Origin of the sequence: Enterococcus xiangfangensis (genome assembly GCF_005405365.1) — a bacterium.
GTDB lineage: Bacteria > Bacillota > Bacilli > Lactobacillales > Enterococcaceae > Enterococcus_A > Enterococcus_A xiangfangensis.
Genome location: NZ_BJDX01000002.1, coordinates 1 through 115,343, shown reverse-complemented (window position 1 = coordinate 115,343; position 115,343 = coordinate 1). Strand labels below are relative to the sequence as shown.

111 protein-coding genes, 3 pseudogenes and 1 riboswitch (1 of these 115 running past the window's edge) are annotated in these 115,343 nt (G+C 37.8%); of the genes and pseudogenes, 75 read left to right on the top strand and 39 right to left on the bottom strand.

Annotated features, from left to right (window positions below; translation table 11 throughout):
- The 8 genes from FFM68_RS02690 to FFM68_RS02655 all read left to right on the top strand — a co-directional run.
- Positions 1-727 carry the 3' portion of a Gfo/Idh/MocA family protein gene (locus tag FFM68_RS02690; protein WP_137617901.1) on the top strand. The gene continues 305 nt to the left of window position 1, outside the view, so only the last 727 of its 1,032 coding nucleotides appear in the window; its start codon lies beyond the left edge, outside the window; the stop codon is at positions 725-727.
- Positions 724-2,895, top strand: a complete 2,172-nt coding sequence (locus FFM68_RS02685; RefSeq protein ID WP_137617900.1) for a glycoside hydrolase family 65 protein — start codon at positions 724-726, stop codon at positions 2,893-2,895. Before FFM68_RS02690 ends, FFM68_RS02685 begins: the two co-directional genes overlap by 4 nt.
- 4 nt (positions 2,896-2,899) lie before the next feature.
- On the top strand, positions 2,900-4,021 hold the full coding sequence (locus FFM68_RS02680; protein ID WP_137617899.1) for a glycerate kinase: 1,122 nt from the start codon (positions 2,900-2,902) through the stop codon (positions 4,019-4,021).
- On the top strand, positions 4,014-4,655 hold the full coding sequence (gene pgmB / locus FFM68_RS02675) for a beta-phosphoglucomutase (protein WP_137617898.1): 642 nt from the start codon (positions 4,014-4,016) through the stop codon (positions 4,653-4,655). Before FFM68_RS02680 ends, pgmB begins: the two co-directional genes overlap by 8 nt.
- Positions 4,656-4,680: 25 nt before the next feature.
- Positions 4,681-5,793, top strand: a complete 1,113-nt coding sequence (locus FFM68_RS02670) for an ABC transporter ATP-binding protein (protein ID WP_137617897.1) — start codon at positions 4,681-4,683, stop codon at positions 5,791-5,793.
- 237 nt (positions 5,794-6,030) lie between these two features.
- Positions 6,031-7,083 carry a permease gene (locus FFM68_RS02665; RefSeq protein WP_137617896.1) on the top strand — a complete coding sequence of 351 codons (1,053 nt, stop codon included), beginning with the start codon at positions 6,031-6,033 and terminating at the stop codon, positions 7,081-7,083.
- A 647-nt stretch (positions 7,084-7,730) separates the two neighbouring features.
- Positions 7,731-7,976: a GlsB/YeaQ/YmgE family stress response membrane protein gene (locus tag FFM68_RS02660; protein WP_137617895.1), complete on the top strand. Its 246-nt coding sequence runs from the start codon at positions 7,731-7,733 to the stop codon at positions 7,974-7,976.
- A gap of 10 nt (positions 7,977-7,986) precedes the next feature.
- On the top strand, positions 7,987-8,496 hold the full coding sequence (locus FFM68_RS02655; protein WP_137617894.1) for a cysteine hydrolase family protein: 510 nt from the start codon (positions 7,987-7,989) through the stop codon (positions 8,494-8,496).
- Between the two features lie 216 nt (positions 8,497-8,712).
- Here the strand turns inward: FFM68_RS02655 and FFM68_RS02650 are convergent, their stop codons facing one another.
- A complete protein-coding gene (locus FFM68_RS02650; RefSeq protein ID WP_137617893.1) occupies positions 8,713-9,588 on the bottom strand; it encodes a MurR/RpiR family transcriptional regulator in 876 nt (291 codons plus the stop codon).
- Between the two features lie 246 nt (positions 9,589-9,834).
- On the opposite strand from FFM68_RS02650, the gene FFM68_RS02645 reads away from it, so the two are divergent.
- From FFM68_RS02645 to FFM68_RS02615, 7 genes and pseudogenes are all read left to right on the top strand, one after another.
- The gene (locus tag FFM68_RS02645) at positions 9,835-10,854 is read left to right on the top strand and encodes a Gfo/Idh/MocA family oxidoreductase (protein WP_137617892.1); all 1,020 of its coding nucleotides are present in this window, start codon (positions 9,835-9,837) and stop codon (positions 10,852-10,854) included.
- Positions 10,855-10,870: 16 nt separating this feature from the next.
- Positions 10,871-11,857, top strand: a complete 987-nt coding sequence (locus tag FFM68_RS02640; RefSeq protein WP_137617891.1) for a Gfo/Idh/MocA family protein — start codon at positions 10,871-10,873, stop codon at positions 11,855-11,857.
- 138 nt (positions 11,858-11,995) lie between these two features.
- Positions 11,996-12,877, top strand: a complete 882-nt coding sequence (locus tag FFM68_RS02635; RefSeq protein WP_137617890.1) for a LysR family transcriptional regulator — start codon at positions 11,996-11,998, stop codon at positions 12,875-12,877.
- Positions 12,878-12,973: 96 nt separating this feature from the next.
- Complete coding sequence (locus tag FFM68_RS02630; protein WP_167483440.1) at positions 12,974-13,492, top strand: flavodoxin; 519 nt, start codon at positions 12,974-12,976, stop codon at positions 13,490-13,492.
- Positions 13,493-13,516: 24 nt separating this feature from the next.
- Positions 13,517-13,930: a cupin domain-containing protein gene (locus FFM68_RS02625; RefSeq protein WP_137617888.1), complete on the top strand. Its 414-nt coding sequence runs from the start codon at positions 13,517-13,519 to the stop codon at positions 13,928-13,930.
- Positions 13,931-13,942: 12 nt separating this feature from the next.
- Positions 13,943-14,254, top strand: coding sequence for a carboxymuconolactone decarboxylase family protein (locus FFM68_RS02620; protein ID WP_137617887.1), 312 nt, complete (start codon positions 13,943-13,945; stop codon positions 14,252-14,254).
- Positions 14,255-14,272: 18 nt separating this feature from the next.
- A pseudogene (locus FFM68_RS02615) lies at positions 14,273-14,862 on the top strand (SDR family oxidoreductase).
- Positions 14,863-14,913: 51 nt separating this feature from the next.
- Here FFM68_RS02615 and FFM68_RS02610 read toward each other — a convergent pair.
- Both FFM68_RS02610 and FFM68_RS02605 read right to left on the bottom strand, forming a co-directional pair.
- The gene (locus FFM68_RS02610) at positions 14,914-15,450 is read right to left on the bottom strand and encodes a serine acetyltransferase (protein ID WP_137617886.1); all 537 of its coding nucleotides are present in this window, start codon (positions 15,448-15,450) and stop codon (positions 14,914-14,916) included.
- A gap of 199 nt (positions 15,451-15,649) precedes the next feature.
- The gene (locus FFM68_RS02605) at positions 15,650-16,216 is read right to left on the bottom strand and encodes a helix-turn-helix domain-containing protein (protein WP_137617885.1); all 567 of its coding nucleotides are present in this window, start codon (positions 16,214-16,216) and stop codon (positions 15,650-15,652) included.
- Between the two features lie 116 nt (positions 16,217-16,332).
- On the opposite strand from FFM68_RS02605, the gene FFM68_RS02600 reads away from it, so the two are divergent.
- Entirely contained in the window at positions 16,333-16,920 is a 588-nt protein-coding gene (locus FFM68_RS02600) for a LysE family transporter (RefSeq protein WP_137617884.1), read from the top strand.
- A 174-nt stretch (positions 16,921-17,094) separates the two neighbouring features.
- Here FFM68_RS02600 and nrdF read toward each other — a convergent pair whose 3' ends face one another.
- The 4 genes from nrdF to nrdI are packed head-to-tail and all read right to left on the bottom strand — an operon-like array spanning position 17,095 to position 21,667.
- Entirely contained in the window at positions 17,095-18,045 is a 951-nt protein-coding gene (gene nrdF, locus FFM68_RS02595) for a class 1b ribonucleoside-diphosphate reductase subunit beta (RefSeq protein WP_137617883.1), read from the bottom strand.
- A 26-nt stretch (positions 18,046-18,071) separates the two neighbouring features.
- Positions 18,072-19,004 (bottom strand): ribonucleotide-diphosphate reductase subunit beta, encoded by a 933-nt coding sequence (locus FFM68_RS02590; RefSeq protein WP_137617882.1) that lies wholly within the window; start codon positions 19,002-19,004, stop codon positions 18,072-18,074.
- Positions 19,005-19,032: 28 nt separating this feature from the next.
- Positions 19,033-21,195 carry a class 1b ribonucleoside-diphosphate reductase subunit alpha gene (gene nrdE, locus FFM68_RS02585; RefSeq protein ID WP_137617881.1) on the bottom strand — a complete coding sequence of 721 codons (2,163 nt, stop codon included), beginning with the start codon at positions 21,193-21,195 and terminating at the stop codon, positions 19,033-19,035.
- Positions 21,179-21,667 carry a class Ib ribonucleoside-diphosphate reductase assembly flavoprotein NrdI gene (gene nrdI / locus FFM68_RS02580; RefSeq protein WP_137617880.1) on the bottom strand — a complete coding sequence of 163 codons (489 nt, stop codon included), beginning with the start codon at positions 21,665-21,667 and terminating at the stop codon, positions 21,179-21,181. Before nrdI ends, nrdE begins: the two co-directional genes overlap by 17 nt.
- 655 nt (positions 21,668-22,322) lie before the next feature.
- Here nrdI and FFM68_RS02575 point away from each other — a divergent pair.
- The gene (locus FFM68_RS02575) at positions 22,323-22,715 is read left to right on the top strand and encodes a YbaN family protein (RefSeq protein ID WP_137618136.1); all 393 of its coding nucleotides are present in this window, start codon (positions 22,323-22,325) and stop codon (positions 22,713-22,715) included.
- Positions 22,716-22,803: 88 nt separating this feature from the next.
- Here FFM68_RS02575 and FFM68_RS02570 read toward each other — a convergent pair whose 3' ends face one another.
- A complete protein-coding gene (locus tag FFM68_RS02570; RefSeq protein ID WP_137617879.1) occupies positions 22,804-24,090 on the bottom strand; it encodes an MFS transporter in 1,287 nt (428 codons plus the stop codon).
- Between the two features lie 367 nt (positions 24,091-24,457).
- On the opposite strand from FFM68_RS02570, the gene FFM68_RS02565 reads away from it, so the two are divergent.
- Positions 24,458-25,162: an ABC transporter ATP-binding protein gene (locus FFM68_RS02565; RefSeq protein WP_137617878.1), complete on the top strand. Its 705-nt coding sequence runs from the start codon at positions 24,458-24,460 to the stop codon at positions 25,160-25,162.
- A 64-nt stretch (positions 25,163-25,226) separates the two neighbouring features.
- The gene (locus FFM68_RS02560; RefSeq protein ID WP_167483439.1) at positions 25,227-25,862 is read left to right on the top strand and encodes a hypothetical protein; all 636 of its coding nucleotides are present in this window, start codon (positions 25,227-25,229) and stop codon (positions 25,860-25,862) included.
- Between the two features lie 92 nt (positions 25,863-25,954).
- On the opposite strand, the gene FFM68_RS02555 is transcribed toward FFM68_RS02560, so the two are convergent.
- Positions 25,955-27,346 carry an MDR family MFS transporter gene (locus FFM68_RS02555; RefSeq protein ID WP_137617876.1) on the bottom strand — a complete coding sequence of 464 codons (1,392 nt, stop codon included), beginning with the start codon at positions 27,344-27,346 and terminating at the stop codon, positions 25,955-25,957.
- A 330-nt stretch (positions 27,347-27,676) separates the two neighbouring features.
- On the opposite strand from FFM68_RS02555, the gene FFM68_RS02550 reads away from it, so the two are divergent.
- The 3 genes from FFM68_RS02550 (at position 27,677) to FFM68_RS02535 (ending at position 31,026) form a co-directional block, all read left to right on the top strand.
- On the top strand, positions 27,677-28,048 hold the full coding sequence (locus FFM68_RS02550; protein ID WP_137617875.1) for a pyridoxamine 5'-phosphate oxidase family protein: 372 nt from the start codon (positions 27,677-27,679) through the stop codon (positions 28,046-28,048).
- A 119-nt stretch (positions 28,049-28,167) separates the two neighbouring features.
- On the top strand, positions 28,168-29,532 hold the full coding sequence (locus FFM68_RS02540) for an FAD-dependent oxidoreductase (RefSeq protein ID WP_239585053.1): 1,365 nt from the start codon (positions 28,168-28,170) through the stop codon (positions 29,530-29,532).
- 339 nt (positions 29,533-29,871) lie between these two features.
- Entirely contained in the window at positions 29,872-31,026 is a 1,155-nt protein-coding gene (locus tag FFM68_RS02535; RefSeq protein WP_137618135.1) for a Gfo/Idh/MocA family protein, read from the top strand.
- 59 nt (positions 31,027-31,085) lie between these two features.
- Here the strand turns inward: FFM68_RS02535 and FFM68_RS02530 are convergent, their stop codons facing one another.
- Genes FFM68_RS02530 through FFM68_RS02520 form a run of 3 tightly spaced genes read right to left on the bottom strand, consistent with a single transcriptional unit; the run spans position 31,086 to position 33,507 of the window.
- Entirely contained in the window at positions 31,086-32,093 is a 1,008-nt protein-coding gene (locus FFM68_RS02530; protein WP_137617872.1) for a Gfo/Idh/MocA family protein, read from the bottom strand.
- 16 nt (positions 32,094-32,109) lie between these two features.
- Positions 32,110-32,595: a hypothetical protein gene (locus tag FFM68_RS02525; protein WP_137617871.1), complete on the bottom strand. Its 486-nt coding sequence runs from the start codon at positions 32,593-32,595 to the stop codon at positions 32,110-32,112.
- 12 nt (positions 32,596-32,607) lie between these two features.
- Positions 32,608-33,507, bottom strand: a complete 900-nt coding sequence (locus FFM68_RS02520; protein ID WP_137617870.1) for a helix-turn-helix domain-containing protein — start codon at positions 33,505-33,507, stop codon at positions 32,608-32,610.
- Between the two features lie 165 nt (positions 33,508-33,672).
- Here FFM68_RS02520 and FFM68_RS02515 point away from each other — a divergent pair, with 165 nt between their 5' ends.
- The 10 genes from FFM68_RS02515 to FFM68_RS02470 all read left to right on the top strand — a co-directional run bounded on the left by FFM68_RS02515 (position 33,673) and on the right by FFM68_RS02470 (position 44,588).
- A complete protein-coding gene (locus tag FFM68_RS02515; protein WP_137617869.1) occupies positions 33,673-34,134 on the top strand; it encodes a hypothetical protein in 462 nt (153 codons plus the stop codon).
- Positions 34,135-34,136: 2 nt separating this feature from the next.
- Positions 34,137-35,108, top strand: coding sequence for a Gfo/Idh/MocA family protein (locus FFM68_RS02510; protein WP_137617868.1), 972 nt, complete (start codon positions 34,137-34,139; stop codon positions 35,106-35,108).
- A 26-nt stretch (positions 35,109-35,134) separates the two neighbouring features.
- Entirely contained in the window at positions 35,135-35,998 is an 864-nt protein-coding gene (locus FFM68_RS02505; protein WP_137617867.1) for a sugar phosphate isomerase/epimerase family protein, read from the top strand.
- A 15-nt stretch (positions 35,999-36,013) separates the two neighbouring features.
- Positions 36,014-37,036 (top strand): Gfo/Idh/MocA family protein, encoded by a 1,023-nt coding sequence (locus FFM68_RS02500; RefSeq protein WP_137617866.1) that lies wholly within the window; start codon positions 36,014-36,016, stop codon positions 37,034-37,036.
- 14 nt (positions 37,037-37,050) lie between these two features.
- Entirely contained in the window at positions 37,051-38,298 is a 1,248-nt protein-coding gene (locus FFM68_RS02495) for a sugar ABC transporter substrate-binding protein (protein ID WP_137617865.1), read from the top strand.
- Between the two features lie 22 nt (positions 38,299-38,320).
- On the top strand, positions 38,321-39,280 hold the full coding sequence (locus tag FFM68_RS02490; RefSeq protein WP_137617864.1) for a carbohydrate ABC transporter permease: 960 nt from the start codon (positions 38,321-38,323) through the stop codon (positions 39,278-39,280).
- A 15-nt stretch (positions 39,281-39,295) separates the two neighbouring features.
- Positions 39,296-40,120 (top strand): carbohydrate ABC transporter permease, encoded by an 825-nt coding sequence (locus FFM68_RS02485; protein ID WP_137617863.1) that lies wholly within the window; start codon positions 39,296-39,298, stop codon positions 40,118-40,120.
- Positions 40,121-40,157: 37 nt separating this feature from the next.
- Entirely contained in the window at positions 40,158-41,270 is a 1,113-nt protein-coding gene (locus FFM68_RS02480; RefSeq protein ID WP_137617862.1) for an ABC transporter ATP-binding protein, read from the top strand.
- 589 nt (positions 41,271-41,859) lie between these two features.
- Positions 41,860-43,311 (top strand): peptidoglycan amidohydrolase family protein, encoded by a 1,452-nt coding sequence (locus tag FFM68_RS02475; protein WP_167483438.1) that lies wholly within the window; start codon positions 41,860-41,862, stop codon positions 43,309-43,311.
- Positions 43,312-43,442: 131 nt separating this feature from the next.
- Entirely contained in the window at positions 43,443-44,588 is a 1,146-nt protein-coding gene (locus FFM68_RS02470; protein WP_137617860.1) for a hypothetical protein, read from the top strand.
- 117 nt (positions 44,589-44,705) lie between these two features.
- On the opposite strand, the gene FFM68_RS02465 is transcribed toward FFM68_RS02470, so the two are convergent.
- Positions 44,706-45,182, bottom strand: a complete 477-nt coding sequence (locus FFM68_RS02465; protein ID WP_137617859.1) for an effector binding domain-containing protein — start codon at positions 45,180-45,182, stop codon at positions 44,706-44,708.
- Positions 45,183-45,272: 90 nt separating this feature from the next.
- Between FFM68_RS02465 and FFM68_RS02460 the strand changes: the two genes are divergently transcribed.
- On the top strand, positions 45,273-46,187 hold the full coding sequence (locus tag FFM68_RS02460; RefSeq protein WP_137617858.1) for a helix-turn-helix transcriptional regulator: 915 nt from the start codon (positions 45,273-45,275) through the stop codon (positions 46,185-46,187).
- 39 nt (positions 46,188-46,226) lie between these two features.
- Here the strand turns inward: FFM68_RS02460 and FFM68_RS02455 are convergent, their stop codons facing one another.
- Positions 46,227-47,201 carry a helix-turn-helix transcriptional regulator gene (locus FFM68_RS02455; RefSeq protein WP_137617857.1) on the bottom strand — a complete coding sequence of 325 codons (975 nt, stop codon included), beginning with the start codon at positions 47,199-47,201 and terminating at the stop codon, positions 46,227-46,229.
- Positions 47,202-47,309: 108 nt separating this feature from the next.
- Here FFM68_RS02455 and FFM68_RS02450 point away from each other — a divergent pair, with 108 nt between their 5' ends.
- Positions 47,310-47,789, top strand: a complete 480-nt coding sequence (locus FFM68_RS02450; protein WP_137617856.1) for a GyrI-like domain-containing protein — start codon at positions 47,310-47,312, stop codon at positions 47,787-47,789.
- A 147-nt stretch (positions 47,790-47,936) separates the two neighbouring features.
- Here FFM68_RS02450 and FFM68_RS02445 read toward each other — a convergent pair whose 3' ends face one another.
- The 3 genes from FFM68_RS02445 to FFM68_RS02435 form a co-directional block, all read right to left on the bottom strand.
- Entirely contained in the window at positions 47,937-48,482 is a 546-nt protein-coding gene (locus tag FFM68_RS02445) for a ferritin-like domain-containing protein (RefSeq protein WP_137617855.1), read from the bottom strand.
- A 3-nt stretch (positions 48,483-48,485) separates the two neighbouring features.
- Entirely contained in the window at positions 48,486-48,713 is a 228-nt protein-coding gene (locus FFM68_RS02440) for a heavy-metal-associated domain-containing protein (protein WP_137617854.1), read from the bottom strand.
- A 95-nt stretch (positions 48,714-48,808) separates the two neighbouring features.
- Positions 48,809-50,674 (bottom strand): heavy metal translocating P-type ATPase, encoded by a 1,866-nt coding sequence (locus tag FFM68_RS02435; protein WP_137617853.1) that lies wholly within the window; start codon positions 50,672-50,674, stop codon positions 48,809-48,811.
- Between the two features lie 292 nt (positions 50,675-50,966).
- Between FFM68_RS02435 and FFM68_RS02430 the strand changes: the two genes are divergently transcribed.
- The gene (locus FFM68_RS02430) at positions 50,967-51,365 is read left to right on the top strand and encodes a hypothetical protein (protein WP_137617852.1); all 399 of its coding nucleotides are present in this window, start codon (positions 50,967-50,969) and stop codon (positions 51,363-51,365) included.
- A gap of 139 nt (positions 51,366-51,504) precedes the next feature.
- The gene (gene cysK / locus FFM68_RS02425; RefSeq protein ID WP_137617851.1) at positions 51,505-52,434 is read left to right on the top strand and encodes a cysteine synthase A; all 930 of its coding nucleotides are present in this window, start codon (positions 51,505-51,507) and stop codon (positions 52,432-52,434) included.
- Positions 52,435-52,567: 133 nt separating this feature from the next.
- Here the strand turns inward: cysK and FFM68_RS02420 are convergent, their stop codons facing one another.
- Positions 52,568-54,004, bottom strand: coding sequence for a DUF2142 domain-containing protein (locus FFM68_RS02420; protein ID WP_174784495.1), 1,437 nt, complete (start codon positions 54,002-54,004; stop codon positions 52,568-52,570).
- A gap of 299 nt (positions 54,005-54,303) precedes the next feature.
- Here FFM68_RS02420 and FFM68_RS02415 point away from each other — a divergent pair, with 299 nt between their 5' ends.
- Complete coding sequence (locus tag FFM68_RS02415; RefSeq protein WP_137617850.1) at positions 54,304-55,167, top strand: AraC family transcriptional regulator; 864 nt, start codon at positions 54,304-54,306, stop codon at positions 55,165-55,167.
- A 182-nt stretch (positions 55,168-55,349) separates the two neighbouring features.
- Complete coding sequence (locus FFM68_RS02410) at positions 55,350-55,640, top strand: iron-sulfur cluster repair di-iron protein, ric (protein ID WP_137617849.1); 291 nt, start codon at positions 55,350-55,352, stop codon at positions 55,638-55,640.
- A 149-nt stretch (positions 55,641-55,789) separates the two neighbouring features.
- On the opposite strand, the gene FFM68_RS02405 is transcribed toward FFM68_RS02410, so the two are convergent.
- On the bottom strand, positions 55,790-56,659 hold the full coding sequence (locus FFM68_RS02405; protein ID WP_137617848.1) for an SDR family oxidoreductase: 870 nt from the start codon (positions 56,657-56,659) through the stop codon (positions 55,790-55,792).
- Between the two features lie 9 nt (positions 56,660-56,668).
- Positions 56,669-57,367: a deoxyribose-phosphate aldolase gene (gene deoC / locus FFM68_RS02400; protein WP_137617847.1), complete on the bottom strand. Its 699-nt coding sequence runs from the start codon at positions 57,365-57,367 to the stop codon at positions 56,669-56,671.
- Between the two features lie 161 nt (positions 57,368-57,528).
- On the opposite strand from deoC, the gene FFM68_RS02395 reads away from it, so the two are divergent.
- The 6 genes from FFM68_RS02395 to FFM68_RS02370 all read left to right on the top strand — a co-directional run bounded on the left by FFM68_RS02395 (position 57,529) and on the right by FFM68_RS02370 (position 61,929).
- Complete coding sequence (locus tag FFM68_RS02395) at positions 57,529-57,945, top strand: PTS sugar transporter subunit IIA (protein ID WP_137617846.1); 417 nt, start codon at positions 57,529-57,531, stop codon at positions 57,943-57,945.
- Positions 57,946-57,981: 36 nt separating this feature from the next.
- Positions 57,982-58,479 carry a PTS sugar transporter subunit IIB gene (locus tag FFM68_RS02390; protein WP_137617845.1) on the top strand — a complete coding sequence of 166 codons (498 nt, stop codon included), beginning with the start codon at positions 57,982-57,984 and terminating at the stop codon, positions 58,477-58,479.
- A 55-nt stretch (positions 58,480-58,534) separates the two neighbouring features.
- Positions 58,535-59,380 (top strand): PTS mannose/fructose/sorbose/N-acetylgalactosamine transporter subunit IIC, encoded by an 846-nt coding sequence (locus FFM68_RS02385; protein ID WP_137617844.1) that lies wholly within the window; start codon positions 58,535-58,537, stop codon positions 59,378-59,380.
- A gap of 12 nt (positions 59,381-59,392) precedes the next feature.
- The gene (locus FFM68_RS02380; RefSeq protein ID WP_137617843.1) at positions 59,393-60,202 is read left to right on the top strand and encodes a PTS system mannose/fructose/sorbose family transporter subunit IID; all 810 of its coding nucleotides are present in this window, start codon (positions 59,393-59,395) and stop codon (positions 60,200-60,202) included.
- A 72-nt stretch (positions 60,203-60,274) separates the two neighbouring features.
- Entirely contained in the window at positions 60,275-61,177 is a 903-nt protein-coding gene (locus FFM68_RS02375) for a class I mannose-6-phosphate isomerase (RefSeq protein WP_137617842.1), read from the top strand.
- A gap of 41 nt (positions 61,178-61,218) precedes the next feature.
- Complete coding sequence (locus tag FFM68_RS02370; protein ID WP_137617841.1) at positions 61,219-61,929, top strand: GntR family transcriptional regulator; 711 nt, start codon at positions 61,219-61,221, stop codon at positions 61,927-61,929.
- Positions 61,930-62,005: 76 nt separating this feature from the next.
- Here FFM68_RS02370 and FFM68_RS02365 read toward each other — a convergent pair whose 3' ends face one another.
- Together FFM68_RS02365 and FFM68_RS02360 are read right to left on the bottom strand one after the other, a co-directional pair.
- Entirely contained in the window at positions 62,006-62,623 is a 618-nt protein-coding gene (locus tag FFM68_RS02365; RefSeq protein ID WP_137617840.1) for a hydrolase, read from the bottom strand.
- Between the two features lie 134 nt (positions 62,624-62,757).
- Entirely contained in the window at positions 62,758-63,642 is an 885-nt protein-coding gene (locus FFM68_RS02360; RefSeq protein WP_137617839.1) for a LysR family transcriptional regulator, read from the bottom strand.
- Positions 63,643-63,750: 108 nt separating this feature from the next.
- On the opposite strand from FFM68_RS02360, the gene FFM68_RS02355 reads away from it, so the two are divergent.
- The 16 genes from FFM68_RS02355 to FFM68_RS02280 all read left to right on the top strand — a co-directional run bounded on the left by FFM68_RS02355 (position 63,751) and on the right by FFM68_RS02280 (position 81,091).
- A complete protein-coding gene (locus FFM68_RS02355; RefSeq protein WP_137617838.1) occupies positions 63,751-64,314 on the top strand; it encodes a DapH/DapD/GlmU-related protein in 564 nt (187 codons plus the stop codon).
- A gap of 45 nt (positions 64,315-64,359) precedes the next feature.
- Positions 64,360-65,100, top strand: coding sequence for an SDR family oxidoreductase (locus FFM68_RS02350; RefSeq protein ID WP_137617837.1), 741 nt, complete (start codon positions 64,360-64,362; stop codon positions 65,098-65,100).
- Between the two features lie 202 nt (positions 65,101-65,302).
- A complete protein-coding gene (locus tag FFM68_RS02345; RefSeq protein WP_137617836.1) occupies positions 65,303-65,704 on the top strand; it encodes a VOC family protein in 402 nt (133 codons plus the stop codon).
- 285 nt (positions 65,705-65,989) lie between these two features.
- Positions 65,990-67,786 (top strand): heavy metal translocating P-type ATPase, encoded by a 1,797-nt coding sequence (locus tag FFM68_RS02340; protein ID WP_137617835.1) that lies wholly within the window; start codon positions 65,990-65,992, stop codon positions 67,784-67,786.
- Positions 67,787-68,195: 409 nt separating this feature from the next.
- On the top strand, positions 68,196-70,010 hold the full coding sequence (gene glpO / locus FFM68_RS02335; RefSeq protein WP_137617834.1) for a type 1 glycerol-3-phosphate oxidase: 1,815 nt from the start codon (positions 68,196-68,198) through the stop codon (positions 70,008-70,010).
- 18 nt (positions 70,011-70,028) lie between these two features.
- On the top strand, positions 70,029-71,534 hold the full coding sequence (gene glpK / locus FFM68_RS02330; RefSeq protein ID WP_137617833.1) for a glycerol kinase GlpK: 1,506 nt from the start codon (positions 70,029-70,031) through the stop codon (positions 71,532-71,534).
- Between the two features lie 68 nt (positions 71,535-71,602).
- The gene (locus FFM68_RS02325) at positions 71,603-72,325 is read left to right on the top strand and encodes an MIP/aquaporin family protein (protein ID WP_137617832.1); all 723 of its coding nucleotides are present in this window, start codon (positions 71,603-71,605) and stop codon (positions 72,323-72,325) included.
- A gap of 233 nt (positions 72,326-72,558) precedes the next feature.
- Positions 72,559-73,542, top strand: coding sequence for a dihydroxyacetone kinase subunit DhaK (gene dhaK, locus FFM68_RS02320; RefSeq protein ID WP_137617831.1), 984 nt, complete (start codon positions 72,559-72,561; stop codon positions 73,540-73,542).
- Between the two features lie 100 nt (positions 73,543-73,642).
- The gene (gene dhaL / locus FFM68_RS02315; protein ID WP_137617830.1) at positions 73,643-74,221 is read left to right on the top strand and encodes a dihydroxyacetone kinase subunit DhaL; all 579 of its coding nucleotides are present in this window, start codon (positions 73,643-73,645) and stop codon (positions 74,219-74,221) included.
- A complete protein-coding gene (gene dhaM, locus FFM68_RS02310) occupies positions 74,214-74,582 on the top strand; it encodes a dihydroxyacetone kinase phosphoryl donor subunit DhaM (protein ID WP_137617829.1) in 369 nt (122 codons plus the stop codon). Before dhaL ends, dhaM begins: the two co-directional genes overlap by 8 nt.
- Before the next feature lie 419 nt (positions 74,583-75,001).
- A complete protein-coding gene (gene serC, locus FFM68_RS02305) occupies positions 75,002-76,084 on the top strand; it encodes a 3-phosphoserine/phosphohydroxythreonine transaminase (protein WP_137617828.1) in 1,083 nt (360 codons plus the stop codon).
- Positions 76,085-77,272: a 3-phosphoglycerate dehydrogenase family protein gene (locus tag FFM68_RS02300; RefSeq protein WP_137617827.1), complete on the top strand. Its 1,188-nt coding sequence runs from the start codon at positions 76,085-76,087 to the stop codon at positions 77,270-77,272.
- Positions 77,272-78,498: a DUF1015 domain-containing protein gene (locus FFM68_RS02295; protein ID WP_137617826.1), complete on the top strand. Its 1,227-nt coding sequence runs from the start codon at positions 77,272-77,274 to the stop codon at positions 78,496-78,498. The genes FFM68_RS02300 and FFM68_RS02295 overlap by 1 nt, the downstream gene beginning before the upstream one ends.
- Before the next feature lie 236 nt (positions 78,499-78,734).
- A complete protein-coding gene (locus FFM68_RS02290) occupies positions 78,735-79,877 on the top strand; it encodes a trans-sulfuration enzyme family protein (RefSeq protein ID WP_137617825.1) in 1,143 nt (380 codons plus the stop codon).
- 243 nt (positions 79,878-80,120) lie between these two features.
- On the top strand, positions 80,121-80,576 hold the full coding sequence (locus tag FFM68_RS02285; RefSeq protein WP_137617824.1) for a hypothetical protein: 456 nt from the start codon (positions 80,121-80,123) through the stop codon (positions 80,574-80,576).
- Positions 80,549-81,091 (top strand): prolyl-tRNA synthetase associated domain-containing protein, encoded by a 543-nt coding sequence (locus FFM68_RS02280; protein WP_239585055.1) that lies wholly within the window; start codon positions 80,549-80,551, stop codon positions 81,089-81,091. Before FFM68_RS02285 ends, FFM68_RS02280 begins: the two co-directional genes overlap by 28 nt.
- 94 nt (positions 81,092-81,185) lie before the next feature.
- Here FFM68_RS02280 and FFM68_RS02275 read toward each other — a convergent pair whose 3' ends face one another.
- Together FFM68_RS02275 and FFM68_RS02270 are read right to left on the bottom strand one after the other, a co-directional pair.
- On the bottom strand, positions 81,186-82,907 hold the full coding sequence (locus tag FFM68_RS02275; protein ID WP_137617823.1) for a putative polysaccharide biosynthesis protein: 1,722 nt from the start codon (positions 82,905-82,907) through the stop codon (positions 81,186-81,188).
- 77 nt (positions 82,908-82,984) lie between these two features.
- Complete coding sequence (locus FFM68_RS02270) at positions 82,985-83,680, bottom strand: TIGR00266 family protein (RefSeq protein WP_137617822.1); 696 nt, start codon at positions 83,678-83,680, stop codon at positions 82,985-82,987.
- A 104-nt stretch (positions 83,681-83,784) separates the two neighbouring features.
- Here FFM68_RS02270 and FFM68_RS02265 point away from each other — a divergent pair, with 104 nt between their 5' ends.
- A complete protein-coding gene (locus FFM68_RS02265; protein WP_137617821.1) occupies positions 83,785-84,564 on the top strand; it encodes an ABC transporter ATP-binding protein in 780 nt (259 codons plus the stop codon).
- Between the two features lie 146 nt (positions 84,565-84,710).
- Here FFM68_RS02265 and FFM68_RS02260 read toward each other — a convergent pair whose 3' ends face one another.
- On the bottom strand, positions 84,711-86,411 hold the full coding sequence (locus tag FFM68_RS02260; protein ID WP_137617820.1) for a M3 family oligoendopeptidase: 1,701 nt from the start codon (positions 86,409-86,411) through the stop codon (positions 84,711-84,713).
- Between the two features lie 88 nt (positions 86,412-86,499).
- Positions 86,500-87,621: an alanine dehydrogenase gene (gene ald / locus FFM68_RS02255; RefSeq protein WP_137617819.1), complete on the bottom strand. Its 1,122-nt coding sequence runs from the start codon at positions 87,619-87,621 to the stop codon at positions 86,500-86,502.
- 297 nt (positions 87,622-87,918) lie between these two features.
- Between ald and FFM68_RS02250 the strand changes: the two genes are divergently transcribed.
- Positions 87,919-88,335: a hypothetical protein gene (locus FFM68_RS02250; RefSeq protein ID WP_137617818.1), complete on the top strand. Its 417-nt coding sequence runs from the start codon at positions 87,919-87,921 to the stop codon at positions 88,333-88,335.
- 20 nt (positions 88,336-88,355) lie between these two features.
- On the opposite strand, the gene FFM68_RS02245 is transcribed toward FFM68_RS02250, so the two are convergent.
- Together FFM68_RS02245 and FFM68_RS02240 are read right to left on the bottom strand one after the other, a co-directional pair.
- Positions 88,356-89,879, bottom strand: a complete 1,524-nt coding sequence (locus tag FFM68_RS02245; protein ID WP_137617817.1) for an AcpB/EbpR/MafR family transcriptional regulator — start codon at positions 89,877-89,879, stop codon at positions 88,356-88,358.
- Complete coding sequence (locus tag FFM68_RS02240; protein ID WP_137617816.1) at positions 89,851-91,368, bottom strand: AcpB/EbpR/MafR family transcriptional regulator; 1,518 nt, start codon at positions 91,366-91,368, stop codon at positions 89,851-89,853. The genes FFM68_RS02245 and FFM68_RS02240 overlap by 29 nt, the downstream gene beginning before the upstream one ends.
- 322 nt (positions 91,369-91,690) lie before the next feature.
- Between FFM68_RS02240 and hbs the strand changes: the two genes are divergently transcribed.
- The 3 genes from hbs to FFM68_RS02225 all read left to right on the top strand — a co-directional run bounded on the left by hbs (position 91,691) and on the right by FFM68_RS02225 (position 93,855).
- The gene (gene hbs, locus FFM68_RS02235) at positions 91,691-91,966 is read left to right on the top strand and encodes a non-specific DNA-binding protein Hbs (protein WP_137617815.1); all 276 of its coding nucleotides are present in this window, start codon (positions 91,691-91,693) and stop codon (positions 91,964-91,966) included.
- Positions 91,967-92,111: 145 nt separating this feature from the next.
- The gene (locus FFM68_RS02230) at positions 92,112-93,005 is read left to right on the top strand and encodes a permease (RefSeq protein WP_137617814.1); all 894 of its coding nucleotides are present in this window, start codon (positions 92,112-92,114) and stop codon (positions 93,003-93,005) included.
- 10 nt (positions 93,006-93,015) lie between these two features.
- A complete protein-coding gene (locus tag FFM68_RS02225; protein WP_137617813.1) occupies positions 93,016-93,855 on the top strand; it encodes a TIGR03943 family putative permease subunit in 840 nt (279 codons plus the stop codon).
- A 45-nt stretch (positions 93,856-93,900) separates the two neighbouring features.
- Here FFM68_RS02225 and FFM68_RS02220 read toward each other — a convergent pair whose 3' ends face one another.
- The gene (locus tag FFM68_RS02220; protein WP_137617812.1) at positions 93,901-95,061 is read right to left on the bottom strand and encodes a cation diffusion facilitator family transporter; all 1,161 of its coding nucleotides are present in this window, start codon (positions 95,059-95,061) and stop codon (positions 93,901-93,903) included.
- Positions 95,062-95,293: 232 nt separating this feature from the next.
- On the opposite strand from FFM68_RS02220, the gene FFM68_RS02215 reads away from it, so the two are divergent.
- Together FFM68_RS02215 and FFM68_RS13320 are read left to right on the top strand one after the other, a co-directional pair.
- Positions 95,294-95,635: a hypothetical protein gene (locus FFM68_RS02215; protein ID WP_137617811.1), complete on the top strand. Its 342-nt coding sequence runs from the start codon at positions 95,294-95,296 to the stop codon at positions 95,633-95,635.
- 381 nt (positions 95,636-96,016) lie between these two features.
- A pseudogene (locus tag FFM68_RS13320) lies at positions 96,017-97,968 on the top strand (C40 family peptidase).
- A gap of 91 nt (positions 97,969-98,059) precedes the next feature.
- Here the strand turns inward: FFM68_RS13320 and FFM68_RS02200 are convergent.
- Together FFM68_RS02200 and mazE are read right to left on the bottom strand one after the other, a co-directional pair.
- Positions 98,060-98,401, bottom strand: coding sequence for a type II toxin-antitoxin system PemK/MazF family toxin (locus FFM68_RS02200; protein WP_137617808.1), 342 nt, complete (start codon positions 98,399-98,401; stop codon positions 98,060-98,062).
- Complete coding sequence (gene mazE / locus FFM68_RS02195; RefSeq protein WP_137617807.1) at positions 98,401-98,631, bottom strand: type II toxin-antitoxin system PemI/MazE family antitoxin; 231 nt, start codon at positions 98,629-98,631, stop codon at positions 98,401-98,403. The genes FFM68_RS02200 and mazE overlap by 1 nt, the downstream gene beginning before the upstream one ends.
- Before the next feature lie 288 nt (positions 98,632-98,919).
- Between mazE and FFM68_RS02190 the strand changes: the two are divergent.
- Both FFM68_RS02190 and FFM68_RS02185 read left to right on the top strand, forming a co-directional pair.
- Positions 98,920-99,077 (top strand): annotated as a pseudogene (locus FFM68_RS02190) (site-specific integrase); the annotation flags it as partial.
- 20 nt (positions 99,078-99,097) lie between these two features.
- Positions 99,098-99,349 (top strand): hypothetical protein, encoded by a 252-nt coding sequence (locus FFM68_RS02185; RefSeq protein ID WP_137617806.1) that lies wholly within the window; start codon positions 99,098-99,100, stop codon positions 99,347-99,349.
- A 187-nt stretch (positions 99,350-99,536) separates the two neighbouring features.
- Here FFM68_RS02185 and FFM68_RS02180 read toward each other — a convergent pair whose 3' ends face one another.
- A complete protein-coding gene (locus tag FFM68_RS02180) occupies positions 99,537-99,971 on the bottom strand; it encodes an OsmC family protein (protein WP_137617805.1) in 435 nt (144 codons plus the stop codon).
- A gap of 171 nt (positions 99,972-100,142) precedes the next feature.
- Between FFM68_RS02180 and FFM68_RS02175 the strand changes: the two genes are divergently transcribed.
- Complete coding sequence (locus FFM68_RS02175; protein ID WP_137617804.1) at positions 100,143-100,997, top strand: formate/nitrite transporter family protein; 855 nt, start codon at positions 100,143-100,145, stop codon at positions 100,995-100,997.
- Between the two features lie 126 nt (positions 100,998-101,123).
- On the opposite strand, the gene FFM68_RS02170 is transcribed toward FFM68_RS02175, so the two are convergent.
- The gene (locus FFM68_RS02170; RefSeq protein ID WP_137617803.1) at positions 101,124-102,083 is read right to left on the bottom strand and encodes a hypothetical protein; all 960 of its coding nucleotides are present in this window, start codon (positions 102,081-102,083) and stop codon (positions 101,124-101,126) included.
- Positions 102,084-102,342: 259 nt separating this feature from the next.
- Here FFM68_RS02170 and FFM68_RS02165 point away from each other — a divergent pair, with 259 nt between their 5' ends.
- A complete protein-coding gene (locus FFM68_RS02165; RefSeq protein WP_137617802.1) occupies positions 102,343-103,749 on the top strand; it encodes a C69 family dipeptidase in 1,407 nt (468 codons plus the stop codon).
- 156 nt (positions 103,750-103,905) lie between these two features.
- Here FFM68_RS02165 and FFM68_RS02160 read toward each other — a convergent pair whose 3' ends face one another.
- Together FFM68_RS02160 and FFM68_RS02155 are read right to left on the bottom strand one after the other, a co-directional pair.
- Positions 103,906-105,195, bottom strand: a complete 1,290-nt coding sequence (locus tag FFM68_RS02160) for a chloride channel protein (protein ID WP_137617801.1) — start codon at positions 105,193-105,195, stop codon at positions 103,906-103,908.
- Between the two features lie 91 nt (positions 105,196-105,286).
- Positions 105,287-105,361, bottom strand: a riboswitch (Fluoride riboswitch).
- 330 nt (positions 105,362-105,691) lie between these two features.
- A complete protein-coding gene (locus FFM68_RS02155) occupies positions 105,692-107,191 on the bottom strand; it encodes an AcpB/EbpR/MafR family transcriptional regulator (protein ID WP_137617800.1) in 1,500 nt (499 codons plus the stop codon).
- A 1,297-nt stretch (positions 107,192-108,488) separates the two neighbouring features.
- On the opposite strand from FFM68_RS02155, the gene xerS (FFM68_RS02150) reads away from it, so the two are divergent.
- Positions 108,489-109,631, top strand: a complete 1,143-nt coding sequence (xerS, locus tag FFM68_RS02150; protein WP_137617799.1) for a tyrosine recombinase XerS — start codon at positions 108,489-108,491, stop codon at positions 109,629-109,631.
- Between the two features lie 200 nt (positions 109,632-109,831).
- Here the strand turns inward: xerS (FFM68_RS02150) and FFM68_RS02145 are convergent, their stop codons facing one another.
- The 3 genes from FFM68_RS02145 to FFM68_RS02135 all read right to left on the bottom strand — a co-directional run bounded on the left by FFM68_RS02145 (position 109,832) and on the right by FFM68_RS02135 (position 111,756).
- On the bottom strand, positions 109,832-110,425 hold the full coding sequence (locus tag FFM68_RS02145; protein ID WP_137617798.1) for an NAD(P)H-dependent oxidoreductase: 594 nt from the start codon (positions 110,423-110,425) through the stop codon (positions 109,832-109,834).
- On the bottom strand, positions 110,422-110,856 hold the full coding sequence (locus FFM68_RS02140) for a hypothetical protein (protein WP_137617797.1): 435 nt from the start codon (positions 110,854-110,856) through the stop codon (positions 110,422-110,424). The genes FFM68_RS02145 and FFM68_RS02140 overlap by 4 nt, the downstream gene beginning before the upstream one ends.
- A 69-nt stretch (positions 110,857-110,925) precedes the next feature.
- Positions 110,926-111,756: an RNPP family C-terminal domain-containing protein gene (locus FFM68_RS02135; RefSeq protein ID WP_137617796.1), complete on the bottom strand. Its 831-nt coding sequence runs from the start codon at positions 111,754-111,756 to the stop codon at positions 110,926-110,928.
- Between the two features lie 310 nt (positions 111,757-112,066).
- Here FFM68_RS02135 and FFM68_RS02130 point away from each other — a divergent pair, with 310 nt between their 5' ends.
- A complete protein-coding gene (locus tag FFM68_RS02130; RefSeq protein WP_137617795.1) occupies positions 112,067-112,465 on the top strand; it encodes a helix-turn-helix domain-containing protein in 399 nt (132 codons plus the stop codon).
- Between the two features lie 14 nt (positions 112,466-112,479).
- Positions 112,480-112,806, top strand: a complete 327-nt coding sequence (locus FFM68_RS02125; RefSeq protein ID WP_137617794.1) for a hypothetical protein — start codon at positions 112,480-112,482, stop codon at positions 112,804-112,806.
- A gap of 101 nt (positions 112,807-112,907) precedes the next feature.
- Here the strand turns inward: FFM68_RS02125 and FFM68_RS02120 are convergent, their stop codons facing one another.
- Positions 112,908-113,957, bottom strand: coding sequence for a bifunctional transcriptional activator/DNA repair enzyme AdaA (locus FFM68_RS02120; RefSeq protein WP_137617793.1), 1,050 nt, complete (start codon positions 113,955-113,957; stop codon positions 112,908-112,910).
- A gap of 146 nt (positions 113,958-114,103) precedes the next feature.
- Here FFM68_RS02120 and xerS (FFM68_RS02115) point away from each other — a divergent pair, with 146 nt between their 5' ends.
- A complete protein-coding gene (xerS, locus tag FFM68_RS02115; RefSeq protein WP_137617792.1) occupies positions 114,104-115,213 on the top strand; it encodes a tyrosine recombinase XerS in 1,110 nt (369 codons plus the stop codon).
- Positions 115,214-115,343 lie beyond the last annotated feature (130 nt).

The window sequence follows — 115,343 nt, the reverse complement described above, 5'->3', positions numbered from 1 at the left end:
TATTGAGGCAAAAAATATGTGGAAACTAGCAGAAGAAAAAGAGGCGATTTTAGCCTATGATTTTCAACATCGTTATTCTCCAGAAGCAAAAATGTTAAAAGAAAATATTGCTTTATTAGGCGATATCTATTATAGCGAAGCCAATGCTTTGAGACGTTCAGGAGTTCCCGGTTGGGGTAATTTTATTGATAAAGAGCTTCAGGGCGGTGGACCATTGATCGATTACGGAATCCATATGTTAGACACAGCTTTATATTTGTTAGATTTTCCTACAATAAATGCCGTCTCAGCCTATCAATATCAAAAAATTGGGCCTAAAAAAAATCAAGGAACATTTGGTACTTGGGATCCAGCAAAGTATACGGTAGAGGATTCGCTATTCGGTACGATTGAATTTAAAAATGGTGGAATTTTACGTATCAATACATCGTTTGCATTAAATATTCAACCAGAGAAAGAATTAGATATTCAGCTTTGTGGGGATCAAGCTGGTGCGAACCTTTATCCTGGAAAAATCTATACAGATCAAGCGGGAGAGCTTAAGATCATAAAACAAATTGATGTAGCAGAAAATAATAATCATTTTACCAGTATTGATAATTTCTATCGTAAGGTCATAGGTGATCCACAAGCAGTAACTGCGGATGGCAGACAAGGATATATTATTCAAAGAGTGATTGAAGCACTATATCAATCGGCTGAAACAGGTGGAAAAGTAGAATTATGAGAATAGAATTTAATCAATTTGATGAAGAGACATTAAATAAAGAAGCAACACTGATGACCACGGGGAATGGCTATTTGGGGATTCGCGCGACACATGAAGAAAACTATCGAAATCAAGACCGCGGTTTTTTTGTTCGAGGAATCTTTGATCGAACAGTCGGGACTGAGGCTGCTGAATTAGTCAATTTGCCAGATATCACAGAATTGGAGCTACGTATCAACGAGGAAGTTTTTTCATTGAATACTTCTCGAATAACAAATTATCAGCGCTTTCTTGATTTATCAACGGGTGAGTTCGTTCGTTCGTTAAAATGGCAGAGTCAGTCAGGCGATTGGTTTAGAATCATAAACAAACGAATTGTCAGTCAGAAGATGAAAGAACAGTTTGCTTTTCAACTAATTGTTGAGCCGCTAGATACTGATTGTACAATCAGCGTTAAAACAGGAATTAATGCTCAGGTTTCTAACGGAGGAAACCAACATCTGATTGAACGTGATTTACGAGTATACGATGATTGTTTACTAGCTGCTGAATATGAAACAATTGAGAGTCATTTGACGATAGGCTTAGCGATGCGGTTGAATAAAGTAGGAACTATTTCAGCTAAAAATAGGAAAATCCAAACAAGTATCCAAGAAAATTGTCAGAAAAATCAGCGTTTTGTTTTTGAAAAAGTAGGGTATATTTACTCTAGTTTGGAAAATGATCAGCCATTTGACTCTGTCAAAGAAGCAGTAAATGAAGAGATATCTTATGAACAAATCACAGAAGAAGCAAAAGAATGCTGGTCTGATTTTTGGGCAGAGCACCGGGTAGTAGTTGATAGTCAAAATAATTTTGATCAACTGGCATTGGATTTTGCCTGTTATCATCTCCAGATCATGACGCCGAATGATCCTCAATTTAGTGTTGCAGCAAAAGGTTTAACTGGCGAAGGATACAAAGGGCATGTTTTCTGGGATACAGAGATATTTATCTTGCCATTTTTCTTGCATAATTCTCCTTCAGTTGCTAAAAGTTTATTGCAATATCGGTATCTTAGATTGGCTGGAGCTAAAGAAAAAGCCCGGAAAAATAATTATCAAGGAGCTCTGTTTCCTTGGGAAAGTGCTTTAACGGGTTACGAGGAGACCCCTAAATACGCGGCAATAAATATCCGTACGGGTAAGCGTCAGATTATTTCTTCGGCGATTGCAGAACATCATATTGTTGCGGATATTGCATATGCTGTGATGGATTTTTATGAATCGACAGGTGATCAAGTTTTTATGGATCAATACGGAAAAGAATTGTTAAAAGAAACCGCTCTTTTTTGGTTAAGTCGAGGAGTAGAAGTAAATGGACGGATCGAAATTCATGATGTTATTGGCCCAGATGAGTATACAGAACACGTAGATAACAATGCATATACAAATTATTTAGCAGCTTATAATGTACGAGCAGCTTTAAAACAGCAAGTTGGTAATCAAGAGTTGCAAAAACAATTTGAAGAATTTCTTGATAAAGTGTATTTACCGAATGTAAATGATGACGGATTGGTTCCACAAGATGATACATTTTTAAATAAACCAGTAATTGATCTGACAAAATATAAAGAACAGGCCGGTAATCAATTGATTTTGACAGATTATTCACGTCAAGAAGTTATCGATCGACAAATCTTGAAACAGGCCGACTTGGTTATGCTCTTTTATTTACAGCCAAATGCGTTTGATTTTAAAACAATCAAGCAAAATCTATATTATTATGAAAATCGGACGATTCACGATTCCTCTTTGAGTAAAGCTATTCATGCAATTGTTGCAGCACGAATTCATGAAGCTGAATGGGCGTACGAAATGTTCCAATCAGCTTGTAAAATTGATTTAAATGATTTGCCTCATACTAGTGATGAGGGGATTCATGGAGCTGCATTAGGTGCAGTTTGGTTAGCTGCAATTTTTGGTTTTGCAGGTATTACAAAAGGAGAAATATTGGAAATTACTCCACAGTTACCAAAAGCTTGGAATCAAATGCAATTTCTTTTCTGTTGGAAAAATGAGAAACTAACGATTCGTCTGACTCAAGATACTATTCTTTTAATGAAGGATTCTGAAAAGGAATTACCAATTAGAATTGAGGGACAAGAGTACTTGTTGAAGCAAAAACTAGAATGGAGCAGAAAGTAAAACGATGAAAATCTTGATGATGCCAGATTCATTCAAAGGAAGCATTTCTGCAAAGAAAGCAGCAATGATTTTAGGAAAAAGTTTTGAACAGGTTTTTCCTGCTGCAACGATTGACCTACTACCAGTTGGTGATGGTGGTGAAGGGACATTAGATGCATTATCGCAAAATATTTTAATGGAAGAAAAAAGCCAAATTGTGAGTGGTTGGAATGAACAACCATTTTCAATGAGATATATGTGTTTTCAGGATCAAGCTTTTTTTGAAATGGCCGATCTAGTCGGGCTGCCTATGTTTTCCGAAGAACAGCGACAACCGCTAGACATTATGACAGTTGGACTAGGAGAATTGATTCTCCAGTTGCAAGCAGCCGGAATCCAAAAAATTTATATTGGTGTTGGTGGAAGTGCTACTGTTGATGGTGGTATTGGACTCGCTGCAGGGTTAGGGTATCGTTTTTATGACAGAGAAGACAATTTATTACAGCCAATCGGACGAAATTTGGGAAGAGTAGCCAGGATCGATACTACTAATGTTCCAAAATTAACCGCAAAAATCTATGCAGTGACAGATGTAAAAAATGTTCTCTGTGGAGAAAATGGCGCAAGTCCTATTTTTGGTCCGCAAAAGGGATTGACGGCTGAAGAGATTTCAGTCACTGATCAAGCATTAAAACAATTTTATCATTTGATTGATCCGAAATTGGCAGATATCCCTGGAAGTGGTGCCGGTGGAGGATTAGCAGCCGGAATTGTTGGTTTCGCTGGAGGTAAAATTGTTCACGGGATTGATTTTGTTTTAGATGTACTTGATTTTGATCAACATGTACGAGATGCAGATTTTATTATTGTTGGTGAAGGAAAAATCGATCAACAAAGCATGGCAGGAAAGGCACCTGTAGGAATTGCTCAGCGTGCACCTAAAACTGCGACAGTACTGGCAATTTGTGGGAGTGTCGATCAGCAAATTGTTGATTTTCAAGATTATGGAATTACCGCCTGTTTCCCTATTATTGGGCAGCCTGGAAGCTTGAATGAAGTATTAGAAAATGCTGAACAAAATTTAGAACGAACGGGAATAAATATTGCCAGATTAATAAAAAGTATAAGGAGCAAAGAGTTTGACTGAGTATCTTGGAGCTATCTTTGATCTTGATGGCGTCTTAGTAGACACCGCCAAGTATCATTATCTAGCATGGAAACAATTAGCAGATCAATTAAATATTTCTTTCTCAGAAGAAGATAATGAGCGATTAAAAGGTGTTTCTAGAGTGAAGTCTTTGGAAATTCTGTTATCTTTAGGAGAAAAAGACTACACAGAAAATGAACGCAAACAATTTATGGAGCAAAAAAATGAAGTGTATGTCCGTTATATTAGTCAAATGGATGAAACGGAAATCTTGCCTGGTGTGGTGGAACTGTTAAAACAGTTAAAACGTCAGAACATAAAAATTGCACTTGGTTCAGCAAGTAAAAATGCAGGACTTATTCTAAAAAATACGAAACTACAGAATTATTTTGATGCAATTGTAGATGGCAATGATGTTTCAAAGGCAAAACCTAATCCAGAAGTTTTTTTACTAGGTGCAAATAGAATTGGTATTCCGGCTAATAAATGTATGGTTTTTGAGGATGCAAAGGCAGGAATTGAAGCAGCTAAACAAGTAGGAATGCTAGCAATCGGTGTAGGAACAATCAAAAATTTACCTAATGCCGATATACTAGTTAACAATCTGGAAGAAATAAAACTATCGAAACTTTAGAAGGTTAAGAAGGATGGGATTTTAAATGACACAACTTTCATTAAAGCATATTCATAAAAAATATGAAAATGCCGAAAACTATTCAGTCACAGATTTTAACTTAGAAATTGGTGATAAAGAATTTATTGTTTTTGTTGGTCCTTCAGGTTGCGGGAAATCAACTACTTTAAGAATGATTGCGGGATTGGAAGATATTACAGAAGGCGAGTTTAAGATCGGTGATCGTGTGATGAATGAAGTAGCTCCGAAAGACCGAGATATTGCGATGGTTTTTCAGAATTATGCATTGTATCCGCATATGACCGTTTTTGACAATATGGCTTTTGGGTTAAAATTAAGAAAATATGATCCAGCTGAAATTAAAAAGAGAGTGGAAAGTGCGGCAGATGTCTTAGGATTGACTGAGTATCTCAAACGAAAACCAGCTGCTCTTTCGGGAGGACAACGACAACGGGTAGCACTAGGTCGAGCAATTGTCCGTGACGCACAAGTTTTCTTGATGGACGAACCTCTGTCAAATTTAGATGCAAAACTCCGTGTTTCAATGCGAGCAGAAATTGCCAGACTGCATCAAAGCTTAGGGACTACGACTATTTATGTAACCCATGATCAAACTGAAGCAATGACGATGGCTGATCGAATCGTTATCATGAAGGATGGATTGATTCAACAGGTGGGTACACCGCAAGAAGTTTACGATACACCAGTAAATGTTTTTGTGGCAGGATTTATTGGTTCACCAGCGATGAATTTCTTTGAGGTCACATTAAAAGATGGGTTTATCAGTGATAGACATGGTTTGAGCTTAAAAGTTCCTGATGGAGGGAACAGATCACTGGTTCGTAAAGGATATGAAGGAAAAACGATTACGTTTGGGATTCGTCCAGAAGATATCCATAGCGAACAAATTGCATTGGATTCTTCTGATGGCGCGGTTGTAAATGCTGAAGTCATGGTATCTGAGTTACTAGGCGCTGAAACGCTTTTATATACTAAAGTAGGCGATACTGAGTTTGTCTCTCGAGTGGACGCACGTGACTTCCACAAACCAGGTGCACAAGTTGCTTTAGCCTTTAATTTAGGAAAGGCTCATTTCTTTGATAAAGAAACCCAAGAAGTTATTACTTTGAATGATTAAGTTAAAAATAAAATTAATTTACGGCTATGATAGTAATGAAAATAGTCGAACAGGAACACGTATTTGGTAACGAATACGTGTTTTTTGTAACAGTTAAGAATTAAAAATTGTAATGTAGGTTTTTTGATTTTATGAGTAATTTTTGCCACCGTTTATCCTGATAATTGCTTATTTTCAATGGAATGCTCCTTTTTTTTATGCTATATTATTATTTTATAATAAAAAGGGGAGTAGTCGATGGAGAGTGTAAAGAAAAAATCGCATTTAGTTTGGTATATAGGATTATTTTTATTAGTATTAGTTGTCGGTTTATTTTATGTGAAATGGTTCCCTTATTTTCAAAAAGCATTAGCAGCAAGTTCGACTCATTCGATTGGGGATGCAATCATTGGGAATGTTGGAAAATCAACGCCAATCTTTTCACTAGAAGCGGGGATCGCGTTTACGATCGCTTATTTCAATTCAGTTTGGAAAGCGGTTGTATTGGGATTGATAGTTGGTTCATTGGTCCAAGTACTGATTCCTACGAAGATGATCAAAAAATATTTAGGCGGCAGTAAATTTAGAAATTCGGTACTTGCAATGGTGTTAGGAATGCCTACTATGATGTGCACATGTTGTACAGCACCAGTAGCAGTTGGCTTAAAGCGTGCGCAAGCATCGGTCAATAGTGTGGTGGCCTTTTTCTTAGCGAATCCTTTACTAAATCCAGCAACATTGATTTTTATGGGCTTTGTTCTTGGTTGGAAATTCACGTTCTTCCGGCTTATTTTTGGCGTAATCGCGGTTTTAGGGATTGCAACGGTAGTTTCGAAAGTTTCTAAGAGCAAACGGGTCAATGTTCCAGATACTAAGATTTTTGATCCGATCGAGGAAACGCAGCAAGTTCTGCTTGTCCGCTGGCTTAAAGCTTTAGGGCGTCTGATCGTTGAAAGCTTGCCCGCTTATATCGTGATCGTCTTTATTTTAGGTTCATTTCAAGGATTGTTGTTCCCAGCGATCAACAACGGTCATTTAAATAGCGGAATTTTAGCAATCATCTTATTTGCGGTAGTTGGAATGTTGTTTGTGATTCCGACAGCAGGCGAGATTCCGATCATCCAAGTATTGATGGCGTTAGGTCTGACTAGCGGTCCAGCGGCAGCATTGTTACTGACTTTACCAGCCGTTAGCATCGTATCATTGAGCTTATTGAAACCAGTTTTTTCTTGGAAAGAGTTAGGGATCATCGGTGGTGGAATCGCTGTGATTGGAATGTTTGCCGGTATTTTCGGCAGCTTTATTTTATAAAACGTCAAGCTATACTGAGGAGATACTCAGTATAGCTTTTTTAGCAATCCAAAAGGAGGGGCATAATAAACTGGAATATTAGAAAAACAAATGCTTGCAGGTGTTACCGCAAAGTATTTGTTTTTTTATTTTATTGTTTAGTTTTTTCTTGCCAAACAAAGTGAATCAAAAATTTTAACCCGTTCTTTTTAATCAATTTAATGCTTTATTTTTATAGATATAGTTCTGTTTTAAGCGTAATATTGTGAAAATAGAATAAAGTAAGTTATGCTAATAAATGAAGGGGAGAAAAACTAAAAATCTTATTTTTAGAAAATTAGTCCTATTGTTATTTTACAAAGCTGTTAGTTTTCGAGGTGCAGACAGAATTTTTTGTGATAAGTAGTCGAAAAGTGTTGGCAAGCCAGATTTAGTAATAACGTTAATCAGCTGGAAGTGCAAAAACAGTTTATATGGGTGGAACGATTCAAAAGATCAGTCTTATTGCCATAGAATAAATGAGTTGCAGTAACCAAGAAGAAGTCGCTGAAATGGTTTAAGCCAAAGAAACCGGCACAGTCATTTGGACAAAGCTGCTGTGAGATTAAGTTCAAAAAATCAATTCGCAAATGGTGAATAAAAAAATTACAGTTTAGGAGGAATTTATTATGGGGTTAATATGGTCACTAATCGTAGGAGCCGTGATTGGGATAATCGCTGGGGCGCTTACAGGTAAAGGTAGCAGTATGGGCTGGATTGCCAATATCGTCGCGGGGTTAGTGGGCTCGGCTTTAGGACAAGCACTACTAGGTTCTTGGGGGCCGAGTTTAGCCGGAATGGCGATAGTACCCTCAATCATTGGTGCGGTGATTTTAGTCTTGATCGTTTCTTTTTTCTTAGGTAGATCGAAATAGGAGAATAACGATGTTAGTGATTGTGGATATGCAGAATCGTATTCTGGATTCTAGTGACAAAAATTATGTACCCCGTGCAAAACAGTTAATCCCCAAAATACAGTGGCGGCTTAAAAAAGCAAGAGATTCTGGCGAAATAGTTCTTTTCACAAGAGATATTCCAATAGAGAACAAGGATGAATCAGAAGAACTGTTTGGATTACAAATCATCGCGGGGCTTGCTCCTTTATCAGGAGAATATGTGATCAAAAAGAATTACTATGCATTGCCACCGGAATCATTAATCGACGTCCGGACATTGGCGGAAGAAAAGAAACAAGAAAAAAAGCAAATTGAAATCACAGGAGTGGAAGCAAATGTCTGTGTTCTAGCAAATGTTTTAGCATTGCAAGGAGCACTTCCTGAAGGCAATTTTTACATTGATCCAGACCTAGTGACGGGCAACCAGCTGATTAAAGAAACACTCGAACTATTAAGCAAGTTTAATATTGAAATTAAAGGAGTGTCCGACTCAAAGTGAAAAATCACAGCCAGCATTGCTGGTAGTTCAATTATACGAAGAAACCCACTTGAAGCCAAATTGACTTTGAGCGGGTTTTTGTTTTTTTGGCAGTATCGGCAGAAGTCGTTTGAATGATTATTTTCTCATCTTACGGAAGCTCGGCAGATTCAGGTTCTGTAAATTCTTTGAAGCAGTTGCTCAGAAAGACTGGTTTCAATCGTAAAAATTCCAATTTTAATCGGAAAGTGGGTTTTCCGACAAGCTGCCATGTTCGATCCATCCATTTTTCTTTTTAAAGTCGACAAGATTTTGTTGAAAGTTTTTAGCATATAAAAGTGAGAAAAGTGTATCTAAAATGTATTCAAAGGCGACTTGTGAGGAAAATGTACTGACTTTCAAAAAGTCCATTTCCTCTTGAGTAGCTACGATCGATTGGGTGGCAAGTGGGATCAGACTGGAACGATGATTGCCGGTCAATAAAATCGAAGGAATATTTTCATTTAAAAAATGTTTCAACATCCGATCGTATTGCGGCACCTTTGCCCGATAAGTAATGAAAAGCGCACAATCTCTGCTTGTAAGGCTAGCGGCGTTCCAATCTTCGTCAGCATATTCATCTGCAATGATCAAAAATTTGTTGATCTTTACCAATTTATTTTGAAAACTGCGGGCACGAATTTGCGAGTCGCCTTGAGCAAATAAAAAAATCCGCTCAGCCTTCGCTAATAAAGCGACAGCAGCATCGAGAACTTGCTCGTCTAATTGAGCCTGCGTTCGTTGCACACTATTAATCGTCAAATCCGCGATTTTTTTGGCGATCGTTTTCGTTGAATCCTGCGGTAAAAAGGGAAAATTAGCATCAACTGGATCGGTACGATAAAGTTCGCTGTGAGCGATCTCAGAGATGGCTATGCGAAAATCACGAAACCCTTCGTACCCCATTTTTTTCGCTAATCGAATCACTGAAGAATGGGAAGTATAGGTATTTTTGGCCAGATCCGCGACATTGATCGCTGGAATGATTGTTAAATTTTGTAAAATATAGTCGGCAATTCGTTTTTCTGTGTTGGTCAAATCTGTTTGCAATCGTAATTTGTCGCTTAAAAGCATGCTGGCACCTTCTTAGTTATTGATAAGTTTTGGTATAAAATAAATGATAGCATTATCATACCGCAGTTTTGCAGATTTCAGAAGGGTTCGCGGTTTTTTATGACGGGTTTTGGTAGAAATGTTCAGAATTTTGAGTTGTAAGCAGAAATGATTGAACGAAATGACCTATTTTTCACTAAGCTCTTTTTCAATGTCCCAAGCTTTTCTATAATAGAGCTAACAAAGAAAACTTGGAGGGATTTATTTATGTTAACAATCGCCTATATTGGAAATGGGAAAAGTACGAATCGCTATCACTTGCCTTTTTCGACCAAACTAATAGATAAGATCAAAGTCAAAACGATTTATTCACCCAGCGGAAAAATCACTTGGGCGAAAAATCCTGGAACGAATTATACTTCTGATATTAATGAAATCTACAATGACCCAGAGATTAAATTGGTAGTCGTAACGACACCGAGCCCATTACATTTCAAATTAGGAAAAGAAGTCCTGGAGCATGGAAAAAACGTTTTGATTGAAAAACCATTTACTGAAACAGTTGCCGAGGCTAAAGAGTTATTTCGTTTAGCTGATCAAAAAGGACTATTTATTCAATGTTACCAAAATCGCCGTTATGATTCAGATTTTTTGACGGTTCAAAAAGTTATCGAAAGTGGAGTGCTTGGCGAGCTGCTTGAAGTGGAGATGCATTATGATTACTATCGCCCCGAAGTACCAGAAAGTGTCGAGAAATTCTCAATCGGCACTAGTTATTTATATGGTCATGCTTGTCACACTTTGGATCAAGTAATCTCGTATTTTGGTCAGCCAGATGATGTGCACTATGAAGTACGTCAGCTTTTAGGGACGGACCGGATGAATGATTATTTTGACTTGGATCTCTTTTATGGTCGAATGAAAGTTTCTGTTAAATCAAGTTATTTCCGTTTGAAGGAGCGTCCAAGTTTTGTTGTTTATGGGAAAAAAGGGGTCTTTGTCAAAGAAACTAAGGATCGGCAAGAAGAACACTTGAAGATGTTCTACATGCCTGATCACGAAGACTTTGGGATCGATCTGCCGGAACATTATGGAACATTAACATATGTGGACGAAGCGGAAAACTACCACGAAGAAAAAGTTGTTTCAGAGATCGGTGATTACAGCCGAGTCTATGAAGATATCTACGAAACGTTAGTGAATGGAAAAGCAAAAACAGTCAAAGATGAAGAAACCTTGCTGCAAATTACGATGCTGGAAAAAGGAATTCAGCAAGTTTCTAACTGATGAAAGGGGAAAATAAATGAAATTAGCAATCTTCGGCTCAGGCAAGATCGTGCAAGAATTTTTGCCACTCATCAAGGATCTGCCTGAAATTCAAGTAAAAGCTATTCTAGGAACCAAACGAAGTCAAGAAAAAACGGAAAAATTACAAGCAACGTATGGGATCGAGGCTGCTTATACCGATATTGATGAGTGTTTAAAAAGTACGGATTTTGATACAGTATACGTTGCAGTTCCTAATCATTTGCACTATGCTTTTGCGAAAAAAGCGTTGGCAGCTGGTAAACATGTGATCTGTGAAAAGCCATTTACATTAAAGTACGCAGAATTATTAGAATTAGAACGTTTGGCGTTAGAAAAAGAATTGGTATTAGTAGAAGCAATCACTAATCAATATTTGGCAAACTATCAAGGAATCAAAGAAGCCAGTCAAAATATCGGACAATTAAAGATCATTGAATGTAATTATTCACAATATTCTTCACGCTATGATGCCTTTAGAGCAGGTACGATCTTGCCGACCTTTGACCCTAAAAAGGGCGGCGGTGCTTTGATGGACATCAATATCTACAACATCCATCTAGTTGTAGGCTTACTAGGAAAACCTCAGCGCGTCCAATACTTCGCAAATGTTGAACGTGCGATCGATACTTCGGGCATGTTGATCTTAGATTATGGCGATGTCAAAGCAGTCTGTATCGGAGCAAAAGATTCAGCGGCAACAATACGTTCGACGATTCAAGGGAATGAGGGGTCAGTCGTCGTAAATGGTCCAACGAATACATTAGAAAGTTATACCATTGAATCGCTTGCTGGAGAGCAAGAAACTTTTGATAATAAGAGGCATCCGCATCGGATGTACGATGAATTCAAACAATTCAGCCAAGTAATCAAAAATAAAGACCTAACTTTCGTTAAACAACAGCTTGAACATAGTAAAATTGTGATGGAGATCGTTGAAACGGCACTTGCTGATGCAGGAATAGTTTTAGGTGAAGAAAAGTAAAAAAAACGGCAAGTTGTAATAGGACAGCTTGCCGCTTTTTGGCGGATCTGTCTTAAAATCTTTTTCATTTTTTTAAAAGTATCACAGCACTCAGATCGAAAAAAATCTGATATAGTAAAAGGAAAAAAGAGGTCAAACATGGAGATCAGACTTTTACGTTATTTCTGGGCAGTCGCGCAAGAAGGTAATATTTCACGGGCCGCTCGTATTTTGAATATCACCCAGCCGACATTGAGCCGTCAAATCAAAGAACTTGAAGATCGGATCGGTGCACCGCTTTTTAAACGGGAAAAAAATCGCTTGCGTTTAACAAAGGATGGCTTTTTTTTAAAGGAACGCGCGGAAGAAATTTTAGTTTTGGATGAAAAATTAGAACAAGCTTTTTCGGCGCAATGCAATGAACAATTGAGCGGGACGATCACGATCGGTTGTGTTGAGGCAGACAACTCGGATACGGTGGCAATGTTGATTGAGGAATTGATCGCAGATTACCCGCAGATTCGCTTTAATTTGGTCACCGGTACGAGTGATGATATCTCGGATCGATTGGAAAAAGGGATTTTGGATCTTGCTGTGTTATTAGAGCCGGTGGATTTGAATGAAGTAGAGACATTGACTTTGCCGCGAGAGGAAACATGGGGATTTTTAGTTTCTAAGGAACTGTTTATTGCAAATAAAGCTGATTTGCGCCCAGAAGACATCAAAGGTTTGCCTATTTTGTGTTCCAGCCGCTCGGAAGTGCAGAACTTACTATCGGAATGGTCAGAAATACCCTTGGAGCAATTAAATATCGTAGGGAACTTTAATTTGATCTTTAATGTTTTACCATTGGTGGACCATCAGATAGGGGCCGCTTTGACGATTGAAGGAGCGATTTCTGATCGCAAATTGGAAGAGCGAACGTTTATTCCGCTCTATCCAGCGGTTAAAACCAACTGTGTTTTAGTTTGGAAAAAACGAGTTCAAACACCAGCCGTCCAAGAATTGATCAATCGTTTTAATCATGCTTTCAAACTATAGTACTATGATCATATAGGTATTAGACATAGATGAAAATGAGTCGTATGCTGAACTTGTTCAGGGTACGACTCATTTTGTTTAGCATAGATCGGAGGGATGCAGGTGAAGACAGTCATTATTTTTTTCTCCAGAGCGGGAGAAAATTATATCAACGGAAAAAAACAAATGATCACAACCGGGAATACTGCTATTTTAGCTGGGAAAATCCAGCAGAAGTTAAATTTGCCGGTCTATGAATTGACGCCGCGGATTCCTTATTCCGTGCAATATGACGAAGTTGTCCAAAAAACTGAAGAGGAAAGACAACAATTTGCACAGGTAGATTACGAAGAATTATTGCTTGAGTTGGAGGAACAAGTAGAGACTATTTTTCTAGGATTTCCGAATTGGTGGGGAACGTATCCGCGAGTCATTGCGGCGTTTTTAGCCGCAAATAATTGGGAAAACAAAACGATCTATCCTTTTTGTACTCATGAGGGCAGTGCCTTTGGCTCGAGCATTGAAGACTTAGAAAAGAGCTGTCCTGGTGCGGAAATAAAACTGGGGCTGGCTGTTCGCGGATCAAGAGTCGAACAGTCTGATACTGCGGTGAAAAATTGGCTAAAAACTTATTGAAATAATTAATTGGAGGAATTTTTAATGGCAAAACATGAAGAAGTAAAAGATGGCGTGATTTTTCCAGTCGGAGAAAAAAATGATGCCTATGCGCAATATTTTAAAGGACAAAGTTACTTGAAATCATTAGTCGCTGATCCAGCGATCAATGTCGGTGTCGGCAATGTTACATTTGAGCCTGGCTGTCGCAACAATTGGCATATTCACCATGATGGGTATCAGTTGCTGTTGGTGACTGGCGGCGAAGGCTGGTATCAAGAAGAAGGCAAGCAAGCCCAATTTTTGACCGTCGGCGATGTCATCGTGACGCATGATGGCGTAAAACATTGGCATGGTGCAACGAAAGACAGCTGGTTTGAACATCTTGCGATTACAGCTGGAACACCGGAATGGCTAGAACCAGTCAGTGATGAATGGTACGACAAATTAGAAAAATAAGGAGCAGTTGATATGAAAAAACAGACAGCAGGAAGAGAGCAGTTAGGCGAGTTTGCCCCTCAGTTTGCAGCGTTGAATGATGATGTTTTATTTGGCGAAGTTTGGGCAAAAGAGGAGGAGCTCTCAGCACATGATCGAAGCATGGTTACTTGTGCCGCTTTATTAGCAATGAGTGCACCGCAACTTGAAGCACATTTGAAAATTGCTAAAGAAAATGGCGTCACAAAAGAAGAAATCAGCGCAGTCATCACGCATTTAGCTTTTTATGCAGGTTGGCCAAAAGCATGGAGCGCTTTTTCCATGGCAAAAGAAATTTTTAAATAGGAATGAAGGAAAATTATGATGGATCAAACAATTAAAGACAAAGTTATCGTCATTACCGGAGCATCTTCAGGAATTGGCGAAGCAACAGCGAAACTGCTAATTGAAAATGGCGCAAAAGTCGTTTTAGGCGCTCGCCGAGAAGAAAAACTGCAACAATTAGTCGCGGAACTTGGTGAAAACAGCACTTATGCCGTAACGGATGTCCGCAAAGCGGAAGACGTGAATGCATTAGTTGAACTTGCAATTGAAAAATTTGGAAAAGTAGATGTATTGTTCGCTAATGCGGGGATCATGCCGGCTTGAAAGTTTTTCCCGGCAACAGTGTTTATACTGGAACAAAATTTGCGGTACGAGCAATTATGGATGGCTTTCGAATGGAATCGGCGATGGAGAAAACGAATATTCGGACAACCACGCTGTATCCAGGAGCAATCGCAACTGAATTGTTAGATACGATCTCCACACCCGAAACGAAAAAAGGGATGGAAGACTTTTATCAAATTGCGATCACTCCTGAAGCAGTCGCAAAAACCGTGTTGTTTGCGATCGCACAACCAGCAGAAGTGGGAATCACTGAGCTGACAATCTTGCCAAGCGCACAAGCATAATAAAACCAATTATCCAGACAAATTCGTTTGGATAATTGGTTTTTCTCGTTTTTATTTGTGTAATTTATCAAACTCAGCAACACGTTTTGCATCGACTGCCTTGATCTCTTCACCTGAAGGCATATTTGACCGAAAAATCAGGTCGTACTCTGGATCTTTAGGTTTGGATTGATTTACACCAAAGGCGATACTGTCTGCTGGAATGTCTTTTGTAATGATGGCGCCAGCAGCAACGACAGAATTTTCACCGATGGTAATCGGACCTAAAATTTTTGCACCGTCAGCGACAATGACATTTTTGGCCAGAATCGGACTGCCGATCTGTTCCCATTGTTTTTGTTTTTTATTGTAGCGCATATTTGAACCAATCGTAACATTTTGATAAATCGTGACATTTTCGCAAATTTTTGCAGCAATTATAGTAGAACCGCGAGCGTGATGAGCAAAGCGGACACTGTGAGCTATATCGGCACAGTGAATCTCGCAACCGTAACGATATTCTAACAATTCGGCGGCCTTTGCGCGTTCTGCGGGATCTTCTGAAAAACAGTTGAACTCAAACAATTCCTCAAACGACAACTCTTTCATTGTTGAAACCTCCTTCTCCATTATTTTCTTGTTATTATTTCCTTCATTATAACGTTGATCGAAAAAGAAACCCAATAGTTCGCTTTTTAATTAATTTTTATATGGATAATTTATGATAAATTCTGTTGAGACAATTAAAGCTTATTGCAGCAAAAAATCCAATCAGCCGAGAACCAAAAAAATCAGCTGATTGGATTTCTTAAATGTCTTTTTGTGTTTCATACCAAATGACCATATTGATCGTTGTTAATTTGTCAGAAGGGTTATGATAGCTGTGTTTAGTATCTGCTTTAAAACGAATTCCTTCACCAGCTTTTGCAATCAGTTTTTGGTCGAGAAATTCTACTTCGATCTCCCCGGCAAAAACAGTGATAAACTCTTGTGTACCGCTTGGATGAGGTTCGGCTTGTAAGAAGGCGCCGGGATCCAGTTCAATCCGATAAATTTCGAACCCTCGTTGATCATTGAAAGGAAAGATGGGGTAGTTGCGATAATGCCCATCATCTTCTGTTAAAACAGAAAATTTTTCTGCGAGTACAACTTCAAAATTTTCTTCTGGCGCGGTCATTAATTCAGTAAATGAAATTTTCAAACCGTTAGCGATCTTCCAGACTGTGTTGATTGTTGGATTTGCACTGCCTTTTTCGATTTGAGCTAGCATACTTTTACTGACACCAGTCAAACTAGAAATATTGTCAAGACTCAGGTTTCTTTTTTCACGATATTGTTTCAAGTTATTTGAGAAGGTTTGATTGATTTCAGTCATAATTGTTCTCCTTTGTTGACATTATAAAACACATATTGTACTATATAAAAAACAAAACGAGTTTTATAGTGGTCGTTTTGTTCATTATATCAAATCAAAAGGAAGAAGGAAAGATGATGATTTCAACAGCGTTCATATCTTATATTTTTGTTACAGCTTTTACACCGGGACCCAATAATTTGATGGCATTGACTAATGCGGCGAAGTTTGGTTTACGGAAAGCGAGTATATTTTGTCTAGGAGTTCTTGCGGGCTTTTTGATTGATATGTCTTTATGCGCACTTTTAACGACGGTACTGTATGCTTCAATTCCGAAGGTAGAGCCATTTATGAAAGGTATTGGTGCATTGTACATGCTTTTTCTTGCTTTCACTGTTTTTCGTGACAAACCTAAACAGAAAAAGTCAGAGAAAAATTTTTTAAATCCCAGTAGTATGTTTACCGGAACGATTATGCAATTAGTTAATGTAAAAGTGATCATTTATGGGATTACTTCAATGACTGCGTTTGTAATACTCAATACACAATCTAGTAGCGGAGTTATACTGGGTGTTTTACTATTATCAATAGTGGGATTTTTAGGGACATTTACTTGGGCAGTATTCGGTTCATTATTTCAAAATATTTTTACTAAATATCGTAAACAGACAAATATTATTATGGCACTATTACTGGTTTATTGTGCTGTAATGGTATTGAGATAAGGGAAACGGACTTCAATACGTCTTTAATTAATTTAAAAGCCTATCTGAATATGGCAGATAGGCTAAAATTAAATCCTTGTTCGACGCAACTATATTTTGAGAGCATTGATTTACGAAAAAAGCCACAAATCTTGCAAAGAATTTTTGGCTCTTTTCGCTTAAGAATGTGCTTGGCTAAAAGGCGTAGTCCTCTTCGTCCATTGCTTCTACATTTCCCATCAGATAGCCTGCGCCTACTTGTGAAAAGAAGTCGTGATTCGCGGTTTCTGTGGAGATACCATTCATAACGATGGGGTTGATATCTTCAATGGAAGCATTGTCGTAGCGACTAGGAAAGCCCATGTTTTGTAAAGATTTATTGGCGTTATATCGAACGAACTGTTTTACATCTTCAACTAAACCGATTGGCGCATAAATTTCTTCAGTAAAAGCAAATTCATTTTCTAACAGATCATCTAACAAATCATACATCCAAATTTTAAAGTCAGCTTGTTCATCGGCAGCCAGTTTGGCAAAACTCAATTGGAATTTGTAACCCAAATAAGTTCCATGAACAGATTCGTCTCGGATCACAAGTTTGATGATCTCAGAAAGATTGGCTAATTTATTTTGCCCACGATACCAAAGGGGAGTGAAAAAATTATTGTAATAAAGGATCCCCTCTAAATAAACACTAGCCACTTTCTTCTTTAAATTGTCTTCGTTTTGATAGATTTCATTGATTCGTTGGACTTTGTATTGCATACGAGGATCGTTGTTCATCCATTCGTAGACATCGTTGATGACTGAGTTTTCATTTAAAGAAGTCAAAATGGTCCCGTAACTTTTGGCATGGATCGATTCCATCATCAAAAAGTTATTGATCACAGCCACTTCTTTTCGGGTCAATGAATCTTCCCGCATAACATTGACTCCTTCTTCGGATTGCAAGGTATCGAGCAGCGCAAGACCGCCGACGACTTTATTGATTACGTCTTTTTCCGTTTGTGAGAGCGTGCGCCAGTCTTTTAGATCATTTGAAACAGGGACGCGCGTGTCTAGCCAAAATTGAGCGGTGGCTTTATCCCAGACATACTCATCGAACTCGTCTTCGGTAATATTCCAGTTTACGGTTTGTATCGTCATTATTCCATCCTCCAGTACTTGTTTCATTAGAAATCATAATCATCATTTGCCATCGTCTCCAACTGACTGCTTTGGATAGTTTGGGCTTGTTGTGCCAGTTGTTCAGTAGTAATCAATAAGCCAGCAAGATATTGTTTAATTTGTATCGGCAACTCTTCTGAAAACTGACGTTTGAAGCCCAATGAATCAAGCGCGTAGTTTGCGCCGTATGCCATGATATTTGTTGAGCTTGCAGCAGCTTCCCCAAGTTCAGCTTCAAAAAATTGTGTTTCCGTCAACATAGCATTCGCGGTGAAATCTTCAAGCCAAGTTGTGAATTCAGTTTTTGCCTCTGTGGGAAGTTCTTTGAAAGCTTGTTGGAATTTATATCCAAGATAAGCAGTAAAAATCGCACTTCCTTGCAACATATTTTGGATCATTTGATTTGTTTGAGGTAGCTGTGCTTCCATTAAAATAGGCGCATAGTGACCAAAAGTCAGCGCGGTCTCTAGAAAAATAAATGCGGCTTTTTTCTGGAGGTCATCACCGGCAGCAAAGATCCGTTCAAAAGGAGCGAGTTTTTGCGCTAAAAGCGGCTGATCATCCGCAAATTTATAAAAGTTGGCGGCTTGTTCTGACGAGATCAAGGCACGATAAATCGTGGTGACCGCTTTAGTGTGAACAGATTCCATAAAAGTAGTAACATTTAAGACCGCTTCTTCTTGCTGCGTTTGAATCCCCGTTCTCAAGCTGGCTGCACCAATTTCTGATTGAAGAGCAGTATTTAAAGAGGCGCTGGCTAAAAGCTTGCCGATCCTTGCTTGACTTTCCCCAGAAAGTGTTTCCCAAAATTGCCGATCTTCTTGCACCGGCACGCGAATATCCAGCCAGAAATTATTTGTTAGTTTTTCCCAAGTATATTGATCGAGGGTATCGTGCGTTTCATTCCAATTTATCGCTTTATAATATAAAAAGCTCATTTCATTTCCTCCAAGCTGGTTCTAAAATTTAGATCATGCAAGACTCACATTCATTTACTGTATGAATTTCGTCGTCTTCGGTAAAGGTCCGGACATAATAAAGGGATTTGATTCCTTTCGTCCAAGCATAATTTCGCAGCCGATTCAAATCACGCGTCGTCATAAGTTCATTGCCAGGTTTTTTCCATTCATATAAGCCCTCTGGTAAGACGGAACGCATAAATAAGGTCAAACTCATACCTTGATCGATATGTTTTTGAGCGACTGCATAAGTATCGATGATTTTGCGTTGATCCATATCATAAGCCGGTGTGTAGTAAGGCAGCGTCTCATTGCTTAAAAATGGGGCAGGATAAAAGATCGAACCCACTTTGTTTTCTTGCCGCTGTTCAACTAATTGTGTGATCGGATGGAGCGATGCGCTCGTCTCATTGATATAAGAAATTGAGCCGTTGGGCGCGACAGCCAGCCGGTTGCGATGGTACAATCCGTGTTCTGCAATCGCTGATTTTAGTGCTTTCCAATCCGCAATCGAAGGAAGATGGATCGCAGCAAAAATCGCTTGATTTTTGGGACTGTGTAAAGTAAATGTTTCGGACAAATAGGAGTCGAAATAACTGCCATCCGCATAGGTTGATTTTTCAAACGCATGAAAAACCGTTTGCCGCTCTTGGGCGATTTTATTACTTGCTACGAGGGAGTAATAGTTTAACGCAATGAAAAAGGCTTCGGTAAACTCTAAAGCTTCCGATGAACCATAGTCAATTTTATTTTTAGCTAATGCCGTATGCAGACCCATCGCTCCTAAGCCGATCGTATGGTACAGGTCATTTCCCTTTTTGATACTTGGCACTTGATTGATCGCTGTATGATCAGTAACCGTGGTCAACGCCCGAACCGCTACTTCGATCGACTGCCCGAAATCAGGTGATTGGATTAGATTTACGATATTGGCAGAGCCTAAATTGCAAGAAATATCTGTTCCAATCGTTTCGTAGGAAAGATCCTCCGTTAAGCTAGAAGGTTCTTGCGGTTGCAAGATCTCGCTGCAAAGATTGCTCATGATGATCGTCCCTGCTACCGGATTGGTGTTGTTTGCAGTATCGATATTTAAAATATACGGATAACCGGATTCTTGCTGCAGGCGTGAGATCTCCTGCTCAAGTTCTCGAGCATTGATATACACTTTTCTGATCTCAGGATTTGCCACCAGTCGATCATATTCTTTCGTGATATCAAGATAACTAAAGGGTTTGTGATAAACGCGCTCAACATCATAGGGACTAAAGAGTGCCATCGGCTGATTTGTTTTTAGCAGTTCATAATATTTATCAGGGACCACTAGCCCTAATGAAAGTGTTTTTACTCGGATCTTTTCATCGGCATTTTCTTTTTTAGTCGCTAAGAAAGCTAGAATATCGGGATGAAAGACATTTAAATAAGTCACACCGGCACCATTTCGCTGGCCTAGTTGATTAGAATAGCTGAAGGCATCTTCCAATAATTTCATAACTGGAATGACTCCCGAAGAAGCGTTAGCGATTTTTTTGATCGGATCCCCGGCACCGCGAAGATTGGATAGATTTACCCCAACCCCGCCGCCGATCCGAGACAATTGCAATGCCGAGTTCAATGCTCGACCAATCGACAACATCGAGTCGCTGATATCGATCAAAAAACAAGAAACAAATTCTCCCCGACGTTTTTTACCCGCATTTAGAAAGGTTGGTGTCGCTGGTTGATAGCGCTGGCTGATCAACTCCTCAGCAATCATGGAAGCAAGTTGTTGCTCGCCGTTGCCGAGATATAACGCGTTGAAAAAGACGCGGTCGACAAAATTTTCTAAAAATTGTTGCTGATCATCGGTTTTCATCGCATATTGGGTATAAAATTTATAAGCACCCATGAAACTGCGAAATTGAAACGAACTGTTTTCCAGTTGTTGATAAAGTTGCGCTAAAAAATTCGGCGAGTAAAGAGCTATTACTTTTGGATCGATATAGTCGCGGTCAATTAAAAAGGTCAGCTTCTCACTTAGCGAATCAAAGGTCAGTGTATTTGGGATCACCGTTTCTTTGAAATAAGCGTTCAGTGCTTCTTGATCGTATTGCAGCGGGATTTTTCCCTTTACAGGAATATTCAAGAGATTATTTAGATAAAAATAAGTTTTAGTATTATCGATTTCTGTCATGTTGTTCCTTCTTTCTGGCTTTAATCTGCAGCTCAATCAGCTTGTCGCCGATTCGTTTGATGTCTGCTGCTGTGCCCCGTAATTCGAACTCATCAAGGTAAGGAAAACCAAAATGGTCGGCATATTGATGGGCAGTCAATGCAAACTGCTTATTAAAATTTCGATTGCCGCTGCCAATGATGCCATAACACTTTTGATAGTTGTCTGAAAAAGTCAAATAATCTCTTAGCGGGGTAGTCAAAATTTCTTGGTAACCATTTTCTATCCCGTTACCGCCTTCTAAAAAAGAGGGAAGAAAGGTAACGAAAGGGTCGCTCAACTTTTCGTAAGGTTGTTTGGTTTTCACGATTTCTTTGACATTTTTAGCGTGAATCTTGATTTTTTTTTCCTTGTAATAGTCCTCAAGCTGTCGGATGAAATCTTTTGTGTTGCCAGTCAGACTGATATATAAAATATTTATTGAATTTAGCATTTAACTACTCCTTTCTGTATATGACACTATATATTGTATCATCAAAAATGTTTTACACAATATATAGTATTTTTTGTAAGAAATGTGAAAACTTGAAGAATCAACAATTGTATATGAAATCACAAACAGAATCAAAAACGGTAAACTTTTTTCAATAGTGAACAGAATCGGGCAAATCATGGGAGCAGCTTTCAGAGACAACTTTATTTGAGAATAAATAAAAAAAGTTAAAAAATTTTTTTCTGACAAATTGCAAAAAAAATCACTAGTTACTAGAAACAGTTGTTTTGAAAATTCAAATATGTGCGGATTGGTGGAATTTTTGGCAGGGTCATCATTTGATAAATGGTGAGCAAGTAAGTCGCTTTGAGTAGATGACGGGGAACTGTTCTAGTGAAGAAAAGACGATCAACCTCGTTTCTTCCAAACAGAAAAAGACGATTTCGTACGAAATAAAGTGCAGAATCAGTAGGCATAAAAAATCAGTTACTCTTTTTATGATCGCTGAAACAGTTTTAAGCGGTCAATTAAAAGAACAGCGCCGAGTATATAAAAAAATTAATAAATAGAAGACAAAAATGTTGTAATATGGATGATTTTAGCAAGCATTTACGCTATAATGCGGTAAAGTGAAAAAATGAGGGATTGTTAAATGATAAAAAAATACATTTATATTGTGTTGGGTGCAGTGACGTTTGCTATTGGAACTGCTGGGATTTTTCTGCCAGTCTTACCGACGACAGGATTTTACTTATTGACCGGTTTCTTTTGGATGCGCAGTTCTAAAAAACTTTACGACAAATTAACGCAATTAAAAGCGTATCAAAAATATGTCACACCATTTTTAGAAAAAAGAATGACCAAAAAAGAGAAACAGCGGATGTTTATCATGATGGGATTAGTATTTTTACTTTCAGGAATATTGGTGTCTTCAACGGTAGTTCGAATTATTTTGGCAACTGTTTATATCAGTTTAGTTGTAGGGTTAAGCTGGTATTTGAGAGAGCGTAAACCTGTACAAGTAAATTCAGAAAATAAGAGTCTATAAATAAAAGCTAAAACAGAGATTGATTTTGTAAAACAACCATTCAGCCATTAAAAAAACCAGGAACAGAGGAAATCTGTTCCTGGTTTTTTTAATTACTTGTTTCTTCTTCCGTTTGTTTTTTTATGGCTAGTTTTTCTTGCAAAACTTTGTCATAATTACGGGTCGCTGGGACCAAGAAGGTGACGATCCCGCAGACCAATGTTCCGATACCGGCGATGATAAATATTTTTTCTACCCCGATTTTGTCAGCTAGTGGCCCTGCAAAAATTAGACCAACCGGACCGGTAATACTCATTAAAGAATTCAAAACGCCGAGGATTCGACCTAAATATTTAGGCTCATAGCTTTGCTGAATCATCGCCATCAATAATGTATTGAAAAATGGGGTCGCAAAACCAGCCACAGCATTCAAGGCAACAAAGAAAATAAATCCCCGACTATTTCCAGGTAGATAGCCGCTAAGGGCAATTGTGATACCAATCAATCCGTAGGCGGCCAAAATCGGCTTCATCCGATCTTGCCACTTGCCAAAGATTCCAATAATCGCGCCGCCGCCTAGCATTCCGACTGAATAAATCACTTCGATCAAGCCCGCTTGGCCGACTGTTCCGTTAAAATAATCCATCGTCATCAAGGGATACAGGCTGGCTGCAGGCATAAAGATCAAAGTAAATACTGCACCGATAATCGTGATGTACCACAATCCTTTGTTCTCAATAAGTTTTTGTAAGCCAAATTTTGAATCAGTCAAAAGATGGACTTGTTCTCCTTCAGAAACAACATGAGGAATAGTCACTAATAACAACATCCCAACACCAAGAATCACACCTAAAACATCAAATAAAATCAAAATATTCATCGGGACAACCGAAAATAAGAAAGCACCTAATGCAGGGGCAATAATAAAGTTGGCCGATTGAACGGTACCCAACTGACCATTGACGCGAGTGATCTCTGATTCTGGGACCATCGTTGGTAAGATCGATTGGATCGTGGGCATTTGAAACGTCTGGGCAACAGATCGCACAAATAATGAAACAAACACTAGCCAAAGTGGAAATTCAGGTGAAATGGTTCCAGCGATCGATAAAAAAACTGCGAAAATTGCGACGATGATATCAGTGATGATCAGTAATTTTTTCTTGTCCCAACGATCAATCAGCGGACCGACAAACGGGCTTAAGACGACCATGGGGATCATCCCAAGTAATGTTGCAAAACTGAGGATTGTTGCGGAGCCAGTTGCTTTGGTCAAATACCAGATGATCGAATACTGAACGACCATGCTGGTGATCCCAGAGAGAAATTGACCAGTTAAGAATAAATAAAAATTTTTACGCCAATTTTTTAAGTCAAAAGTTTGAGGGTTTTTCATATGAATACTCCTAATAGTTATAGAATCGCTATTTATTTTTAAGTTTTTTTAAATCAATAATTCGTTATTTTTTATTGCTCATGAGGACACCTAACTTTCTATTAATCCTTTGTTGAGTTTAGCGTAGCTGCGACTGTCAGACAAGTATTAAGCTGTTGATTTTGGTTTTTGAAGCAATCGGAGTAAAGCGCGATTTTTTTGTCTATTTCAAAAAAATTATTCGTCAAAACGCCTATAAATCTAATGGAGAAATTATTTGCTGCTGTTGTTTTTATCAACCTGTCCTTTTCGCCATAGCACAAAATATCTTTCAGTAAGGATATATAGTATAATTTTTTATATAAATAAAGACTGTGAGGAAAAGCCGATGCTACAGTTAAAAAATTTGACTAAAATTTATGAGGACAAAAAGGCACTGGATAACATCACTCTAGAGATTCCTGATGGTAAAATTTATGGTATTTTAGGTGCAAATGGTGCTGGTAAAACAACGATGATGAAAATCATTGCCAACCGTGCGTTTCCAACTGATGGCGAGGTATTGTTAGACGGTGCAAATGTGACTGAAAATGAATTTGTTCAAGGAGAAATTTTTTATGTAACGGAAAAAGATCGCTATCCCAAAGATATCAAGATGAAAGATCTGCTAGTCTGGGAGTCGCGTTTCTTTGCTCGATTTGATATAGCCTATGCGAAGAGTTTAGCAACTAAGTTTGATCTTGATTTAAACAAGAAAACAAACAGTCTGTCAACGGGTTATTATACGATCTTTAAAGTCATCGTATCATTGGCTAGTAACGCTAAGATTATGATCTTGGATGAGCCGGTGTTGGGGATCGATTCTTTGTATCGTGAATTATTTTATGAAGTACTAAATGAATACCATCAACTGCACAAAAATCTAATTCTGATCAGTACGCATTTAATCGATGAGGTGGAGCCGGTTTTAGAAGAGGTTTTGATTATCAATCGAGGCAAGATCCTCAGACAAGGAAGTTTGGCAGAGATTGCTCAAGGAGACAGTTTGAATAAAGCCTATGTGAAAATTTTGAAGGAGGCAAGTCATAGATAAAAGACGATTAAAGAATCTTATTTTATACCATCTATATTCCTCTAAAATTTTAGTAGGGATTTTGTTGTTGATCCTCAGCATCAATTTAGTGTTAGGGATCGTCCTCAAAGGTGTGCCGGGTCCCGTAGGCTCAATCGATGCAGCGGCGTTTATTTTTGGGATGTTTGTTGGGTTTGAATTGTTTAAGGAGGCCTTCACTTTTTCAATCATCAATGGAATCTCACGTAAAACCTATTATCTGTCAAACATTGTTTCCACATTGATGATGAGTGTGTTTTTAGGATCAGTTACAGCAATCGTCTCGCTGATTTCATTTGAGTTTGCAGACAATATCGTGTTGTACTCACTGTTATATTCTGACGACATCAGCGGATTATTTCTATGGAATTTTGCAATGTTTTTTGCCATGATCAGTTTGTTCCACTTCACGTCGCTTTTACTGTATCGTGTCAGCAAAAAAATAAAGTATTTGATAATTTTGGGATTGGCGCTGTTAGCACCGTTGATCGTAGTATTGGGTATCTGGTTTAGTGGTTTTCAAGCAGTTGTACAAAAATTCATGTTATTGTTCGCAGGTATTTATCAGACGAACGAAGGTGTAAGGATATCACCGTACGTCTCTTCAGCCATGCTGCTTTTCCTTTCAGCAGTGATCGTGGCAGTATCCTGGCTGTTGCTTAGAAGAATTGAAGCAAAATAAAAAATATCTGACAGTATCCAAACTATTCACTGGATAAGTTAAAAAACGTAAAAAAGCCGCGAAGATCAGCTTTTTTACGTTTTTTTGTCGTTCTAATTGGCTGAAACTTTGGCAGTCGTTTTTGAGAAAAAGGCAAAAGCGACTAAAACTAGAGCCGAACAGCTCATAAAGATAAAGGTAACATTTAGTCCATGAATTTGGGCATTGCTGCCAAAGGAAAGAGCCGAATGTTTGGTTACACCGGTCATGATGCTGACAAAGACCGCTGAACCAATCGCACCGGCAATCGTACGTAAAGAAGTTAGTAGTGCAGTCCCGTGTGCTGTTAAAGATTGTTTGATATCACTCATGCCCCAAGTCACAAGTGGCATCATCAAGCAGCCGATCGCAATACTCCGAAGAACATTCAAACCTGCTACGATGAGAATCGATGTTTTCATCGTAATCAATACCATCCCAAAATTACTAAACAATAATGCGATGGCGCCGATGATGAATAGTTTTTTTATTCCGAAACGATCATAGAATCTGCCAGTGAACGGACTGATCAGCGTCATGGCTAATGATCCAGGCAGTGTTACTAAACCAGAAATCGTTGCTGAATAGCCGGCGATCGATTGGACATATAGCGGTAAAATAATCGATGAGCCCATCATCAGAAAATACAATAACATACTGCCGATCAAACTGATCACAAATACATTCGACTGCAATACTCGCAAATCTAAAAACGGTTCTGCTAAATGAAATTGTCGTTTCGCAAAAATAATCATTGCGCCAAAACCAATCAGCAGCGGCAAAAGTGTCTGATAAGAAACCAAGCTATAAGTACCGATCGTTCCAATCCCCAGCGTGATTCCGCCATAAGCTAATCCACTTAAAACAAAAGAAAGACTATCAAATTTTTGTTTTCTATTTTCTAAGACATCATCAAATACTAGGAAGGAAAAAATAAGGGAGATTGCCATGATCACGATTGCAGCGTAAAAAATCATCCGCCAGCTGCTTACATCTACTAGTATTCCGGCAATCGTTGGAGCGATGACTGGAGCGGCACCGATGGACAGGCCGTACCAGCCCATAATGCTGCCTCTTTTTTCAAGAGGATAGATCGTTAATAAAATTACTTGTGCCATTGAAGACAGAATTCCATTTCCGCATGCTTGTAATATCCGACCGAGCATCAGAACGGAAAAATTTGGGGCTAAAACGCAGGCGATTAAACCTAAAATAAATAAACCAATTGCAAATAAATATAATTTCTTTGTTGGAAAACGAACGATTAAAAAAGCTGTCAGCGGCATCATTATTCCCATCGCCAGTGCATATCCGCTTGTCAGCCATTGCCCGGTTGTTACTGATACATGAAAATCGGTAACCATTGTCGGTAAGGCGGTAGTCAAAGCCGTCGCCAGCATTGAAGATGCAATACAGCTAATCAAAATATTGATAAAAATTAGTGTTCTTTGTTTATCCGGTACCATTAAGAGCTTCCTTTTCTTTTACGCAGTTGCGTACTATTTTTTACTTTTAGTAATATACACCTCTTTTTAGAAAATACAATCTTTTTTTAAATGAAGCAGCAGAAGATGTCTGTGAGGTTAGAAAACACGAATAGTATCATTTAACAGAATAACTATTTTGATGTTTGAGCAATTTAGTGCCAATTACAGCAGGAATTAACTATAGATTCTCATTTAGCTAAAAGATCAAATGTAGAATTGACTCTCTCTTTTTAGTAAGCAGTACTGATTTACATTTTTACTATTCTATGATATCTGTAGATTATCTTAGATAGATTGGAGAGATGATTTATGATATTTAATGATACATTTTTAGCAGTTCTTGAACATGAAGGGGTCGTAACTATTATTTCAAGCACGGCAGGTTACTATCATGCGGTCAATACATGGAATTCTTATGTGAAGGTAGATGGAGATAAGTTATATATTCCAGCAGCTGGGATGCATAGTGTCGAACAAGACTTAGCAGAAAACGATCAGGTTCTTTTAACAATCGGAAGTCGCGAAGTAGAAGGGCTGGTCGGGCCAGGAACAGGATTTCACGTTTTTGGAACGGCTAGTTTTGTTTCATTCGGTGAAATCGTAGATCAAATGAAAAAAGAATTTCCTTTTTTGACACGAGTCTTAGTCATTGAAGTGACCGGTATCGAACAAAAAATTTAAAAGCCAGATGATTATTAATCGTGTTTTAGAATCATTCTTATTTACGAGTCAAAATTTATCCTTTTCTAGTGGAGTTACGTTACAATAAAAATGTATCAAACTAATTAGGAGGGATTTTGATGAAGGTTATTGTTTTAGGATCTTCACACGGCGGCTACGAAGCAGTCGAAGAATTACTGTTGACGCATCCCAATGCGGAAGTGCAATGGTACGAAAAAGGTGACTTTATCTCATTTATGGGATGAGGCACGCAAATGTATCTTGAAGGAGTCGTGAAAGACGTTAATTCAATTCGTTACATGACTGCCGAAGAGATGGAACAACGCGGGGTTCGCGTTTTTACAAACACTGAAATCACCAAAGTAGTACCTGATAAACATGAAGTTGAAGTATTGGATCACATCAGTGGTCAAACTCGAACAGAAAGTTACGATAAATTGATTTTAAGTCCTGGGGCTAATCCATTTATCTTACCTGTTCCCGGTCATGAGCTGAAAAATATCGAAACGATGCGCGGTCGTCAAGACACGATCGATCTTAGAATTCACTCAGTAGATCCGGATATCCAAAATGTCGTAGTTGTTGGCGGTGGGTATATTGGGATCGAAGCAGCAGAAGCTTTCGCGAAAGCAGGCAAAAATGTGACGGTCGTTGACATTATCACTCGTCCATTAGGGGTTTATCTTGATCAAAGTTTTACCGATATTTTAGAAAAAGAAATGACAGAAAATGGCATCAAGTTAGCTATGGAAGAAAAAGTCATGGAATTTGTCGGTGAAGATGGAAAAGTCAAGAAGGTCGTAACGGATAAAGGGGAATATCCAGCTGAAATGGTTGTGATGTCCGCCGGTGTTAGACCCAATACCGCTTGGTTAAAAGATGCAGTCGCTATGCATCCAAACGGGATGATCAAGACCGATGAATATATGCGGACAAGCGCTGAAGATGTTTTTGCAGTCGGTGACGCAACACTGATCCAATACAATCCGGGTAAAACGGAAGTCAATATTTCGCTAGCAACAAATGCACGACGTCAAGGACGTTATGCAGTTAAAAATTTAGTCGATGCGAAATTCCCATTCCCTGGGGTTCAAGGTTCATCAGCACTACGGGTGTTTAATTATAAATTTGCTTCAACTGGATTGAATGATCAAATGGCAAGTCGGTTAGGCATCAAGACTCAATCAGTCTTATTGGATCAAGCAACGTTAATGGATTTTGTTCCAGAAAATATGAAAGAGCGGATGTTGTTCAAATTAGTCTATGATCCAGCGACTCATGAGATCTTAGGCGCACAAGTCATGTCGAAAAAAGATTTGACAGCAAACATCAATGCGATTTCCATTGCGATCCAAACAAAATTTACGATCGATCAACTAGCTTATGCGGATTTCTTCTTCCAACCGGAATTCGATACACCATGGAACTTGCTTAACATGGCAGGTCTAAAAGCCTTGCAACAAGAAAACGAAGCTAAATCATAAGCAAAAGAACAGAACGATTAGTAAACCAACGAAGTTTAGTGAGGAAAAAACTTAAAAAGTTAAGTAGGACCTCGCTGATTGATTGGAGAACATTTGAATAAAAGCTAAAGATGCAGCGTGTTTTGTACGCTGTGTCTTTTTTAGTCTTTAAAGTGATTTCTTTACGGACCGTTTACAGAAAAACAAAGTAAGTATGAATTTAATTAAAAGAAAATTACTGTGAAAAATCAATAGCATAAAAATTCACTCTAAAGGAGATCGATTATAATATTCATTGACTTGCTTTTTTTTAATTCCTTTTCTAGAATGAGGGTGAGAGAACCAAGAAGGGAAAATCAAATGATGATTAGATTTGGTATTATTGGGCTGGGTAATAGGGGTTATAAATATGCTTTAAGAACAATCATGGTCAATAAAGATTGTCAAATAGTGATGGTTTGTGATGCTCTGGGGAAAAATTTTGATAAGTTTCCAGAGATTGCGCACACGACTTCCTATCAAGAATTGTTAGCAAATGAAGAAGTCGATGCAGTTTTTATCGCGACTCCAGATGATACGCATGCTGAAATTATTTTAGCAGCGATTGAGAAGAAAAAACATATTCTTTGTGAAAAACCATTAGAAGTTAGTCGAGAGAAAATTGAACAAATCAAATTAGCGTTAATTGATTATCCCAAAGCTTTTGAAGTTGGCTACGTATTACGCTATGCTCGTTCCTATCAAAAAGTTAAAGAGTTACTAGAAAAGGGAATGATTGGTGAAATTCAGATGGTCAATGTTATTGATCACATTCAATATGGAGGGTACGCTTATTTTCATGATTGGCATCGAACACGTGAGAAATCAACTAGCCTATTATTGCAAAAAGCGACTCACTCTTTAGATATCGCTAACTGGTATATTGACAGTCAACCAAACGAAGTAATGGCTTTTGGTCGCTTATCGGTCATGGGAAAACCAGGTGCTTTAAAAAAATTTGGTCATGAAGTTTCTAACGATTTACATTGCAGCAATTGTGAGATAAGTGATGTTTGTGAAGAAAGCATTCAAAATATAGCTAAAGAAAAGAAAATTAAATGGTCAGAAGACTGGCCGGATAGTTGTGTTTTTAATAGTGAGATTGATGTAGATGATCATAATAGTGTGATGGTGCAGTATCGGAACGGTGTTCAACTTTCTTATCAGCTATGTCTGTTTGATGCTTTTTATCAGCGAGAATTTAAAATCTTTGGCTCTATGGGACATCTAACATTTGATGATGCTAGTAACGAAATTAAAATTTACCATCGTCTAAAGGACGAAGTAATGATTTATCAAAATAATCACGAAGAAGTTCAAATGGAACCAGGTGATGAGGAGCAGTTGGCTGATTTTATTTCAGCAATCCGCACAGGTAAAAAACCAATCTCTAATCTAGAATCAAGCATGTTAGCGTCATTATTGGCTTTGGATGCACAAGATTCAATTGATCAGCATAAAATGATTAGGTCTTGAAAGACTTTAATAGATTTAAATGAATGAAAGAAGGATGTCAGTTTTTGACATCCTTTCTTTTAATTTTGCGTAAAATCTTGATGCAATAATTCATCAAATTCATTTCGATAAATCACTCTTTTTTGTTTCAGTGAGAGATAAGCTAAAGTGGCAATTTGAATGGTGTAAAGCCCATCAGCACCACTAACAGCTTCAGGTAAATCTTGGTCAATAGTAGCAATAAAGGTTTGAATCATCCGCTCGTCCATATCTTTCTCATAGTTCAAGTAATTATGAATTTCATTATCTGCGTAGTAATCAACTTTACGTCCAATAGCATCAATAAATGTGTAGCCTTTTTCGCTAATGATCTCTAGATCCACATCGCCCCAAACGGGATAATTTAAAGGCCGATTCCAAGAAGTATCCAAACTTAATATTACACCATTAGTAAAAGTAATATTGATTAAACCCGCTTCCTCGATTTCACTGCCAGGCTGTTTTTGTGCTCGTGCTAAAATTGAATCGATTTCAAAATTGAATAACCAACGAGATAAATCGATTAGATGAACCATGTGATCTAAAATTGCACCACCACCAGATAATTCCTTATCTAAAAACCATCCTCCTGGTTTTTTTCCACGATTTGTACAATTTAACGCATAAATAGTCCCTAATTCACCTGCTTCATAATAGTTTTTTAAATCAAGAATTGTTTGTGAAAAGCGAATAGGATGTGCAACCAATAATTTGACATGAGCCTCCTGACAAGCTGCAATCATGTGCAATGCAGTTTGGGTGGTTAAGGCTAATGGTTTTTCAACAATAATATTTTTTTTATGAATTGAAGCTGCTAAAACATAATCATAGTGAAGTGAATTTTCTGAACAAATTAAAACGGTATCAATGGATGTTGTAAGTATTCTATCTAAACTTTTAAAAAAGATAATGCCCATTTCTTTAGCAAATTGATTTCCACGCAATGAATTTTGATCAAATATGCCAACAACCTCAACATTTTCTTGTTTAAAAATATTTGTATAGATTTTAGCCTGCATGTGTGCACAGCCGATAATTCCAACTTTCATCTTTGTCCTCCTAGTATCAGTGAATTAATTGATTGCCACGAATACTCAGTTCGATTTCTCTTAATAGTTCATTTAACCAAATATTATCGACAGGAGAGAATTCTGTTTCGGCTTGATAAGAACCACTGTTCAAAAAGTTTGATGAAAAGGAGTTCTCTTGTTGAGAATCGTATTGATAAATGCCACGATCACCGGTGATTTCAAATTTTTTTAAATAATTATCAGAATCTTTATAAGAAAAATCCAATAGAATATTTGCTAATGAGTGATTGAAAAACTGTAATGAAATTAAATAAACTGCTTCATCTTTGTGACAAGTTGCATATACAGTATCGATCCTTCCTTGATGTAAAGAACGAACAAAGCCTAATACATCTTTCATGATAGCTTCCTTTTCGCTAATTGTATCGCAGTGAGTTGCTAGCGTTAGTCTTGTAAAGTTTACAATACCAATTTTTCCGGCACTAACTACTGAGAGGGCATGCTGATTTTCTAAATGCATAAGCAATAACTCCTAACTAAAATAATTGATTTTTTGTCTGACGATATTGATTGATTGTTTATATTTGGAAGGACTTAATCCTGTGTATTTTTTAAAAGTATTAGAAAAATGATGAATACTATCGTAACCAAGAGATAGTCCAATATCAGTAAAACTCATATCTTCTTTTTGAATTAAATCTTTAGCTTGTTCCATCTTTAGTGTTTTATAGTAGTTAATAATGCTGTAACCGGTGTGTTCCTTAAAGATTTTTTTGATATAGGAAGGGCTGATAAAAAAAAGGTTTGCTAGCTCTTCAACAGAGTAATTTTTATCCAAATGTTCTTCCATAAATTTTAAAATTTCCGAAACGACATCTTGTTTATTATTTTTTCGGTACATTTTTTTATCACAAATGAGATTTCGCTGGTAATTTTGAACGATCGTATAAAGTAATTCTGCAAAATGTAGATAGAGAATTCGTTCATCAAATGGGTCAGCTTGCTGATTAAGACTCTGCATATCAAAACACTCGATGGATAGGGGCTCGTATAAAGCTTGAGCTTTCAAAACAATATCCTTTATCAAATTTTTTTGATTTTCAGATAAACGAGTTTTTTGTTTAATCACTGGCTGAATGGCAGTATCCTCTGTGAAAATATTAAAAGTAACAGCAATCATACTTGTTGAGTCGCAGGTATCATTAATGAATTCAAAAGAAGCTTTATTTGATAGAATGATACTTTCCCCGCCTTGTAAAAAAAGCTCCTGCTCATTTGTAATAAGCTTCACATTTCCTGCTTCCACATAGTAAAAAATAAATTGAGGAGTACTGTTAATTTGATAAGTATTATTCTTTTTCAAAGTAATTATGTCTAGCCCATAGATTCTTTTTATAGGCAAAACGCTGATATAATAAGAATTTTGTTCCAAATATTACACCTCACAAAGATTTAAAATGATTGATCACTAAAACAAATTTTTTAGGACAGTAGCTTAATTTGCAAATAAAGGAGATTTTTTTCTAAATATTCTGATCATTACATCGAGTATTCTAATTGTAATAAATGAAAGCGGATTCCACAAGAGGTGAATAGAATGTTGTTTGCAAAAAAGGTTTTGAATGCTTGTAAGGATGGGGGAATAACACAAGCTACATTTCTGAGATTAAGCTATTATCAACCAAAAAACCAAGAGTCTCTAGAAGATTTTTTAGAGAAAGGGTTGCAATTTATACTTGAGTTAAAAATTGCTTTGTCAGCAAGTCAGATAGAAATAACTGATTTAATTGTACAACAGAATCAAAATACTCAAATTGCTAATGGACAATTTAATGATGAATCGTTATTCAATCTTGCACTAGCTACTTATTCATCTATTCAAGAGCCATATTTTAAAGTTGAAGTGGTTTCAAATGATGGAATGGTGCAATATGATAGCGCAGCTGACAATGCTTTTAGTGCATTTGATTTTCAATTGGACTATTTTGAAAGCGATGATGACGAAATGGAATTTAGTTCTGCTCTTAAATATTTGAAAGAAGTAGGGAGTGAACAATAACTATGAAGGTCGGGATTTTAGGAATTGCTCATATGCACGCAGAAAGTTATGTATATGAATTACAGTCGGCAAATATTGAAATAACAGGCGTTTACGACCATCATTTAAATAACGCAGAAAAATTTTGTCGAGAGAGAAATTTAACAACTTATCCGACAGTAGAAGAGGTTTTATCAACAGATTGTGATACGGTTCTGGTTTGCTCAGAAAATGTTTTTCATAAAGAATTGACACTTTCAGCATGTGAAGCAGGTAAACATATCATTGTAGAAAAGCCAATGGCATTAAGCATGACTGATGCGGCAGAAATGATTGAAGCAGCTAAAATAAATCAAGTAAAGCTAATGGTTGCACACCCAGTTCGTTTTAGTCAACCGGTACAAGATTTAAAGAAAATTATGCTGGAAGAAGATTACGGACCAGTCTTAGCAATAAATGCGTCCAATCATGGGAAAAATCCTGGAGGGTGGTTTATTGACCCGCTTTTATCTGGAGGAGGTGCATTGATAGATCATACGGTGCATATAAGTGATCTAGTTAATTATTTATTTCAACTTACACCTGAAAAAATATCAGCCTTTATTGGAAAGAGCGAAACTAATTTGCCTGTGGAAGACATTGGGTTAGTCAACATTCAATTCAAAGAAAAAACGATTATGTCCCTAGATACTTCTTGGAATCGACCAACGAGTTATCCAATTTGGGGAGATGCAATTTTGGAAGTGGTTTTTGAAAAAGGTTATGTCATAGTCGATGGTTTTGGTCGTAAGATGCAAATTTATTCTGACGATCAACAAAAAAGGAAAGATTTTTATTTTGAAGAGAATATGGATCATCTGATGTTCAAAGCTTTTATTGAAGCTATCGAAAATGATTTGCCAGCACCAGTTAGTGGAGAAGATGGGTTATATACTGTATTAATTACCCAAGCTGCATTTGAATCAGCAAAGAAAAAACAGGCAATCGATGTTTGATCAATATCTCAGAAGGAGGGATGATAGTGAAAAAAGGAATGAATGTTTGGTCACTACCGAAAGATTTTTCATTAGAAGAACAATTTAAGGTTACAAAGGAAGCTGGGTTTGACACGATTGAATTAAACGTTACTGAGAATGTGGTAACGGAATCAATTGTATCAAAAGACTTAGCCTTAGCAGAAAAACTAGATTTAACATTGGATGCTGATGAAAATACATTGTCTAGGATCAAACGATTAGTAGACAAATATCAATTACCAATTTCAAGTTTATCGACTGCTTTACATTGGACCTATCCTTTGAATAGTAATGACGAAAAAACGCGGGAAAAAGGCAAGCTGATCATTCGTAGAATGATTGATCTTTGTAAAAGTTTGGGAGGAGATACAATTTTAGTTGTTCCAGGTTTAGTGACAAGTGATCAATCATATGACAAAGCTTATGAATATGCTAAAAATGCCTTACTTGAATTGGCACCCTATGCGGAAGAACAAAAAATTGTAATTGGTTTAGAAAATGTCTGGAATAAATTTTTATTATCTCCATTGGAATTTAGACAGTTACTTGATGAAATAAATAGTGCTTATGTAGGAGCATACTTTGATATTGGTAATATTTTACAATATGGGTTCCCAGAACAATGGATCAGGATTTTAGGAGATAAAATTGCTAAAATCCATGTCAAAGATTTTAAGCAAAGCATTGGCAGTATTCAAGGCTTTACTAATTTATTGCAAGGAGATATAAATTGGAAGGCTTGTGTAGCTGAGTTAAAGGAAATCGGTTATGATGGTCCGCTGACGTGTGAACTATCTCCCTACAAAATGAACGGGCAGCAACTAGCACTCGATACAGCGGGTGCATTAAGTTATATTACAAAATTATAAATTGGAGGAATCAAAATGTTGAGAGTTGGTTTAGTCGGCTTAGGATTTATGGGAAGTTCACATTTAGGTATTTATAAACGTTTGATGGATGAAGGTTTTCCACTAAAGCTAGTAGCAATTTGTGATGTAAATGAAGAAAAGAGAAATGGAAAATTAACTCAAGGCAATATCGATGTCAGCGACAGAAGCATTGACTTTACAAAATTTAATTTCTATACCGACATGGAAGAAATGATTGCGAATGAAGAATTAGATTATGTTGATTTGTGTCTACCTACATTTATCCATGCCCCTTATGCAATAAAAGCGATGTCGCTAGGCCTACATGTTTTTTGTGAAAAACCAATGGCAATTACCACTGAAGCTTGCCAAGAAATGATTGATGCTAGCAAAAAATATAGTCGTTATTTAATGATTGGTCAAACGTTACGCTTTTTCCCTTCTTATCGATATATAAAAGATACGATTGATAGTGGACGCTATGGTGCGTTGAATGAAGTGGCTTTGTTTAGAGGCGGTACAACGCCATTATGGTCGTGGGACAATTGGTTGTTGGATCGGGAGCGTTCCGGCGGCTGCTTGCTAGATCAACATATTCATGATGTTGACACAATTAATTGGCTGTTGGGAACGCCTAAAGATGTCCATACTAAAGGGAAAGTTTATTTCGAAGGCAGCGGGTATGATATGGTTTCTACCAATTATAATTTTGATGATATTGTTGTTAACGCGCAAGACAACTGGACGATTAATAATGAAGATTTTGGTTTTGAAATGCGTTTTAGATTCTCATTTGAACATGGAACAATCATTTTAGAAAATAAAAAATTCACTGACTATCCAAATAATGAAGAAAGTTTCACTCCTAATATCGATAATGAAAGCGGTTATTATATCGAAATCAAACATTTTGCTCAATCAATTATTGATAACACAGATCCACAAGCAGCTTGTCCGTTAGAAAGTACAATGGAAACGATCCGTATCGCAGAAGCTGAGGTTAAATCAGCAGATGAAAATCAGACAATCAAACTATAAAGGAGAGAAAAATAATGAAAAAGGTTCTTCTAGGTATTACTAGTGTTCTAGCTCTTAGTTTGTTGGCAGCTTGTGGAGGCAGTTCAGATAGTAAGGCAAGTTCAGATGATAAAGTGACAATTAGTTATGGTCTGTGGGACAAAGCACAGGCACCGATCTATGAAGAAATTGCAAAAGATTTTGAAAAAGAGAATCCTAATATCGAAATCAAATTCCAAGTGACACCTTGGGCACAGTACTGGACTAAATTAGAGACAGCGATAACCGGTAAAAGTGCACCAGATGTATTTTGGATGAACATCCCTAGAGCAATTGACTATATCGATAATGGGGCTTTAGAACCATTGGATGATGTTAAATTTGATAAAGATAAGATTCCAGAGATTTATCAAGAATCTTATACACAAGATGGAAAATTGTATGGAGTACCAAAAGATTTTGATACAAATGCATTATGGTACAACAAAAAAATGTTCGACGATGCTGGAATTGCTTATCCCGATGAGACTTGGGATTGGGCCAAATTGCAAGAGGTTGCTAAACAATTGACGAACGAAAAAGAAGGTATTTATGGCTTGGGAACACCTCCAATGTGGGAAACAGGTTATTATCAAGCAATCTATCAAAATGGTGGACGTCCATTTATTGAAGACGGTAAAAAGTCTGGCTTTGGAGAAAAAGCAACGATTGACGGCGTGAAATACTGGTATAGTTTCATTGAAAACGGTACAGGAACTCCGATTGATATGACAAGTAGTGCGCAACAACCAGAATTATTATTAGCTGGAAAAGTAGCGATGATCATTGATGGATCGTACCAAACACCAGTAATTTTTGAAGATGAATATGGTAAAGAAAATATCGATGTAGCACCATTACCAACTGGCAAAGAACGAGCAACAACATCAAATTCGTTATCAAATGTTGTTTATGCAGGATCTAAGCATAAAGAAGAAGCCAAACAATGGATTGAATTTTTATCTAAAAAGGAACAAATGCAACACGTTGCTGAATCAGGTGTAGTTATTCCTTCATACGAAGGTTCAGCCGATGCTTGGGTAAATGCTTATCCTGATAAAAATTTACAAGTATTTATAGATGCGGTTGATTATGCTGTTCCGTTTTCTAATTATAAAAATTCTTCCGCAGCAACTGCGATTGAGCAAGATATCATGAATGAAGTTTGGTCAGGTGATAAAACAGTTAATGAAGCTTGCAAAGAAATCCAAACAAAAGCAAATGAAATCTTAGCTAAAAAATAACTGACTTTAGGAGGTCGCTAGTATGAACTTGAAACAAGTTAGTAAAAAAAACGACCCTCAGAATAAGTCGCAAAAAAAATCACCAAATGTGATCTTTAAAAAGTATAAAAAAGATCAAGTATATACAGCGGGGCTTTTTATAGCCCCACTGTTTATTGGGATTTTAGCGTTTTATCTGATACCAATGGGTCAAAGTATTTTTTATTCTTTTACTAAGTGGGGAATGTTTGGCGGCTACGAGATGGTTGGTCTGGAAAATTATAAACGGCTAGCTACGGACGCGGATCTTGTAAGGGCGTTAAAAAACACTTTGGTTTATGCTATTTTTACGGTTCCTGTGGCAATCATAATCTCAATTTTCATTGCTGTTTTACTAAATTCAAAAATACGCGGAAAAAGTTTTTATCGTGTGATCTATTTCTTACCAGCTGTCACAATGACTTCTGCTGTAGCAATGATTTGGAAATGGATGTTTAATGCTGATTATGGGATTATCAATCAATTTTTAGGATTATTTGGTATTGATGGACCAAATTGGATTACAAGTTCAGAATGGGCAATGGTAGCTTTGATAATTGTTGGTGTATGGAGTTCATTAGGAACATCCATCGTAATTTTTCTATCAGGTCTGCAAGGAATCCCTAGCACGTATTATGAAGCAGCAGATATTGATGGCGCTGGACCAATTCGCAAATTTTTTAGTATCACAGTTCCTTTGCTGAGTCCGACTGTCTTTTTCCAATCAATTACTACTTTGATCACAGCGTTGCAAGTCTATGATTTAATCTACATGATGTATTCAGAAACAAATCCAGCATTGCGTAGTGTTCAGTCTGTGGCGTATCTGTTCTATCGAAATTCATTTGTATTTAATGATAAGGGTTATGGAGCAGCCATCGTAGTCGTTTTATTAATCATTACTTTGATCATTACCGCGATTGAATTTGCTTTACAGAAAAAATGGGTTCATTACTCATATTAAAAAGGAGAAAGTTAGATGAAAAAAACACGTAACGTCAATCGTATATTTGTCCATCTACTATTAATCCTTGGATCAGTAATGATGGTCTTTCCTTTTATTTGGATGATAATAACCTCTTTAAAAACAAAAACAGAAGCAATCAAAATTCCGCCAGCTTTTTTCCCAGAGGTTCCTCAGTGGGAGAATTACAAACGGATTTTTGAAATCTTTCCATTTGGTAATTTTTATTTGAATACTTTTGTGACAACCTTAATGATTGTTGTAGTGCAAACATTTCTGTGTGCATTAGCGGCGTATGCTTTTGCTCGCCTTCATTTTCCTTTTAGGAATGCTTTGTTTATTTTATTATTATCGATTTTAATGGTACCCGGTCAGATTTTTTTAATCCCACAATATTTATTAATCCAAAAATTGGGACTAATCAATACGATCCCAGCATTATTTTTACCAGGCTTGTTTTCAGCCTTCGGGACTTTCTTACTAAGACAGTTCTTTATGACAATACCAAAAGAAGTCGAAGAGGCTGCGATCATTGACGGATGTTCGCGAATTCGTATTTTCTTTACTATTATTTTACCATTATCTAAATCAGCATTGATTTCACAAGGGATTTTTGCACTTTTATACGGTTGGAATTCGTTACTATGGCCGTTGATCATCAATACATCCACTGATAAAATGACTTTGACATCAGGATTGGCAACTTTAAATGGTCAGTATGGTGCAGATTATCCGTTAATGATGGCAGGCTCTTTTCTGGCTTGTATTCCATTGATTATTGTTTTCTTGATATTCCAAAAACAATTTATTGAAGGAATTGCCTTGTCAGGTGGAAAATAAATGTTGCTTAAAGAATTTAAAAAAAGGATGAGAGGCAATGACGCAACTTACACTCAATCATATATATAAAAAATATGATAACGCAGAGGATTTTTCCGTAACTGATTTTAATTTAAAAATTAATGATAAAGAATTTATTGTTTTTGTTGGTCCATCAGGGTGTGGGAAATCAACTACCTTAAGGATGATCGCCGGTCTGGAAGATATCACTGATGGCGACTTAATGATTGGTGATAAAATTGTTAATAATGCACCACCCAAGGATAGAGATATCGCCATGGTTTTTCAAAACTATGCATTGTATCCTCATATGTCAGTTTACGACAACATGGCCTTTAGCTTGAAATTGAGAAAATACGAAAAAGACGAAATTAAGCGGCGAGTTGAAAATACTGCCGAAATACTGGGTCTATCGGATTACTTACAACGGAAACCCGCAGCTTTATCTGGTGGACAAAAGCAACGGGTAGCACTAGGTCGAGCAATTGTCCGTGACGCACAAGTTTTCTTGATGGACGAACCTTTGTCAAATTTAGATGCAAAACTCCGTGTTTCAATGCGAGCAGAAATTGCCAGACTGCATCAAAGCTTAGGGACTACGACTATTTATGTAACCCATGATCAAACTGAAGCAATGACGATGGCTGATCGAATCGTTATCATGAAGGATGGATTGATCCAACAAGTGGGTACACCGCAAGAAGTTTACGATACACCAGTAAATGTTTTTGTGGCAGGATTTATTGGTTCACCAGCGATGAATTTCTTTGAGGTCACATTAAAAAATGGGTTTATCAGTGATGGACATGGTTTGAGCTTAAAAGTTCCTGATGGAGGGAACAGAGCACTGGTTCGTAAAGGATATGAAGGAAAAACGATTACGTTTGGGATTCGTCCAGAAGATATCCATAGCGAACAAATTGCATTGGATTCTTCTGATGGCGCGGTTGTAAATGCTGAAGTCATGGTATCTGAGTTACTAGGCGCTGAAACGCTTTTATATACTAAAGTAGGCGATACTGAGTTTGTCTCTCGAGTGGACGCACGTGACTTCCACAAACCGGGTGCACAAGTTGCTTTAGCCTTTAATTTAGGAAAGGCTCATTTCTTTGATAAAGAAACCCAAGAAGTTATTATGTTAAATGATTAAGTAGTCCAGTGATAAATTATCGAGCTTAAAAATGATTTTGTTAAAGGAATATAGAAATAGTTAATTCTGAATCAGCTACTTGTATGGAACTTCACTGAATTATATTGTTGGAGAATATTTGAATGAAGGTTAACTAAGGATGCGGCATTATGCTGTGTCCTTTTTTACTTTCCATAAATCTATCTTTTTCTTTGTGTTGTTTATGAAGATAAGATACTAACGTAGTTCTTCGAAGTTATTTTTGGAAATTCGACTAAAAAAATGGTTATTTAAGTTATATCGGATGAGAAAAAATGGTAAAATCAATGCAAGGGTCAAAATAACGTGCGTAATAATGATGTGTTTTTTTAGCCTAAGATCAGAGGTAAAAGTGTTTTGTTCGATTTTTGAATGTTGATTCATTATTGTGAAAGCTAGTTTGAATAATTGCTGGAATGATGATAGTCATTGCGTAAAGTGAGGATACTAAGAAATAAAAATAATTGCACATCTAGGTACTTCTTTAGGCGGTATCGTTATCCAGTATAGACAAAAAATGAGTCCCAGATCGTACTTTATTGAAGTGATACATATTTTTTGGAGGGGAAAAATGGAAAAGAAACGGTTTAAAATGTATAAAAAGAAGAGAACATGGGTTATAGCACCAATAATATTTTTAGGTATGTTAGGGGCTGCTGCATTTTCAGCAGACAGCAATGCTGTCTATGCAGATGAAGTAACAACGGATCAAGCTGTACAAATTGTTGAACAAACACCGATAGAAACAGCAAATTCTGACATAGATAGTACGGACAATATAAATACAAGTTCTGAAGAAGAAATCCTATCAGATACAGCTGAAACGAGCAATCAAGGAACAACGATTAGTACATCGGAGCAAGGAAATGATACTGAAAGTTCAACTGATTCAACGGAAACAAATCCGTCAGAATCCAGCTCAACCAATGACGCAACAGAAGTAACTGATCCAAGTACAAATGAGACAACAGACAATGACGTTAACAGCAATGAAAATAGCGACTCTGCTGCGCAAGAAATAAGTACTAATAAAACGGAATCAGCTACTACGGAGTCAACAGAGAGTGAACAAACACCAGTCATTACTAGTAAGGTGCCAGCAGGCAAAGCACCCACTCAAAATAAAAGCACTACAACTACAGTAAAAAAAGCCAAAGCTTTAACTGTAAAAGCTAGTTCAGCTAAGGCTACACCAAAAGCTGTCAGTGTTCCTAAAATATCTATTTTCCGAGTATATAATCCAAATTCAGGTGAACATTTACACACGATGAACTCCTATGAAAAGGATTATCTAGTTCGGCTTGGTTGGAGATACGAGGGTGTAAGTATGGTTGTTTCCAATAGCGGTAAGCAATTGCTTAGGATCTATAATCCAAATTCAGGTGAGCATCATTTTACATTAAATAGTAACGAAATTAATATGTTAAAACGTGCCGGCTGGCGCTATGAAGGTGTAGCATGGCTAACCCCAAATAGCGGAATAGCCATGTATCGTGTATTCAATCCAAATGCTAGAGGTGCTGGATCTCATCATTATACAATGAATGTAAATGAACGAAATCGATTACTTAATGCGGGCTGGAGAAACGAGGGTGTTTCTTGGTATACGTTAGGAACCAAGAGTAAACAAGAAGTTATGCTGGATTGGTTTTATGCGCGACAAGGCAAAGTGACGTATTCAACGGCTTACAGAAATGGTCCCAATTCTTATGATTGTTCAAGTGCAGTCTTTTATTCATTGATTGAAGCAGGTTATTTATCACCACAAACTTGGATAGGCAATACGGATACTCTATTTTCATATGAAGGAAAATTGTTTAAAGCAATTTCTAGAAATGAAGTAAGACGAGGCGATATTTTTGTAGCTGGTAAAAAAGGAGGTTCTGGGGGAGCTTTCGGACATACGGGTGTTGCGACAAGTAATAGTAAGATTATTCACTGTAATTACACGGATAATGGGATTTCAGAGACGGTTATTTTGAATCGAACAGGGGATCCTTGTTACTGGTTCAGATTTATTTAAAGATACTTTTTGAAATTGGGTAGTATGGGTAAATCCTAATCATCAAAAAATAGAGATAGCAATTTAGTAACTATTAGTTGATGGGTAAGGACAAAAATATACTAATAAGTATACTATTGGGGGTTATTAAAATGAAAAGTATTCGATCAAAATTGTTTGTTGCAGCCGCTTTATTAGCAGCTGGCGGAGCGTTGGTATATGCTGATGATGTTGAAGCATCTACACTATATCGTGCGTACAATCCAAATACTGGGGAACATTTATATACGCAAAATCACAATGAGATCCCTGCTATCGTTTCACATGGCTGGAAAAATGAAGGAACTGCTTGGGAAGCTCCAAATAGCGGTGCAACTGTGTATAGAATGTTCAACCCTAATAATGGTGGAGATCATTTCTATACTTTGAACACAAATGAGCGAGATCATCTAAAAAAAGTGGGTTGGCGTTATGAAGGAATCTCGTGGCATTCTGGCGGATCTATTCCGGTATATCGTTTATACAATCCAAACGCAAAATCTGGGACACATCACTATACAGTCTTGTCCAATGAACGGGATCATTTGAAAAAAGTAGGTTGGCGTTATGAAGGTGTGGCTTTTTATGCAGCTGGAAATGGCAATCAGACGCCTGCTGCAGGAGTAACACCTAGACATGTCGATGTCAATGTGACTGGCGTGGGTGGGAAAGAACAAAAGATTTCTGGATCTTATCGCTTGCTCTATTCTAATAAAGCTTTTGACCAAGCTAACTTAACTGGAAATGCGACCGTTGATTTCTCAGCAGATGTTGCTGTAACGGGAAGCTCAAATGATTATGAAACACAATTTGTCATTGCTGGAAATGGTGACGGTAGTGGGCAAGTAGGGGTAGAGTTACATTATCAAGCGGGTTCAGATGCCAACTTTGCTCAAGGACGTATCAATACAACGAATATCAACTTTCCAGCTGGAGCAGGAACATCTGGACAACAGTATTATTCTGTAAACACAGGTGCTCCGAGAGTAGCCAAAGGTCAACTCGTTCATCTTCAGGTGAAGTATTTTGCTTCAGGCTATATGCAAACATTTGTCAGCGGAAAATTAGTAGGACAATATAAAACAAAACTAGTTCCAGGAAGTGATGCGTATATCTTGCATGACAGCGTCAATGGAACAGTTAAAATCAGAAATTTAAAAGTACTTAAAAATGGTGTCGATGTTACTCATAAAGGAAAACCTTCCTTTGGAAATACCTCATTTGATTTCTCAAATGGTTCCGTTTCAGGAGCATATTAAATCGAATTATTAATAAACAAGAGCCTGTTCTAAAATGGAACAGGCTCTTGTTTTTGTATAATTGAGAAAATGAATTAGCCCTGAAAGACTAGGAACTGTCTTTCAAAACTATCATTTTTATTTGCTTAGAGGGATCCGTAATTCAACTTCTGCGTCTTGTGGATTTCCATTCAATAATGCCTCAACAACAAAAGTATCTTCTTTGTATAAATCAGGATTTTCTGACAAGATTTCACCAAAAAAAGTTTTGATCAATTGATCGAAAAGTTGACGACTTGGGCCGCCTTGACCTTTCAAGACGACATATTCGCCTGCAGGTAAGACACGTTCTTCAGCTGCTGAGTCGTCGGTCGAAGTATTGGCGCCCGCGAAGTATTCCAAATGATCGTTTTTTGCTTCGCTTAAGGCGTAGCCGATTTTATCAGCACTTTCTGCCATTAAAGCGGGGAATTTTCCACTAGTTGCTAAAGAGAAGAAGTGCTGACTCTTTTTTTCTGAAACTTCCTTGATATTGTCTATTGTAGGCAGTGGTAAAACTGCAGCGTATCCTTTGATTACAGTTTCATTAAAGTGTTTGATTTCATAGTTAGTCATTTTGTTTCCTTCTTTCTAATAAGATAGGTATACTATAACTAATTAAACATGACAATTAGCTGTCATATATTATGAGAAAAGAGAAATTTTATGCGCATTGAACGACTGATCAGTATGATTATGATTTTATTGAAAAAGGAAATTGTTTCTACGCAAGAATTTGCAGAACGTTTTGGTGTCTCTAAGCGCACGATTTTGCGCGATGTCGAGACATTGAGTGTCGCAAATATTCCCATTTACACGCAACGAGGGCGCAATGGCGGGATCGGGCTGTTGCCAAATTATAAAGTGGACAAAAAATTATTGACGGCACAAGATATTCAGCATTTGCTGACAGCTTTATCAGGTGTTCAGCAGTTGATTGAAAGTCCGGAGATCCAAGCGACGATCGCAAAAATCCAAGCGATGCAAGAGGATCAAACTTCACCGGAGTCTTTATCGATTCAGCACACCAGCTGGATTGGTTCAACGGAATTAAAAATGTTGGCGGAACAATTGAGCCAGGCAATCAAAAAGCGGCAACTAGTGACGTTTGATTATTTTGACCGTGAAGGCCAACTTAGTCAGCGCACGATCGAACCGTATCATTTAACGTATAAAGGAGAACGCTGGTACTTGCAGGCGTTTAGTTTGGAACGTCAAGACTGGCGGACTTTTCGACTTTCGCGGATGATGCATTATAAAATCAGCCGTCAGACTTTTGTGCCCCGTGAGTTTCAGCCGCGTTCATTGACGTTGGACGCATCGATTTACCCCGTCTTTGTCTTACTTACATTAAAAGCGGATCAGTTGATTCGAGATGTATTAGTTGAACGTTTTGGTGGAGGAACAGTGACTGCAACTACTCAAAATGAATTTTTGATTGATGTAAAACTACCGCAAAACGAAGCATCCTTTCGGTTCTTGCTTTCACTTGGCAAACATGCAAAAATCGTTCAAAGTGAAGGCTCTTTTTTAGCTGAGTTTAAGAAGTATCTTCAAGAAGTCGCGGAAATCTACAGCTAGAAAACTGTCTCACTCAGTGCTTTAGAAAAATTCAACTTGCTAAGATTCTGGAATCTCTTGGTGATAAAAAAGTGTACTGCCTTTCAAATAATTTAAAACTTTGTTTGGAATCTTCGTGATTTTAAGATCTCTGCCTAAGAAAAGTAACCAATTGGCTAATTCGGCTAGTTCTTCAGAATCGTTAACAATAATAGAAGCTTTTAAAACAGCTGTAGTTTGGTAAGGATTTGTATAAGAGACGGAAAATTTTAAAGGATGATACTTTTTGAACTGAGCGATTGCCTTTGGACCAAGTTCGAGAATTAGGTTGATTGTTTCTGGCTGTTCAGTTAGTTTTTGTAAAATTTTTTTCTTGTTTATTTTTTTCTGGGGATAAGGCTCTATCTGGATCAAGTGATCAATAGGAAAAAATCGCCGTTTTTCTTCTTTTAGGTCAAAACCTTCCATGTGCCAGAGATTTTTCTCGCGATAAAGGTGCAAGACGTAAATGGGATAGGTCTTTACCTCATTCGCTTCTTTACTAGTGACTAGTAAAGAACGCTCTACAAGAAGCGATTGGATCATTTTTTCTAACATGGGTTGGGGGAGATCTGATAATTCAAGCAAATCTGGATTAATCGAGTTGGTCCCCTCGAAAAGCAAAAGTTGATTTAATAAAATCAGGTTGTCCTGCTGATTTTCTGAGATAAGACCGAGTATTTTTTCGGTCAGCGATTGTCGGCTTTTCAAATAGGGGAGTTGTTGGTTTCTTGTAGCCATGAAAGCAATAAAAAGTGCTTTGATCTCATCGTCGGTAAAACGAATCGTAGGCAAGACAGAATTGTTCATGACGAAGTAACCGCCCGCTCTTCCGACTTCAGCGACAAGGGGCATTCCCATAGCTTCGATTTCTCGAACATCTCTTATAGCAGTTGAACGCGAGATGCTAAATTCTTGCATAATTTCAGAGATTGTAAAATGGGAACGATTATTGATATAGCGCATAATAATATTGATCCGTTCAATTTTTTTCATGGATTCTCCTAAACAGTATCAGTTTTTGACATGATTAGAGACTAGTATAACCTTATCAACTGAAAAGACAATTCGTTTGATAAAATTTTAAAAAAAGGAAGATGCAATATGAAAAATTATACTTTGGAAGAAAAAGAAAGTTTTATCGTTTTGGGGATTGGAACAGAACTTAAAAGCGACTATACAGATTTTGCGGGAATCAATAGGGAAAAATCAACTTTTTGGCAAACACTTGAACAAAATGGCAAACTTAAATCTCTAAAAGCTGTTGCAGCAAATGACTATATTTTTGCTGTGAATGAAGCAGTAAATAATAAAATGATGTATTATGCAGGGGTCATGACTGATGTGACTTTATCAGAAGAATCACGCGTGATTCAATTTCCGCAAGGGGACTATTTAGTGGTAAAAGGAGAAGGAGCAACCGTCGATGAGTTGAACAATACACTTGCTGGAATTGCCTTTGGTCAAGTCTTGCCAACAGTCACTGATTTTGCTTATGTCGGCGGACCAAATGCAACTGTTATGATGGGAGAACAAAACGGATCAGTCGTTGGTGAGATGTGGATCCCCGTGGTTAAAAAATAAAGTATTAGAACTGGTTTGCCATTTGTGACAAGGAGAAAAAAAGCACTAGCAATCGTTTATCAAAAACAATTGCTGGTGCTTTTTGTAATTTATTATAGAAGATCTCGTGATCCTTGATTCCTGTTTTGGATCACAAGACTGGTTTGATTAATCATCATCGTCGTCTTCTTCGTCTAAATCTTGGCGAACAGTTTTTCCTTGCAAACGCTGAACTTGGTAAATGACTTCTTTATTGAAACTCAATAGTTCGATAAGCAATTGTTGCAAACCAAATTTTTCTTCTTTTTCAGCCAATTTGATCGCCCGTGTAATAAAGATATTTTGGAAATCAAAGTCTTTTGCAAAATTTTCTAACATCTCAGCAGCTGATAGATATTTGTTTTGACCGTGTTCAGAAATTTTACCGTAACGGGTCACTTCTTCTAAGGTAGTAGGGATGACCTCATTTTCAATCACTAATTCATGCGCGATCTTTTTGAACCAAGCAGTTTCTTGCTCAGCAAATCCTGCAAAGAGTGGACTTAATTCATGAGCAGATAGTCCTAGAACATAAAATTGGGCTTGGGTCAATTTCATTTCTTCTAGTTTAAAGTTAGCTAAGATGTGGCCTACCATCGCACCAGCAGTTGGTTTATGATGGTCAATCTCGGCTTGTTCGATTTCTTGAGCAAATTTTTCTTCGACTGTACTCATTGTTTACGCCTCTTTTACTTTAGTTGATTGTACGTCATAACCTAATTTCTCGACAACAGCAGATAATTGTTCAGGACTCACTTCATCTGGATTGAAGTTGGCTTTGATTTTGCTGGCATTGAATAATACTTTTGTATCGCTGACTCCAGGTTGTTGAGAAACAGCATTCTCAATTTTTTGCATACAGCTTGGGCATGACAGCGTATCTAATTGCATAATGATTTTTTTCATAATAAATCTTCCTCTCTTCTTCTTGATGCTTTTATTATAGGACGCCGCTCGTTTAAAAAAATTGATTGTTATCAAGTTTCGTTGTTTTTTCTAAATTATTTTTTACGGCCAAAGTATAGTAGGCGCATAGCGTTAAAGATTACGACTAGAATGCTGGCTTCATGGACGAACATTCCACTAGCCATGTAGATAAAGCCGGCAAACAAGCCAATCAGCAAGAATAAGACAACACCGATCGCGATCACAACATTTTCACGCGTGTTCAAAACAGTTTTCTTAGCTAAACGATAAGCATGAACCAACGCTTCAAAGCTTGATTGCATCAAGACGACATCACTTGTTTCAATGGCGACATCTGTTCCTGAGCCCATGGCGATTCCGATATCGGCTGTAGCTAAAGAAGGCGAATCATTGATACCGTCACCAACGAAGGCAACCCGGCGACCTTGATCTTGGAATTTTTTAACAAATTGAACTTTTTCATCTGGTAATAATTCAGCATGAACTTCATCGATTCCTAAAACATCGGCGACATATTCAGCAGTGATCTGGTTGTCACCAGTCAGCATAACTAAGTGTTTTGCTCCAGCTTGTTTCAAACGTGCGAGTTGTTCGGCAACTTCTGGACGAATAACATCGGAAACACCAATGATCTGAGTGATCTTTTTATCGATTACTACGATCACAACGGAACTACCAGTTTTTTGTAATTGGAGTAGATCTTGTTCTTGTTGCGGTGTCAACGAGAGATTATGTGTAGCAATCAATTTGGCATTACCAGCACAAACTTCGTGGCCGTCGATTTCAGCGACAATTCCTTGCCCTTTGATTGTTTGGTTGTTTTTAATAGCTAATTGTTGGAAAGCAAGTTTCTTTTCAGTAGCATAATTAATGACCGCACGACCAAGGGGATGATCAGACAATGTTTCTAACCGGGCTACTAGGGCTAAACTTAATTCTTCATCATTTGTATAGTTCTTGATATTTGAAACAGCAGTGGTCCCTTTAGTCAAAGTTCCTGTTTTATCGAAAACGAAGGTATCGATTTTTGAGAAAGTATCCATCGCCTCGCCGCCTTTAACTAAGATTCCACGTTTAGCACCATTCCCAATCCCAGCGACGTTCGAAACAGGTGCACCAATAACTAAAGCACCAGGGCAACCAAGAACTAAAACGGTAATAGCTAAGCGGAAATCACGACTGATTAGACCGACAATCAATGCGATCAATAAGACTGCTGGCGTATAGTATTGTGAAAAACGATCAATAAATTTTTCTGCATGAGATTTAGTATCTTGAGCTTCTTCGACTAATTCAATAATTTTGGCAAAGGTAGTGTCATCACCGACTTTAGTTGCTTCGATCTTTAAATAACCATCAGCTAAAATCGTTCCAGAGAAAACTTCATCGCCAGTTGTTTTAACGACTTGTTTTGATTCACCAGTTACCGCTGCTTCATCAGCGTAACCTTTTCCTTCAATGACTTGTCCATCGACTGGAATTGCGCCGCCAGTTTTTACTAAAACGACATCGCCTTCTTCTACGTCATCGATCTCGACTTCTTCGGTCGTCCCATCCGCTTGAACAACACTAGCGGTAGTTGGTGCCATTTCTGTTAAAGCCTTGATGGATTCTCGTGTTTTAGTCAATGTCTTTTGTTCTAGGTAGCTACCGAATAAAAATAAAAAAGTAACGATGGCTGATTCATTGTATTCACCAATAATGAAAGCACCGATTACAGCGATGGTAACTAACAAATCAATTGAGATAACTTTGACCTTCACTGCTTGATAAGCGTGAATAGCGATAGGGATTACCGCAATGATCGAGGCGACTGCTAAGGCGATCTTGTATAAAAGCAGGACACCGGCAAGTTTGCCAATAAAACCTAAAGCGATTAAAGCGGCTGATAAAACAGTGATGTGGTTACTATGATCTTGGATCCACTTTTGAAATTTCATTTTTCTTCCTCTTTTCTCTTTCGTTCTTACAAGACATAGTATAGGACCTTTCCTTTAGTAAAAAATTGACTAATATCAAGTTTGGAAAAAAGATTGAATAAAATGTATTTTTCATTTTGTTGAGGTTTTTCCTTAAAAAAACCGAAAAGAGACTATAATCAAAAAACAACAGCTGGTTTTTTCTACTACTAATAAGTAGGGACTAAACTGGTTTCATTAAAATGGCAGAAGCCGATGATACCTGTCAGCTGGGTGACTGGGAGATAAATTAAATGAATCGGAGGGTTTATAGATGAAACAAACTAGTTATGAATATGAATCAGAATTATTGCTTAAAGTTAGAGCCAATCTTTTTAGAGAGTGGAAACAAGCGGCTGACCATCCTGCTGTAGAACAACTTCTAAACTCAAGAACCAAAGCAATACAGAGACAATTCAAAAAAGAGGCGGTAGGAGGTCATCTTTTGATTTTTCAAAATAAATTGGTCTTTCAACCGCATAGCTTCAATAGTGATGCGTCCTTGCAAGAAATACTCAGCGAAGACATTCAAGCAATTAAGCGCGTCAATACATTTGGGATTATTCCCAATGGGGTGATTGTCGAAACAGCTGCACAAAGTTTTCAATTTGTAGTCTCTAAACGGAAAAGAGTCGTCGAGCTTTTAAATAGTGTGAGATCAAGAAGTGATTAAATAGCTAAAATTTGGAGACGTGCCGTCTATAACTAAAATCAATGGCTGACCATCAAAAATCGGTATTAGTCAAACTAAACAAATAACAGGTATAGTTGACGTACTGAAAAACAAGTAGTTGAAGACGGAGGAAATCAAGATGGGAAAAATTTATCAATCAATTTCAGAGTTAATCGGTGAGACACCTATTGTGAAATTAAATAAGCTAGTACCAGAAAACAGCGGAGAGGTTTATGTGAAGCTGGAGTTTTTTAATCCTGGCGGCAGTGTAAAAGATCGGATCGCATTAAATATGATCGAAGCAGCTGAAAAAGCTGGACAATTAAAACCAGGAAGTACGCTTGTCGAAGCGACTAGTGGAAACACAGGGGTCGGCTTAGCCATGGTTGGTGCGGCAAAAGGCTATCCAGTCACTATTGTAATGCCGGATACAATGAGCACTGAGCGGAGAAAACTTATCCAAGCTTATGGGGCAACGTTGATTTTAACTCCTGGAGCGGAAGGAATGAAAGGGGCCATTGCGAAAGCTACAGAGCTAGCTAGTCAAGATGGATTCTTCATGCCGTTGCAGTTCAATAATCCCGCAAATACAGAAGCCCATCGCGAAACGACAGCTAAAGAGATCCAAGCAACTTTTGAAGAAATCGGCTTAGACGCCTTTGTCGCAGGTGTTGGTACAGGTGGAACGATCACAGGCGCAGGGCAAGAATTAAAACGGCCCTATCCTGATTTGAAAATTTATGCAGTAGAACCTGCAGAGTCTGCTGTCTTAAGAGGTGGAGCGCATGCTCCTCATAAAATCCAAGGACTTGGAGCAGGTTTTGTACCAGAAATATTAGATACGACAGTTTATGATCAAGTCCTTTCTGTTTCCAGTGAAACAGCCTTACAGACTGCTCGCGAAGTGGGAGCGAAAGAAGGGATTTTGGTGGGAATCTCAGCAGGTGCGGCGATTCAGGCAGCAATTCAAGTGGCGAAAGAATTAGGACCAGACAAAAAAGTACTAGCCATTGTTCCTGATAATGGCGAGCGCTATTTGTCTACTGCATTGTATCAATTTGACGAATAAATAATTTCAGCTTTTATGAATAATAAGCTAAAGGAGGTGCGACAAATATCTTGTCACACCTCCTTTTCGAATAAATAGAAGCTACTTCTGCCACAATTTCTTTTTCATTTATATTTTTTTTCTGACTACTGATTTAAGCAGCTGGATACCGTGTGCTGAGTGTGATCAGCGTTGCTAGTAGGACCAACAGTAGTAAGCCAGAAACAAGCATATTTATTTTCATTGGTTTGATATTTAGAATCTTTTCTTTACTTGAAAATAAAGGGATCAACGCCAAGCTAACAGGAATGAAATAGCGACCTTGCAGCCCTTCAATCGAATCGGTCTGTCCAACCTTATTCCAAATTTGATACAGAGCAAAGAAAGTCAGCAACGTGTAAACAATCATCATAATAGTCAAGATCACCCGCTGCTTGATAGTCAAGAAGTGTCTCTCTTTGTCTTGCACAAGAGCAGCTAGAATGAAGCTTGTAAAATACAAAACAACCCAATGCAGTCCCAAAGGAGTATCTAGTAAACCAAATTTGCCAACAAATGAATAAACGATACCGTCTCCTTTTGAACCGAATAAATAATTTCTTTGAAAATTTTCGAAAAAAATTGATGGTTGTTTTAAGAACAAGACTAGTTGCTCGTTAGGGTTGGCAAAATCCCGGTAAAGAATCTGTTGATCGATCATAAGTTTGTTCCAAGTAATATAGAAGAAAATACTTGCAACAAAAATCCCAACACCCCAGAGTGTTTTTTTCCTAATGCCAAAGAATTTATTAGGTATCAAAAAGAACAGAATTCCTAATGTGATCAAAGTCGGTTTCATTAAAACTAAAATCACCATCAAACAAGCACTGATCAAAAGCAGGGGATTAGAAATATGGTCTTTAGTAACCAATCCTAAGATCCGGGAGATAAATAGAAAACTGATTGAGATGATGAGACCATCTCCAGATGTCGAGGATGCTAAGAAAAGCGCCATCGGATTCAATGCCAAAACAGTTGAGCCTATTTTTGAAAAGGGGAATTTCCAGATAGCGAAAAAGACGATCACGGTGTAGGCGACCAAATTAAAATAGCGCGCAGCATAATATTGCCAGATTATTGGTTTTCCTAATATCTTTCCAAACGAGATTCCGATAATTTGCGGGATGTAGCTAAAAAAATGATAGTTTGTAATCCCGCCAGTTCCAATAAAGGCTTTCTCTCCGTTTTTAATTTTTGTTTTGTCGGCTTTTTCATAGAAATAAGGATATCCTTCATTTTTCCCACCTTTATCAATGGCATAGGAGTTCATGCTTTTGATAGTATATGGGACTTCAAAACCAAAATTCCCCCAAGTCTTGTCTTCTTTATTAAGTTTTTTTGAATAGGATTCCGGTCGTACGTTAAATTCAGAAAATGAATAAGCCTTTACAAAATGTCCTACTTCATCTGGAGCTTGTAATGGCGGAACAATTTTGATCATCATCAATCCAAAGAACAATGACAATACTAAAAATAGTTTGTTTGGAAAAGCAATCTTTTTTAACGAATCAAGAACATTTATATTAGCTAATAATTTTTCGATTAGAATCACTCCTCACTAATAAACAATAACTCAATTATACCTATTAAGTGATCGAAATAAAACCTGCTGCCAAAAGTAGTTATTTCTTATCTATTATAGTCGAAAGACAGGTCAACAATTTTTAAGAGTGGTCGTTCTCTTTTTTCTAATCAGAAATGGTGCGCGTCTTTTTCAAATAGTTTAATTTTGAAAAATGGAATTGATCCAGCTTTCTTACTATATGATACAATCGACATTATTGGTCTGAGATTTATCAAGTAGTCAGACCAAATCCTGTGTATGATCAGTATATAAATGAGGTGAGGGAAATGATTCAAGAGTTGAATCGATTGATGGAGTATATTGAGGAACATTTAACGCAAGAAATCTCAATAGCAGAAGTTGCAAAACAGATTGGAATATCAGAATATCATTTGAAACGAACGTTTTCTTTTATTGCGGGAATTTCTTTGATCGACTACATCAAAAATCGACGGCTGGCGATGGCCAATAAAGATTTGGTCGAAGGGGAACTGGTGACCGATGTTGCGTTCAAGTATCGGTATCAATCGGTAGAAGGTTTTTCTCGTGCTTTTCGCGAGTGGTCAGGCAGCTTGCCTTCAGAGGTCATTAAAAGCCGGCAACAAAAATCTTTTCCGCGCCGCTCATTTTTTATTGATGTAAAAGGAGGAGTTTCAATGGATTTTAAAATTGAAGAAAAAGAAGCTTTCAACTTAGTAGGTGTTTCCAAACGGGTACCCGTACAGTTTGAAGGTGAGAACAACGCGATTCAAGAGTTAGCCCAATCAATCACCGCACAGCAGAAAACGGAAATGCATGAGTTAGGGGACTTGTATCCGCAACGAGTACTTAATGCATCCTATGCCTTTGATGAAGCGCGAATGGAAGAAAGAGGAGACTTAACACATGTTATCTGTTTTGCGACAACCAAAGAAAATCACTTTGCAGATTTGACGCAGTTGCAAGTAGCCAAACATACATGGGCAGTATTTCCTAATCAAGGACCTTTCCCGCAAACGCTACAAGATACTTGGGGAAAAATCTATTCAGAATGGTTACCATCTTCAGATTATGAACTAGTTCAAGCACCAGAAATCTCATTTACTAATTTTGATGACGGCATAGAAAATTGTTACAGTGAGATTTGGCTGGCGGTAAAAGCCAAAAAGTAGAATTTAAATAAGAGGCAATGCAAGAGATGATTGGCCTTCTTCACGCTATTTCTCAAATAAATTCATAAAACTTGATAACTATCAATTTTTTTAGAAATGATTCATTCTATACTTTGAAACATAGAGGAGAGGAAAAATAATTGCTCGCCAGCTAAACAAAGAAAATGAAAGAAGGAACGATCATGTCAAAAATTAGTAGTTATTTAAATGAAAACCGAGAAAAATTAGCGCTTTATACAACAGCGATCACACGCGCACATGGTGCCAATCATCCAGAAGTTTTTGAAGTGAAAAAAATTTACGATACTATTTGGGATCAGCTGCAAACAGAAGGACCAGAAGCCGATTTAACTTCAGAATTTGATCGGTTGCAAGCAACGACTAACAATTATGAAATTCCGTCAGATGTTTGCCAAACATTTGAAGCAACATACAAAATGCTAGCTGAAGCCGATCAATTGAGTCAAAGATAAAGAAAGAATAGTGAAGGTAAAAGCCTTTTTAATCTTAGAAAAATTAGTTCAGCCTATATGCAAAAAGATCAGAATAGGATCAGACTTTTAAAACCTGAATAAAAGACTGACCCCACCAAAAATTATCAATTTTGGTGGGGTCAGTCTTTTTAGTTTTTCCAATCAAAATCAGTTAAACAACGATCTAAATCATTTTCAAAAGTAGAGATTTGAATACCTTGTGCTTCGATTTTATCAGTGGCTAATCTCAGATTACGAAAACGATCAGCATATCGATTGTAATCGGGTAAAATATATTGCACAATTGTTGCTTCATTAAAGCCTAATACTGATGCTAGGTATTTAGCAGATTCGTATGTTGATCGATTATTTTGACTTGAAAAATGATAGATACCGTTTGGTAAATTAACGATTTTATCAAACTGCTCTGCTAAATTGTTGGCATAAGTCATACCGCGAACTTCGTTGACAGTAAATTTGGTCGGTTTTTGATAGAACAGGGCATCCATTACTTTTTTAATGATATTGGGACTACTTTTTATACCAGGATAGGAAAGCCCCATCATCCAGGATAGTCGTAAAGTCACCGCGTCTATCTCATTTTCTAATAGAAAATTCTCGACGTTGATCTTTTGTTGCCCATAAATAGAGGAGCTGTCTACGAGTGTTTCTTCCGAATAAGGGTTGCGCTCCGTTCGTTGATTAAAAACTTGTTCAGTGCTCAGAAAAATAAACCGAGCGTCTTTTTGTTGGCAGACTTTGGCGATGTTGATAGGACTTTCAGTATTAACTTTATAAGTATCTAAAGGATTTGTTTCACAATCGACTGTTTGGGTTCTAGCAGCCGTATGAAGAACGAGATCAAATTCTAAATTCTCAAAAAAATTAGTGACCGCTTCTGGTTGTATAAGGTCAACGTCTTTTCGAGTAACTGGAATAAATTCATAATTGTTTTGGTTATTAGCTTGAATCAGTGCTGCTAAGTAACCATTTGCACCAGTGATGGCGATTTTTTTCATGAAATCCTCCTAGATATTAATTTTTCCATCAATGGCTTCTTTCTTCAAATCTTCGATAATTGTGATTCCAGAACTCGTTCCAATTCGTTCAGCACCGCATGCAATCATTTTTTTGAAAGTTTCGGCATCTCGTATACCACCGGCAGCTTTGACTTTTACTTCAGAACCTACATGTTTTTTCATCAATTTTATATCTGAAAAAGTCGCACCCGTTGGAGCAAAACCAGTCGATGTTTTAATAAAATCTGGTTGCACTACTTTAGCAATCTCACATAGAGCGATTTTTTCTGCTTCTTCAAGATAGGCATTTTCAAAAATGACTTTTGAAATCACATCATTTTCACGACAAATTGCAACTATTTTTTCCATCTCGTTTTTTAAATAATCCCAATTTTTTGCTTTCACTTCTGTGAGATTAACAACATAATCAATTTCGGTCGCCCCTTTTTCGATTGCATCCCCAGTTTCTGAAACTTTGGCTTCAATTGAAGTTTGTCCTAAAGGAAAGCTGATGGCCGCCCCAACATTAATGTCAGTATCAGCCAAGATTTCACTGCATAATTTTGATTGAACCTGATTAATTGCCACCATCTTAAAATGGTAGTCTTTAGCCTCATTGCATAAAAAACGAATATCTTCTTTAGTAGCGTAGGGTTTCAAATTTGTGTGGTCAATAAAACGTGCAAGTTGATCAATCGTATAGTTCATTAAAAATTCCTCCTAATATGTATTTACATAATAAATCATAAAATAGTTTCGTTTACTTGTCAACGGATAAAATAAATGAATTTTCTGATTGACAACGCTTTCTAAAGGAATTATCATAATGACATAAAGTATTTTGTAATTACATAAAAGGAGTGTGGCTGATGAAAATAATTGTAACTAGTCATGGTGATTTTTGCCAGGGAATTTTGGATAGCTATCAAATGATTGCTGGAGAAAATCCGCATTTACGGTCAATTAGTTTAACTGATGCAGGAATAAAAGATTTTTCAGAACGCTTTAATAAGTTGTTGAAGGAGTTTGAATCAGAAGAAGTGTTGATTTTGACAGATATCAAAGGGGGGACGCCTTACAACGAAGCCTATAGTTACTATTTATTGCATGAAGAACGTGTTCGAGTGATAGCTGGTATGAATTTACCGATGGTTATTGAAATAGGGCCTAATCTATTGAATAGTAGTAGTTTGGCAGATTTATATGCGAGTGCAATTGAGATTGGGCAACAAAGTATTACGGGTGTTGTAACTGAAATGGTTCCAGAAAATGATTTAGAATTTTAATTAAGAGATAAATTTACTATTTAGGAGGAATTTGAAATGACAATTACTTTAGCGAGAATTGATGACCGAGTAATTCATGGACAAACAACAACAAGATGGACGAAAGCACGACCAGTACAAGGAATTTTGGTAGTGGGGAATGATATTGCACAAGATGATTTACGAAAAAAAGTACTCAAAGCAGCTGCTGGGAATTTGAAGTTAGGCGTTTACACTACTGAACAGGCAGTAGAAAGTGTTCCGAAGGGGAAAAATTCGCCGAAGGATTTCTTTTTAATTAGTAACTCTCCGCAAACATTTGCTGAGCTCGTTCGTTTGGGAGTTGATTTTGGTAAAAAGCTAAATGTAGGACCGATGAATACTCGTGAAGGCGCGAAGGTACTTGGTAGAACAGTAGCAATCGATGAGAAAGATTATGAAGCATTCGAATATATGGATCAGCAAGGAATTGAAATTGGTTTCCAATTATTACCAGATGATGAATCAAAGCCATGGAAAACAATGAAGGCAAAATATGATTCATTATCAAACTAAAATAAATTATTACTAAAAAAACAACAAAAATTGAGGACTAAAAGGAGGAAAAGAAATGGATGGAAGTTTATTTTTACCAGCTTTACTGACAGGGATTTTTTGCTACTTAGGTGCAATTGAAAGTCCTTGGCTATTTGGAATGAGTGGAGGATTCTATGTTGTTGGGCGCCCTCTAGTAGCAGGATTTTTAGTAGGTATTGCTTTTGGTGATATTAAAACTGGCGTATTATGTGGGCTAGCAGTTCAAGCTGTTTTTATTGCAAACTTATCTACTGGTGGGGCAACAAATAGCGAGATTACTTACGCAGCCTATGGTGGAATAGGGCTTGCTTTAGCAACAACTGGAGAACCGGCTGTTGCCGTGACTCTATCAATCCTAATTGGTCAAACATTTGGACTTATTTTTTATAATACACGAATGGCTCTATATTCATTTTGGAATACTAGAGCACAGAAAGCTGCTGAAAATATTGATGATCGTGGCATTACATTGAATCATATTGTTTATCCGCAAATTACTACTTTTTTACTTCGAGCAATTCCAATTTTTGCAGCTATCTTCTTTGGCCGTGGGTTAGTAGATTGGCTGTTAAATAATGTTCCACAAGTTGTTACAGATACTATTTCAGTTTTAGGCGGTGTTTTACCAGCTTTAGGGATAGCTATGTTGATGGGAATCGTAATCAAGGAAAAAATACACTTGGTTTTCTTTTTTGCCGGTTTTGTTTTGATGGCATTTGCTAAGTTAAATATGATTGCTTTAGTATTTCTTGCTGCACTGGTTGCGTATATTGTTTATCTAAGCACTGGGAAAAATGGTAGTAACAATAATCTTTCTACTACAACAAATGTGACGGCTGAACAAAATGAAGCAGCGTATGAAGACGAGGACCTTTTTTAAGGAGGGAAAAAAATGGAAAATCGATTAACAAAAAAAGAATTACGTCAGATTTGGAAACGCTGGGGATTTACGCACTTATCCTCAATGAGTTATGAAAAATTACAGGCACATGCTTGGGCATATTCATATTTACCATTTGCTGAAAAATATTATAAAAATGATGACGCAGCGAAACGAAGATTATTACTAAGACATTCTATGTTTTATAACACTGAACCACAAACGGGACAACTGATTAATGGAATTGTTGCTTCATTGGAAGAAGAGATTGCAATCGGTGGTGATGTTCCTGAAGAAATGCCGGTAAATATCAAGACGACATTAATGGGACCGTTAGCAGGTATTGGAGATTCAATTATTCAAGGAATCATTGTACCGATATTATTGTCAATTGCGATGGGGTTATCCGCGGGTGGAAATGCTTTAGGTCCAATTTTTTATATTATAAGTTATGGAATTATTGGTCCATTGATTTCTTATTTATGTTTCATGAATGGTTATCGGCTAGGTGTAAATGCAATAGATGTCATTATTGGAGAAAACGCAAAACGAATTACCGATGCTTTTAATATTTTAGGAATCATGGTTGTAGGCGGCTTAGCGGCTTCTAATATTGCACTAATAACTAAAATAAAAATCCCTATGGGAGATGAAGTTCAAAAATTGCAGACCGTTTTGGATGGAATTTTTCCTAATGTGCTCCCTTTAGTAATGGTATTGCTGGCATGGTATTTACTAACTTCAAAACAAATGACAGCTACAAAAGTTATTCTTGTTTTGACTGTAATTTCAGCAGTTGGTGTTATTATCGGGGTATTTTAAATAAAAAACGGCGTGTTTCTTCTGAGACGCGTCTTCTTTATTTAAAAATAATAAAGTTATAGGAGGAATAATATGTATATTTTAGAACCAGAATCACGAGAACGGATTTGGGGAACACCAAGACTACATGATTATAGCGGCAATCATCAGATAGAAAAAATTGGATCGGTATATTCAGCAAGCGGAGTTTCTGAGATTGATTGTAAGATAGTGAATGAAGAGCAGACCTTTAGTCAAATGATTACTGATGATCCGAAAAAATTTGGACTGGAAGCGGGGGAAGTTTATCCTTTAATTATTTCGTTTACTGCCTGTGATGAGAATCTTAGCATTCAAGTTCATCCAACTGATGATTATGCTCGACGTATCGAACATATGCCTTATGGAAAAAGTGAAGCCTGGTATTTTATTACACCTCCAAAAGATGGCTGGATTTACGCAGAACAGGAAATTCCTGAAAAATCAGCTATCTCAGAAGCCGCTAAAAAAAATGAATATACAAAAATTTTGAGAGAATATTCGGTCAATAGAAATGATTTGATTTATATTCCATCGGGGACGATTCATGCCTTAACAAAAGGTTCACTAGTTTATGAAATCCAACAAGCTACAGATATTACGTATCGTTTTTATGATTATGATCGTAAGGATAAAAGTGGTCAGAAACGTGAGTTGCATGTTGATAAAGCAATTGAAACATTGCATCCTGAACAGCATGTAGAGAAAAATAGTTTTGTATTTGGAGAAACAGTGGCTCAACGTGAATTCACTATTCGACATCTAAAAGGGGAACAAATCGTAGTAAACGAATCAGAAATAGCAAGTATTCTAACAATTTTGACTGGTGAGATAATTATTAATGAGATCAGTTGCAAAACTGGGCAAAGTATTGTTTTATTAAAAGATGAAAGGTTAGAAATACCAGAAACAGCAGAGGTAGTTTTAGCCACGCCAAAAAGATATTGGAAAAAGTAATATGTTATAATGTATACAGTTAAATGAGGAGTAGGTAGCTTATGAAGGTTCCTTTGCATAAAAAAATTCGAATAAATCTATTGGAAAAAATTCAAAATGGTGAGTACGTGGAAAACCAACTTATTCCCACAGAGATGGAACTGGCAGAAGAATATAATGTTAGTCGACCAACTATTCGTCAAGCCGTGCAGTCATTAGTGGATGAAGGTTATTTAGAGAAGCGTAAAAAACGAGGGACAATTGTTAAAAAAAATAAAATCCAACAAGAGTTTACACATGTGATTGAGAGTTTTGATTTAGAAATGAATCGAAAAGGAATCCTACCTAAAACAAAAGTTTTGAATTTCCAACAAGTTGTGGCTAGTGAAGAAGTTGCAGAGAATTTAGAATTGAATCAAGGGGATGCTGTTTATAAGCTAACACGTCTGCGTTATGCGGAGGAAAAGCCGGTTGTTCTAGTCACTAGTTACATCCCGTTTGAATTGTTTCCAAATTTTCAACAAATTGATTTTACTAAAGAAAAAATGTACCAAGTTTTTAAAGAGATGGGACATCCGATAAAGACTGTTACAAGAAAATTGGAAGTTATAAAAGCTGATGAAACGATCAGTGACTTATTAGATGTGGCAGAAGGAGACCCGATGTTCTATTTTCATACACAAGGTTTTTCAGAGAATCATGTGCCTATTGAATATTCTATCTCCAAATATCGCGGTGATATCAATTACTTTGTTTTTGAGTTAGCTCAATAGGATATATTAAACGCACTTTTATTAGCAGCTAAATTTAATAAAAATCCCTCGCTAGTATTCAGCGAGGGATTTTTTGTTACCGTAAATTAGAAAATGCACCAAACTGGGTCATTAATTCATCAAATCCAGGTACGGTTTCTTCTCGGTTCCAGTCGCGTTGTAGTTCGCAAGCGAGTTGGGCGATGGAAGTTAGTTGTGCACCTGCTTGTTCGACACGGCGCAAGGCTGTTTCATGTGCAATTGGTGAGGTTCCACCGACCGCATCAACGATCGGATAGACTTCATAACCTTCTTTTAATGCGTCTAAGGCTGGAAAAGTCAAACAAGCTTCCGTCCATAAAGCAAGGATCAAGATCTTTTTACGACCGGTGGCTTTAATCGCTGCGTTATATTCTTGGTCTTCCCAAGCATTGATTGAGCTGCGATCATAAGAGGGAACATCTTCACCCACCGCTTTTTTCAAGACAGGGATTGTATCAGTATTCCACCCTTTTTCAACATTCACTGTAGAAAGTACAATCGGGATATTATAGAGTTTTGCTAATTTGATTACAATTTCCGTATTACGAATCAATTCTGAACGGTTCATCGAATTGATCGAGTTGATTTGGGTCGGCTGATAGTCGATCACGGTCAGCACAGTGTTTTCTGGTGAAAGCAATTCGTCTTCGATTCTTTTAGCATAACTGGTCATGTTCGTCACTCCTAATTCCTATTATTGTATTTTTTTGCCGAAGCGCTTACAAATTTTTGCGTGCATAGCTTAGTAAAACTAAGCTATGAATGTCGCTAGTTTGATAGACCAATTGTACTTCTTAATAGAAAAAATCACGAAGATTTTGTTTCGATTTCTTGCTTCAACCTCTCTAAAAAGAGAGCTGCAGCGTTTGAAAAAATTTGTTTCTTTTTCCAAATGAGATTGGTTTTTGACGTGAGTTCTGGCATAAGCGGAACAAAGGTCAAGCCACTGTTTTCTGTATTAATAATTCCATCGATACAAAAGGCAATACTTGTTCCATCTTTAATGAATAATGAAGCATTGTAAAGTAAATTGTAACTGCCGACTATATTAAAATTATTCAAGTTTCCGCCTAACCATTCAGAAAGCTGATTGTTGACCAACATTTGACTAGAGATTAATAATGACTGATCGTGGATATCATTGGGAGTAACTGCCGATTTTTTTGCTAATTTGTGATCATTATTGACTAAAATGCCCCAACGATCTGAGACGGGGAGTGGAATATACTCATATTTTTGTTTCTCTACTGGATCGATCACTAGTCCAAAATCCAACAAGCCTTTATCGATTTTATCTTTGACATCGTCCGCATTACCGCTATACATATGGACTTTAACGTCCGGATAGCTTCCCATCAGGTCATTCAAAAGAACCGACAAAACACGAAATGTCTGAGTCTCTCCGCCCCCGATCATGATGTCGCCGCCGATTACTTCATTTTTTTGGAGATTTGAAGTAGTTGTATCTACTAATGCTAGAATTTCTTTTCCACGATTTTGTAAATAAACCCCATCCTCCGTTAAGGAAATTTCACGATTACCGCGAATAAAAAGTTGAACCCCCAGTTCTTCTTCCAAATCCTTTAATTGTTTTGACAAAGTGGGTTGAGAAAGATGCAACACTTCTGCCGCTTTACTAATAGTTTTTTCTTGAGCAACGGTCAAAAAATAATTCAATACGCGTAGTTCCATAAGATCCTCCTATAACTGAAAACGATAGTTGGCTATTCGATATAAGTATTTTTTATTGTAAGTATAACGAAGTATACTAAAATCAACAAATAAAGGAGGTCGAATGATTTGGCTAACTATGACTTGCTCGCTAAAATCCAAGGAATCGAAATTTTGCCTGGTTCTGCCATCTATGACGAGATTCATTTATTAAAAGCCAACAATGAACAACTTATTATGAAAATGAATGGATGCTACTATGATCCTAAGAACGTCCGAATGTATATGGAACAGATTACGGAAAGACCAATAGATGATTCTGTAACAGTTTCTCAACCATTTTATACAGATTTTGGGAAACATATCATTTTGGGGAAAGACATTTTTATTAACCAGAACGTTACGTTTGTTGATCTAGGCGGAATCACGCTTGAGGATCATGTATTGATTGGTCCGATGTGTCGAATTATTACAGTCAATCATCTAATCGATCCTAAAAAACGTAGAGGCTTGTCTGTCGCTGCGGTTAAGATCAAAGAAAATGCTTGGTTAGGTGCTAATGTTACGATTTTGCCTGGTGTAACAGTAGGTAAAAACGCGATTATTGCTGCAGATGCGACCGTTACTCATGATGTACCGGACAATGTCATCGTAGCTGGTTCACCAGCTAAAATAATCAAAAAAATAAGCTAGTTAAAGAATCAAGTACAGATAGAAAATAGAAATGGGGAAAAACTAATGACGAATATTTCAGAAAAAGTAATTATTATTATGGGTGCTTCTTCAGGTATCGGTGAAGCTACAGCAAAATTATTGGCTAGTAAGGGAGCTAAACTTGTCTTGGCTGCGCGGAGAGAGGAACGAATCAAAGCTTTAGCTGAGGATTTAGGTGAGCAAGTTTTTTATCAAAAAGCAGATGTGACCGATCGCCAACAAGTCCAACAAGTGATTGATCTAGCTATGGAAAAATTTGGCAGAATTGATGTCATGTATAATAATGCCGGAATCATGCCGCAGGGCAATTTAGCAAAATTAGAATATGTTAGCTGGCAAAAGATGCTGGATATCAATATTATGGGAGTGCTGAACGGCATTGGAGCGGTATTACCCATTATGCAAAACCAACAGTCTGGTTTGATTATTTCAACGGATTCGGTGGCAGGTCATGTGGTTTATCCTGGCTCAGCGGTTTATAACGGAACGAAATATGCAGTAGGGGCTATTATGGAAGGTTTGCGTCAAGAAGAGCTGTCTAATGGCATTCGTTCAACGATCGTCTCACCGGGAATGGTTTCCTCAGAATTGTTCAATACAGTAGGTGACGAAACAACTGAAATGGCACTACGTGAAACAGCCGGCAAAGCAGGATTTAGTTTAGCGGCAGCAGATGTTGCGCAAGCAGTGCTTTATGCGATTGAACAACCAGAGCATGTAACGATTAGTGAAGTTTTACTGCGCCCTGCCAAACAAAGTATTTAAAAAATCAGCGGGTGTTATTTGAGGACAATTTGAGCCTTCCTATCTAACAAGAAGCTAAACATTTTTTGTCAGCAATTGTTAAAAATGAATCGAACTAAAATTATCTGGTAAGAAGCGTTTGTTATACATCGTGCAAGCGCTTTCTTTGCTTTGTTCTAACTATTCTTGCATAATAAAGGAAAATTTGATTGGAGTGAACAAAATGTCAACGATGGTATTTACAAATTATCCGGTACAAGATGTGCAAGCTTCGACAGAATTTTATGAAAAACTTGGATTTACGAAAGTGCAAGAAATGTCTGATGAACATGCTAGTTCGATGAAATGGGACGATAGTTTCTGCATCATGGTGTTGAGCCATGAGTTTTATAGTAAATTTCTCAAAGATAAAAAGATCGCAGATACTAAGGTGCAAAGTGGAACGCTGACTGCTTTTTTAGTCGAGAGCCCAGATGCAGTCAGAAAAATCGCAGAAGCGGCAAAAGCCAACGGTGGAGATTATTTCGCTGTTGATATGGGAATACCTGAAGATCAAATGTTCAGTCTGGAAGTTACAGATCCTGATGGAAATCAATTTGAACCCGTTTGGATGAAGACGCCGTAGTGAAAAAAATAATGATTATAGCTATTTCGAAAAGGGAATGGGGCAAAGATTTTGTCGCGTTCCCTTTTTCTGAACAATTGATGTTCCCCCAGTTTCTTCGGAAATTCGCGAAGGTGGTCATAGCGCAGAGGGGAACTTTTATTTTAGGTTTCTAATTATAATTATTTTAAAATAGAAAGATATTTTTTCAGTTGTTAATGATTATCTTTATCATTTGGGCTTTCTTATTTTCAATTAGATTATTGAAGTGCTAATCTATTACTGAAGAAAATGGAGGCGGAGCAAATGAGTAACATAAAGAAATTTTTTTTAACAGTAATGGTTGGAATCATCGCCTTAATTCTGGAGTTTGGTTTTCAGCAAAATCAATGGGCCTTTTGGCTCGTTTCAATCATTAGCGGTATCATGACAATCTCTATGTTGATTGGAATGATCAAAACATTACGATCAGGAAAATATGGAGTAGATATTTTAGCAGTTACTGCTATTGTGGCTACATTAATGGTTGGAGATTATTGGGCGAGTTTAGTTGTTTTGATCATGCTGACAGGCGGGGATAGTTTAGAAGACTACGCTAGTCATCAAGCAAGTCGAGAATTACGTTCGCTTTTGGACAATTCGCCGCAAGTGGCTCATCGGATTGATGGCGAAGAAATAACAGAACTCACTGTTGAAGAAGTTCGAGTGGGAGACTTAATCTTAGTTAAACCGGGTGAATTAGTTCCGGTTGATGGCCGAGTTGTGGTTGGAGAATCGTTTGTTGATGAATCTTCGTTGACGGGCGAATCCAAACCGATTGAAAAGAAGATGAATGATGAATTGATGTCTGGTTCGGTCAATGGTGATGCAGCACTTCGTATGAAAGTGACAAAATCTGCACAAGACAGTCAGTATCAGACATTGGTAAAATTAGTGAAGGAATCTGAAGCAAAGCCCGCTCATTTTGTTCGATTGGCTGATCGATACGCAGTTCCATTTACAATTACGGCGTATATCATCGGTGGGGTGGCTTGGTTTGTTTCAAAAGATCCCGTTCGTTTTGCCGAAGTTTTAGTTGTAGCTTCCCCTTGTCCGTTGATCTTGGCAGCACCAGTAGCATTGGTAGCTGGAATGAGTCGCTCAAGTCGAAATGGTATTGTTGTAAAAACCGGAACGACCATTGAAAAGCTGGCTCGGGCCAAAAGTATCGCATTTGATAAGACAGGAACTTTAACAGAAGGGAAACTTTCAGTCGAAGAGATTCATGTCGATACTACCGAAGTTTCAAAAGAAGAATTGATTACTTATGCAGCAAGCGGCGAACAAGAATCTAGCCATATTTTAGCTCGTTCATTGGTCGCTTATGGAAAAGCGAATCAGCTTGCGTTGTTTCCTGTGACTGAATTGGAAGAAATCACCGGACAAGGGATCCAAGCCAAAGTCAATGGCAAAACAATTCGAGTTGGTAAAGCAACTTTTGCGGGAGCAACTAGCGAATTAACTAACGAAAAAACGGCGGTTTATGTTTCTTTAGCTGATCAATATGTCGGCTACATCACTTTTACTGATATTGTCCGCAAAGAATCTGCCAATACGATCACAGAACTAAATAAACTTGGAATCAAAAAAACCATCATGCTGACGGGGGATCGTCAATCTATCGCTGATCGAATCGCCAATCAAGTCGGAATCACAGAAGTTCATGCTGAATGTTTACCGGCAGAAAAAATCGATGTGTTAAAAACCCTCAAAGAACAAGATCGACCAGTCGTGATGGTGGGCGATGGTGTCAACGATGCGCCCGCTCTAGCCGTTGCCGATATCGGTATCGCGATGGGTGCCCACGGTTCGACTGCTGCTAGTGAAAGTGCCGATGCAGTCATCTTGAAAGATGATCTGAGTCGAGTTTCAGCAGCGATCCATTTGTCTCAAGATACGATGCGAATCGCTCGTCAATCAGTGCTGATTGGATTGATTATTTGCGTAATCTTAATGCTGATCGCAAGTACGGGAGTAATCCCAGCATTACTAGGTGCCGCCTTGCAAGAAGTGATCGACACAGTCTCAATTTTATCTGCTTTAAGAGCAAGAAAAGATCAATAGAAATTTTAAAGGAATGTGACAAAAGCCTTGTCGCATTCTTTTTTTAAATTAGTTTTTTAGCTTCTTCAGAACTAAGCTGAAACTTCATGAAAAATTGAAAAGAAATTTTGGAACGCCACCTTTTTTTATTATTGCTTCACAGATTTTTTAAGCTGGAGGAATTTATTTATAGAAAGTTTTGGTCCAAAAAGGAATATTGGCAAAATAATGTTAGTTATAATAGCAAAATAAGCGATAATATTTTGAAAGCGCTTTTTTGTTATGATACACTAATTTTGTAAGTTAAATTGATGATTTATTTAATAACTCAAAGGAGACACCGATCATCTATAGGAATTAACGAATCTGGCAGCACAATAATTTTTCGATTTTGGCAATAAATCAATTTGAAAGAGCGAGGTGTTTACGCATGTTTTCTTTTCGAGAACGAACGAAATTGATTCAAAAACTGAGTGAGCAAACCTTTGATTTGGTGATCATTGGTGGCGGGATCACTGGGGCAGGAGTGGCATTGCAGGCGGCAGCTTCAGGTCTTTCTGTAGCATTATTGGAAATGCAAGATTTTGCTGAAGGGACTTCTTCACGGTCTACTAAACTAGTGCATGGCGGAATCCGCTATCTGAAAACATTTGACGTCGAAGTAGTTGCAGATACAGTCGGGGAACGAGCAATCATTCAAAAAATTGCCCCTCATATTCCAAAAGCAGATCCAATGATTTTACCGATCTATGATGAGCCGGGTTCGACCTTCAATTTATTCTCTGTCAAAATAGCAATGGATCTTTATGATCATTTAGCAGGGATCACTGGCGGGCGTTATGCCAACTACATGTTGAGTAAAGAGGAGATTTTGGAGCGAGAGCCGCAATTGGCGTCAGAGGGATTATTAGGCGGTGGTGTTTATTTAGATTATCGCAATAATGATGCGCGCTTAGTAATCGAAAATATCAAACAAGCGGTTGCCGATGGTGCTATTGCCGTCAGCCGTATGAGAGTTCAAGAAATAGTTCACGATGAACAAGGAAAAGTATCCGGAGTCAAAGCTGTAGATACCTTAAATGATCAGACTATGACTATTAATGGTAAATTGGTCATCAACACAGCAGGACCATGGTCAGATATTGTTAAAAAATTGGATTCAAAGATTGATCATAAACCACATATGCGGCCGACAAAGGGCGTACACTTAGTTGTCGATGGTCAAAAATTAAAAGTTCCACAACCAACGTATTTTGATACGGGTAAAAACGACGGACGAATGATTTTCGTCATCCCACGAGAAAATAAGACCTATTTTGGCACAACAGACACTGATTACCAAGGTGATTACGATCATCCATTGGTTGAGCAAGAAGATGTCGATTATTTATTAAAAATTGTCAACCATCGTTATCCAGGAGTAGATTTGACGATCCACGATATCGAAGCTGCGTGGGCAGGATTACGACCGCTGATTAGCGATGCGTCTGGAGATTATAATGGAACAAAAAAAGAGAAGATCAGTGATGAAAATTTTGAAAAAATCATCCAAGCTGCGATTGATTACACTAACGGCAAACAGTCCCGCCCTAAAGTAGAAAAGACGATTGTTGGAGCAGCAAAAGAAGAGCCCAATGATAATCCATCGGCAGTTTCCCGCGGCAGTGATCTGACCGTTGCAGAAGATGGTTTATTGATCTTATCTGGCGGAAAATTAACAGATTACCGACTAATGGCGGATGGTGCAATGAAAACGATCCATTCGTTATTACCTGACCGTGATTTTGAACTGATCGATTCAAAAAATTATCCAGTTTCTGGTGGGCGACTTGATCCGGAAGCGGTAGAAACGGAGCTGGAGAAAATTGCTTTGAAGGGTGAACAGCAAGGCCTAAATTCTGAAGACAGCAAGTATATCGCTGAACTTTACGGGTCAAATGCTGAAAAAGTTTTTGCCCTAAAAGATCAAGGGACGTTCGAAGGTTTGACGCTAGCGGAATCGATGTCCTTGCGCTATGCCATGGACGCTGAAATGACACTAACACCAGTAGATTATTTGCTGCGTCGGACCAATTATATGTTATTTATCAGCCATCGCTTGATGGAAATCAAAGATGCTGTTGTTGATGCTATGGCAGATTATTTTGCCTGGGATGAAACGACAAAAGCGGCGTACCAAGCCGAATTGGATCAACAAATCAAAGAAACTCAATTAACGGATCTAAAAAAGCAACAAAAATTATAATATAAGAGGAGTGGGAACATGGATTCATACATCATGTCTATCGATCAAGGAACAACATCAAGTCGAGCAATTATCTTCGACAAAGCGGGTAAAGAAGTGAGTTCTTCGCAAAAAGAATTTACTCAGCATTTTCCAAAACCGGGCTGGGTGGAACACGATGCAAATGAGATTTGGAATTCGGTCCAATCAGTAATCGCTGGAGCATTGATTGATGGCGGATTTCGTCCAAATCAAATCGAAGGAATCGGGATCACCAATCAACGTGAAACGACGGTTATTTGGGAAAAAGAAACGGGTCATCCTATTTATAACGCGATTGTCTGGCAATCAAAACAAACGAGTGACATTGCTGACGATTTAAAAAAACAGGGTCATTCAGAAATGTTCCAGAAAAAGACAGGCCTACTGATCGATTCTTATTTCTCAGCGACGAAGGTCAAATGGATCTTAGATCACGTTGAGGGCTCACGTGAACGGGCGAAAAAGGGAGAATTATTATTTGGAACGATCGATACTTGGCTAGTTTGGAAATTGACTGGTGGAAAAGTCCATGTCACAGATTACACGAATGCTAGTCGGACAATGATGTACAATATTTATGATTTAGAATGGGATCAAGAAATTTTAGATTTATTAGATATTCCAAAAGAAATGCTGCCAGAAGTAAAATCGAATTCTGAGATTTATGGACACACGGAAGACTATCATTTTTATGGAAATCAAGTTCCAATTGGCGGTATGGCAGGAGACCAGCAAGCTGCTCTAGTTGGTCAATTAGCTTTTGATAAAGGAATGGTCAAAAACACCTATGGAACAGGAGCCTTTATTGTAATGAATACGGGTGAAAAACCGATTCTTTCAGAAAATGGCTTATTGACTACCATCGGTTATGGAATCGACGGCAAAGTCACGTATGCGTTGGAAGGAAGTATTTTCGTGGCAGGTTCTGCGATTCAATGGTTGCGTGATGGCTTGAGAATGTTCCAATCGGCTCCGCAATCAGAAGAATATGCCAAACGTGTAGAAAGTAGTGAAAATGTGTATGTTGTTCCAGCATTTACCGGGTTAGGTGCGCCCTATTGGGATCAACAAGCCCGCGGAGCCGTTTTTGGATTGACACGCGGCACGACTAAAGAGCACTTTATCCGGGCAACACTGGAATCATTAGCCTATCAAACAACAGATGTCGTAAGAACAATGGCGAAAGATTCCGGTACAGATATCAAATTATTACGTGTAGATGGCGGTGCTTCAAAAAATGATATGTTGATGCAGTTCCAAGCAGATATTATCCAAACACCGGTAGAGCGGGCACCTTATTTAGAAACAACAGCTCTGGGTGTGGCCTATCTAGCAGGTCTAGCTGTCGGCTATTGGAAAGACATTGAGGAAATCAAAAAATTCGCGTCTGAAGGTCAACGATTTGAACCAAAAATGGCGAAAGAAACAACAGATGACCTTTATAAAGGCTGGCAAGAAGCAGTTGAAGCGACAATGCAGTTCAAACATCGTCCAAAAGAATAATCGAACAGTGCAATATTCTTTAAAAATTACTGTCACAGTGATAACAGGAAAATAAGGAGGAGTGTTCCATGGATACAAGCATGTCAACACAAGTAATTGGAGAAATTATTGGCACGATGGTCTTAGTATTGTTAGGTGACGGCGTAGTGGCTGGAGTTAGCTTACGTAAGACTAAGGCAGAAGGAGCCGGCTGGATCGCGATTACATTAGGTTGGGGCGCTGCAGTTACGATTGGTGCTTACGCGGCAGGTTATATGTCATTTGCGCACTTGAATCCTGCCGTTACGATCGGGATGGCGATTGCCGGGAAAATCGGTTGGGATATGGTCGTTCCATATATCATCGGTCAAATGATCGGTGCGATTATTGGGGCTGTTTTAGTATTTATCCACTACTATCCTCACTGGAAAGAAACAAAAGAATCAGCTGCTATTTTGGGAGTATTCTCAACCGGACCGGCTATACGCAGTTTAGGCGCGAACTTGATCAGTGAAATTATTGGAACGTTCATGCTGGTATTTGCGCTATTAGCTTTTGGGATGAGTAAATTTGGCGATGGTTTAAATCCGATCGCTGTTGGGATTTTGATCTTAGTTATCGGGCTTTCACTTGGAGGCACTACTGGATATGCAATCAATCCGGCTCGAGATCTTGGTCCGCGGATTGCTCATGCTTTTTTACCGATTCCCAATAAAGGTGATTCCGATTGGGGGTATTCTTGGGTACCGATCGTTGGTCCGATGATTGGCGGAATTTTAGCCGCATGGTTGTTTATGGCGTTACCAATGTAAATTTGTTAGGGTAATAAGATTTCTTATTACCCTAATCTGTTTTTTCTTTAAAAAATCAGTGAATAAGACCGATTATACGAAAAACTGAAATGGGAATAAATAAATGGCTTCACAACACTATCTTAATGAATATGAATGGTTGATTTCTTTCATTTATTTTGATTGCATACAAGGAAAAACCAAAATGAGCGAAGTCTAGGAAATGAACCAACAAAAATTGGGAGGAATAGTAAGTGAAAAAAATTATTAATGATCCAAAAAATGTCGTAGAAGAAATGGTCAGCGGATTGGTTAGTGCATATCCAGATTATGTAAAACAAGTACCTGAAACATTGGTTGTTACTCGCAGTGACGAATACGATCAAGTAGCGTTAGTTAGCGGGGGAGGCAGTGGACATGAACCATCACATGCCGGTTTTGTTGGAGAGGGGATGTTGAGTGCAGCCGTTTGCGGCCAAGTTTTCACTTCGCCAACTCCAGATCAAATTTATGAAGCTATCAAGGCTACTGATAAAGGAAAAGGGACGTTGCTGATTATTAAGAATTATTCAGGCGATGTTATGAATTTTGATATGGCAAAAGATTTAGCTGAAATGGACGATATCAAAGTAGACTCTGTCTTAGTCGACGATGATATCGCCGTAGAAGACAGCACATATACCCAAGGGCGTCGGGGGGTAGCTGGAACAGTGTTAGTCCATAAAATTTTAGGCGGTATGGCTCGAGAAGGAAAAACAGTTCCAGAATTAGCTAACTATGGGAAAACATTGGTTGAAGAGATCAAAACAGTTGGGATTGCATTGTCTGGTGCAACTGTTCCCGAAGTTGGCAAACCAGGATTTGTTTTGGCTGAAGATGAGATAGAATTTGGTGTTGGGATTCATGGTGAACCAGGTTATCGACGGGAAAAAATCAAATCTGCTCACGATATCGCTCAAGAAATCATCGGAAAATTAAAAGCGGAATTTGATTGGCACTCAGGGGATAAATACGGATTATTCGTAAATGGGATGGGGGCGACACCATTGATGGAATTATTTATTCTATTCAATGATGCGAAACAAATCCTTGCCGAGGAAGGTCTTGAGCTTGCGTTTACTAAAGTAGGGAATTACATGACATCGCTTGAAATGGCGGGTGCGTCAATCACGATGATCAAATTAGACGAAGAACGTGAACGTTTATTAAATGAGCCAGTTCATACAATTGCTTGGTAATAAAGCGAAAAATCAATTAACTGGATCGTTTATTTCAACGTTATCCAGAGAGAATTTATAACAGTCGCATGCTTGAATAGAGCAATCAAGGAGGTCCACTATGTTTACACCAGAGAATTTACGTAAAACGCTAGAATTGTTCAATGAAAAAGTTCAAGTCAACAAAGATTATTTAAGTGAGTTAGATACACCGATTGGTGATGGGGATCATGGAAATAATATGGCTCGTGGGATGGATGCAGTAATGGCTGCGGATCTATCAGGTGATTTGCCGGCTGTATTCAAAGCAACCGCGATGGCACTGATCAGCAAGGTTGGCGGAGCATCCGGGCCGCTTTACGGAACAGCTATGATGGAGATGATGAAGACTAGTAAAGAGACAAGCGACCCAGAAGAGCTGTTAAAAGTTGCAATTGCCGGTATTGAAAAGCGTGGCAATTCTAAAGCTGGTCAAAAAACAATGTTGGATTTATGGGTGCCGGCAGTGGAAAATTTAAACAATGGTACTTTAAATCCAGCAACGATTGAAGTGCTGGTTGAAAAAACAAAGAATATCAAGGCGACAAAAGGCCGGGCTTCGTATGTTGGCGAGCGTTCGATTGGTCATATCGATCCTGGCGCGATGTCATCAGCATATTTCTTTGAATCCATGATAGAGGCAGGTGTATTTGATGAGTAGAGGTGTCGTGCTAGTTTCTCATACAAAAGAAATACCGGAAGGATTAAAACGTTTGATTGGTGAAATTGCCAAAAATGTTCCGATCACAACTGCCGGTGGCTTAGAAGACGGTGGGATTGGTACTTCGATGGAATTGATTTCACAAGCGATCGAAGAAAATTCTGCCGATGAGTTATTAGCTTTTTATGATTTGGGTAGCGCTAAGATGAACTTGGAAATGGCGATCGAAATGACAGCAAAAAAAGTAAAATTATTTGATACCGCTTTGGTTGAAAGTGCGTATACTGCCTGTGCATTGCTTGCAGCGGATGCGGAAGAAACAGAAATAGAAAAGCAGTTAGCTGAATTAAAAATCAAATAAGCAAAAAAACAGAAGTTAGCTAAAACTGACTTCTGTTTTTTTCTGTCCTCAGTAAAATTCGTTTATTGAGTGTCCATGAAAAAACGTTTACTGCTATCATCTAAACCGAAATGATTTTAGTAGTCACACAAAAGTATCAAAGAAAGTCATTTGTGAAGAGCCGGAAAAAATTTTTTGGCAAGTCCTATGAAAAAAAGCCAAAAAGCTCATGGTTAACTGTAAGAAAACATCGAATTTGTCCGATTTAGACAGAAAACGTTTGAAAAGAAGTTTAAAGAACATCAACGATTCATGCAAATCAAAATAAAATTTTCTAGAATTATTACAAATTACATTGAAATTAATTTAAAATTAGTCTTTTATCATTTAATTGCTTCTGTTATAATTATCATCACATCTTAATGAAGGAGCGAATAAGTATGACGATTTATAATTTTTCCGCAGGTCCCGCAGTACTACCAAAAGCTGTATTGGAGATCGCACAGTCCGAGATGCTGGATTATAAAAATAGTGGCATGTCGGTGATGGAGTTGAGTCATCGTTCCTCCTTATTTGACGAGATTATTCAAGCAGCTGAAGGTTTATTGAGAGAACTGATGGTGATTCCCGACAATTACAAAGTTTTATTTTTACAAGGCGGTGCAAGTTTGCAATTTACCATGATCCCTTTGAACTTGGCGCAAGGGAAAAAAGCCTTGTATATCAATACCGGAACTTGGTCTAAAAAAGCCATCAGTGCTGCAAAAGCGTTGGATAATGTAGAGGTCGAGGTTATTGCCTCTAGTGAAGATAAGAATTTTAGTTATATCCCAGAAGTACCAAAAATGGTTGATCAAAACGCAGCTTACGTGCATATTACAACGAATAATACGATTGAAGGAACTGCTTTTACAAAGATTCCTTCATTTGGTAAAGTCCCAGTTGTTGCCGACATGTCTTCAAATATTTTAGCCAATGACTATAAAGTAGAAGACTTTGGTGTGATCTACGCTGGTGCTCAGAAAAATATCGGTCCGGCCGGTCTTACAGTCGTAATCATTCGAGAAGACTTGCTCAATCAAGAAGCAGTTTTTGCACCAATGCTGGATTATGCATTACAGGCAAAAAATAATTCTTTATACAATACACCACCGACTTACGCTATTTATATTGCAAAGTTAGTCTTTGAATGGATAAAAACTCAAGGTGGAGTTGCGGGCATTACAAAAAAAGATCAGCAAAAAGCCCAATTATTATATGATGCGATCGAAAACTCAAACTTATTCAAAAGCCCTGTTGAAAAAACGAGCCGTTCAATTACCAACATTCCATTTGTTACCGGTGATGAAGACTTAGATAAAGCATTCAACCAAGCAGCGCTAGCCCAAGGATTCGAAAATCTAAAAGGCCATCGTTCTGTCGGCGGCATGCGGGCGAGTCTTTACAATGCCTTCCCAGTTGAAGGTGTGGAAGCTTTAGTAGCGTTCATGGCGCAATTTGAAAAGGAAAATGGAGGAAAGTAAATGTTTCAAATTCAAACATTTAACGCGATTGCCCCTGAAGGAATGGCGCGTTTTGATCAAGAAAATTATCGTATTAATGAAAGCGAAGAACCAGATGGTATTATTTTACGAAGCAAAAAATTACATGAGTATAACTTTCCCGACTCAGTCCTAGCGGTTGCTCGTGCAGGGGCAGGTACGAATAATATCCCCGTTAAAGAATGTACAGAAAAAGGCATCGTTGTTTTTAATACACCCGGTGCAAATGCCAATGCTGTCAAAGAATTGGTGATAGCAAGTTTGTTGTTATCTGTTCGACCAATGGTCCAAGGAATCGGTTGGGTCCAAACGTTAACAGGCAATGATGTTGATGAACAGGCTGAAGCACAGAAAGCGCAATTTGCCGGTACCGAATTGGAAGGGAAAAAATTAGGTGTTATCGGGTTAGGTTCGATTGGTGCGATGGTGGCAAATGATGCGTATCGTCTGGGAATGGAAGTCACTGGTTATGATCCATATGTTTCAGTCGATACGGCTTGGAGTATTTCTCGTCGGGTAAAACGCGCAAAAGACTTGAAAGAAGTCTTGACTAACTGTGATTTTGTGACAGTTCATGTACCGTTGACCGAACAGACTCGCCATTTGATTGGAACAGAAGAGCTGCTGTTAATGAAAAAAACAGCACGGTTAATGAATTTTGCCCGTGGTGAGATCGTCGATACAGCAGCTGTGTTAAAAGCTGTAAATGAAGAGCGAATCGCTGGTTTTACGACGGATTTTGCTGAAGAAAAATTACTTCATAACGACAAAATTACTGTTTTGCCGCATTTAGGTGCTTCGACTGAAGAAGCTGAAGTCAATTGTGCCAAGATGGCTGCCCGCGGATTGAAACGTTTTTTAGAAACAGGGATCATTAAGCGTTCTGTGAACTTTCCGAATGTTGAGATGGCTTTTGAGTCGCCTTATCGAATTACAGTGATCAATCATAATATCCCTAATATGTTAGGGTTGATCGCTTCTGAAATTGCTTCTTTAGATGTCAATATCGATAATATGGTCAATCGTGGTCAAGATGACTATGCATATACGTTAGTAGATATCGCAGAGACTGATCCAGACAAAATCGCAGCGATCGCTGAAAAATTAAATAAAAATGAGGGCATTATCCGCGTTCGAGTGATCAAACGAGATGAGGAGTGTGAATTTTAATGGTTCAAGTGCATCCGTTTAGAAGTATTCGTCCAGCCGCAGAACTGGCTGATAAAGTTGCTGCATTGCCGTATGATGTTGTAAATTCACAAGAAGCAAAAGCATTCGCCGCTGATAATCCATATAGTTATTTTCATATTGATAAAGCAGAGATTGATTTGCCAGCAGAGCTTTCACCTTACGATGAGCATGTCTACCAACAAGCCGCTGATAATTTAGCCGCATTTTTAGAAAAAGGTTGGTTGTTCAAAGAAAACAAAGCCTATTTCTATTTATACGAATTGGTGATGTCTGGACGAAGTCAAACAGGAATCGTCGCTTGTACATCAATCAATGATTATATCGATGGAAAAATCAAGAAACATGAATTTACGCGGCATGAAAAAGAAATTGATCGGATGAATCATATTCGAACGTGTGATGCAAATACAAGCCCAATTTTTTTAAGTTATCGTCCGCAGGAAAAGATCCAAGCAACTATTAAAAACTGGCAAAAAGTGCACGCACCAGTTTATGACTTTGTCAGCTATCATGATGTGACTCATCGCGTTTGGGTGATTGATCAGACTGAGACGATAGAGCAATTGACCGACTTATTTACTGAAGTAGAGGCATTATACATTGCAGATGGGCACCACCGGACTGAATCAGCGGTAAAAATCGGTTTAGAAAAGCGTCAAACCGGTGAACAAAACCCTGAGACAGAACAATTTCTATCGATTATCTTTCCAGAAGATGAGCTGGCGATCTGGGAATACAATCGCGTTTTGAAAACAACACCGCCAGCTGATTTTATGGAGCGTTTAGCAGAGAATTATCAAGTAGTAAAAACTGGAGTGAAAAAACCAGAAAAAGCTGGTAACTGCCAGTTATACGATGGATCAGCCTGGTATACATTAAGCATCAAAACAGAAAAGGTTCCAAATGATCCGGTGGAGAGACTGGATGTAGCGCTGTTGCAAAAATTTGTTTTAGAAGATATTTTTGGAATTGATGATATTCGTACAGACATGCGAATCGATTTTGTCGGTGGAATCCGCGGGACAGCAGAATTGGAAAAATTAGTTGATTCTGGTGAATGGAAATTAGCTTTTTCGATGTATCCGACTCAGATGACGGACTTATTAGACGTTGCTGATGCGAAAAAAATTATGCCGCCAAAATCAACTTGGTTTGAACCAAAATTATTGAGCGGACTGTTTTTACATGATCTAGAAACAAAATAACTCGTGAAAGATTGCGACATCTTGTTGCAATCTTTTTTTAGTTGACCGAGATCGAAATGTGGGACTCGTTTTAGGTCAATGTAGTTTTCGGTAGTAGGAGTTATTTTTGTCCATGAGAAAGTCCCTAGAATTCCTGAAAATAAACTAAATTTCTTATGGGAATTCATCAAAAAACGAAGAAAGCGCTTTAAATGATGGTAAGCTAATCTTGTAAAAATAATTAAGGGGGATATGTGATGAAAGATAAGACAAAATTGATCCATGGCTATCATGCTTTTGATGAAGAAACCGGAGCTTCGTCGATTCCTATTTATCAATGTTCGACTTTTAAACAAGCTTCGATCAAAGACAGCCAACCCTATACTTATTCCCGCTTCAGTAACCCGACTCGTACAGCATTAGAAGAAGCTGTTGCTGCACTTGAAAATGGGAAATATGCAACAGCATTTGCGTCAGGCATGAGCGCAATCTCAGCGGTCTTGTTGAGTTTCAATCAAGGAGACCATATAGTTATGTGCAAGAGTATTTACGGAGGGACTTTTCAATTAGTTAATGAGGTCATGAAGCGTTTTGGGATTGAAGTGACGTTTGTTGATGAGACTGATCTTACAGCCTGGGAGCAGGCGATTCAGCCGAATACTCGCGGACTTTATTTAGAAACGCCATCTAATCCTTTGCTGTCAGTCACAAATATTGCAGGCGTCGTTGCGATCGCTAAAGCACACCACTTAGTGACAATGATCGACAATACATTCATGACGCCTCAATTTCAAAAACCATTAGCCTTAGGCATCGATGTTGTGATCCACAGCGCAACCAAATTTATCAACGGTCATAGCGATGTCGTAGCGGGTCTAGTGATCACTAATGATGAGAAATGGGAACAGCAAATTAAGTTACAGCAAAAAGTATTAGGCGGTATTTTAGGGATCGAAGACTGTTGGTTGACGATGCGGGGATTAAAAACAATGGCATTGCGGATGGAACAAAGTGCCCGCAGTGCGGAAAAAATCAGTCAAATGCTGGAAAAACATCCGGCAGTCCGCAGCATCCATTATCCTGGTTTGCCAAGTCATCCTGGTTATCAAGTGCATCAGCAACAAGCGACTTCTGGTGGAGCAGTCCTGTCTTTTGAACTAGCAAATCAGTCAGCGGTTTATTCTTTTGCTGAAGCATTGAAGATCCCAATTGCTGCAGTAAGCCTTGGCGGTGTGGAATCAATCTTATCGTATCCAGTCACGATGAGTCATGCTTGTGTGCCAAAAGCAGAACGAGAAAAACAAGGTGTGACAGATGGATTGCTTCGGTTATCAGTAGGGATCGAAGACACAGAAGATTTATTAGCCGATTTAGAACAGGCGCTGACTAAGATCCAATAACAACAATTGATCCGTTTTTGGGTGTGATAAGATTTTTATCACGCTCTTTTTTCAAATCAACAGTGAATAGTAGCTTCAAGAAAGTTCTAGCCTATTTCTAGAACCAGTCAACGAGCTATTGGCTAAGATTTTTGAAGTAATCTAGGAGCGCGGCTGATTTATTTTATTGATTTTTAAAAAATGGATACCGCAAAATGAATGAGTTCGGTATAATGGAAACATCTCTTAGAGGAAGTGGAAGCTATGCTCGAAACTCTTTTGCGTCCAGAAGTTCTACTGTCAAACGTCATTGTTTGTTTAGTGACTTTTTTGATTACTCGCTGGATGTTCAAACCAAAATCAAAATCCATACAACCGGTAGAAATTGCACGGATTCCTAAACAAACGATGGATGGAACAGTGATACTTGAACTGTCACTGTCAACACTGCAATCGTATAAAAATAATCTTAATAAATATGGCTATGTTTATTTTCGCGAAACGACACCAATCGTGATCCAACAATTGACGGCTGAAGCCAATGGTTTGATTCCATCAAAGGAAAATCAACTGATTCGTGAACAGCTGCAGCATAACTATGAGCAATTGACTGTTTTTCAACAGCAAGAGGCAACAGATACAAAGAAACTTGAACTAGAAGTTTTAAATCACGTCAATAAGACAATTATTACTTGGCGAAATCTATTGAAAAGTCGGTGATCATAATCGCTAAAGCAACGGATACGGAAGTCTATCAATTACTGAAAAAATGGCAGATTCCCTATGAACGAGTGGAGCATCAGGCTGTTTTTACAGTGGCAGAGATCGATTTTTCGATTGAGGGCAGTGAAGTAAAAAATTTATTGCTGAAAGGCAAGCGGTCTAAGAACTATTATTTAGTGATTTGTTCGGGAAATAAGCGGCTGGATATTAAAGCGCTAGCTAAAATGTTAGCTGAACGTCATTTATCTTTTGCTTCTGAAACTGAACTGTTCGACTCGCTTGGCTTGGAAAAAGGATCGGTGACGCCACTTGCGCTATCCCATGATACGCTGCATCAAATCAATTTGATCATTGACCAAACGATCGATCAAACGCAAAAAATTGGGTTTCATCCTAATATTAATACCACAACATTAGTGATCACTTTTAGTGATTTCAAACGCTTTTTAGCTAATTTGTCGATTGAACCTAAGTATTTGACGATTCCATCAAAACCGCTCGATACTCATTGAATGATACAATAAAAAGGTGTTGAAAAAAAACAAATTACTATAAAAAAATGGGGACTAACGGCTTAGCCGTTAATCCCCATTTTTTTATAGTTGTTTACCGCATATGCAATCGGCGGCGAATACCATCGACTCGAGAGCCTAATAATTTATCAGCCATCCGAGTTTTTAACGCTAGGAGGATATAGGTCAATCCGCCAGAAGCCGCAACAATCAAAATAATGATCATCGATTGGACTTTGGAATCCGAGCTCAAAATCAGTTCACAACCGAATTTGACAGCAAAAGCTACCACACCCATTGCAAGGGACATCACAGTGACTTTAGCGATGGAACTAGCTGTTTCTCTAAATGGAAACCGAGACAAGACGTGGATCCGATCCAATAAAAACATATTTGCTACTAATAATCCGATGAAAGTCGCGATCAGCGGGCCATAGGCCTTAAAAAGGAAGATCAATGGAAATTGTGTCAAAACTTTTACTAAAACACCGATACCTAAAAACGAAACAGCTTGCATATTTCCGTCTAGTCCTTGCAACATCGTTGAGCAGACCATGAGAAGCCCCATCATGATTCCCACTACACACGATGCCGCTAACAATTCTGCTCCAAGTGGGTTTGGACGATAGAACAAAGTATTCAGCGGATAAGATAGGACGATCATTCCAATCGTTGCCGGCATCATAACAAAAAATAACAACTGAATATTATTCGTCACTAATCTTGCTAGACCAGCTTGGTCTTTTTTCGTAAAGCGTTCAGTGATCAATGGCAGTCCAGCCGTTGCCATCGCTGTTCCAAGAGCAATGACGACCATCGTCAATTTGTCTGGATTGGCTGAGATCAACGCGAATAATTCAGCATTTTTAGCGGCGGAATAATCAGTGACAAGTGACATGATTTTTTCGAACGAATATTGATCGATTAATTTGAAGATGCTGATCCCGCTGCCTACTATAATAAAGGGAATCGCTTGTGCGATCATCTGCAAAACAAGTTGACGCCCTGAAAAAGTAAGCTGATTGTTACTTTCTTTCACTAATGTTCGAAAGGCTGTGCGTTCTTTGAAAAGTGCAAAGAGCAGAACCGCCATCGCGAATGCTACCCCGATAAAGGCAGCAAACGTTGAGTAAACGACTGCTGTTTTGTAGCTACCATTATTGATTTGCATGATAATGAAAGCGGAAGCTAGCATATAGCAGACTCGTGCGATTTGTTCGATGATCTGAGAAATCGCGTAAGGTTTCATATTATTGTTTCCTTGGAAGAAGCCGCGAATCACACTCATCGCTGGAAAAATCAGTAAAACAACACTCAATGAGCGCATGACTGGCACTAAATCAGGATTTCCTTGTGATAAGTAAGGCGCTCCTAAAAACATAATCGCTGCGCAGATCACTCCGCCGATAGTCATTAAGCGCATCGTATAAAATAATAATTTCTTGCTTAAGCCATATTCATTCATTGAATTGTAACGCGCGGTCTGTTTAGCAACCGCAGCAGGAATTCCCGCCGTTGAGATCATCAGAAATAAGGCGTAAACGTTGTAGCCTTTTGTGTACAAATAGTTGGCCGCTTCACCATGGGGCTGCATCCACATATACCAAGGAATGACGTAAACGGCGCCTAGTAACCGCGAAAAAATATTGCCGACGGTCAGCCAAACAGTACTTTGTACCATTGTTTCTTGAGTACTCGCTTGTTTTTTCGGAGTATTTGCTGGTTCTTTTTTGGGTGTAGTCGTTTGAGTATGGTAACGAGCCATCCGAGAGGGCGTCGCGGTCAACTCATTTTCGTGTTTAATTTTTTCAGTCATATAAACCAACTTTCTACAACAGTGTCCTCCATATTCTACCTGTTCTCTTCAAGACTTACAATCCTGTCGGATAATCTTTAAGATTTCGGTAAAAAAGTACCGATATGGTCAGCGAAGCTCTCTAGATTGCGAGTCTGGATATAAACTGAGCCGCGGCCATGAAATTCGTTGACTACACCTTCACCTGTTTTGAAACCAAAAGTTCCTGAAGCAACTTTGATCTGATAATCTAATGAGCTGCTCCAAGCAATTACGTGCTGATTGTCGATGATGACAGGTTGGCTGCCGTCAAGTTCGATTCGTTCTATATCGCCAAAAGCTGAAACTAAGATTTCTCCAGTTCCAGCTGTCTCCATTACAAACAAACCACCTGTCCCGCCTAATAAGGCACCAGAAAGTTTCTGTCGTTTCATTTGATAGGTCACTTGTTCTTCGCTGGCAAGAAACGACTCCGTATTCAAGCGCCAATTTTCATCGCTGATATCTAGTGCGAAAATTTTTCCAGGAGCAGCAGGGGCGATGGCGATCATAGATCCGTTAGTGTGAGCAGTAGCTGTGCTGATAAAAAATTTTTCTCCGCTAGTGACTGAGCGGCCTAAAGCACTCAAGGCGCCACCAAACCCCGTTTTACCATTAGAATTCAAGTGTCCTTCCAATTCAATCTTACCAAGTTCATAGACCATTGCTCCTGGTTCGATTTGTATTTTTTCTCCTTGCTGCAAATAAATCTTCGCAATTGGTGCAAAAGTGCTGTCGGATAATTCATAGTTCATTTGTACCGCTCCTTTCAAATTCGTCTGTTAAATTATATCATTTCCTCTATCTTTTCTGTGAATTTTTGATAGGATTGTTAGAAGGGAAAATTGGAGGGGAAAGTATGGAAATTTTAGCTTTTGAACACGTTCAGTTTATTCGCCAACAAAACAAACTCTTGCAAGATATCAATTGGCGCATTAATTCTGGGGAAGACTGGGCGATTTTAGGCTTGAATGGCGCGGGAAAAAGTCTGATACTCAATATGATTTCAGGAAATTTATGGCCGTCAGAAGGAAAGTTGACCGTTTTAGGGGAAGTTTTCGGTCAGACGTCGATTCCTGATTTGACAAGGCGAATCGGCTGGGTGAGTCAGTCTTTACACGAAAAGATCCATCGTGATGAACAGGCGGAATATATCGTTTTATCCGGGAAATTCGCTAGTATCGGAATCTATCAAGCGTATTCAAAAGCAGATCTTGCAGCAGCCAAGCAACTTCTGAGTTCACTTGGAGCTGAGAAATTGATCGGGAAAGTTTTTCAAATATTGTCTCAAGGGGAAAAACAAATCGTCTTGATCGCAAGAGCGCTGATGGCTAAACCTGAACTGTTGATTTTAGATGAACCGTGTAATGGGATGGACCTATTTGCCCGAGAAGATCTGTTAAGGCGAATCGAAAGAATGAAACAAGCCGCGGACGCGCCAAGCTTGTTATATGTGACCCATCATACAGAGGAAATCCTACCGATGTTAAATCATGTGCTGATGCTGCGAGAAGGACAGATTTTTGATCAAGGTCGGCGAGAAGTATTGCTGAAAGAAAGTGTCTTGAATGAATTTTATCAACGTCCGATTAAGATCCACGCTATGAGCGCTGACCGGTTGATGGTTCTTCCAAAATAATTAGGAAGAATCTTGCTGGATAACAAAATAACTGGATAAGCAAAAAGGGCTGACAAGATATTTGTCAGCCCTTTTTGCTTAATGAACAGTATTTCAGCAGCTTATTTCTTGAAGTTGTCCACTTCGGTCTCAATCGCCCACTATTATTACACTAAGTCAGCCTCAGGGATTGCAGATAAATAACGATCGACTGCAGCTAAGAGTGTAGTCATTTGTTTGCGGTCAAATGGTGAAGCGAGATTTCCTAAAGCGACTGTTTCTAAAAATGTTTTGCTGCCGCCAATCCGACAAATTGCTAGATAATCTCTCCAAGTAGTCGGATCTTTTTCAACGATCCCACGCTGCCAAAATTGCAAAGCGCAAACTTGGGCTAAAGTATAGTCAATATAATAGAAAGGAACTTCAAAAATATGACCTTGGCGATACCAATAGACCCCACGTTCTAAGGCTTCTGAAGCTTGGTAGTTGCGTTCAGGACAATAGATTTTTTCTAGCTTACGCCAACAGTTTTTTCGTTTTTCAGCAGACCATTCGGGATGAAGGTAAACTTCTTCTTGAAAATGATCCACTAAAGCGCCATAAGGTAAAAATTGTAATGCACTGCTTAAATGAGCGAATGTATATTTCTCATGAGCTGCTCCGAAAAATTTATCCATCCATGGCCAAGTTAAAAATTCCATACTCATGGAATGGATCTCAGCAGTATCAGATGTTGGAAAAATCAATTCAGGTTCGTCAATCCATCGGGATAGGTAGCTTTGGAAAGCGTGTCCGGTCTCATGAGTCAAGACATCGACATCATCAGAAGTCCCATTAAAGTTTGCAAAAATAAAAGGCATTTGGACCTCGTCGATAAATTCGCAATAGCCGCCACTTTGCTTGCCCGAACGATTTGCCAGATCCATCAGATCTTGTTGGATCATTTGATCAAAAAAGTTTCCAGTCTCATTAGACAAATCGTGGTACATCGCTTGAGCTTTTTGTACCAATTCTTCACCATTTTTTTGTGGTTGAGGGTTGCCGTTTGGATAGACGAGCGGCAGATCATAATGTAAAAGGGTTTCAATGCCGAGGCGTTCTTTTTGTCGTTGGTAAAGTTTTTGATTGATGGGAACGACCTCATCGATAATGAACTGACGAAAAGCGCCGAGCTGTTTACGATCATAACTCCAGCGATTCATCAGCCGATCGCCGTACGCTACATAATTTTCAAAGCCTAATTTTTGTGCTTGTTGGTGCCGCAATTTTACTAATTGATCAAAGAGTTCATCAAATTTTTGTTCATTAACAGTGAAAAAATCTTCGTAGACAGCATGCGCCGCTTCACGAATGGATCGTTTAGGATCAGTAAAAAGCGCGGATAATGTTGCTAATGTGTATTTTTTTCCGTCAAACTCTAAATCAGCCGAAGCAATCAATTGCGTGTATTGACTGACCACTTCATTTTCTTGCTGTTTAAGTTCAATCACTGAATCAGCTAAAAGCCGCAACTGATCCTCTGCAAAAAGAAAGAGTGTCGCCGGAAATTCATCTTCTAGTTCCTTACGAAAAGGAGAAGATGACAGTGCTTCATAAAAACGATTGTGGATCTGATCGACGAGTGGGGCATGATGATCCCAAAAATCATTCTCTGTGCGGTAGAATCGGTCATTTGTATCAATCGAATGGCGAATATAAGCTAGCTTCATATTTTTAGCCATTTTGCTGCGGAACCGATTGAGTTCGTGTAAAGCCTCTTTAGCTGACTGGTAATTTGGTGCAGCGAGAAATCGCTGGTTGGCTTGATCAAAGAGTGTTTCATATTGAACCAAATCCGGCCGTTGGTAAGAAATATCAGAAAAATTCATAAAACGCCTCCTGAAATAAGAAATCTATCTTAGTATAACAAAAAACCTGTCAGCATACTGCCGACAGGTCTTTCCTGTAGGTGCCTCTTTATTTGCTTAGTAATAATTCATCGATGGAAGTATATTCCATACCTAAATCTTTTGCTACTGGTTCGATTGTAAGTTTGCCGTTATAAGTGTTGACTCCGCGGCGCAATGCTAAGTTGTCTTTTAACAATTGTTCTAGTGGATTATTAGCTAATAAGTTAGCATAAGCCATTGTACTGTTGCTCAATGCATAAGTAGCTGTTTGCGGAACAGCACCCGGCATGTTTGCTACGGCATAGTGAACGACGCCTTCTTTGACATACGTTGGATCATCGTGTGTTGTCACGCGATCTTCCGTTTCAAAAATACCGCCTTGGTCGATAGCGACATCGACGATCACACCATGGTCAGGCATATTTGCCACCATTTCTTTAGTAACCAGTGTTGGTGCTTTATGTCCGGGAATCAAAACAGAACCAATAACTAGGTCAGCTGTTTTTAGGCATTCTTGGATGTTAAAGCTGTTTGACATCATCGTTTGAATGCTGTTGCCGAAGATGATATCTAATTCTTTCAAACGCGGAACGCTTACATCTAAAAGGGTTACATTCGCGCCTAAACCGACAGCTAATTTTGCCGCATTTAAACCAACGACACCGCCGCCGATCACGACCACATTCCCGCGACGAACACCGGGAACGCCAGAAAGCAAGATCCCTTTACCGCCATTAACACGTTCTAAAAAGTTTGCTCCAATTTGTGCTGCCATTCGTCCAGCAATTTCACTCATTGGCGCAAGCAGTGGTAATGTATTATCTGCTGGTTGAACATTTTCATATGCAATCGCTGTCACATTGCTGTTTACCAACGCTTCGGTCAAAGGCCGATTCGCTGCTAAATGCAAGTAGGTAAATAGTAACAATCCTTTGCGGAAATATTGATATTCTTCGGGAAGGGGTTCTTTTACTTTCATGACCATTTCAGCCGCCCAAACATCTGCTGCGTTGTCGACGATAGTAGCACCTGCAGCGACATATTCTTCGTCTGAGATTGCGGACCCTTTACCGGCATCTTTTTCGACTAATACTTGATGCCCGCGATTGGTCAAATCAAATACTCCAGATGGGGGAAGAGCGACACGGTTTTCGTTGTTCTTGATTTCTTTTAGAATTCCAATAATCATTTGACACACTCCTTCTTGACTAATTGTGCACGAAAAGAATTCGTTTACAATGTAATTGTACAAGACTTTCACACAATTACAAATAAGAATTTAAAAAGTTTTTCCTGCCAATGAACGATTACGATCAAATGAAAACCTTTACATTTTCTAATTTTCGAACGATGGCTTGTTATGAGATACGTAGAGATCGGATCTTAAAAAAAAGATTATTATTTTTATAATGATCTATAAAATATTTGCGAAAATGAGGGTTACTAGTGATAATATGGAGGAAGGACAATAAGGAGCGAATTTACTATGCCGGAAAACCAACGGATTGATTTATTAAAAGAACAAGTCAGCTTTTTAGAAGCGCGCCTGACTCGTTATGAAGAATTGCTACAAGGATCAACGCTGAAACGGATCCTCTTTGGCGGAGGTCGAAGAGCAAAACTGAGCATTTTTGAAATCGTGATCGGTTTGATCGTATTATTATATACTTTTTTTAGGATCGATTTAAGCTGGATTTTTGCGGTGATCGTCATTTTGTCACTGATCGTGATTTTATTTCCAATGCTGCAGTTAAACGTGATTCGCAAGAAAAACGGTAAAGAGAAATACCAACGGATGATCGATAGTTTGAAAGCAGAGAAAGCTTCGATGGATAAAGAGTTGCTACGCTTGATTGCTGAAAAAAATGCGGCTGAGGCAGAAGAGAGCAGCATAAAGAAATAAGGAGAGATGACAAAATTTTGTCACCTCTCTTTTTTAGTTAAGGGTTGATAGCCTCGCTTACTGATCTGATCAACTAGCTGTTGAATCTTATTCAGCGATTGGATACTAGGACAAAGTTCTACAGCGATAATCGGTGTCTGACAAGTAGGCACATCAAAAGTCGAGGTACTGATAACGATGTCGTATTTTTCAAAAACCGCCAGATAGCTGTTGTCCTGTAATTGTTGGACGTTCACTTGCTGAATGTCATAATTTCCTCGAATAGAAAAGCGCAAAAGTTCAGTCAACAAACTTTCCTGCATTTTGGAATCGGTCGAAACAACCAGCAGGTTAACAGGTTTTTCAGATTGTTTCATCCCGTTTAGGCAGGTTGGGACGGCTGCTACGATTTGATAAATATAATTGTCAATAAATTCCGGTGAGTCAAAAAGTTGGTAATCCTCGGTAAATTCGACGACTAAGTTGCGTAGCTGATAGACACAATGAGCATGGAAAGTTTCCAGTAACCGCAGACAGTCCTTTTTTCGATCTTGCAGTACGCTGATGAATTCTTTTGTCCCAGCATGAAAGAGGTGTTGATTGATCAATATCGTTACCAACTGTTCTTTTTGTTCTTCAGTCAAAGGATCGACTAACATCTGACTGAGTTTTTCGGCCAACTCATAATGAGTCTCATAATGATACGCCAGTGAATAATTTGTTTTTAAGATTTGTCGCTTTTGCTTATCACTTAATAAGAACAAATCTGAATAAAGCAGCCAGAAGCTGTCCTTCATAATGTCTTCAGAATAAAGGATCTTCAGTTCTCTTCGCAAATGAGGACCAAAGCGAGTGACAGCACGTTGACTAGGAGCCGTGATGCTGGTTGATTTTAAACTGCGCGAACTTATGCGATGTCCTTTTGAAATTCGGACGAGACTAATAAAAAAAGACAGCCGCAAACGATTGTATTGTGCAAGAGAAACAGAAAGCTGATTGTTTTCAATTATTGAATGAATGACTGCATCACCAAGTTCAAAAAATTCTGGACTAAAACGAGTATCTGCTCGAGCCATCTTTTTTTCAGATAGGTATAAGAAAAACAAATGGCGAATCGCGGTTTCATTACCTGTCAGCCGAAAAGGGCGCCGGTGAATCGTTAACTTCCAAGTACCAAGAGCCGCCTGCAAATCTTTCATCGCTACTTGGATCGTCGTCAAACTGCAAAATAATTTTTGTGAAAGCTCAGAAAGACTATAGCATTCTTCGAAAAAAATCGCTTCTAAAACTTTGAAGGCCATGGATTGGTTGAGCAGAGTCGAGTAAAGGACATCTAAAGCCGCATTATCTTTGAGTTCTAGTTGGTACAGACTGTTTTTTCGCACGATTTTGTAATAATCACTTTGTGAATTAACTGAGCGAATATCATTTAAAAGAGCCGGCGGAGTACAGCGGGTAATTTTAGCCAACTCTTCACTGGAACGGGCATGTTGAGAGTAATACAGCGTTTCAATCAAGTGCAATTGCCGCTGACTATCACGTTTGAGCAGTGGGCGTAAGTTCATGATATCTTTCCTTTCGTGAGGGAGATGAGCGAAATTGGTTAATAAATTGTTGGATCTGTTCAAAATCTTTCGCAGTAGGATAAGTGTTGACCGCGATCATCGAACAAGTCGCCATCCGTTCGATCATTGTTTTGTTGGTGATGATCAAATCATATTGCGAAGTCAGCGTTTCTAAATCAGCAGATAAGGATAACGAGTGATCAAAATAATCATATTGGACGGTTCCTTTGATGGCGGTCGGAAAAGTAGAACACCAGAAACGCTGCTGATTCACAGTATCTGACAATAAGAGTACTTTGATTGGATTCGCTGGATCGACTAAACGTGGCAGTAAATGATCAATGTTCGTAAGCAAGCAGCTGAGATAAATCGAAGAAAGTACTCTGCGCTCTTTTAAATCCAGAAAATCATTGACGATTTTTTCAAGCTGTATAAACTCTCGCTTATATTTTTCATCGACCAAACGCAGTAATTTATCTGTTTCTTGCAGAATCTCAAGCGGGTAGTTAGTTGGAAAATAAGCGAACAATTCATTGCCTAAAAGTCTTAAAATTTCAACCATTTCTGTTTGCGAAAGCGGATCTGTCAGTAAAGCACTGATCCGCTCTAATAACAGCCGATGCTCTGTGTAAAAAGCAGCTAACGACTTGTTTTTTTGTTGTGCAAGCAATTGCTGGTGTTCGTTTAAAATCAATTGATGAGTAAACAAGGGCCAGAGGCAGTCGACTAAGTGGAGCTCTGTAAAGGTTGAAGCTGTTTCTCGTTTGATTAGTTGAATCAGGTGGTCAGACTCAGCCGGGAAGATCAAGTCGCTTTTAAAAAAGCAGTTCTGCATAAAATGTCCTTGTTTTTGACGTTGCAAGCCAATCAAAAAATGATGCATCAAGTAATCATAACTATTTCCAGTAGTCGCCAAGTTATTTTCGGACAACAGTTGTCGGAGAAAAGGATCAATTGCAGCTGTCAGTGTTTGTGAAAAGCCATAGTCAGTCAGTGTCGCACGAGACTCTTTGAAAAAAAGATAAAAGAACCGGCGAATCACTGCTTCGTCTCCAGTAACATGCAAAGGTCGATGGCAAATAGAAAGATCCCAAACAGTCATGACCAGTTTTATATTTTGCAAGCAGCGCTGCATATTTGAAAAACTGCAATTTAAGTTGAGTGCGGCCGTTTGAATGCTGTCATTTTCTTCAAAAAAGAGACTTTTGATCGTTTGAAACTCCAAGCAGTTGCGTAAAATATCGGCGTAAACAACATCAATCGTGGCATCAAGATCAAAATCAATAGTATACAGCCCTCTAGTTTTAGTGATTCTAAATGATAGGTCAGCCATATTTAAAAATTGAGTATCGCTGATCAACGTCGGGCGTGAGCAATTTAGAGCCATCATCAATTGTTCAGAAGAAAGGGAGTCTTTTGCATAATATAATTCTTCAACCAGATGTAAATACCTAGTCGTTTCTTTTTTTAGTAACGCTCTAAGATTCATTCTTGAAGCTCCTTAAATAATTTTTTATTTAATATAATGTTCAAAGAGGATCAAGACAAGCACCAACGCTACATTTTTTATTTTTCTATGTTATTTAACTAATTGCTGAACAAACTTATTTCAATTTAGGATACCAAGTTAATAGGGATCAAGCCAAAGCATTTTAGAAAATCTTGAATAATTTTTTTATTTTTTTATTTCTGATAAATAAAAAAGAAAGAATCGAAAAAAAGAGAAATAGAGTGTTAAGTGTTGCCTTTCTCGACAATAACGAATAAAATTGTTTTGAAATACATTAAAAAGATAGTGGAGGCCATATATTATGATCAATAAACAAAGCTTAGTTGAACAAGTAGCAGAAAAAACTGGATTAACAAAGAAAGACGCAGCATCAGCTGTAGACGCTTTATTTGAAGGAATCCAATCATCATTGAAAGACGGCGAAAAAGTCCAAGTAATCGGCTTTGGTAACTTTGAAGTACGCGAGCGTGCTGCTCGTAAAGGCCGTAATCCTCAAACAGGTGAAGAAATCACCATCGCGGCTAGCAAGTCACCCGCATTTAAAGCCGGCAAGCAATTAAAAGATGCCGTAAAATAAAGTTGAACTGCCTGCTCCTAGGAGCGGGCTTTTTTTTTATAAATGATAAAAAAGAATTTAAAAAAAGTTTGTGAATGGAATTTTTCTTGTGTCTTTTGGTAAAAAAGAGTATATCTTAGAACAGTGAAAAATTTGGAGGAGACACATGTTTAATTTTCTACCACATTCGGTTTTGCAAATGAGTACGATTTTTTTGTCGATCGTCATTGAAGCAATTCCTTTCGTCTTATTAGGTTGTCTGATTTCAGGTGCATTACAAGTTTTTTTGACACCGGAAAGAGTACAAAAAATAGTACCTAAAAATAAATTTCTGGCAATTCTTGTTGGCTCTTTTTTGGGCTTCTTTTTTCCATCTTGTGAATGCGGCATTGTGCCGATCGTTACACAATTCATGCGCAAAGGTGTGCCAGAGCATACAGCGTTTGCATTTATGGTGACTGCACCGATCATCAATCCGATCGTCTTATTTTCAACGTATATCGCTTTTGGTAATAGTATGAAATTTGCCTTGTTACGCGCTTTAGGGAGTTTCATCGTAGCCTTGATCATCGGGACATGGATCGCATATTTTAATCGTTCACCGATTTTAAAAGCGGATTTAGTCGAGCAGATTGATCATCATGGAGCGTCTGAGAAAACAGGTGTAAATAAAAAAATTTGGTCAGTCTTCGTTCATGGAATCGATGAATTTTTTGATACCGGTCGCTATTTGATTATCGGCGCGCTGATTGCCAGCGGGATGCAAGTTTTTCTACCAACTCAATTTATGCTGCAGCTGACATCGACGAAAGTTATCGGGATACTAGTGATGCTCGTTTTAGCTTTTACAATGTCGCTCTGTTCAGAAGCCGATGCGTTTGTTGGGTCATCTTTATTGAGTTTGTTCGGGTCCAATGCCATTATCGCCTTCTTAGTTTTTGGACCAATGGTAGACATCAAAAACTTGATGATGATGAAGCGCAGTTTCCACGGTAAATTTATTTTACAGTTGATCGCTTTGATTAGTGTGGTCGTAACGATCTATGCATTAGTGATATAGGAGGAACCTCATGATACGTTTTCTAATTTTATCGGGCTATTTTGAATTGATGATGTACTTGCAAGTTTCTGGCCGATTGGATCAATATATCAATGTGCATTATCGCTACTTGATCTTTTTAACGATGTTTTTGTCCCTAATATTTGCTTTAGTTCAGTTGAAAATCTGGACAGAAGGAGAAACACACAAAGAAAAAACACATTCCGGTCACGGCCATGATCATGGATTGACAAAACCTTACCAACGCGGGATTGCCTATCTGTTGCTTGTTTTGCCGTTAGTAGTCGGTACATTGTTTCCAACGATTAGTTTGGACACAACGATCGTTGAAGCAAAGGGCTTTAGTTTTCCAGTAAGCAAAGAATCTGTGGGCGATCCAGAGATGAATACGCAGTATCTAAAGCCAGACACAAGCATTTATTACAATAAAAGTGATTATAATGAACAAATGACTAAGTTAATGAAAAAATATGCGGCGGATCAAAAATTAGAGGTCACCGATGAGAATTACTTAGAAATGATGGAATTGATTTACAATTACCCGAATTCTTTTGTAGGTAAAAAGATATCTTTTAATGGATTCGTTTATGAAACGACTTCAAAGAATCAGAAATATGATTTTCTGTTCCGTTTTGGGATCATCCATTGTGTTGCCGACTCAGGTGTTTTTGGTCTGATGACTAAGTTGCCAGCGAATATGACAGTCAAAAACAATCAATGGCTGCATGTGGAAGGAACGATCACCCTTGATTTCTTCGAGCCTTTCCAACGTCAAATTCCTTCTGTTGCGGTCGACAGCACACAGATCGTAAGCGCACCGAAAAATCAATATGTTTATCGAGCATTTTAAATAAAAAGGAGAAAAAATCAAGCGCTGATTTTTTCTCCTTTTTATTTATAGTAGGTAGGTTCTATCAAAAGTGATCATTAATTTGGCAGGGGTATTTTGAGTAATAAAACGAGTGCTGATCTGATCTTGCAATTGGGAGTTGGTGACTTTTTTTAATTCTGCAGGAACGACTAGATCAAAGTAAATCGTTTCAGGGGTCGTCTCCTTATCTACTCGTAAATCGTGGAAACGAAGCTGTTGATGGATCTCTTTCAAAATCTTTTTCAATTCAGGCGCGATCCGTTTAAAGTCAGGATCATCCAGCGGGTAAGGATCTAAATGGCAGACTAAATCGACGCCCAAATTTTCTTTGACTTCGTATTCAATTGCGTCGATGACTTCATGGGCATGATGCAAGCTCCAGTCCTGGTCAACTTCGATATGGACGGAGGCAAAAATACTATTCGGCCCGTAGCTGTGGATCAGCAGATCATGATAACCGATAATGTCAGGATAGTTATCCAAATGTTTTCGAATCGCTAGAACTTCTGCTTCAGGTGGTCGTCCGCCCATTAAATCACTAATGAAGCTCATGATCATTCTAATTCCTGAATAGATAATATAAAGAGCGATCAAGAAACCGATATAGCCATCAATTCGCCAACCACTGAACCATTCAATGATTGCTGAGAGCAAAACTGCGACTGTTGTATAAACATCATTGAGACTGTCTTGAGCCGTCGCTTTTAAAGTATCTGAATCAATCTCTTGACTTAATTTTAGATACATATGGGATTGCCAAAATTTTATTAAAATGGATAGCACCAACACGATATAAATAATAGGTGAGAGCAAAACACTACTTGGATGCAAGATTTTAATAAAAGAACTATCCAAAAACCGGATACCGACGTAAGTAACTAAAATGGAAATGACAAATCCGCTGATGTATTCAAAACGTTCATGTCCGTAAGGGTGGCCTTCATCGGCTGGCTTGCCGGCGATTTTGAAACCAGCAAGAGTAATAAAAGAAGAAGCAGTATCCGATAAATTGTTCATAGCATCCACCATGATTGAGACACTGCCTGAAAATGAGCCAATCAAAAATTTAGCAAGAAATAATATCAAATTCGAGATTAACCCTAAAATTCCTCCTAAAATGCCAACGCTAGTTCGTTTATTTGCTTTCCAACGTTTGGTAATTTTAGTTATTAAAAAAGTTAGCATAAAAATCATCCTTATCAATCAATTGGTACTAGTATAACTGAAACAGTAAACAATAAGAAGCCAAATCTATCACTAGAAAACAATAAAAGTAAACCTTTATTGTTTGAGGTTTACTTTTATTTTCAAGGGTGCTTTTGATTTTTTAATAAAAAATTTTCAGATATCTCAGCCATTTAAAAGATAAATACTTTATAATCAACTATGTAAGGGGATTCAACAAGGAGGTAGGATGATGGGAAATCAAGTGGATATATTGTTATGGAAAATTCAAACAAACAATGTCGTTACTGCATTAGAAGACTTTATTGAAGATTGGAAAGTTTCACGAAATAGTGATCTTGATGAATATTTGCGCAGCTATCCAGGTTATTTCAAAAGTGATGAACCAACTCGCGAAGCAATTAGGTTGGTGTTAGATTATGCGAAAGAATTAATGGATGGGCAAAGAGACGCTGTCGGCTTTTATGAAAATAAAATATGGCGCACGGAAAAAGGCGAAAGCGTGCGGATGACGCATTATCATGAACGTACAATCTCGAAATTGATGCAAAAAATTATAAAAAATAGAGGGTAACAATAACAACAGGCGAAGCAACTAAACTTGATTTGCTCAATTAGCCGATCGGTAATTTTTCTAGAGCTTGTTGAACGTTTTTAAAAGATGTAAAAGATAAAAATCTGTAGTCATCAATATAAATAGATGATTGCAGATTTTTTGCGTATATTTATGATAGAAGATAAATAAAAGAAAAAAGCCGAACGAACTAAAAGTAGTTGTTTCACGAAATATAATAGAGAATTTCTGCGAGAATAATGGATTTTTTGGCTAAAATTGAAGATTTTGTGAATAAGCTGTTACTTTTAGACAGTCGATTAAAATAGTGATAAAATAGGAATTAATTAGGGAAAAAATTATATATGTAAATATATGTAAATTTAGAAGTGAGGTGCAAGCGTGAAATACAATAAAATTATTAGTCTGTTAGCGATAGGAACAATGGTTGGACCGACACTGTTAGCTTCACAACAAGTTTTTGCTGAGGAAAATAGTACAATTGCAAGTGATTCCGCTACAGCTTCATCAGAAACTCAAACGCCTGAAAGCTCCAGCACGGAAAGTTCCGTCCCACAAGTGCCTAGTGAGCCGTCAACAGAACCAGAGCAACCGGAGAAACCAGAACAAGTACACTATCGGTTGTTAGCAAACGGAGAACAATTGCCCAATAATACGTTAACGGATGCCAATGGAAATCAAATTGTCTTTCAATACGATTCTGCTACTGGATTAGTTAAAGGAGCGACAGTTCATTACACAGTGACATTAGCGGCTGGCTTCGAGCTAAAAGAAGTTAAAATTTTAAATAGTCTAATGCTAGTGTTTTGACAAGCGGAGAGATCAATGGATCGTTTGCAATGCCGAATTCAGATGTTTCGATCCAACTTGAAGTCGCGCGTAAAACAGTGGAACCGCCTGTTGCAACACCAAAACCGGAAGAAAAACCGAATAGCAATAATTCTAATAATCAAAATAATAGTAATAAAGAAACTTCTTCAAGTAATTCAACCAATCAAACAGCTCCAAAACCAGTACAAAAGCCGGTAGTAAGTCAAAATCAATCAGCGGCACGGCAACCTGCTTCAGCTTCAGCAAATGATATTCGAGTACCTTCAAACCAAAAAGCGCCGACTTTTAGTAATGAAGTTCAAACTGCAATCGTGCAAGAAGCTTACCGCGAACTTGGCAAGCCGTATGTTTGGGGAGCCAAAGGACCAAATGCTTTTGACTGTTCAGGCTTAGCGTACTCCGTTTATGCGAATGCTACCGGTCATTATATCGGTGGGTGGACAGGCGATCAGCAATATGCGGGAACCCAAATTCCTGTTAGCGAAGCACAACCAGGAGATTTATTATTCTGGGGAGCGCCAACAAGTGTTACGACTCACGTAGCGATTTATATCGGTAATGGTCAATACATTCATGCGCCACAACCGGGCGATGTCGTAAAAATCGGCAATATCAGTGATTTCACCCCAACATTTGCGGTTCGGGTAAATATCGCGGGATTACCCAAAGCAACAAGTTCGTTGTCAAATGCTTTTGGCACATACAGCCCAAATCAGCCATTTATAGTAAATAAAAATCAAACAACGGATCAGTTCATCAAAAAAATTGGTGAAACGTCCCGTACGATTGGTCAGAAAAATGGTATCTATTCATCTGTCATGATTGCACAAGCAATTTTGGAAAGTGGATCAGGAAATAGTTCATTAGCCAGTGAGCCTAACTACAATTTGTTTGGGATCAAAGGAAAATACAAAGGACAAGGAACAACTTTCCAAACTTTGGAACAAGATGATGCAGGAGCAAGTTTCCAAATCACTTCTGAATTTAGAAAATATCCTTCTTATAAAGAATCATTAGAAGATTATGCAAAATTGATCAAAGAAGGAATTTCAGGGAATTCGGAATTTTACAAAGCTACTTGGAAAGCTCAAACAAAATCTTACGAGGATGCTACTAAATATCTGCAAGGACGTTATGCGACAGATAAACAGTATGCTGAAAAATTGAATGCGATCATTAAAGCATATGATTTAACAGAGTATGATCAGCCAAAACAAGCTAAAAAGACTGTAGGACCAGAAATCAAAGCAACAAACGCGACAGTAGATATAAATGACTATATCTTATCAAAATTGATTACAAGTATCATCAATAATCCGCGGATTCCACAAGCAATGACAACGCGACATTTTGTCAATCTTTTCCGGGGAGAAAGTTTGATCGCTTTAGCTGCCACAGCTTTACCGACAAAGAAAGAAGCGGTAAAACCATTACCAACGACAGCTTCAATCTACGTTACACTCAGCAGCGGATTATTGGCTATTATTCCGCCAATCGAATAATTTCTAAAAAAACTCTTTGTCAAATAGAACTGAAGTCATTAATGAAAAACCAGCTAAAAACCTACAATGTAGGGTTTTTAACTGGTTTTTTCTAAAATATATATTCAATTATTTGATCAATTTTAGCCATATCTGGTAGTGGTATATTTTCGATTCTCGTAAGCTTTCTCTCTTTAAAATCAAGTGATTTCAACTGAGAGATAAGTACTTGTCCTGTCGTTTCTGCTTCATCAGGTAAGGTATAGCGAGTAGGTAGCTGCTTGATAGTGGAAGTAATGGGACAAATCACCGCAAACATGGTTTTTCGGTTAAATTCATATCTAGATACGACTAATCCCGGGCGTCTTTTTTGAATTTCTTTTCCTGCTGAGGGATCAAAATCAATCCAGACAATGTCACCTTTTTTTGGAATATAATTCCTTTCCTCTGTCATTACCAGATTTCTCTCCCTTCAGGAGCTAAATCGTCCCATTCGTCCTTTTCGTAATACTCGGCTTCTTCACCACCACTAAATGGATCTTCGATTTTAGGAACTAACGTAATTGTTCCGTTATTAGAATATACCACAATATATTCTTGATTTTCTGTTGGTTTCTTTCCGTTATCGGAAGGTAGGGTTATTACAACAGAACTTCCTTGTAATCTAGATTTCGTTATAAGCATAAATACCACTCCTTTATCAAATTTTATCACGCAACACTGGGTAACGCAATAAATACACTATTATTGGAATAGTGAGTATCGTTTTTTTTTTGCAAATTAACAAAAAAGAAATTGAAAAGATAAACGCAACACAACCTTGCTATATTGCATTGGCGGAGATAGCGTGATCCCTTACGGCTCTGAGGAAAAATCTGTTTTTTAGTTGTCACTTTTTTGTTTGTCTATTTTTAATGTAACGTAAACTACGGTATGCTCTATTTATGTTGCTTTAGTAGAAAGGAGCTAAAAATGAAATTTGTTGAGCCAATTCGAGACAAAAAAAGATCGAGGACATGAAACTTTTTTTAGCTGCAGGGAAAAATGGGGAACGAAATGTTTTATTGTTTACAATTGGAATTAACACCGCTTATCGGATCTCCGATTTACGAACTTTGAAGCTAAGAGACAGGGGAATCCAATTTATCGTATGTATAATCCAAATAGCGGCGAACATTTTTATACGCTAAATACGTATGAACGAGACAATCTAAAAAAACTTGGCTGGCGCTATGAAGGAATCAGTTGGTACACTGATTCAAGTGGCGCACTAGTCTATCGTTTGTACAATAAGAATGATCGAGGCCCAGGAGCTCACCATTATACAAAAAGTATTGGCGAAAGAGATCATCTGAAAAAAATAGGTTGGATTGATGAAGGGGTTTCATGGAATGGAAAGTAGAACCAAAAAATCAATATTTAATATACTTACAGCATCATAAATATTGAGGAGATATACTTAGCACCTAGCTATCATAATATCTTCCCTAAAAAAAAGACCCACAAAAGTTAGATGGATTTCTACTTACGGATTGGTTAAAATATAAAAAGTTCACTAAAAGATAGTTTATACCTTTTAGTGAACTTTTTTATGGATTGATATGGTGTTCCATTTCTGGCGGATTAACGATCGTATCTTTGACTGGGCAAGTTTTTTCAATAAAATCAATAAAAGCCTGGATTTCTTCATGACTGTTATCTGCGGTAATATAATAATTTGTAATGATTTTTGAAAAACCTACTTTGACGTTTGGTTTGCCTTTTAATCGATCGGAATCGATCTCGCCTAAAATCTCTACTCGCATATTTTTTAAATTGATTTGTTTTGTTTGGTAAAAAAAACGTGCTACCATCATTTTACAGGCACCTAGTGAACAGAGTAGGGCTTCTAACGGGTTCATCGCTTCATTTGTACCACCAGAATTTTTTGGTTCATCGATCATAAATTCAAATCCGCGAGCAGAGCATTTTAATTGTAATCCACCTAAAGACTCAACCTCTGCTCTTAAAAGTTGCATTGTCATTAAAAATCCCTCCATCTCTTTTAATTCAATCATACGATTTTTATTCAAAAAGTGAAACAATTTGTGCAAGTTTTCCCAATTTTTTATTTTTTATCCAGTTCTCATTGCTAATCGGATAATAATTGGGTATGATACATGTACATTAAGGCTTTTTATGAAGGAAGGAAAATTATGAAAACGGATTTATTTATGAAAATCGATGAATCGACTGCTGAAAAAAACGATCATGTGAAAAATAGTTCAGCATTGATGTCTCAGTTGGAATATTCAATCAGCAAGAAAATCGATTTATTTAAGACTAGTTTGCCTCGTTATGCGGTACGTTCCATGTTGGCTGGGTTATTTTTAGGTTTAGGGACGGCTGTTGGTTTTTATATAGCTATTCGTATGCAAGATACATTGCCGGGTTTAGATAAAGCTGCATACGCATTCATGTTTAGCTGGGGTCTGGTAATGATCATCTTTTTAAATGCTGAATTAGGGACCTCTAATATGCTTTATACGACGATTGGCGTGTATAAGAAAAGGATGGCATTTTCTTTTGCCCTCAAGTTGTTATTTACATGTATTTTATTTAATTTTATTGGCGGAGTACTTTCCGGCTATTTATTTTCATTAACGACGCCTTTTGGTCATTTGGCACCGGATAATTATATGTTTGCCGGGGTTACGGCTAAGCTGACGAAAACGACGGGGCAAATCTTAGTAGAAGGAATGTTTGCTAATATCTTAGTAAATATTGCCGTTTTGATTAGTCTGCGGATGAAAGATGATACAGCAAAAGTATTAGCGATTGTTTTTGTCATTTTTATTTTCTCCTTTTTAGGTTATGAACACGTTATCGCTAATTTTCCAGCCTTTTCGTTGACATACTTCGCTTCTCATGGCGCACTTTCTGCAATGACAGCTGGGAATGTCATCCACAATCTATTCTTCACTTTGATTGGCAACTTCATCGGTGGCGGATTAGTAATGGGATTGGGTTATGCGTGGTTAAATAATACTGATTCAAAATATGTTGACTAAAGGTTGTGACAGAAGCTCCTTCTGAAGCACCATTTAGTCGCGAAAAGAGGTTCAGACAAATTTTTGTCTGAACCTCTTTTATGGATAGAAGAGAACAAGCCCATAGAAATTTTAAAGCTTTTGGCGTCATTTTAATAGTATCGATAAGTCTAGTTGCAAGACCTCTTTTAAAACAAAGGGGGTCTTTTGCTGATAAGCCACCGCCCCGCTTTCGAATAGGGCAAAAAGCTGATCATTTTCCACATAAATTTGTTCCAAATAAGGCGGGGTTGAAATAATTTTTATTGCTTGCTGAGTATCAGAAAAATCTGTTGTTTCCTGAATATCAAAAATAAAGATCTTACCCGTTTGTCTACCCCAAGACTGGGAAAGTAGCAGAAAATTTTTATAAAAAGTTACTCCCTGAATTTTTTTAGGAATTGCTAAAGTACCAAAGGGAGATTCTAGGATGGTTTGCTTGGATTTTTTTATACGTTTCAAAGGATTCGTTGGTTCGATTGGATAACAGACGATTTCCCCAAAATTTTTTACCGAAAATAATGCAGTTACTAAATATTTACGATCATAAGTCAATGCAGAAGCATGGGAGAGTTCTTTCAGTACAACTTTTTGTTGATAAGCAATTGGTAGTGAATCGTCGATATAGTTTTCGATTTCTACTAAAGGAATGGCAGCCACTGCGGCATAAGGACCGGCAGTATGACTCAACCAGATGTTTTGCTGAGTCGGATCATAGGCTAAACCGCCTACATGAGGCAAGTCAGGCAAAATGACTGTTTTGATTTTGTCCCCGGTGTTACGATCCAACACATAAATAACGGAGTGATGGCAATGGTCATAACAATAGGCAGAGATAAGCAGATACTCTTCCGTCAAAGTCATCCCTTGAGGAGTCATAGCCGTGCATGTCTCTTTTTTGTTGCTTAAATTTAGCGAACTGCTTTCTTTTAAACCGGGAATCGGATAGGTTCGTTTTACAGCGGCAAAAAATTCGGGAAAAGCTTGTTCAAGCTGTCTTTGCTTGAAAAAAAAGCCCCCCAAGAATCGGCGTAACCAATTATTTAAATTACAAAAAAAGTTCTTCATTGATTTCGCCTCCTATAGCTTTATTCTAGCAATTTATCAGTTTTACGAACAGTTAAATGATCTAAAGGATTTGGTTGGATAGGGAGATAACTTTATATTCAGCTGCTCAAGAGAAACTATGTTTTAAGAAATAGCTAGTCTGAATAAATCCTCGAAAAGGTGTTCATCGCAGCTCAAAAGAGCAAATAGAATTTCATTTGTTATTAATTTTTTTTAGCGTTATACTTGAGTTACCATGAAAAGGGAGAGTGTTTCAAGTATGACAAAAAGAGTAAAAGGTTCATGTACCACTGTACTAGTCGGAAAGAAAGCATCAATTGATGGCTCAACTATTATTTCAAGGAACGACGATGGGCATGAAGCATTAGACCCACAACGTTTTGTGGTAGTTCAACCAGAAGATCAACCAAAACATTATCAAGCTGTAATCAGTGGAGTGAAGGTTGAGTTGCCGGATAACCCATTACGTTATACCTCAATGCCAAACTCTATTTTGACAAATGGTATCTGGCCAGCAGCAGGGATCAACAGTGAAAATATTGCGATGTCTGCAACTGAAACAATCACAACGAACCCACGAATCCAAGGTCTGGATCCTTATGTAGAAGGCGGGATCGGTGAAGAAGATATCGTAACCTTAGTTTTACCTTACATTCACAGTGCGAAAGAAGGCGTAGAACGTCTTGGCGCATTATTAAAAGAATATGGAACTTATGAACCAAATGGCATCGCATTTTCTGATCAAGATGAAGTTTGGTGGTTAGAAACGATTGGCGGTCATCATTGGGCAGCGGTTCGCATTCCAGACGATGCCTATGTAGTCGCACCAAATCGGATGAATATCGATGACTTTGATTTTGATTCAGCAGATACCCTTTGTTCAGATGACTTACAATCATTGATTGAAGACAATCATTTGAATCCAGACTTTAATGGCTATAATTTGCGTCATATTTTTGGAAGTGCTTCAATCAAAGATACAGTTTATAATAATCCACGTGCTTGGTATGGGCAAAAATATTTTACGCCTGAAGTAGAACAAGACCCAATGGATCAAGACTTGCCATTTATTTGCCATGCTAATCGCAAGATATCTATCGAAGATGTGAAATTCGTTTTAAGTTCTCACTTTGAAAATACGAAATATGACCCTTACGGTGACGGCACCGAAGCAGAAAAAACATTGATCCGCCCAATCGGGATTAATCGTAACCACAATGTTCACATCTTACAAATTCGTAACGGTGTACCAGCTGAAATTGCCGGAATTCATTGGTTAGCCTATGGCGCAAATACGTTTAATACAGTAGTGCCGTTCTATTCAAATGTCAACGACACACCAGCTTGCTACAAAAATGCGACCGGAACTTTTGATATGAATAATATGTACTGGTTAAGTTGCGCAACTGCATTACTAGGGGATGCAGATTACAATTTCTATGTTGATTTCCGCAATACCTTTGAATTACAAGCAATGTCAGCTTATCATGAAATTCAAAATGAAACAGACAAGGCACTCGCAGATCAATCAGACGTACAAAACTTCTTAGCAGCCGCTAATGAAAAATTAGCAGATGAATCATTTAAACGCCAAACGAAACTATTTGGCGATATGGTCATTTCTGGTTCTGAACACATGAAACTACGTTACAATCTGAATGATTAGTTAAGCAAAAAGCCGCTCATAGAAATATGAGCGGCTTTTTTTACCATAAATATAATCGTTATAAATATCGCAAACAGGATATTTTATCCTTTTAAAATCTGTCAGTAGCCGGATGAAATGCTGCTGATTTTTTTTCCAGAATCCCTTAGTTGTTAACTATTTCTTATTCTTAGAGGCTTCTTTGATCGTCCCAATACGATAGCCCTCATGCTGTTTTAAAAAGATATTTTTTGACTGTATGATCATTTGTGAAGTATAGATTCCTTGATGACCGGAAATAAAATAACTGACAAATGAAGCAAGAATAAAGTACGGTATCGCTTTAGCACCAAAAAGATCAATTCCCAGCATAACAGTAGTCAATGGAGCATTTGCCGCACAACCGAAGACTGCAATCATTCCTAAAGCCGCTAAAAAAGCAGGGGAAAGTCCAAATAAATTGCCTAAACTACCGCCTAGAGAAGAACCGATTGCAAATAAAGGGGTGACTTCTCCACCTTGCAGCCCCGCACCTAAACTCAATCCAGTCGTCACTAGCTTCATGATAGGATCAAAGAATGTCGTTTTACCGACAAAGGCCGCGTCGATCAAAGGTAGACTCAATCCCATGAATCGTTGACCGGGAGTCATCGTAATCACAAAAACAATGATTGCTGAAGCAACAAAGGCGCGCAATAAATAATTTCTAAATAGCTGACTATAAAATCGTTTCATGGAGTGAGTAAAGAGAGTAAAGAAACGTCCAAAAGCACCAAATAAAATAGACGCCAATAAAACAATCAGCAATACTTTTAAGTTGAAGGGGGGAAGGGAACCAATTGGATGAACGTCATGGGTAGTTCCCAACATTTCAGAAACATAATTTGCTAAATATGATGAAAAGAAACAGGGAATCAAGGCGCTACGTTCTAATTTTCCAACGTATGCCATCTCCATTCCAAAGAAACTGCCTGCTAGTGGCGTCCCAAAAATTGACGAGAAGCCAGCACTGATACCGGCGTGGATCAAGTGCTTCCGGTAGTTTTTTTCTAAATGAAAAGCATCCGCTGTTTTATTAGCCAATACTCCGCCAATTTGGACAGCACTGCCTTCACGTCCAACGGATGCACCAAATAAATGAGAAATGATGGTAAAAATAAAAGTAAATAGGGCCATTCGACCTGGAACCATCATTTCTCTTTCGGTACTTTCAATAATCAAATTATTCCCTTTTTGAGAGTCGTTTCCAAATTTTTGGTATGTAAAAGCCATCAGCATTCCGATAAAAGGCAGAAAAAATAGTAAATAATAATGATCCTGCCGGTAATCTGTCACTAAATGCAGTGCCGCAAGCAGATAATGAGAAATCACTCCGGTTGCTATACTAATAAGAATAAGTAGACTATAAAATAATAATAAATTTTTCAATTCCTTTATGGGATGCAATGCTTGTTGTCGTTCTTCCATTATAAGACCTCCTGATTTAAAAATTGAATACGATATCGTTTTATCAAATAAGCAAAGCGATATCAAAAAAAAGCCAATGATCCCTACAAAATGAATTGTAGAAGTCATCAGCTAGATTAGCGGTTTAAGAAAAACTCTTAGGGAGACACTCATTCCCTTATTTAATTACTATCTATTTTTACTGTAAAAGCGAGTACTTGTCAATGAAAAAATGAGAATAATCAGAATTTAACTGAAAATTGAAATAGCTTAATGAGTAGCATCATTCCAGCTGGAATTAGTAGGACTGAAGTTTTTTCTTTTAAAGGCTTCTAAAAGTTTTTTACCTTAGCGTGAATAGCATTGAATCTTTAGTATAAAAAGGATTCACCAGTGGAATAAAGAGTAAGAAAATTCAAAATCTCTTAAAAGGTTTTTAAAAGTCGTGTATGAGAGCTACTTTATTATTCTTTCAAGAATAATAAAGCAGCGATAGTCTTAGATAATCATCCTCATTTCAGGATCGTTTAGTCTCTTGTGAAGGATGAAATGCCGCATTTTTTTGGATCATAACAATGAAGTTTAATAAATTTTCTCGATCGGAGGCTGAAAGGAAATTGTTTACGATCAGAATATTTTCATGAGCATAGTCTTTGATCGGGTTATTACTCAATACGATATCATATTTAATAAGTTCCTCAAAATCAACCGGCTCCGCTAAAATGACAGATTTTTTAAAAGTATGAACCAGGATTCGCTCATTATAATTTGCGATTACGAAATCTTGTAGCATTTCAGCATGTTTTTGTCCAAGATCGCTAACGACAAGGATCATCACTTTTTTACGTAAATTCTCTAAGTGAATCGGTAAATGAGACCATTCTTTCATTAGTAGGAAAAAGACGTTGTTCAGCCGAATTTCTGTCCATAGCTTCGGTGTTTTTTCGATAGCTTTTAAATAACTTTCTACAGTATCGAAAAAAAACGGATACAAAAGCTGAATCTCGCGAGCAAATTTTTGATGTTTATCAAATAATAAAACCTGACGATAGGGATAAAAATTGTGTTCCGCAAACCAAGCTAGCATTTTTTGCATGATTTTTTGTTTATCTTCTTGATTCAGTGGATATTCAATAGCCTGAGAGACATTGCTTAAGAATGTGTCAATCTTACTATTGATTTGAACGACCTGTTCAGGATTCTCCCAATTATAAAATTCATGAAAAATAGTACGACTCACTTCTTTATACCATTTTTTTGGTAATTTTAAATCCGTTTTAGCTACTAGCTGCTCTACAAAAGGATGGCTAAGGATTAGGGTACGATCAATAGTATCATCTATTTCTGCGTGAACACTTTCAGGTAAGTAAAGTCCTTGGTTCATTCGGTTTAATGTAACAATGAATAAATAGGCGGCTTCCTGAATCTCTCGGTCATCCAGCGTTACATCGAGATCAGTAGAAGCTCGCATTATAAAACAAGTGGTCTCTTTTTGATCGAAAGCAAAAGGCCATTGGTTAACACCGTAAGCTTCAGTGAAATATTGCTGATAAAAAAAACGCACCCAGCGTTCATCTGGTCCTGTGATCCGAAAGGGCAAACGCTCGAGTTTAAGACCGCGCCGCTTAAAAAAATCTTCCAGCCCATTAACCATTCGATAAAACGAAGCCTCACTTATAAATAATTCATTGATCCAATATTCCGCATCTTGATGCGATTCATAAAGCATTTTTTCAATAAATTGAAATTCGAGCGATTCATGATAAATCTGACAGTAGACGTTTCCCAATTTGTTTGACGTAAGATTATTTAACCGTACCCCTTGAAATTTTGAATATTCAATGTAAATATAGTCGCCCCAAAATTCATTGATAAATACGATATCCGATAATAATGTTTTTACAGAGCAGCCGCTCGTTTGAGTAGCTTCTTTTAGGTCACACCAAGAAGGTAACTGATCTAAAAATTCAACAAATTGGATTCGGCGATAAGTAGAGGAGTTAAGCAGTTGTTCCATCGGGACTCCTTTCATAAAGCGGTTTATAAATATAATTTTAACGATTTTTATCAAAAAAGGCGAGCTATTTTAATAGTTTAAAATAAAGTAGTTGATCTTCGCTGAGAATCGAACAATTTTCTATCGCTGCCGTCAAAATTCATTATCATCCTAGGCAGTTTGGTTCTGAATCACTGCCAATAAACTATTCAATTTGCTAATTATCGAGTGAAACTCAAGCTGTCCTCCAGACGAAAAGTTCATAAAATAGTTAGAGACTTGTGGCCTTAAAGGATCAGGGAATCTTTATGTAGTTTTCTTAGAAAGTACTAGTTAGTGGCTATAGAAGTGACTTGTTATGGTTTGAGAATAATGTTAGTTTTTCTCAAACCATAAAAGTGGTTTAATCATTTAGACAAGATAGCTGACAATTTGGTAAAATAGTCGTTTATTTTTTTGTGCAATTATTTTTGTAAGAAGTATTTAAGCAGCGGTATTTTACAGATAATTGATGGATCCGTAGTCAAAGTGATTTTAAAGATAATAAATTCTGACGTTGCTAAAATTGTCTAGTAAAATCAAGTCCATTAGATGGCTCGTTTTTCAACTGAATATCGTTGGCTAAACCATGCTGAATTAAAGTGAAATCATATCTAAAAAATTATTGATTATGAGTTATAAGTTGAAAGTGAATTGTTCAAAATGATCAAGGTAAGGAAAATGTCCAGCTATTTGATGAATCAAATTGAATTTCAAAAGATGAAGCGGTTGGAATGTCCAATCATGTTTTCGTAACAATATCTATTTTCCCGAAAGCATAATTTTTTAAATACTTATAACACGAAAAATGTGCTCTATAGCATAATGAATTTAGCTATCTGAATCTTTTCGCAACGAATTTTAATCAGCATCAAATAGTAACTGTTTCAGCTGAATGAGTTCATTTTGAGCTAAGTTTAGCTTAATCTGGTTCTAAGTTGTGCTTGTAGCAGTAATCAGAATTTACTTTCAATGAATAAATGATTCTGTTGCTAAAATTCCATTTTTCGATTAATGAATCAATCAATTTTCATTGGACCAATCTTTATTATTGATTTGGATATCTTCTTTATTTAGGTTATTTTATATAAAATATTATTCGTTTTAGCTTTACGGAAAGAACCATTTTTCAATAAAATTAAACTGTTTTATTTATTAGACCACCCCTTTTTCAAATTGTTAAATCGTTATTTTATATTTGACAAATTGGTATATACCTATTATAATAATTTTAGAGGTCATTCCCCTCACCTACTTTTTAATGAAAGGATTGAATCTAATGAGTCGTGAACAATTAACCGAACGCTATGAAAAGGAATTTGAAAAATTACCAGATTTTATCCAGAATTATCTGTTGTACTTAGAAGCAATCCCTCGTTCAACTAATACATTGTATGAATATGCGAAAGAATACCGCCGCTTCCTCTCCTGGTTGGTAACTGAAAAAATCGTCGCTGTAGATGACGTTTCTGAAATCAAGTTAACCGATTTTGAGAGACTTAATAAAGACAAAATCATTTTGTATAAGTCCTTTTTAAATCAATCGCCTAAACGGACGTTTGAAAAAAATTCTGATAACGAAACTGCTCAGGCATCGTTGAGTGAACGAAATACTCATCGATTAAAAGTGACGGTTCAGCGAAGTATTACCGCCCTTCGTTCATTGTTTAAATATTTATCAAATGAAGAAGTCGAGGAATTTGATGAACAGACAGGTGAATATAGCATTCGTCCGCTGCTTAGGAGAAATATCATGGCCAATATTGAAAATGGCGGTGTCGATTCTTCTAATGCTGTTAGAAAAGATAAAATTGAGAAGATGCTCTATTTAGATTCTGACGCGATCGATTTTGTGGAATATGTTTATAGTGGTTATGGCAATACACTGACCACGCGTCAAGCAAAGACGGCTTATGAAAAAAATCGAATCAGAGACGCTGCGATACTGGCATTATTTCTCGGTTCAGGTATACGTTTATCGGAATTAGTTAATACAAATGTCAGTGACCTCAATTATGATGGACTGTATATCCAAGTTCGACGCAAAGGCGATACAATGGATCACGCAATGATCTCGCCAATTTTTATCGATTATATCCAAGAATATACCGACCAAAGAAAAGCTCTATACAATGCTGACGACTCAATTCCCGCCCTTTTTCTAACTAAGCATAAGAATGTAGCCAAACGGATGGAAGGCGGTTCGATTGAAAAAATGATCGATAAGTACTCCACTTCTTTTGGCAAACGAACAACTCCCCATAAATTACGACACAGCGTTGGGACAATGGCATTTAGAAAAACGAAAAATCTAAAAACTGTCAGCGAAATCTTGGGGCAACGCAGCACTTCAGCCACAGAGATCTATACTCATATCGTAAAAAAAGAACAACGATCAGTAATCAATGACCTTTGGACGTAAAGAGTACTGATTAGGAATATTTTCGATAGTGTCTAATAAAATGAATTTTTTTGAAATAAAGAAGCAGCGGAGAAACAGTTCCAAGTGAAAAGTGTACCTCAAAAAAAGTTAGATTTTTTAATCTAACTTTTTTTGAGGTATCCCATCTATTTTAGCAATTATTTTTCTGCTTATTTTATAGAAAATATCGTTTTTTCCTTTTATTTCAACATTTCAGGGAGTTTTTCCTCTAATTTAGAAATGATTTTTGCAACTGTCTTTTCGGATCTTGCGTTTGTTTCACCAAACGAAAAATAACCAATTGGCTCTATACCGGTAAACTCAAACACACCTTGATTCATCGTGTGTTTGAAGGCTTCAATCATTCCACTTTGTTCGTACACGACGGTTGAATTACCAAATGTATTAATAAAAATTCCCTTTTTCCCTGTTAGTTTTTTAGTAACACTACCATCTGCTTCCGCCTGATAAGCAAATCCATGAGCAAAAACTCGATCAAAATAACCTTTCAAAATTGCCGGAAAACTCGCCCACCAGATAGGTGAAATAACTAGAAGTAGATCAGCTTCCGTGATGTAGTCCTGCTCTGTCTGAATATCCTTTGGTGTTCTTCTTTGATGAAGTAAATCAAAATCATTTGAACTCAAAATTGGATCAAATTTCATTTCATACAAATCACGAATAGTTACCTCGTACTGTTTTCGGGAAAGAATTGTTTGAACTTCGGTCAAAATGTGTTCGTTATAGCTAAAGGGTTTTCCTGTTGGGTGAGAGTAGATAATCAAAGCTTTCATTTAGTCAGCCCCACATTTCCCGATTGGTTCAAAATTTGAGCTAAATTAATCAATTTTTCCTCGAGAGCTGCTTTCAATATTGGACGAAAGAGTTGAACTGGTAAGAAAAAGTTTTCCTTATTTATCAGTATTACATTTTCGATAATTTGTGTGGTCATTTCTTTTTCATTTAGAATAAACTGAATATCATAGGTTAATTTTTCACCGATAAAATGATAGATCACTTGATTTTCAAGTTTTTCAATTGTTACTTCTTCCGTGCTATTGACCGCATTTTTTGATCGAGTAATAGTAAAAGTCGTGCTATTATTTTTTACGACAGTCACTTCGGAATCCCATAAAAGCAGTGAATCAATAACTCCTAAGAATGTTTTAACCTCCGCAGTTGGCTTTGATACCGTGATTTCATTTGATACAACTGGTTGATTCATTTAAATCGACCTCCTTTATTTGATGAATAAAGAATAAGTAATTTCAAATGAAAAGTTTAATAAGTATTCTTATATTTTATAAATAGATTCGTTAAAAATGTCTTTTAGCAGCCGACTTTTTTGTCTGGCTTCGGTCTTTACTTCTTCATTTTCTGCCCTTTCCGCTATTCGAGCTAACAAAAAGAATATGTTCGCCAACATAAAATGGGCATCATGTTGACTGGTAAACTGGATTCCTTTTTCTAAAATCTGCGCTGCCTTAGAGTAATTATTTTGTAAAAATAGAGCCATCCCGTACAAATAATATAAAATATTTTGGTTTCTCTCATAATTGATTCTCTCTAAATCAGAGAACACTTGTTTAAAGTATTGTTCCGATTGCTTTACTTGGCCTTCTTTAACTGCTACTACCCCTAAGCAGGCTAAAATCAATCGAGTTAAAGTTTCTTTCGTTCGTTGGACATCGGCTTCAGCGAGTGCGAGATGAAAATTTTGTTTGCACGTCTTCATATTTTTTTCTATATGAAATTGGCTACACGCCAAATAGTAATAGTAGGCTTGGGTTTGTTCTGAGGTTTCAATCGAATCAACCACAGAATCTTGTTGAAGAAACGCAGCCAACTCCAGATATTTATGTGCGTTACAAAGTCGTTCACAAGTTTCATTGAGGTCTTTTTTGTTTCCTATTTGGTAATGATCATGCAAAACCAATAGATCTGCATCAATTTCCAACCGTTGACAAAGCTGGATGAGAATTTTCCCATTAGGTACATATTTCCCAGCCTCAATAGAAGAGAGCATTGGCTGAGAGCAGATACCTTCACAAAGTACCTTCTGAGAAATTTTCTTAGCAATACGTCTCTTTTTGATTTCCGTGCCAAAAGACTGTTTCATATCCATAAAATAAAACGCTCCTTTCAAATTTTTCTGGGCATTTTAGAATAATCCTATCACAAGGAGAACGTTTGAAGGATAAAAACTTCTAAATCAATTATTTTGCGATAGAACCTAGTTCCGTTATAAACAAGGGAGGGGCTATTGATATCTTGTTTGCGATATTTTTAGTCCTTTTGTTCTCTATACACTCCTTATCTTCTTCTTTCCCCCTATGTAAAAGCATTTTTACTTTAAAAAGTTCATTTTTTCCTCGTTAGAAACCAGAATTTGATTCATTCTTAGAGTAGATTCAGCGAAGATAGGAGTGTCCAAAATGGAAGTTGGCGAACGATTGAAAGCTAGAAGAATGGAATTAAATTTGACGCAAGAGTCTGTTGCTGAAGCGTTAGGAATCACGCGACAAACGATCTCTAATTGGGAAAATGGGCGAAGTTATCCTGATATCGAGCGGATGGTCCGATTGTCGGATATCTACTCTTTATCCTTAGATGAATTATTGAAAGGAGATCAAGAAATGGTCAAACAGCTGCAGGAAAATACGTCGATCAATCATTTTCTAAAAAGGTTTATCTTTATGCTGCTTGTAAATGTCGGATTGATGATCGTTCTGCTGATCAATCCGACTATCGGTGATTATTTTATATTGCTTATTTTGGCTTTAATCAGTGTGAACACACTCGCGTTGTTTTATCTGATCATCAAAAAAATTTAACAGGAGATGATTTTATGATTCAGTCAATTGTCATGATTGTTCTACTCGTTTTATTGCTAGTCGCGATCATTGGAATGGGCTATTCCGTCTATTCCTTAGTTCTGCTTGATGCAAAAAGTCGCGGGATCAAGCATCCACGATTTTGGTCGTTGCTTGCAACGGGCGGTCAAAATGGCGGTGGTTTGCTGCTGTATCTCTTTTCTCGGCGAAAAACAACCAGTTTGGTCACATCGGTTGAACAAGAACAACTCCAACGATTAAAACGAAAAATCTACTATTTAATGGCTCTGCTTTTTTTCCTATTTTTATCATTTGTCACAGTCTTAGTTTATCTCAATTAAAAACGGAGCTGATTTTTTGATTCAGCTCCGTTTGTCGCCTTATTAAGTTAGACCACTCTGTGATTTCAATGATGAACAAAATTTTTTCTCATGCAAGAAGTTTAGTTCCGATATTTTTGTTCTAAGTCCAATAGATATTTCTTTCGTTCTAATCCGCCAGCATAACCGGTCAAATTCCCATTTTGCGCAATGACCCGATGGCACGGCACAATGATTGCCAGCTTATTCGCCCCATTAGCACGTCCAACTGCGCGAACTTTATTCTTATCCCCTAATCGAATGGCGATTTCTTGGTAACTAACTGTTTTTCCAAAGGGAATAGCGGCCAAAGTCTCCCAAACTTGTTTTTGAAAAGGCGATCCGTCGTAAAATAAGGGAATCGAAAATTCGCGACGTTCCCCTTTGAAATATTCGCTCAGCTGTTCGGCGACTTTTTGATTGATCGCTGTTTGACCATAGATGATACGACTATTGTATTTTTCTCGTAAGCGCTCGATTTCTCGTTCCAATCCTCGCCGATCTTCAAATTCTAATAAATAAAGAGCTTCATCATCGGTCAAACACAGCATTCGACCGATTGGTGTGGAGATAAAAGACGCAGTCAATGTCTGGACATCCGTTTTTTTCGCGGGATTTCCCATGATTTTAGTGAACGCATCATTGAATCCGCTGGAAGATTCATATCCGACCTGTAGCTGTTGATCGATGACTTTACTGCCTCGCGAGATTTCTTTAAAAGCTAGCCCCATTCTTCGTGCCCTAGCATATTGGACAAATGTCATCTGATAAATTTCTTTGAATTTTCTACGAGCAGCGGCTGAGTTCAATCCGAGCGCTGAGAAATCTGACTCTTTCCAACGTTTTTCTGGATGGGCTTCAACCTCATCGACTAATTTTTGGACTTCAGCAGGAATCATCTGCGGAAAAGACAGCGGTTGGCAGATTTTACATGGGCGAAAGCCGGCTAATAATGCTTCTTCCGCTGTTTGATAAAATACACAATTTTCAAATTTAGGTTTTCTGGCACGGCATGAGGGGTGGCAAAAGATTCCTGTTGTTTTGATCCCCGCAAAAAAGATGCCATCATAAGCTCGATCTTTTTCAAGCAGCGCCTGATAAAATTCCTGCTGTTTGACCTTTGAAGTAATCATAGCTACTCCCTCCTTTATTGCTTTAGTATATCGCTTGCTAAAAATTATTTCTGCCGAAAAATGAACAACTATTTTTTTTATTTTCCCTCTAATTGACTGCCTCAAAAAACTAACTTATACTCTTTACTACAAAGGAGCTGTCGTCAATGAATCAACAAGAAGCTACTCGTCGAATGGAGGAAGAAATCCAATTTTTTCCTTGGTTTATTCAAAATTATTTTCGTAAAAAAAGTGGAGATCAATATTCTTCGATCACTCTTTATGAATACGCAAAAGAGTACCGACGTTTTCTAACTTGGCTGATTCAAGAAGGCTTTTCTTCGGCAACGAAATTACCGGAAGTGACCTTGACTGAGTTTGCGGCACTTTGGCCGGAAGACCTCGAATTTTATAAAGCTCATTTAGTAAAAGCTCCGAAAATTTTAAAAGAAACAACTCAAAAACGTCTAGCCAAAAACGAACAACCGCTCCCCTTACGCCAAAATGCGACAGTCCAGCGCGGAATCACTGCGATTCGATCACTCTTCAACTATCTATCAGAAGCTATTGATCGCAATACGGGAAAACCTTATCTTGAACACAATATGATGCGAAAAGTCGCAAATGTCAAGGATAATAAAACGATGGCTGAACGTGGTGCCGCAATCGAAAAGAAACTCTTTTTAGATGAAGAAGCACTTGATTTTCTAGATTTTATTGAACAGCATTATATCCAGTTGCTTGAATCTCGCCAGGCAGTCACTGCCTTCAAAAAGAATCGAATCCGCGACCTTGCTATCATCAGTTTATTCTTAGGTACCGGTATCCGCCTATCTGAATTAGTAAATCTGAATGTTAGTGATCTCGATTTAACGGCAGGCGAAGCTCGTGTTTACCGAAAAGGCGGCAAATGGGATATGGTCGTCATTTCTTCAATTGCTATTGGGTACTTGAAGAGTTATTTGACCCAACGTGAAAAATTATACCAGCCAGATGAGGCCGAATCGGCTCTCTTTTTGACTCGTTATCGTAAAAAAGCCAAACGGATAGCCGGCGGTGCTGTTGAAGCGATGGTGGGAAAATATTCCGAAGCTTTTAAAATCAAAGTCTCCCCTCACAAACTGCGTCACTCAGTTGCGACCCAATTATATACAAAAACAAATTCCTTAGTCCAAGTAGCTGAACAACTAGGCCAATCCGGAACATCTGCGACCACTATCTATACCCATATCGCGGGTAAGAAAAAACGCGATGCTATGAATGACTTATGGAATTAGAAAAAAACATCAGTAAAAAAGCAGAGAAACTTGCCCCTTTCTTTTGGAACTGGCCTAAAATACTGAGACAGTAATAAAAAAGCATTTATTAGGCTGCTAATTTCCGATATTCTATCGGTGATTGGTAGCC

What these genes read in the sequence shown, in the direction of transcription:
- FFM68_RS02685 (WP_137617900.1), top strand. Translation starts at nt 724, where the DNA reads ATGAGAATAGAATTTAATCAATTTGATGAAGAGACATTAAATAAAGAA.
- FFM68_RS02680 (WP_137617899.1), top strand. Translation starts at nt 2,900, where the DNA reads ATGAAAATCTTGATGATGCCAGATTCATTCAAAGGAAGCATTTCTGCA.
- FFM68_RS02670 (WP_137617897.1), top strand. Translation starts at nt 4,681, where the DNA reads ATGACACAACTTTCATTAAAGCATATTCATAAAAAATATGAAAATGCC.
- FFM68_RS02665 (WP_137617896.1), top strand. Translation starts at nt 6,031, where the DNA reads ATGGAGAGTGTAAAGAAAAAATCGCATTTAGTTTGGTATATAGGATTA.
- FFM68_RS02660 (WP_137617895.1), top strand. Translation starts at nt 7,731, where the DNA reads ATGGGGTTAATATGGTCACTAATCGTAGGAGCCGTGATTGGGATAATC.
- FFM68_RS02655 (WP_137617894.1), top strand. Translation starts at nt 7,987, where the DNA reads ATGTTAGTGATTGTGGATATGCAGAATCGTATTCTGGATTCTAGTGAC.
- FFM68_RS02650 (WP_137617893.1), bottom strand. Translation starts at nt 9,588, where the DNA reads ATGCTTTTAAGCGACAAATTACGATTGCAAACAGATTTGACCAACACA.
- FFM68_RS02645 (WP_137617892.1), top strand. Translation starts at nt 9,835, where the DNA reads ATGTTAACAATCGCCTATATTGGAAATGGGAAAAGTACGAATCGCTAT.
- FFM68_RS02640 (WP_137617891.1), top strand. Translation starts at nt 10,871, where the DNA reads ATGAAATTAGCAATCTTCGGCTCAGGCAAGATCGTGCAAGAATTTTTG.
- FFM68_RS02635 (WP_137617890.1), top strand. Translation starts at nt 11,996, where the DNA reads ATGGAGATCAGACTTTTACGTTATTTCTGGGCAGTCGCGCAAGAAGGT.
- FFM68_RS02630 (WP_167483440.1), top strand. Translation starts at nt 12,974, where the DNA reads ATGCAGGTGAAGACAGTCATTATTTTTTTCTCCAGAGCGGGAGAAAAT.
- FFM68_RS02625 (WP_137617888.1), top strand. Translation starts at nt 13,517, where the DNA reads ATGGCAAAACATGAAGAAGTAAAAGATGGCGTGATTTTTCCAGTCGGA.
- FFM68_RS02620 (WP_137617887.1), top strand. Translation starts at nt 13,943, where the DNA reads ATGAAAAAACAGACAGCAGGAAGAGAGCAGTTAGGCGAGTTTGCCCCT.
- FFM68_RS02610 (WP_137617886.1), bottom strand. Translation starts at nt 15,450, where the DNA reads ATGAAAGAGTTGTCGTTTGAGGAATTGTTTGAGTTCAACTGTTTTTCA.
- FFM68_RS02605 (WP_137617885.1), bottom strand. Translation starts at nt 16,216, where the DNA reads ATGACTGAAATCAATCAAACCTTCTCAAATAACTTGAAACAATATCGT.
- FFM68_RS02600 (WP_137617884.1), top strand. Translation starts at nt 16,333, where the DNA reads ATGATTTCAACAGCGTTCATATCTTATATTTTTGTTACAGCTTTTACA.
- nrdF (WP_137617883.1), bottom strand. Translation starts at nt 18,045, where the DNA reads ATGACGATACAAACCGTAAACTGGAATATTACCGAAGACGAGTTCGAT.
- FFM68_RS02590 (WP_137617882.1), bottom strand. Translation starts at nt 19,004, where the DNA reads ATGAGCTTTTTATATTATAAAGCGATAAATTGGAATGAAACGCACGAT.
- nrdE (WP_137617881.1), bottom strand. Translation starts at nt 21,195, where the DNA reads ATGACAGAAATCGATAATACTAAAACTTATTTTTATCTAAATAATCTC.
- nrdI (WP_137617880.1), bottom strand. Translation starts at nt 21,667, where the DNA reads ATGCTAAATTCAATAAATATTTTATATATCAGTCTGACTGGCAACACA.
- FFM68_RS02570 (WP_137617879.1), bottom strand. Translation starts at nt 24,090, where the DNA reads ATGAAAAACCCTCAAACTTTTGACTTAAAAAATTGGCGTAAAAATTTT.
- FFM68_RS02565 (WP_137617878.1), top strand. Translation starts at nt 24,458, where the DNA reads ATGCTACAGTTAAAAAATTTGACTAAAATTTATGAGGACAAAAAGGCA.
- FFM68_RS02555 (WP_137617876.1), bottom strand. Translation starts at nt 27,346, where the DNA reads ATGGTACCGGATAAACAAAGAACACTAATTTTTATCAATATTTTGATT.
- FFM68_RS02550 (WP_137617875.1), top strand. Translation starts at nt 27,677, where the DNA reads ATGATATTTAATGATACATTTTTAGCAGTTCTTGAACATGAAGGGGTC.
- FFM68_RS02535 (WP_137618135.1), top strand. Translation starts at nt 29,872, where the DNA reads ATGATGATTAGATTTGGTATTATTGGGCTGGGTAATAGGGGTTATAAA.
- FFM68_RS02530 (WP_137617872.1), bottom strand. Translation starts at nt 32,093, where the DNA reads ATGAAAGTTGGAATTATCGGCTGTGCACACATGCAGGCTAAAATCTAT.
- FFM68_RS02525 (WP_137617871.1), bottom strand. Translation starts at nt 32,595, where the DNA reads ATGCATTTAGAAAATCAGCATGCCCTCTCAGTAGTTAGTGCCGGAAAA.
- FFM68_RS02515 (WP_137617869.1), top strand. Translation starts at nt 33,673, where the DNA reads ATGTTGTTTGCAAAAAAGGTTTTGAATGCTTGTAAGGATGGGGGAATA.
- FFM68_RS02510 (WP_137617868.1), top strand. Translation starts at nt 34,137, where the DNA reads ATGAAGGTCGGGATTTTAGGAATTGCTCATATGCACGCAGAAAGTTAT.
- FFM68_RS02500 (WP_137617866.1), top strand. Translation starts at nt 36,014, where the DNA reads ATGTTGAGAGTTGGTTTAGTCGGCTTAGGATTTATGGGAAGTTCACAT.
- FFM68_RS02495 (WP_137617865.1), top strand. Translation starts at nt 37,051, where the DNA reads ATGAAAAAGGTTCTTCTAGGTATTACTAGTGTTCTAGCTCTTAGTTTG.
- FFM68_RS02490 (WP_137617864.1), top strand. Translation starts at nt 38,321, where the DNA reads ATGAACTTGAAACAAGTTAGTAAAAAAAACGACCCTCAGAATAAGTCG.
- FFM68_RS02485 (WP_137617863.1), top strand. Translation starts at nt 39,296, where the DNA reads ATGAAAAAAACACGTAACGTCAATCGTATATTTGTCCATCTACTATTA.
- FFM68_RS02480 (WP_137617862.1), top strand. Translation starts at nt 40,158, where the DNA reads ATGACGCAACTTACACTCAATCATATATATAAAAAATATGATAACGCA.
- FFM68_RS02475 (WP_167483438.1), top strand. Translation starts at nt 41,860, where the DNA reads ATGGAAAAGAAACGGTTTAAAATGTATAAAAAGAAGAGAACATGGGTT.
- FFM68_RS02470 (WP_137617860.1), top strand. Translation starts at nt 43,443, where the DNA reads ATGAAAAGTATTCGATCAAAATTGTTTGTTGCAGCCGCTTTATTAGCA.
- FFM68_RS02465 (WP_137617859.1), bottom strand. Translation starts at nt 45,182, where the DNA reads ATGACTAACTATGAAATCAAACACTTTAATGAAACTGTAATCAAAGGA.
- FFM68_RS02460 (WP_137617858.1), top strand. Translation starts at nt 45,273, where the DNA reads ATGCGCATTGAACGACTGATCAGTATGATTATGATTTTATTGAAAAAG.
- FFM68_RS02455 (WP_137617857.1), bottom strand. Translation starts at nt 47,201, where the DNA reads ATGAAAAAAATTGAACGGATCAATATTATTATGCGCTATATCAATAAT.
- FFM68_RS02450 (WP_137617856.1), top strand. Translation starts at nt 47,310, where the DNA reads ATGAAAAATTATACTTTGGAAGAAAAAGAAAGTTTTATCGTTTTGGGG.
- FFM68_RS02445 (WP_137617855.1), bottom strand. Translation starts at nt 48,482, where the DNA reads ATGAGTACAGTCGAAGAAAAATTTGCTCAAGAAATCGAACAAGCCGAG.
- FFM68_RS02440 (WP_137617854.1), bottom strand. Translation starts at nt 48,713, where the DNA reads ATGAAAAAAATCATTATGCAATTAGATACGCTGTCATGCCCAAGCTGT.
- FFM68_RS02435 (WP_137617853.1), bottom strand. Translation starts at nt 50,674, where the DNA reads ATGAAATTTCAAAAGTGGATCCAAGATCATAGTAACCACATCACTGTT.
- FFM68_RS02430 (WP_137617852.1), top strand. Translation starts at nt 50,967, where the DNA reads ATGAAACAAACTAGTTATGAATATGAATCAGAATTATTGCTTAAAGTT.
- cysK (WP_137617851.1), top strand. Translation starts at nt 51,505, where the DNA reads ATGGGAAAAATTTATCAATCAATTTCAGAGTTAATCGGTGAGACACCT.
- FFM68_RS02415 (WP_137617850.1), top strand. Translation starts at nt 54,304, where the DNA reads ATGATTCAAGAGTTGAATCGATTGATGGAGTATATTGAGGAACATTTA.
- FFM68_RS02410 (WP_137617849.1), top strand. Translation starts at nt 55,350, where the DNA reads ATGTCAAAAATTAGTAGTTATTTAAATGAAAACCGAGAAAAATTAGCG.
- FFM68_RS02405 (WP_137617848.1), bottom strand. Translation starts at nt 56,659, where the DNA reads ATGAAAAAAATCGCCATCACTGGTGCAAATGGTTACTTAGCAGCACTG.
- deoC (WP_137617847.1), bottom strand. Translation starts at nt 57,367, where the DNA reads ATGAACTATACGATTGATCAACTTGCACGTTTTATTGACCACACAAAT.
- FFM68_RS02395 (WP_137617846.1), top strand. Translation starts at nt 57,529, where the DNA reads ATGAAAATAATTGTAACTAGTCATGGTGATTTTTGCCAGGGAATTTTG.
- FFM68_RS02390 (WP_137617845.1), top strand. Translation starts at nt 57,982, where the DNA reads ATGACAATTACTTTAGCGAGAATTGATGACCGAGTAATTCATGGACAA.
- FFM68_RS02385 (WP_137617844.1), top strand. Translation starts at nt 58,535, where the DNA reads ATGGATGGAAGTTTATTTTTACCAGCTTTACTGACAGGGATTTTTTGC.
- FFM68_RS02380 (WP_137617843.1), top strand. Translation starts at nt 59,393, where the DNA reads ATGGAAAATCGATTAACAAAAAAAGAATTACGTCAGATTTGGAAACGC.
- FFM68_RS02375 (WP_137617842.1), top strand. Translation starts at nt 60,275, where the DNA reads ATGTATATTTTAGAACCAGAATCACGAGAACGGATTTGGGGAACACCA.
- FFM68_RS02370 (WP_137617841.1), top strand. Translation starts at nt 61,219, where the DNA reads ATGAAGGTTCCTTTGCATAAAAAAATTCGAATAAATCTATTGGAAAAA.
- FFM68_RS02365 (WP_137617840.1), bottom strand. Translation starts at nt 62,623, where the DNA reads ATGACCAGTTATGCTAAAAGAATCGAAGACGAATTGCTTTCACCAGAA.
- FFM68_RS02360 (WP_137617839.1), bottom strand. Translation starts at nt 63,642, where the DNA reads ATGGAACTACGCGTATTGAATTATTTTTTGACCGTTGCTCAAGAAAAA.
- FFM68_RS02350 (WP_137617837.1), top strand. Translation starts at nt 64,360, where the DNA reads ATGACGAATATTTCAGAAAAAGTAATTATTATTATGGGTGCTTCTTCA.
- FFM68_RS02345 (WP_137617836.1), top strand. Translation starts at nt 65,303, where the DNA reads ATGTCAACGATGGTATTTACAAATTATCCGGTACAAGATGTGCAAGCT.
- FFM68_RS02340 (WP_137617835.1), top strand. Translation starts at nt 65,990, where the DNA reads ATGAGTAACATAAAGAAATTTTTTTTAACAGTAATGGTTGGAATCATC.
- glpO (WP_137617834.1), top strand. Translation starts at nt 68,196, where the DNA reads ATGTTTTCTTTTCGAGAACGAACGAAATTGATTCAAAAACTGAGTGAG.
- glpK (WP_137617833.1), top strand. Translation starts at nt 70,029, where the DNA reads ATGGATTCATACATCATGTCTATCGATCAAGGAACAACATCAAGTCGA.
- FFM68_RS02325 (WP_137617832.1), top strand. Translation starts at nt 71,603, where the DNA reads ATGGATACAAGCATGTCAACACAAGTAATTGGAGAAATTATTGGCACG.
- dhaL (WP_137617830.1), top strand. Translation starts at nt 73,643, where the DNA reads ATGTTTACACCAGAGAATTTACGTAAAACGCTAGAATTGTTCAATGAA.
- dhaM (WP_137617829.1), top strand. Translation starts at nt 74,214, where the DNA reads ATGAGTAGAGGTGTCGTGCTAGTTTCTCATACAAAAGAAATACCGGAA.
- serC (WP_137617828.1), top strand. Translation starts at nt 75,002, where the DNA reads ATGACGATTTATAATTTTTCCGCAGGTCCCGCAGTACTACCAAAAGCT.
- FFM68_RS02300 (WP_137617827.1), top strand. Translation starts at nt 76,085, where the DNA reads ATGTTTCAAATTCAAACATTTAACGCGATTGCCCCTGAAGGAATGGCG.
- FFM68_RS02295 (WP_137617826.1), top strand. Translation starts at nt 77,272, where the DNA reads ATGGTTCAAGTGCATCCGTTTAGAAGTATTCGTCCAGCCGCAGAACTG.
- FFM68_RS02290 (WP_137617825.1), top strand. Translation starts at nt 78,735, where the DNA reads ATGAAAGATAAGACAAAATTGATCCATGGCTATCATGCTTTTGATGAA.
- FFM68_RS02285 (WP_137617824.1), top strand. Translation starts at nt 80,121, where the DNA reads ATGCTCGAAACTCTTTTGCGTCCAGAAGTTCTACTGTCAAACGTCATT.
- FFM68_RS02275 (WP_137617823.1), bottom strand. Translation starts at nt 82,907, where the DNA reads ATGACTGAAAAAATTAAACACGAAAATGAGTTGACCGCGACGCCCTCT.
- FFM68_RS02270 (WP_137617822.1), bottom strand. Translation starts at nt 83,680, where the DNA reads ATGAACTATGAATTATCCGACAGCACTTTTGCACCAATTGCGAAGATT.
- FFM68_RS02265 (WP_137617821.1), top strand. Translation starts at nt 83,785, where the DNA reads ATGGAAATTTTAGCTTTTGAACACGTTCAGTTTATTCGCCAACAAAAC.
- FFM68_RS02260 (WP_137617820.1), bottom strand. Translation starts at nt 86,411, where the DNA reads ATGAATTTTTCTGATATTTCTTACCAACGGCCGGATTTGGTTCAATAT.
- ald (WP_137617819.1), bottom strand. Translation starts at nt 87,621, where the DNA reads ATGATTATTGGAATTCTAAAAGAAATCAAGAACAACGAAAACCGTGTC.
- FFM68_RS02250 (WP_137617818.1), top strand. Translation starts at nt 87,919, where the DNA reads ATGCCGGAAAACCAACGGATTGATTTATTAAAAGAACAAGTCAGCTTT.
- FFM68_RS02245 (WP_137617817.1), bottom strand. Translation starts at nt 89,879, where the DNA reads ATGAACTTACGCCCACTGCTCAAACGTGATAGTCAGCGGCAATTGCAC.
- FFM68_RS02240 (WP_137617816.1), bottom strand. Translation starts at nt 91,368, where the DNA reads ATGAATCTTAGAGCGTTACTAAAAAAAGAAACGACTAGGTATTTACAT.
- hbs (WP_137617815.1), top strand. Translation starts at nt 91,691, where the DNA reads ATGATCAATAAACAAAGCTTAGTTGAACAAGTAGCAGAAAAAACTGGA.
- FFM68_RS02230 (WP_137617814.1), top strand. Translation starts at nt 92,112, where the DNA reads ATGTTTAATTTTCTACCACATTCGGTTTTGCAAATGAGTACGATTTTT.
- FFM68_RS02225 (WP_137617813.1), top strand. Translation starts at nt 93,016, where the DNA reads ATGATACGTTTTCTAATTTTATCGGGCTATTTTGAATTGATGATGTAC.
- FFM68_RS02220 (WP_137617812.1), bottom strand. Translation starts at nt 95,061, where the DNA reads ATGCTAACTTTTTTAATAACTAAAATTACCAAACGTTGGAAAGCAAAT.
- FFM68_RS02215 (WP_137617811.1), top strand. Translation starts at nt 95,294, where the DNA reads ATGGGAAATCAAGTGGATATATTGTTATGGAAAATTCAAACAAACAAT.
- FFM68_RS02200 (WP_137617808.1), bottom strand. Translation starts at nt 98,401, where the DNA reads ATGACAGAGGAAAGGAATTATATTCCAAAAAAAGGTGACATTGTCTGG.
- mazE (WP_137617807.1), bottom strand. Translation starts at nt 98,631, where the DNA reads ATGCTTATAACGAAATCTAGATTACAAGGAAGTTCTGTTGTAATAACC.
- FFM68_RS02185 (WP_137617806.1), top strand. Translation starts at nt 99,098, where the DNA reads ATGTATAATCCAAATAGCGGCGAACATTTTTATACGCTAAATACGTAT.
- FFM68_RS02180 (WP_137617805.1), bottom strand. Translation starts at nt 99,971, where the DNA reads ATGACAATGCAACTTTTAAGAGCAGAGGTTGAGTCTTTAGGTGGATTA.
- FFM68_RS02175 (WP_137617804.1), top strand. Translation starts at nt 100,143, where the DNA reads ATGAAAACGGATTTATTTATGAAAATCGATGAATCGACTGCTGAAAAA.
- FFM68_RS02170 (WP_137617803.1), bottom strand. Translation starts at nt 102,083, where the DNA reads ATGAAGAACTTTTTTTGTAATTTAAATAATTGGTTACGCCGATTCTTG.
- FFM68_RS02165 (WP_137617802.1), top strand. Translation starts at nt 102,343, where the DNA reads ATGACAAAAAGAGTAAAAGGTTCATGTACCACTGTACTAGTCGGAAAG.
- FFM68_RS02160 (WP_137617801.1), bottom strand. Translation starts at nt 105,195, where the DNA reads ATGGAAGAACGACAACAAGCATTGCATCCCATAAAGGAATTGAAAAAT.
- FFM68_RS02155 (WP_137617800.1), bottom strand. Translation starts at nt 107,191, where the DNA reads ATGGAACAACTGCTTAACTCCTCTACTTATCGCCGAATCCAATTTGTT.
- xerS (WP_137617799.1), top strand. Translation starts at nt 108,489, where the DNA reads ATGAGTCGTGAACAATTAACCGAACGCTATGAAAAGGAATTTGAAAAA.
- FFM68_RS02145 (WP_137617798.1), bottom strand. Translation starts at nt 110,425, where the DNA reads ATGAAAGCTTTGATTATCTACTCTCACCCAACAGGAAAACCCTTTAGC.
- FFM68_RS02140 (WP_137617797.1), bottom strand. Translation starts at nt 110,856, where the DNA reads ATGAATCAACCAGTTGTATCAAATGAAATCACGGTATCAAAGCCAACT.
- FFM68_RS02135 (WP_137617796.1), bottom strand. Translation starts at nt 111,756, where the DNA reads ATGGATATGAAACAGTCTTTTGGCACGGAAATCAAAAAGAGACGTATT.
- FFM68_RS02130 (WP_137617795.1), top strand. Translation starts at nt 112,067, where the DNA reads ATGGAAGTTGGCGAACGATTGAAAGCTAGAAGAATGGAATTAAATTTG.
- FFM68_RS02125 (WP_137617794.1), top strand. Translation starts at nt 112,480, where the DNA reads ATGATTCAGTCAATTGTCATGATTGTTCTACTCGTTTTATTGCTAGTC.
- FFM68_RS02120 (WP_137617793.1), bottom strand. Translation starts at nt 113,957, where the DNA reads ATGATTACTTCAAAGGTCAAACAGCAGGAATTTTATCAGGCGCTGCTT.
- xerS (WP_137617792.1), top strand. Translation starts at nt 114,104, where the DNA reads ATGAATCAACAAGAAGCTACTCGTCGAATGGAGGAAGAAATCCAATTT.